The 114,652-nt window shown below is 71.6% G+C and carries 103 protein-coding genes, 1 tRNA gene and 1 pseudogene (1 of these 105 only partly in view); 46 read left to right on the top strand and 59 right to left on the bottom strand.

All coding sequences use genetic code 11. The annotated features are described in order from the left end of the window. Positions 1-91, bottom strand: the beginning of a protein-coding gene (gene thrS, locus SSQG_RS20055; protein WP_039933194.1) for a threonine--tRNA ligase. 1,139 nt of this gene lie to the left of the window's left edge; only the first 91 of its 1,230 coding nucleotides appear in the window; it begins with the start codon at positions 89-91; its stop codon lies beyond the left edge, outside the window. 347 nt (positions 92-438) lie between these two features. On the opposite strand from thrS, the gene SSQG_RS20050 reads away from it, so the two are divergent. After that, complete coding sequence (locus SSQG_RS20050; protein WP_003991642.1) at positions 439-1,221, top strand: hypothetical protein; 783 nt, start codon at positions 439-441, stop codon at positions 1,219-1,221. A gap of 7 nt (positions 1,222-1,228) precedes the next feature. Here SSQG_RS20050 and SSQG_RS20045 read toward each other — a convergent pair whose 3' ends face one another. After that, on the bottom strand, positions 1,229-1,978 hold the full coding sequence (locus tag SSQG_RS20045; protein ID WP_003991641.1) for a GAF and ANTAR domain-containing protein: 750 nt from the start codon (positions 1,976-1,978) through the stop codon (positions 1,229-1,231). 137 nt (positions 1,979-2,115) lie between these two features. Beyond that, a complete protein-coding gene (locus SSQG_RS20040) occupies positions 2,116-3,459 on the bottom strand; it encodes a helix-turn-helix domain-containing protein (protein WP_003991640.1) in 1,344 nt (447 codons plus the stop codon). A gap of 128 nt (positions 3,460-3,587) precedes the next feature. On the opposite strand from SSQG_RS20040, the gene SSQG_RS41845 reads away from it, so the two are divergent. Both SSQG_RS41845 and SSQG_RS20035 read left to right on the top strand, forming a co-directional pair. After that, positions 3,588-3,740: a hypothetical protein gene (locus SSQG_RS41845; protein ID WP_003991639.1), complete on the top strand. Its 153-nt coding sequence runs from the start codon at positions 3,588-3,590 to the stop codon at positions 3,738-3,740. 121 nt (positions 3,741-3,861) lie between these two features. Further along, positions 3,862-5,862 carry an Ig-like domain-containing protein gene (locus tag SSQG_RS20035; protein ID WP_039933192.1) on the top strand — a complete coding sequence of 667 codons (2,001 nt, stop codon included), beginning with the start codon at positions 3,862-3,864 and terminating at the stop codon, positions 5,860-5,862. Between the two features lie 100 nt (positions 5,863-5,962). Here SSQG_RS20035 and SSQG_RS20030 read toward each other — a convergent pair whose 3' ends face one another. The 6 genes from SSQG_RS20030 to SSQG_RS20005 all read right to left on the bottom strand — a co-directional run bounded on the left by SSQG_RS20030 (position 5,963) and on the right by SSQG_RS20005 (position 12,202). Continuing rightward, positions 5,963-6,112, bottom strand: a complete 150-nt coding sequence (locus tag SSQG_RS20030; protein ID WP_244299183.1) for a hypothetical protein — start codon at positions 6,110-6,112, stop codon at positions 5,963-5,965. A gap of 44 nt (positions 6,113-6,156) precedes the next feature. Then, positions 6,157-6,645: a hypothetical protein gene (locus SSQG_RS20025; protein ID WP_106434186.1), complete on the bottom strand. Its 489-nt coding sequence runs from the start codon at positions 6,643-6,645 to the stop codon at positions 6,157-6,159. Positions 6,646-6,742: 97 nt separating this feature from the next. Further along, positions 6,743-8,152, bottom strand: a complete 1,410-nt coding sequence (locus SSQG_RS20020; protein WP_039933188.1) for an extracellular solute-binding protein — start codon at positions 8,150-8,152, stop codon at positions 6,743-6,745. After that, entirely contained in the window at positions 8,149-10,677 is a 2,529-nt protein-coding gene (locus SSQG_RS20015; protein WP_003991634.1) for a caspase family protein, read from the bottom strand. Before SSQG_RS20015 ends, SSQG_RS20020 begins: the two co-directional genes overlap by 4 nt. Before the next feature lie 3 nt (positions 10,678-10,680). Beyond that, positions 10,681-11,016, bottom strand: coding sequence for a hypothetical protein (locus tag SSQG_RS20010; protein WP_244299181.1), 336 nt, complete (start codon positions 11,014-11,016; stop codon positions 10,681-10,683). Between the two features lie 124 nt (positions 11,017-11,140). After that, on the bottom strand, positions 11,141-12,202 hold the full coding sequence (locus tag SSQG_RS20005) for a hypothetical protein (RefSeq protein ID WP_003991632.1): 1,062 nt from the start codon (positions 12,200-12,202) through the stop codon (positions 11,141-11,143). Between the two features lie 171 nt (positions 12,203-12,373). Between SSQG_RS20005 and SSQG_RS20000 the strand changes: the two genes are divergently transcribed. Together SSQG_RS20000 and SSQG_RS19995 are read left to right on the top strand one after the other, a co-directional pair. Beyond that, positions 12,374-12,823, top strand: coding sequence for a hypothetical protein (locus SSQG_RS20000; RefSeq protein ID WP_003991631.1), 450 nt, complete (start codon positions 12,374-12,376; stop codon positions 12,821-12,823). Between the two features lie 103 nt (positions 12,824-12,926). Further along, on the top strand, positions 12,927-13,892 hold the full coding sequence (locus SSQG_RS19995) for a hypothetical protein (RefSeq protein ID WP_208865659.1): 966 nt from the start codon (positions 12,927-12,929) through the stop codon (positions 13,890-13,892). Here the strand turns inward: SSQG_RS19995 and SSQG_RS19990 are convergent. Beyond that, positions 13,792-15,135, bottom strand: coding sequence for a PLP-dependent aminotransferase family protein (locus tag SSQG_RS19990; protein ID WP_003991629.1), 1,344 nt, complete (start codon positions 15,133-15,135; stop codon positions 13,792-13,794). The two genes, SSQG_RS19995 and SSQG_RS19990, sit on opposite strands and share 101 nt — an antisense overlap. Before the next feature lie 86 nt (positions 15,136-15,221). On the opposite strand from SSQG_RS19990, the gene SSQG_RS19985 reads away from it, so the two are divergent. Both SSQG_RS19985 and SSQG_RS19980 read left to right on the top strand, forming a co-directional pair. Continuing rightward, positions 15,222-16,049, top strand: a complete 828-nt coding sequence (locus SSQG_RS19985; protein ID WP_039933186.1) for an alpha/beta fold hydrolase — start codon at positions 15,222-15,224, stop codon at positions 16,047-16,049. A gap of 94 nt (positions 16,050-16,143) precedes the next feature. Further along, on the top strand, positions 16,144-17,148 hold the full coding sequence (locus SSQG_RS19980) for an endonuclease/exonuclease/phosphatase family protein (protein WP_003991627.1): 1,005 nt from the start codon (positions 16,144-16,146) through the stop codon (positions 17,146-17,148). 183 nt (positions 17,149-17,331) lie between these two features. Here the strand turns inward: SSQG_RS19980 and SSQG_RS19975 are convergent, their stop codons facing one another. After that, positions 17,332-19,419: a PhoX family protein gene (locus SSQG_RS19975; protein ID WP_003991626.1), complete on the bottom strand. Its 2,088-nt coding sequence runs from the start codon at positions 19,417-19,419 to the stop codon at positions 17,332-17,334. A 280-nt stretch (positions 19,420-19,699) separates the two neighbouring features. On the opposite strand from SSQG_RS19975, the gene SSQG_RS19970 reads away from it, so the two are divergent. The 3 genes from SSQG_RS19970 to SSQG_RS19960 all read left to right on the top strand — a co-directional run bounded on the left by SSQG_RS19970 (position 19,700) and on the right by SSQG_RS19960 (position 23,836). Continuing rightward, on the top strand, positions 19,700-21,595 hold the full coding sequence (locus SSQG_RS19970) for a VWA domain-containing protein (protein WP_039933183.1): 1,896 nt from the start codon (positions 19,700-19,702) through the stop codon (positions 21,593-21,595). 89 nt (positions 21,596-21,684) lie between these two features. Beyond that, positions 21,685-23,301, top strand: a complete 1,617-nt coding sequence (gene metG, locus SSQG_RS19965) for a methionine--tRNA ligase (RefSeq protein ID WP_003991624.1) — start codon at positions 21,685-21,687, stop codon at positions 23,299-23,301. 145 nt (positions 23,302-23,446) lie between these two features. Beyond that, complete coding sequence (locus SSQG_RS19960) at positions 23,447-23,836, top strand: hypothetical protein (protein ID WP_003991623.1); 390 nt, start codon at positions 23,447-23,449, stop codon at positions 23,834-23,836. Between the two features lie 34 nt (positions 23,837-23,870). Here the strand turns inward: SSQG_RS19960 and SSQG_RS19955 are convergent, their stop codons facing one another. Further along, positions 23,871-24,698, bottom strand: coding sequence for a helix-turn-helix domain-containing protein (locus SSQG_RS19955; protein WP_039933179.1), 828 nt, complete (start codon positions 24,696-24,698; stop codon positions 23,871-23,873). Positions 24,699-24,810: 112 nt separating this feature from the next. Between SSQG_RS19955 and SSQG_RS19950 the strand changes: the two genes are divergently transcribed. Both SSQG_RS19950 and SSQG_RS19945 read left to right on the top strand, forming a co-directional pair. Next, a complete protein-coding gene (locus SSQG_RS19950) occupies positions 24,811-25,587 on the top strand; it encodes an alpha/beta fold hydrolase (RefSeq protein WP_039933178.1) in 777 nt (258 codons plus the stop codon). Positions 25,588-25,780: 193 nt separating this feature from the next. Then, entirely contained in the window at positions 25,781-26,146 is a 366-nt protein-coding gene (locus tag SSQG_RS19945; RefSeq protein WP_003991620.1) for a PH domain-containing protein, read from the top strand. Here SSQG_RS19945 and SSQG_RS19940 read toward each other — a convergent pair. Beyond that, a complete protein-coding gene (locus SSQG_RS19940; protein WP_003991618.1) occupies positions 26,143-26,319 on the bottom strand; it encodes a DUF397 domain-containing protein in 177 nt (58 codons plus the stop codon). The genes SSQG_RS19945 and SSQG_RS19940 overlap by 4 nt on opposite strands. 11 nt (positions 26,320-26,330) lie before the next feature. Here SSQG_RS19940 and SSQG_RS19935 point away from each other — a divergent pair. Both SSQG_RS19935 and SSQG_RS19930 read left to right on the top strand, forming a co-directional pair. After that, positions 26,331-26,606 (top strand): annotated as a pseudogene (locus SSQG_RS19935) (ATP-binding protein); the annotation flags it as partial. Between the two features lie 230 nt (positions 26,607-26,836). After that, positions 26,837-29,098 (top strand): N-acetylmuramoyl-L-alanine amidase, encoded by a 2,262-nt coding sequence (locus SSQG_RS19930; RefSeq protein ID WP_003991616.1) that lies wholly within the window; start codon positions 26,837-26,839, stop codon positions 29,096-29,098. Positions 29,099-29,170: 72 nt separating this feature from the next. Here SSQG_RS19930 and SSQG_RS19925 read toward each other — a convergent pair whose 3' ends face one another. Continuing rightward, positions 29,171-30,133 (bottom strand): intradiol ring-cleavage dioxygenase, encoded by a 963-nt coding sequence (locus tag SSQG_RS19925; protein ID WP_039933176.1) that lies wholly within the window; start codon positions 30,131-30,133, stop codon positions 29,171-29,173. A gap of 117 nt (positions 30,134-30,250) precedes the next feature. After that, positions 30,251-32,014, bottom strand: coding sequence for an aspartate--tRNA ligase (gene aspS, locus SSQG_RS19920; protein WP_003991614.1), 1,764 nt, complete (start codon positions 32,012-32,014; stop codon positions 30,251-30,253). Between the two features lie 157 nt (positions 32,015-32,171). Here aspS and SSQG_RS19915 point away from each other — a divergent pair, with 157 nt between their 5' ends. Next, the gene (locus tag SSQG_RS19915; RefSeq protein ID WP_003991613.1) at positions 32,172-34,310 is read left to right on the top strand and encodes a SpoIIE family protein phosphatase; all 2,139 of its coding nucleotides are present in this window, start codon (positions 32,172-32,174) and stop codon (positions 34,308-34,310) included. Here SSQG_RS19915 and SSQG_RS19910 read toward each other — a convergent pair. The 3 genes from SSQG_RS19910 to SSQG_RS19900 form a co-directional block, all read right to left on the bottom strand. Then, positions 34,265-35,353: an AI-2E family transporter gene (locus SSQG_RS19910; RefSeq protein ID WP_003991611.1), complete on the bottom strand. Its 1,089-nt coding sequence runs from the start codon at positions 35,351-35,353 to the stop codon at positions 34,265-34,267. The two genes, SSQG_RS19915 and SSQG_RS19910, sit on opposite strands and share 46 nt — an antisense overlap. Positions 35,354-35,418: 65 nt before the next feature. Continuing rightward, positions 35,419-36,396, bottom strand: a complete 978-nt coding sequence (locus tag SSQG_RS19905; RefSeq protein ID WP_003991610.1) for a pirin family protein — start codon at positions 36,394-36,396, stop codon at positions 35,419-35,421. A 169-nt stretch (positions 36,397-36,565) separates the two neighbouring features. Then, complete coding sequence (locus SSQG_RS19900) at positions 36,566-38,065, bottom strand: MFS transporter (RefSeq protein WP_039933174.1); 1,500 nt, start codon at positions 38,063-38,065, stop codon at positions 36,566-36,568. A 141-nt stretch (positions 38,066-38,206) separates the two neighbouring features. Between SSQG_RS19900 and SSQG_RS19895 the strand changes: the two genes are divergently transcribed. Beyond that, a complete protein-coding gene (locus SSQG_RS19895; RefSeq protein ID WP_003991608.1) occupies positions 38,207-38,956 on the top strand; it encodes a TetR/AcrR family transcriptional regulator C-terminal domain-containing protein in 750 nt (249 codons plus the stop codon). Positions 38,957-39,095: 139 nt separating this feature from the next. On the opposite strand, the gene SSQG_RS19890 is transcribed toward SSQG_RS19895, so the two are convergent. Then, positions 39,096-39,557 (bottom strand): SseB family protein, encoded by a 462-nt coding sequence (locus SSQG_RS19890; RefSeq protein ID WP_003991607.1) that lies wholly within the window; start codon positions 39,555-39,557, stop codon positions 39,096-39,098. A gap of 174 nt (positions 39,558-39,731) precedes the next feature. Between SSQG_RS19890 and SSQG_RS19885 the strand changes: the two genes are divergently transcribed. The 6 genes from SSQG_RS19885 to SSQG_RS19860 all read left to right on the top strand — a co-directional run bounded on the left by SSQG_RS19885 (position 39,732) and on the right by SSQG_RS19860 (position 47,216). Beyond that, positions 39,732-41,558 (top strand): acyl-CoA dehydrogenase, encoded by a 1,827-nt coding sequence (locus SSQG_RS19885; protein ID WP_003991606.1) that lies wholly within the window; start codon positions 39,732-39,734, stop codon positions 41,556-41,558. Positions 41,559-41,635: 77 nt separating this feature from the next. Next, positions 41,636-42,934, top strand: a complete 1,299-nt coding sequence (locus SSQG_RS19880) for a M18 family aminopeptidase (RefSeq protein WP_003991605.1) — start codon at positions 41,636-41,638, stop codon at positions 42,932-42,934. A gap of 86 nt (positions 42,935-43,020) precedes the next feature. Continuing rightward, entirely contained in the window at positions 43,021-43,278 is a 258-nt protein-coding gene (locus SSQG_RS19875; RefSeq protein ID WP_003991604.1) for a DUF6458 family protein, read from the top strand. Between the two features lie 97 nt (positions 43,279-43,375). Beyond that, positions 43,376-43,717 carry a hypothetical protein gene (locus SSQG_RS19870; protein ID WP_003991603.1) on the top strand — a complete coding sequence of 114 codons (342 nt, stop codon included), beginning with the start codon at positions 43,376-43,378 and terminating at the stop codon, positions 43,715-43,717. 657 nt (positions 43,718-44,374) lie between these two features. Next, positions 44,375-44,752, top strand: coding sequence for a hypothetical protein (locus SSQG_RS19865; protein ID WP_003991602.1), 378 nt, complete (start codon positions 44,375-44,377; stop codon positions 44,750-44,752). Positions 44,753-44,861: 109 nt separating this feature from the next. Beyond that, entirely contained in the window at positions 44,862-47,216 is a 2,355-nt protein-coding gene (locus tag SSQG_RS19860; RefSeq protein WP_039933171.1) for a hypothetical protein, read from the top strand. A 21-nt stretch (positions 47,217-47,237) separates the two neighbouring features. On the opposite strand, the gene SSQG_RS19855 is transcribed toward SSQG_RS19860, so the two are convergent. After that, the gene (locus tag SSQG_RS19855) at positions 47,238-49,055 is read right to left on the bottom strand and encodes an NHL domain-containing thioredoxin family protein (RefSeq protein WP_003991600.1); all 1,818 of its coding nucleotides are present in this window, start codon (positions 49,053-49,055) and stop codon (positions 47,238-47,240) included. 29 nt (positions 49,056-49,084) lie between these two features. Further along, complete coding sequence (locus SSQG_RS19850; RefSeq protein ID WP_003991599.1) at positions 49,085-49,477, bottom strand: cupin domain-containing protein; 393 nt, start codon at positions 49,475-49,477, stop codon at positions 49,085-49,087. A gap of 52 nt (positions 49,478-49,529) precedes the next feature. Between SSQG_RS19850 and SSQG_RS19845 the strand changes: the two genes are divergently transcribed. Further along, a complete protein-coding gene (locus tag SSQG_RS19845; protein WP_003991598.1) occupies positions 49,530-50,528 on the top strand; it encodes a GlxA family transcriptional regulator in 999 nt (332 codons plus the stop codon). Further along, the gene (locus SSQG_RS19840; protein WP_003991597.1) at positions 50,525-51,016 is read left to right on the top strand and encodes an LURP-one-related/scramblase family protein; all 492 of its coding nucleotides are present in this window, start codon (positions 50,525-50,527) and stop codon (positions 51,014-51,016) included. The genes SSQG_RS19845 and SSQG_RS19840 overlap by 4 nt, the downstream gene beginning before the upstream one ends. Positions 51,017-51,047: 31 nt before the next feature. Here the strand turns inward: SSQG_RS19840 and SSQG_RS19835 are convergent, their stop codons facing one another. Beyond that, a complete protein-coding gene (locus SSQG_RS19835) occupies positions 51,048-51,845 on the bottom strand; it encodes a carbon-nitrogen family hydrolase (protein WP_003991596.1) in 798 nt (265 codons plus the stop codon). A 193-nt stretch (positions 51,846-52,038) separates the two neighbouring features. Here SSQG_RS19835 and SSQG_RS19830 point away from each other — a divergent pair, with 193 nt between their 5' ends. Continuing rightward, a complete protein-coding gene (locus SSQG_RS19830) occupies positions 52,039-52,863 on the top strand; it encodes a maleylpyruvate isomerase family mycothiol-dependent enzyme (RefSeq protein WP_003991595.1) in 825 nt (274 codons plus the stop codon). 176 nt (positions 52,864-53,039) lie between these two features. After that, a complete protein-coding gene (locus SSQG_RS19825; protein WP_039935210.1) occupies positions 53,040-53,780 on the top strand; it encodes an SAM-dependent methyltransferase in 741 nt (246 codons plus the stop codon). Between the two features lie 57 nt (positions 53,781-53,837). On the opposite strand, the gene SSQG_RS19820 is transcribed toward SSQG_RS19825, so the two are convergent. Together SSQG_RS19820 and SSQG_RS19815 are read right to left on the bottom strand one after the other, a co-directional pair. Continuing rightward, complete coding sequence (locus SSQG_RS19820) at positions 53,838-55,151, bottom strand: MFS transporter (protein WP_003991593.1); 1,314 nt, start codon at positions 55,149-55,151, stop codon at positions 53,838-53,840. Further along, positions 55,148-55,798 carry a GntR family transcriptional regulator gene (locus tag SSQG_RS19815; RefSeq protein WP_003991592.1) on the bottom strand — a complete coding sequence of 217 codons (651 nt, stop codon included), beginning with the start codon at positions 55,796-55,798 and terminating at the stop codon, positions 55,148-55,150. The genes SSQG_RS19820 and SSQG_RS19815 overlap by 4 nt, the downstream gene beginning before the upstream one ends. A gap of 208 nt (positions 55,799-56,006) precedes the next feature. Between SSQG_RS19815 and SSQG_RS19810 the strand changes: the two genes are divergently transcribed. Then, entirely contained in the window at positions 56,007-56,906 is a 900-nt protein-coding gene (locus SSQG_RS19810; RefSeq protein ID WP_039933169.1) for a D-alanyl-D-alanine carboxypeptidase family protein, read from the top strand. A 76-nt stretch (positions 56,907-56,982) separates the two neighbouring features. On the opposite strand, the gene SSQG_RS19805 is transcribed toward SSQG_RS19810, so the two are convergent. From SSQG_RS19805 to SSQG_RS19790, 4 genes are all read right to left on the bottom strand, one after another. Then, positions 56,983-58,392, bottom strand: coding sequence for a dihydrolipoamide acetyltransferase family protein (locus tag SSQG_RS19805; RefSeq protein ID WP_003991590.1), 1,410 nt, complete (start codon positions 58,390-58,392; stop codon positions 56,983-56,985). A gap of 19 nt (positions 58,393-58,411) precedes the next feature. Further along, entirely contained in the window at positions 58,412-59,389 is a 978-nt protein-coding gene (locus SSQG_RS19800; protein WP_003991589.1) for an alpha-ketoacid dehydrogenase subunit beta, read from the bottom strand. A 1-nt stretch (position 59,390) separates the two neighbouring features. Continuing rightward, positions 59,391-60,593 (bottom strand): pyruvate dehydrogenase (acetyl-transferring) E1 component subunit alpha, encoded by a 1,203-nt coding sequence (gene pdhA / locus SSQG_RS19795; RefSeq protein ID WP_003991588.1) that lies wholly within the window; start codon positions 60,591-60,593, stop codon positions 59,391-59,393. A gap of 406 nt (positions 60,594-60,999) precedes the next feature. Continuing rightward, positions 61,000-62,589: a protein kinase domain-containing protein gene (locus SSQG_RS19790; protein WP_003991587.1), complete on the bottom strand. Its 1,590-nt coding sequence runs from the start codon at positions 62,587-62,589 to the stop codon at positions 61,000-61,002. 346 nt (positions 62,590-62,935) lie between these two features. Here SSQG_RS19790 and SSQG_RS19785 point away from each other — a divergent pair, with 346 nt between their 5' ends. Then, positions 62,936-64,585, top strand: coding sequence for a protein kinase domain-containing protein (locus SSQG_RS19785; RefSeq protein WP_003991586.1), 1,650 nt, complete (start codon positions 62,936-62,938; stop codon positions 64,583-64,585). Positions 64,586-64,715: 130 nt separating this feature from the next. Here SSQG_RS19785 and SSQG_RS19780 read toward each other — a convergent pair whose 3' ends face one another. Together SSQG_RS19780 and SSQG_RS19775 are read right to left on the bottom strand one after the other, a co-directional pair. After that, positions 64,716-65,258, bottom strand: coding sequence for a bacterial proteasome activator family protein (locus SSQG_RS19780; protein WP_003991585.1), 543 nt, complete (start codon positions 65,256-65,258; stop codon positions 64,716-64,718). A gap of 85 nt (positions 65,259-65,343) precedes the next feature. Next, complete coding sequence (locus SSQG_RS19775; RefSeq protein ID WP_003991584.1) at positions 65,344-65,913, bottom strand: PadR family transcriptional regulator; 570 nt, start codon at positions 65,911-65,913, stop codon at positions 65,344-65,346. A gap of 139 nt (positions 65,914-66,052) precedes the next feature. On the opposite strand from SSQG_RS19775, the gene SSQG_RS19770 reads away from it, so the two are divergent. Further along, positions 66,053-66,640 (top strand): hypothetical protein, encoded by a 588-nt coding sequence (locus SSQG_RS19770; RefSeq protein ID WP_003991583.1) that lies wholly within the window; start codon positions 66,053-66,055, stop codon positions 66,638-66,640. Between the two features lie 40 nt (positions 66,641-66,680). Here the strand turns inward: SSQG_RS19770 and SSQG_RS19765 are convergent, their stop codons facing one another. Continuing rightward, positions 66,681-67,670, bottom strand: coding sequence for an NAD(P)H-quinone oxidoreductase (locus SSQG_RS19765; RefSeq protein ID WP_003991582.1), 990 nt, complete (start codon positions 67,668-67,670; stop codon positions 66,681-66,683). A 170-nt stretch (positions 67,671-67,840) separates the two neighbouring features. Between SSQG_RS19765 and SSQG_RS19760 the strand changes: the two genes are divergently transcribed. Further along, complete coding sequence (locus tag SSQG_RS19760) at positions 67,841-68,875, top strand: ATP-binding cassette domain-containing protein (RefSeq protein WP_003991581.1); 1,035 nt, start codon at positions 67,841-67,843, stop codon at positions 68,873-68,875. Continuing rightward, positions 68,872-69,720 (top strand): ABC transporter permease, encoded by an 849-nt coding sequence (locus tag SSQG_RS19755; protein ID WP_003991580.1) that lies wholly within the window; start codon positions 68,872-68,874, stop codon positions 69,718-69,720. The genes SSQG_RS19760 and SSQG_RS19755 overlap by 4 nt, the downstream gene beginning before the upstream one ends. 62 nt (positions 69,721-69,782) lie before the next feature. Here SSQG_RS19755 and SSQG_RS19750 read toward each other — a convergent pair whose 3' ends face one another. The 6 genes from SSQG_RS19750 to pdhA (SSQG_RS19725) all read right to left on the bottom strand — a co-directional run bounded on the left by SSQG_RS19750 (position 69,783) and on the right by pdhA (SSQG_RS19725) (position 76,902). Next, positions 69,783-70,880, bottom strand: coding sequence for a potassium channel family protein (locus tag SSQG_RS19750; protein WP_003991579.1), 1,098 nt, complete (start codon positions 70,878-70,880; stop codon positions 69,783-69,785). Continuing rightward, positions 70,877-72,265, bottom strand: a complete 1,389-nt coding sequence (locus SSQG_RS19745) for a molybdopterin molybdotransferase MoeA (protein WP_003991578.1) — start codon at positions 72,263-72,265, stop codon at positions 70,877-70,879. Before SSQG_RS19745 ends, SSQG_RS19750 begins: the two co-directional genes overlap by 4 nt. Further along, the gene (locus SSQG_RS19740) at positions 72,262-73,281 is read right to left on the bottom strand and encodes an NTP transferase domain-containing protein (RefSeq protein ID WP_425314997.1); all 1,020 of its coding nucleotides are present in this window, start codon (positions 73,279-73,281) and stop codon (positions 72,262-72,264) included. The genes SSQG_RS19745 and SSQG_RS19740 overlap by 4 nt, the downstream gene beginning before the upstream one ends. An 86-nt stretch (positions 73,282-73,367) precedes the next feature. Then, positions 73,368-74,750 carry a dihydrolipoamide acetyltransferase family protein gene (locus SSQG_RS19735; RefSeq protein WP_003991576.1) on the bottom strand — a complete coding sequence of 461 codons (1,383 nt, stop codon included), beginning with the start codon at positions 74,748-74,750 and terminating at the stop codon, positions 73,368-73,370. After that, entirely contained in the window at positions 74,750-75,754 is a 1,005-nt protein-coding gene (locus tag SSQG_RS19730) for an alpha-ketoacid dehydrogenase subunit beta (protein ID WP_003991575.1), read from the bottom strand. The genes SSQG_RS19735 and SSQG_RS19730 overlap by 1 nt, the downstream gene beginning before the upstream one ends. After that, positions 75,751-76,902, bottom strand: coding sequence for a pyruvate dehydrogenase (acetyl-transferring) E1 component subunit alpha (pdhA, locus tag SSQG_RS19725; protein ID WP_003991574.1), 1,152 nt, complete (start codon positions 76,900-76,902; stop codon positions 75,751-75,753). The genes SSQG_RS19730 and pdhA (SSQG_RS19725) overlap by 4 nt, the downstream gene beginning before the upstream one ends. A 190-nt stretch (positions 76,903-77,092) precedes the next feature. On the opposite strand from pdhA (SSQG_RS19725), the gene SSQG_RS19720 reads away from it, so the two are divergent. Next, positions 77,093-77,590, top strand: coding sequence for an Lrp/AsnC family transcriptional regulator (locus SSQG_RS19720; protein ID WP_052310311.1), 498 nt, complete (start codon positions 77,093-77,095; stop codon positions 77,588-77,590). Positions 77,591-77,592: 2 nt separating this feature from the next. On the opposite strand, the gene SSQG_RS19715 is transcribed toward SSQG_RS19720, so the two are convergent. Both SSQG_RS19715 and SSQG_RS19710 read right to left on the bottom strand, forming a co-directional pair. Beyond that, positions 77,593-78,183 (bottom strand): TetR/AcrR family transcriptional regulator, encoded by a 591-nt coding sequence (locus tag SSQG_RS19715; protein ID WP_003991572.1) that lies wholly within the window; start codon positions 78,181-78,183, stop codon positions 77,593-77,595. Then, on the bottom strand, positions 78,180-79,697 hold the full coding sequence (locus tag SSQG_RS19710; protein WP_003991571.1) for a 3-hydroxyacyl-CoA dehydrogenase: 1,518 nt from the start codon (positions 79,695-79,697) through the stop codon (positions 78,180-78,182). The genes SSQG_RS19715 and SSQG_RS19710 overlap by 4 nt, the downstream gene beginning before the upstream one ends. 160 nt (positions 79,698-79,857) lie before the next feature. Between SSQG_RS19710 and paaN the strand changes: the two genes are divergently transcribed. Next, positions 79,858-81,549 (top strand): phenylacetic acid degradation protein PaaN, encoded by a 1,692-nt coding sequence (gene paaN / locus SSQG_RS19705; RefSeq protein WP_003991570.1) that lies wholly within the window; start codon positions 79,858-79,860, stop codon positions 81,547-81,549. Between the two features lie 69 nt (positions 81,550-81,618). Here the strand turns inward: paaN and SSQG_RS19700 are convergent, their stop codons facing one another. Genes SSQG_RS19700 through SSQG_RS19690 form a run of 3 tightly spaced genes read right to left on the bottom strand, consistent with a single transcriptional unit; the run spans position 81,619 to position 84,436 of the window. Next, positions 81,619-82,365: a TrmH family RNA methyltransferase gene (locus SSQG_RS19700; RefSeq protein WP_003991569.1), complete on the bottom strand. Its 747-nt coding sequence runs from the start codon at positions 82,363-82,365 to the stop codon at positions 81,619-81,621. After that, positions 82,362-83,573, bottom strand: coding sequence for an HTTM domain-containing protein (locus tag SSQG_RS19695; RefSeq protein WP_039935206.1), 1,212 nt, complete (start codon positions 83,571-83,573; stop codon positions 82,362-82,364). The genes SSQG_RS19700 and SSQG_RS19695 overlap by 4 nt, the downstream gene beginning before the upstream one ends. After that, the gene (locus SSQG_RS19690; RefSeq protein ID WP_003991567.1) at positions 83,570-84,436 is read right to left on the bottom strand and encodes a DUF5819 family protein; all 867 of its coding nucleotides are present in this window, start codon (positions 84,434-84,436) and stop codon (positions 83,570-83,572) included. The genes SSQG_RS19695 and SSQG_RS19690 overlap by 4 nt, the downstream gene beginning before the upstream one ends. A gap of 290 nt (positions 84,437-84,726) precedes the next feature. On the opposite strand from SSQG_RS19690, the gene SSQG_RS19685 reads away from it, so the two are divergent. Beyond that, a complete protein-coding gene (locus SSQG_RS19685) occupies positions 84,727-85,860 on the top strand; it encodes an acyl-CoA dehydrogenase family protein (protein ID WP_003991566.1) in 1,134 nt (377 codons plus the stop codon). A gap of 19 nt (positions 85,861-85,879) precedes the next feature. On the opposite strand, the gene SSQG_RS19680 is transcribed toward SSQG_RS19685, so the two are convergent. The 4 genes from SSQG_RS19680 to SSQG_RS19665 form a co-directional block, all read right to left on the bottom strand. Continuing rightward, the gene (locus SSQG_RS19680) at positions 85,880-86,209 is read right to left on the bottom strand and encodes a rhodanese-like domain-containing protein (RefSeq protein WP_003991565.1); all 330 of its coding nucleotides are present in this window, start codon (positions 86,207-86,209) and stop codon (positions 85,880-85,882) included. A 65-nt stretch (positions 86,210-86,274) separates the two neighbouring features. Further along, a complete protein-coding gene (locus SSQG_RS19675) occupies positions 86,275-87,090 on the bottom strand; it encodes a hypothetical protein (protein WP_003991564.1) in 816 nt (271 codons plus the stop codon). Between the two features lie 139 nt (positions 87,091-87,229). Beyond that, the gene (locus SSQG_RS19670) at positions 87,230-88,663 is read right to left on the bottom strand and encodes a DUF2252 domain-containing protein (protein WP_039935205.1); all 1,434 of its coding nucleotides are present in this window, start codon (positions 88,661-88,663) and stop codon (positions 87,230-87,232) included. A gap of 179 nt (positions 88,664-88,842) precedes the next feature. Then, on the bottom strand, positions 88,843-89,535 hold the full coding sequence (locus SSQG_RS19665; RefSeq protein ID WP_003991562.1) for a ScbR family autoregulator-binding transcription factor: 693 nt from the start codon (positions 89,533-89,535) through the stop codon (positions 88,843-88,845). Positions 89,536-89,800: 265 nt separating this feature from the next. Between SSQG_RS19665 and SSQG_RS19660 the strand changes: the two genes are divergently transcribed. Both SSQG_RS19660 and SSQG_RS19655 read left to right on the top strand, forming a co-directional pair. Beyond that, positions 89,801-90,745 carry a ScbA/BarX family gamma-butyrolactone biosynthesis protein gene (locus SSQG_RS19660; RefSeq protein ID WP_003991561.1) on the top strand — a complete coding sequence of 315 codons (945 nt, stop codon included), beginning with the start codon at positions 89,801-89,803 and terminating at the stop codon, positions 90,743-90,745. Next, positions 90,742-91,719 (top strand): NAD-dependent epimerase/dehydratase family protein, encoded by a 978-nt coding sequence (locus SSQG_RS19655; protein WP_039933165.1) that lies wholly within the window; start codon positions 90,742-90,744, stop codon positions 91,717-91,719. The genes SSQG_RS19660 and SSQG_RS19655 overlap by 4 nt, the downstream gene beginning before the upstream one ends. Here SSQG_RS19655 and SSQG_RS19650 read toward each other — a convergent pair. The 4 genes from SSQG_RS19650 to SSQG_RS19635 all read right to left on the bottom strand — a co-directional run bounded on the left by SSQG_RS19650 (position 91,664) and on the right by SSQG_RS19635 (position 95,918). Beyond that, on the bottom strand, positions 91,664-93,004 hold the full coding sequence (locus SSQG_RS19650; RefSeq protein WP_003991559.1) for a cytochrome P450 family protein: 1,341 nt from the start codon (positions 93,002-93,004) through the stop codon (positions 91,664-91,666). The two genes, SSQG_RS19655 and SSQG_RS19650, sit on opposite strands and share 56 nt — an antisense overlap. A gap of 176 nt (positions 93,005-93,180) precedes the next feature. After that, positions 93,181-93,876 (bottom strand): ScbR family autoregulator-binding transcription factor, encoded by a 696-nt coding sequence (locus tag SSQG_RS19645; protein ID WP_003991558.1) that lies wholly within the window; start codon positions 93,874-93,876, stop codon positions 93,181-93,183. A 98-nt stretch (positions 93,877-93,974) separates the two neighbouring features. After that, positions 93,975-94,634, bottom strand: a complete 660-nt coding sequence (locus tag SSQG_RS19640; RefSeq protein ID WP_208865718.1) for a response regulator transcription factor — start codon at positions 94,632-94,634, stop codon at positions 93,975-93,977. Between the two features lie 12 nt (positions 94,635-94,646). Beyond that, positions 94,647-95,918, bottom strand: coding sequence for a sensor histidine kinase (locus tag SSQG_RS19635; protein WP_244299180.1), 1,272 nt, complete (start codon positions 95,916-95,918; stop codon positions 94,647-94,649). Positions 95,919-96,076: 158 nt separating this feature from the next. Here SSQG_RS19635 and SSQG_RS19630 point away from each other — a divergent pair, with 158 nt between their 5' ends. Both SSQG_RS19630 and SSQG_RS19625 read left to right on the top strand, forming a co-directional pair. Further along, positions 96,077-96,811: an ABC transporter ATP-binding protein gene (locus SSQG_RS19630; RefSeq protein ID WP_003991555.1), complete on the top strand. Its 735-nt coding sequence runs from the start codon at positions 96,077-96,079 to the stop codon at positions 96,809-96,811. Beyond that, the gene (locus tag SSQG_RS19625; RefSeq protein WP_003991554.1) at positions 96,805-99,243 is read left to right on the top strand and encodes an ABC transporter permease; all 2,439 of its coding nucleotides are present in this window, start codon (positions 96,805-96,807) and stop codon (positions 99,241-99,243) included. The genes SSQG_RS19630 and SSQG_RS19625 overlap by 7 nt, the downstream gene beginning before the upstream one ends. A 379-nt stretch (positions 99,244-99,622) precedes the next feature. Here the strand turns inward: SSQG_RS19625 and SSQG_RS19620 are convergent. Next, positions 99,623-99,706: transfer RNA gene (locus SSQG_RS19620), tRNA-Leu, on the bottom strand. Positions 99,707-100,178: 472 nt separating this feature from the next. Here SSQG_RS19620 and SSQG_RS19615 point away from each other — a divergent pair. From SSQG_RS19615 to SSQG_RS19585, 7 genes are all read left to right on the top strand, one after another. Beyond that, entirely contained in the window at positions 100,179-101,051 is an 873-nt protein-coding gene (locus tag SSQG_RS19615) for an FhaA domain-containing protein (RefSeq protein ID WP_003991552.1), read from the top strand. A gap of 10 nt (positions 101,052-101,061) precedes the next feature. Continuing rightward, positions 101,062-101,571 carry an FHA domain-containing protein FhaB/FipA gene (locus tag SSQG_RS19610; protein WP_003991551.1) on the top strand — a complete coding sequence of 170 codons (510 nt, stop codon included), beginning with the start codon at positions 101,062-101,064 and terminating at the stop codon, positions 101,569-101,571. Between the two features lie 132 nt (positions 101,572-101,703). Then, positions 101,704-103,260: a Stp1/IreP family PP2C-type Ser/Thr phosphatase gene (locus SSQG_RS19605; protein WP_003991550.1), complete on the top strand. Its 1,557-nt coding sequence runs from the start codon at positions 101,704-101,706 to the stop codon at positions 103,258-103,260. A 27-nt stretch (positions 103,261-103,287) separates the two neighbouring features. Next, complete coding sequence (locus SSQG_RS19600) at positions 103,288-104,730, top strand: FtsW/RodA/SpoVE family cell cycle protein (RefSeq protein WP_003991549.1); 1,443 nt, start codon at positions 103,288-103,290, stop codon at positions 104,728-104,730. Further along, positions 104,727-106,205 carry a peptidoglycan D,D-transpeptidase FtsI family protein gene (locus tag SSQG_RS19595; protein WP_003991548.1) on the top strand — a complete coding sequence of 493 codons (1,479 nt, stop codon included), beginning with the start codon at positions 104,727-104,729 and terminating at the stop codon, positions 106,203-106,205. The genes SSQG_RS19600 and SSQG_RS19595 overlap by 4 nt, the downstream gene beginning before the upstream one ends. Before the next feature lie 168 nt (positions 106,206-106,373). Further along, positions 106,374-108,392: a Stk1 family PASTA domain-containing Ser/Thr kinase gene (gene pknB, locus SSQG_RS19590; RefSeq protein WP_003991547.1), complete on the top strand. Its 2,019-nt coding sequence runs from the start codon at positions 106,374-106,376 to the stop codon at positions 108,390-108,392. A gap of 199 nt (positions 108,393-108,591) precedes the next feature. Then, on the top strand, positions 108,592-108,957 hold the full coding sequence (locus SSQG_RS19585; protein WP_158681063.1) for a hypothetical protein: 366 nt from the start codon (positions 108,592-108,594) through the stop codon (positions 108,955-108,957). Between the two features lie 75 nt (positions 108,958-109,032). Here SSQG_RS19585 and SSQG_RS19580 read toward each other — a convergent pair whose 3' ends face one another. The 5 genes from SSQG_RS19580 to SSQG_RS19565 form a co-directional block, all read right to left on the bottom strand. Then, positions 109,033-109,272, bottom strand: a complete 240-nt coding sequence (locus tag SSQG_RS19580) for a hypothetical protein (RefSeq protein WP_003991544.1) — start codon at positions 109,270-109,272, stop codon at positions 109,033-109,035. Positions 109,273-109,324: 52 nt separating this feature from the next. Next, complete coding sequence (locus SSQG_RS19575) at positions 109,325-109,858, bottom strand: hypothetical protein (RefSeq protein WP_052310309.1); 534 nt, start codon at positions 109,856-109,858, stop codon at positions 109,325-109,327. A gap of 3 nt (positions 109,859-109,861) precedes the next feature. After that, a complete protein-coding gene (locus tag SSQG_RS41420) occupies positions 109,862-110,011 on the bottom strand; it encodes a hypothetical protein (protein ID WP_003991542.1) in 150 nt (49 codons plus the stop codon). Between the two features lie 58 nt (positions 110,012-110,069). Next, positions 110,070-110,273, bottom strand: coding sequence for a hypothetical protein (locus SSQG_RS19570; RefSeq protein ID WP_039933159.1), 204 nt, complete (start codon positions 110,271-110,273; stop codon positions 110,070-110,072). 140 nt (positions 110,274-110,413) lie between these two features. After that, a complete protein-coding gene (locus SSQG_RS19565) occupies positions 110,414-110,875 on the bottom strand; it encodes a hypothetical protein (RefSeq protein ID WP_039933157.1) in 462 nt (153 codons plus the stop codon). A gap of 458 nt (positions 110,876-111,333) precedes the next feature. Here SSQG_RS19565 and SSQG_RS19560 point away from each other — a divergent pair, with 458 nt between their 5' ends. Continuing rightward, positions 111,334-112,353: a restriction endonuclease gene (locus SSQG_RS19560; protein ID WP_244299179.1), complete on the top strand. Its 1,020-nt coding sequence runs from the start codon at positions 111,334-111,336 to the stop codon at positions 112,351-112,353. A 96-nt stretch (positions 112,354-112,449) separates the two neighbouring features. Here SSQG_RS19560 and SSQG_RS19555 read toward each other — a convergent pair whose 3' ends face one another. From SSQG_RS19555 to SSQG_RS39330, 3 genes are all read right to left on the bottom strand, one after another. After that, a complete protein-coding gene (locus SSQG_RS19555; protein ID WP_003991538.1) occupies positions 112,450-113,202 on the bottom strand; it encodes a class E sortase in 753 nt (250 codons plus the stop codon). A gap of 13 nt (positions 113,203-113,215) precedes the next feature. Then, positions 113,216-114,457, bottom strand: a complete 1,242-nt coding sequence (locus tag SSQG_RS19550; protein ID WP_039933153.1) for a class E sortase — start codon at positions 114,455-114,457, stop codon at positions 113,216-113,218. Next, positions 114,454-114,652, bottom strand: a 199-nt coding sequence (locus tag SSQG_RS39330) for a glutamine amidotransferase-related protein (protein ID WP_425314996.1), incomplete at its 5' end; no start/stop codon positions are given. The genes SSQG_RS39330 and SSQG_RS19550, both read right to left, overlap by 4 nt.

Raw genomic sequence — 114,652 nt, 5'->3', positions numbered from 1 at the left:
GCCAGTACGGCAGTCCCGCGCCCATCAGCGGGTCGGTGTCGAACAGGTCGAGTTCACGGCCGAGCCTGCGGTGGTCGGGCTGGGTGGTCATGGTGGGCTCCTCCGGATGCACGGTTCACGGTTCGCAGGCGAGCACCACGCGACGAAGCCCCGGGGCACTCGCCCCGGGGCTTCGGACATCAGCTGTCAGCGCGCCGGGACACTCTCCGGCGTCGTCGTGAGGGACGGGAACGGCTGGACGCGCTGCATGGGCGGGACCGTAACAGGGGTGCCGCGTGCGGGGCGACGGGTTTTCCCCCGTGCTCGCGCTGCCCGCCCCCGCCTCACCCGAACAGCCCGTCGCACTGGTGTGCCGCCCGTCGTGGTGGTGCCGTAAGAGCACGTACCCGATCTTGGAGTGCCCGCTCCCACCGGGCCGCCCCTCAGGAGGCACCCCAGATGAACCGTCCTCCGGCCACCGCCCGTGCCCTCCTGGCCTCCGGGCTGTCCGTGACCGCCCTGTTGTCCACGGCCGCCTGTGCTGTCCAGGACGGCCCGCGCCCCCGGTGGTTCTCCGCCTCCGCCACCGCCGCGGCGCCCGCCGGTGAGCGCCCCCAGGGCTCCGGGGCCGGGCTCACCCAGCTTCAGGCGCAGGCGGCCCTGGTCACCGAGGCCGATCTGGGGGAGCCGTGGGTGCCGACCCGAGGTGCCAAGACCTGGCGGGACGGGCTGCTCAAGGGGACCACGGAGCGTCCCGACTGCCAGCGGCTGCTCGACGCCCTCTACACGGAGGAGTTCTTCGGCGCCCCGGCCGGCCCGCGCGCGACGTCCGCGCTCGACGCCGCCGGCACCGACACCCAGCTGCGCTACGAGATCGCCCCCCACTCCCCGGCGGACGTCGACCGCACCCTGGCCTGGCTGAAGTCGCTGCCCCGCAGGTGCGGCCAGTTCACGGCCGCGACCACCCGTGGCCGGGCCCAGGGCGTCGAGGTCACCGACATGCCCCTGCCGCCCATCGGGGACGCCCGCCAGGCGCTGCGGATCACCCTGGCCGGCGAGACCGAGAAGGGGGAGCTGACGTACCTCACCGTCGATGTCGCCGCCGTACGCGTCGGCGCGGAGGCGATCACCCTCACCAACGCCGGCCTCGACGAGGTGTACGCGGAGGTCACACAGCACGCGGTGCGGGTCGGGGCGGAGCGCCTCACCGAGATCAGGAAGCAGGGGCGGGCGCAGATCTGACCGGCCGCTACTCCCGCTCGAAGCGCCTCCGGAGTGTGACCACCTCGTGTGCCACCTCCAGGGCCGTGCATCCGCGCGCGAAGGCGTCCGCCCGCAGCCGCGCCAGCGCGTCCTCGGAGCCCACGCCGAGCTGCGCCATGATCATGCCGACGGCCTGGTAGATCTTGTCCTGGTCGGCGGCCAGCCCGCTCAGCCAGGCCTCCCCGTCGGGCGACTCCACCTCGTCACCGCGCGGCAGCGACATCAGGGCCCCCGTCATGACACCGGCCACCAGCCGGGCCACGTGCAACTGGCGCTCGGTGAGCCCGCCGGGGCTGTCGCGGTACAGGTCGAGGGTGCCCACGCACAGCCCGTCGCTGCCCAGCGGCAGTGCGTACACCGCCCGCACCCCGGCGGCGGTCGCCTCCTCGGCGAAGACCGGCCAGCGGGCGGCGTCGCGGGAGCTCGTCAGATCGCAGGCGAGCACCGGCGCCCCGTCCTCCAGCGCGCTCTGGCAGGGGCCGTCGCCCAGCGTCGCCTGGATCTGTGCCAGGTGCGCGGCCCGCGCGCTGCTCGCGCTCAGCTGGACGGGCATGCCGTCGCTGCGCAGCGACACGCTCGCGCCGCTCACCGGCAGCAGTTCGACGGCGACCTCGCACAGCCGCCCGGGCACTTCGCCGGGCTCGGAGCCCTGCACCCCTCTGGCGATCGCGTCGGCGGCACCGAACCCGTGCGGGTCCCGGTCCGGGTCGCCCCCGGAGGCGCCCCGCGGGTTCATCCCTGGACCGCACGACCACCGCCTCCTTCGCCCGCTTCGCCTGGATCCGTGGTCGACGTCGACTACCCGCCGTCGGTGAGGCGAAACCCGCGCGGCTGGCCGTCGCCGCGGCCCGGTGCCGGAGGGGGCGGGAGCGGTCAGAGCGGAGGCTGGGCGGGCGCGGGCCCCAGGGTGGTCGTGCCGGGAGCCGTACGGTGGCCGAGACCGGTCCGGTAGGCGTCCAGGGCCGCCTCCACCCGCCCGGTGCGCCGCAGCAGGTCGCCCAGCAGCCGGCACAGGTCGGCCAGGTCACCGGCCGCGCCCGCCCGCTCCAGCAGGCTCAGGGCACGGACGTAGTGCTCCTCGGCCTCCTCGGTCCGGCGGGCGTCCTCGGCGATGATGCCGAGCAGCCGGTGCGCGGCGGCGGAGTGGACGGCACCGCGCTCGGGGGACAGGTCGTCGAGCACCCCGTGCAGCAGGGCCGACGCCTCGTCGGACTTGCCGCGCCGGTGCAGCACATCGGCGAGTTCGACGGCGACCTGGCTGCTGTAGAGGGCGGCGCGCTTGGCCGACAGCATGCCGAGGGCCTCCCGCAACTCGGCTTCCGCGCGCTCCAGTTGGCCGTCCTGGGCGTAGACGTAGCCGCGCATCCAGTGGCAGTTGGCGAGTTCGGTGCGGATCTGCAGGCCGCGGTACAGCTCGGCGGCCTTGGCCAGCGAGGCGTCGGCCTCGGCGAGGCGGCCCTCTGCGACCAGGGTGCGGGCCACCGAGCGGTGCATGCGCGCGACCAGGGCCGGGTCGCCGGACTGCGGGGCGAGCGCGAGGGCGAACTCGGCGGCCTGGGCGGCGCGGGCGTGCGCGCCCATGTCCATGTACGGCCCGATGGCGCTGGCGTAGAGCAGCAGCAGGGCGTCGGGGTCGTGCAGGCCACCCCGGTTCAGCTCGTCGAGGGTGGACTCCAGAAGGTAGACGGCGTACCGGAGCTCACCGGCGAGGTAGTGCGCGACGGCCCGGCCGCGCAGGGCCGGGACGCGGGTGGGCAGGGGGGCGCCGGCCAGGCAGGACTCGGCCCGTTCGAAGTACTGCCGGCCGGTCACGAGCTCGCCCGTCTCCAGGGCGCACTCGCCGAGCCCGAGCAGCGCGGCGGCCTGTTCCGCGGGCAGCCCGTGCGTCCCGGCCTCGTCGAGCAGCCCGGCGTACTGCTCCGCCGCCGCCTCGGTCTCGCCGACGGCCAGGGTCCGCTGGGCCTCGGTCAGCCGCAGCCGCAGCTCGGTGACGAGCCGGGCCGACCGGCCGGTGGCGAGCTCGTCGAAGGCCACGCCGAGCCGGCCGGCGAGATGCCGCAGGGCGTCGTCGGAGGGCCGCACCCGGCCCGACTCCAGGGTGGAGATGTAGGCCGGTGTGTACACAGGTTCCGCCAACTGCCGTTGCGTCAGTCCCCGTTCGACACGCAACCGCTGCACCCGGCGTCCGATGACCCCCGGATCGTCACGCTCCCCCACGCCGACTCCCCCTGCCCCTCTTGCCGTTCGCCCTGAACGGCCCCTAGGTTAAACGGAGTGTTAAGCCGGATTGTTGAACTCGCTTAATACCCGCCGCCGTAGTCGCCGCCCCCAGTTGCGAGGTCGCCGTGCTCGAACGCACACGCACCGCCGAGCGGTACGCCAGAGGCTTCACCGCCGCCGTCGTCGCCGTCGCGACACTGCTGCTGGCGGCCAACGCGGGGCCGGCGAGAGCCGAGCAGCCGCAGCAGGGCCGGCAGACCGTCGCGGACTCCCGCTGAGCCGACCGGCCCGGTCCGTTCACACCGGTGTCTTACTCCCCGTTTCACGCATGTGTCAGTGGTGTGCCGTAGCCTGCGCAGGCTGATCACTTCTTTTCGTTCCGGGGGGTTCGAAACAACCGTGCGCAGACGCACTCTCACGGCCGCGACAGCGCTCGCGGTCCTCTTCAGCTCGGTCACGCTCGTCGCGGCGGGCGCCGGCTCGGCGGCGGCCGACTCCAGCGCGCTCCTGCCCCTGAAGTCGACGGGTGACATGGTCGTCGACGGGGTCCACCAGCGCGTCTTCATCAGCGACCCGACGGCCGGGCAGGTCGTCGTCACCGACTACGCGGGCAAGGTCGTCTCCACCGTGGGCTCGCTGCCCGGCGTCCACGGCCTGGAGCTGTCGCCCGACTCGGGCACGCTCTACGCGGCCGTGCACGACGCCGACGCGGTCGTCGCGATCGACACGGCGACCGCGACCGAGTCCCGCCGCTTCTCCACCGGCGCGGGCGCGGGCCCCGCGTACGTGGCCCTCGCCGGCGGCAAGCTCTGGTTCAGCTACGGCGCCTCCGGCAACGGCAACATCGGCTCGCTCGACCCGAGCGCCGCCGACCCGGGCCTCACCCTGAACCAGGACACCGGCCGCACCTTCTACGACGCCCCGATCCTGGACGCCTCCCCGGGCGCCGCGGGCACGCTCGTCGCGGGCGCGCCGGGCCAGAGCCCGGTCGTACTCGCCGTGTACGACGTCTCGTCCGGCACGGCGAGCCGTACGGCCTACGCCTTCGACCCGGGCAGCACCGGCGGCGGCAACCTCCAGGACCTCGCGGTCACACCGGACGGCAAGGACGTGGTGACGGCCAGCGGCGCCCCGTACTACCAGGCGGTGTACAAGCTCCCGGACCTGTCCGCGGACGGCAAGTACGTCACCAACACGTACCCGAACGCGGTGGACATCGCCCCGAACGGCGACGTCGCGGCGGGCACGTTCTCCTGGTACGACCCGGACGTGCACGTCTTCAAGCCGGGCGTCTCCCTGCCGCTCAGGCAGTACGACTTCCCCAACACCGGCAACAGCAGCGGCGCCGACACCCTCGCTCCGGCGGGCCTCGCCTGGGCGCCGGACGGGAGCAGGCTGTTCGCGATATCGGAGAACGACGGCGACGTCTACTCGCTGCGCGTCCTCGACGCTCCGACGAAGGCGTCCACCACCCTCACGGTGAACGCCGCCGCCTCGGCCACCCGTGCCAAGCCCCTCACGCTCACGGGCACGCTCTCCTCGTCGGCGGCGTTCCCCGCGGGCACGAAGGTCGACGTCACCCGCACCGACGACGAGTCCCCGTCCGGCAAGGCCCTCGGCACGGCCACGGTCGCCGCCGACGGCTCGTACTCCTTCACGGACACCCCGCCGGCCGGCGGCAAGGTGACCTACACGGTCACGTACGCGGGCGACGGTGACCACGCGGGCGCCACCGCCACCCACGCGCTCACCGTCGCGAAGACCACGACAGCGCTGACGCTGAACAACGACGGCAAGGTGTACGACTACGGCCGTGACGTCACCTTCACCGCGCACCTCGGCACGACGTACAAGAACCGCACGGTCGAGATCTGGGCCGACCCGTACGGCCCCGACAAGCCGAACGCGCTGGTCAAGAAGGGCACGGTGAACGCGGACGGCAACCTGTCGGCGACGCTCCACCTGACCCGGGACGCGAAGGTCACCGCGAAGTTCACGGGCGACACGCGGTACGCCGCGAAGACGGTCACCACCTCGGTCCACACCAAGGTCAAGATCTCGACGTCGCTGAGCGGCGCCTACAGGACGGCGACCGCCTGGAACCAGAAGTACGCCTACTTCCACCAGTCCAAGGACCCGGTCCAGAACACGACGATGTCGATGTACCCGGGCCGCAAGTACCAGCTTCAGGTCCAGCGTTACGCCGACGGCGCGTGGCGCACCACGGCCACGGAGTACTTCGCCCTCGACCGCTACGGCAAGGACGCGGCTGCGCTCGACGGCACGCCGCCGATCGGTCCGCGTTTCCGCATCCGCTCGTCGTACATCGACACGAAGTCGGGCGACAACGTGAACACGACGACCTACGGGTCGTGGAAGTACTTCGTCTTCACGCGCTGACGCAGGAACGGCACACGCCCGGCCGGCGCCGCGGTATTGATGACGCGGCGGCCGGACGGGCGTGGGAGACGCACCGAAAAGAAGCGACTCAAGAATTCAGTCAGCGTGAATTCCCGCGGGCGCGAATATAACGCCAGCCGAAATAGAAAACGCCCAGCGCCCCTACCGCCGCACCGACGCCGCACAGCACGGTCGCCCACGTCTCCATGTCCTGCGTGATCCACAGCAGGCTCACCACGACCAGCGCCACAGAGAACAGGAGACGCTCTCCGTGGCCCGGTCCGCGGCGGCCGGTCAGTCCCTGTTGGCCGTGCACTTGTACGTCACGCCCTTCATCTTGATGTCGCGCCAGCCCACCATGACCGTCGGGTTGCCGGCGGGGGCGACATCGGTTCCGCCGCCACCGCCGCTCTCCTTCTTCCGGCAGTAGTAGCCGAGCGCGTCGAGCTTCTTGATGTCGCTCATGGCCTGGTACTTCTTGTAGGACTTGATCATGGCGGCGCGCTTCTCGGCGGGCGTGGCCTCCTTGGCCTTCGTGTAGGCGTAGCACCCGATGCTGGCGCCGATGCCGACCCACGAGGCGCCCTTGGCCAGGGCCTTGCTGAGGCCCGCCGCGCCGCTGCCGATCCCGAGGACCGCGCAGATCTCGTCCGCCCCCGCGCGCACCTCCGGCTGGGCCTCAGCCGCGCTCGCCGCCTGCGCCCCGACGCCGCACAGCGCGCCGGTCATGGCGAGAGTGACGGCAGCAGAAATTCCCTTGCTTCGTATACTCACGAAGTCCATCCCCGTTTTTCTCATTGCATGGTCAGTGCGAAATTGAGGCTACCCACGGCGACATACCTACGCAATGGAGAAACTGTGAACATCACGAGGAGGGAATTCAACCTGGCAAAACCCTGCTCAAAGCCTCGTCAAGGCTTTTCGCGACCTCCGCGTCGCCCGGCCGGCTCCCGCCCGGCCCGCTCGGCGGCCCGTACAGGGCGTCCAGTTCGGTGATGAGGGTGTGGGTCACCGCGCCGTAGCGGGGAGTGCGGGGGCGGTGCACGGCCTCGCACAGGGCCGGGAGCAGGATGTCGCGGGAGTAGCTGGTGCCGTCGGGGAACCGGTCGGGCGGCGTCCGGAGCGTGCTCTCGCCGGTGGGGGACGCCGAGGGCGTCTCCGCGTAGGCGGGGGCGTGCCGGCACGCGGGGGCGGACCCGGGCTCCTGGTAGGCGGAGGTGCGGGTCGCGGCGAACCCGGCGCGCAGCAGGCAGCGTTCGCTGTCCGGGTCGGTGAGGAACGCGATGAGTTCGGCCGCCTTGGCGGCCCGCTGCCCGGACGCGGACGAGGTGACGGCCAGGTTCTGCCCGCCGAGCACGGTCTTGCCGGGCAGCCGGGTCACACCGAGCTTGTCCTTGAAGGTCTCGTACAGGGCCGGGTAGACGTACGGCCAGTGCCGCAGGAAGGTGGTGCGGCCCTCCGCGAAGGCGCTGAGCGACTCGGCCTCCCGCGACTCCAGGGCCTCGTCGAGGGTGTACGACCGCGCGGTGCGCGCGCGCAGTTCCGTCACGCCCGCCGTCAACTGCTCCCGCGTCGCGGCGTACCCGCCGTCGTCGTCGGTCAGGCGGAAGTCGGGTACGGCGGAGGCGAACGCCTCGATCGCGTTGACGGTGCGGCCCTCGTACGCGGCGAGCTGGGTGGTCCAGTCCGCCTCCTGGCCGTCGAGGTGGGCGCTGCCGACGGCGTCGAACAGTTCCCGCAGCTCGTCCCAGGTGAGCCCGTCGCCGAGGTCGGTCCGGGAGGCGCCGGCCTTGAGCAGGTGGTCCTTGCGGTAGTACAGCAGGCCCGCGTCGCTGTTGAACGGGACCGCGTACCGCTCGCCGTCCCAGTACGACGTGCTGTCCACCGACGGGATGATGTCCCCGGGCGAGGTGACGGCCGTGTCGGTCAGCGGGCGGATCAGGCCGGCGTCGGCGAACTCCGGGATCCAGGTCACGTCCAGGTTCACCACGTCGTACTCGGCGCTGCCGGACTGCAGGGCGCCGAGCAGCTGGCTGCGCTGCTGGTCGGCCGAGCCGGGCAGCTCCACCAGACGGGCCCGGTAGCCCTGCTTGCCCTCCCGCGCGTTCCAGGCGTCGATGAGCTGCTGGCGGATGCCGTTCTTGCCGGTGACGTCCTGGCCGCTGGCCACCACGATCCGGGACGAGGTGTCGGCGCCCGGCGTCGGCTGCTGCGCCTCGCCGCCGGTGCAGGCGGCGAGCGCCAGCAGGGACAGCAGCGCGAGCACGACGGTCGGCAGGCGGCGGGTCATCGGTCCTCCCCCGTTCCGGTGTGGGCCACCTCGTCGCGCAGGCCGGGCACGAGGTCGTCACCGGGGTCGAGGCACCGGCCCCGGCCGGCCTCCGCGATCTGGGTCGCGGGGCGGTCACGGTCGCAGGCCCCGCTCTTCAGGGTCACCATGGCGACGGGCACGCCCGCGGCCCGGGCCCGGTCGGCCACCTGCTGCCGGCGGTCCCCGCTCAGGCGGCCGTCGTCCTCGCCGTCGGTCAGGTACACGATCAGCTGCGGGCGCTCGTCGTCGCCGCCGCGCTCCCGCATGAAGTCCAGGGCGTCGAGCAGGGCGGCGGGCGGATCGGCCTCGGCGTCCCGGACCTTCGCGGTGTCGAGGGCGCGCTCGGCGTCCTTGCGGGCGTGCGTGCCGAAGCCGAGCAGTTCGGTGTGCGTACCGCCGCCGTCCCCCAGGCCGTGCACCGCCCACACCCCGTACTCGTCCTCCCCGCCGAGCCCGGTCAGGGTCTGCTTCAGGATGCCGGGGCCGCCGCTGGAGCCGTCCCACAGGCGGGCCATCGAGCCGGAGCTGTCGAGGAGGAACAGGACCCGGCCGGGGCCGTGCGCGTTGCCGTACCGCTCCAGTGCCGAGTCCAGCTCCGCCGGGTCGGCGGGGTCCGTCGCGGCGACCGACTCGGTCATGCCCCAGCGGGCCGACTCGGGGTCGAGCAGACCGCGTTGTCCCGTCGCGGACCGGAACCCCTGCTCGCCGAGGACCGTCCGGCCGTCCTCGCCGGTCAGCCAGTCACGGAACCGGTTCACCTCCTCGTCCCGCGCCTTCTCGTCCCGGTCGCCGTCCTCCCAGCGCACCCGGACGAACGTCGGTTCCAGGCCGGGGACGTCGTCGGGGTAGACGGCGGTGCGCTCGGCGCGCGTGGCCCGGTGGCAGCCGATGCCGCTCCGGAGCAGGAACTCCGGGACCAGGGCCGCGCTGTGGTCGTCCACGGTGTCGTCGTCGGGCAGCGTGCACAGCAGCCGGAGCGCCGAGGAGTCGGGCCGCACGGGCCGGGAGATGCCCCGCTCGGCGCTCCGCGCGTCGGCCCCGCCGCCGTACAGGCCCACCGTCGCCAGCAGTGCCGCACCGGTGAACCCCGGGTCGGGGCGGCGCACCCGGGCCTTGCGGTCGACGGTCTCCAGGGCGTCGACGAGCTCCGGCAGCGACCGCCCTCCGGACGTGCCGGAGTCGGCGAGGGCAGGGGGGACGGCCAGCACGACCGGCGAGTAGGCGAGCGGCTCGGCGTCCGCCTCCAGCCGGGCGAAGACCCGGTCGTGGTCCCCCTGGAGGGCGGTGGCCCGGCGGGCGTCCGCGCGGGTGGCGGGGATCCACACGTCCGGCTGCGGGCCGATGTCCCGCTGCGGGTTGTCGTCCTCGCGGGGCCGCTGCCAGGGGTCGGTGCGCCCGCCCAGCGCGTTCACCACGCCGGCGGCGCCCGCGCTGTAGACGGTGATGCCACTGCGCCGGCAGCCGTCCTCGGTGGTGTTGTCACCGGAGGCGAGGTAGGCGTCCGCCGCCGCCCGCATCGCCGGCTCCAGGTCCGGGTCGGTGAGGACCCGCAGCTCCACCGGGCGGCAGGGGCCGGAGTTCCCGGTCCACTCCAGGATCCCGTAGCCGGCGGCGCCGATGGCGAGGAACGCCAGCAGCAGCGCCAGGACGGTGCGGCCGAACAGGCCACCGACGGCAGGCCGGGCGCGGGCGAGCAGCCGCCGGAGCCAGGAGAGGCCGGCCGGGGGCGGGAGCGGGGGCGGCGGCACGGGTCCGGCCGCGAGCAGCACGTCCGCGTCCGGGTCCCAGGGGGGCGCGAGTGCCTGGGGCCGCTGCGGGTCGTCGTCCTCCGCCTTGTACCGCGCGTCGGCCATCCGCTTCTTCACCGCGGCGTACAGCTCGGAGAGCGACACCTCCCCGCCCTGGTCGAGGACGCGCGCGAGCTCACGGGTGAACGGCGTGGCCTCGTCGGCGTCCCCGCCCAGGATGCAGCGGTTGGGCTGCACGCTCATCAGCAGCAGGATCTTGTGCTTCTTCCGCTTCGGATCGTCGAAGCGGTGCCAGATTCCCGCGGCGTTGCCCGCGTAGCAGCAGTCGAGGATCACCACCACCTGCTCGGCACGGCTGTCGGCCAGTTCGCCCAGCACCTGGGTGAAACTCACCGAACCGGGCAGCCCGTTCCCGGTGAGCACCCTCGCCGTGCGCATCTGGAGGTGCAGCTCGTTGCCGGACGTGGAGGTGACGGCGTGCCCGGCGAAGTAGAGCAGCAGCAGACCCCTGGTCTCACGGCAGGCGCGGCGCAGCGCGCTCGTGAACTGGTCCGGGGTGGGCGAGGGCAGGGCCCTCACCTCGCCCTCGCCGAACACACCGCCACCGCTGAGCGCGTCCTCGAGTGCCCTCCGGTTGTGCCGCACGGCGGGGAGCTGGCAGGCCACCCCCTGGGGATCCGGTGCCGTGTGGTCGTACTCGGACACACCGACCAGCAGCGCCCGGTTCACCTTGCGACGCGGGTCGAAGCGGCCCACGGCCTACTCCCCGTCGGGTTCCAGCGGGCGGATCTGTGGATCGGGATCGCCGCCCTGGAGCCTGCGGCGGTTGTTCGTCCAGGTCTTCACCGCGCGTGCGGTGTACTCGGTCAGGGCCGCGACGGTGACGACGTCACCGAGCACTTTGAGGACGAGTTCGAGGTCGGGCCCCAGCCGTCCCCGGGCGGCGTCCGTGCTGGTCCGCTCCTCGATGCTCAGGACCTCTTCGGAGCGCAGTCTCTCCAGCGGTTCTTCCCGCTCCAGCCACGTCTTCAGAGCTCTGACGTCGTCCACGGTCGCGCCGGCGCCCAGCCGGACGCGTACGCCTAAGACAGCCACTTGGTCCCCCTCTGTCATGTCCGACATCATGACACCGGGTCAGGCTCGGCGGCAGACCCGTGACGCGAACCGCGAAAGCGATTCCACACCCCCGTCACGCCCGACGCACACGGCGCGGGAGTGCTCAGCCCTGCGTCTGCAACTGCCGCAACTGCCGCTGCACATGGTCCAGTGCCCCCTCGCGCCGCCCGGGCACGCGGCCCCGCAACTCGGCGAGCGCGGCGCCCAGATCGCGGGCGCTGGCGGTGTCGCGGACCTGGCCCCACTGGTGGTGGGCCCGGTCCACGGCGGCCTCGACTGCGGGCGCGTCGGGTGCCTGCCCGGCGTTCAGCCGCACGGTGGCCACCGTCAGCCAGGTGTGGCAGCTGCGGGCCGCGTCCCCGGCGAACATCGCCAGGTCCGCCCGGACCTCGGCCCAGTGCAGGGCCTCCTCCGAGGCGGGCCCGTGGGCGGCGACGGCCGCCTGCTCATTGCGGGCGGCGAGCGCGTCGGCGTCGGAGTGGCGGCCGGACTGGACGGCGGCGGTGATGGCGGCGTGCGGATCACCGGCCGACGGGCCCGGTGTGCTGATCACGATGTCCGCGCCCGCGTTCTCCGCCGCGATCCGGGTCAGCGCCTGCTGGTGCAGCCGCTCCGCCGACGGCCGGGCCCCGCTGCGCAGGATCGTCGCGACGGCCTTCATGTACGCGGGCGTCCCGACCGCGCGTCTGGACGGCGGCGGCGCGATACGGCCGTGCACGGCGTTGCCGCGGCCCGAGTCCAGCGGTGTGCTCCGCAGCAGCTCCCAGGTCTCGGCGTCCGCGTGCAGGTCGAGCAGGAGGGTCGTCGCCCCGGCCGGCCTGAGCCGCAGTTCGTCCCGGAACCAGTGCCAGGGGAACGCCGTGTAGCGGGCGGTGGACGCGGTGGTGCGGGCCAGCGCGAGGTGCGGCAGGCGCTGGCGGCGGTCGAGCACGAGCTGGCCCGTGACGAACACGGTGAGCGGGCCGGGGGACGCGGCGGCGGCGCGCAGCCGGGTGAGGACGGCCTGCGGTTCCAGCGGGTCGGCGAGTTCGACGACGTTCGCGGTGTCCGTACCGGACAGCACGGAGGGTGGGACCGCGGCCAGGACGGGCAGCACGGAGGCGGCGTCCACCAGGCGCCCCTTGCCCACCGGCGAGGCCGCCAGCAGCAGCACGGTTCCGGGCATCTCGTCCCCTCCCCCTGTCGATCACGTACGGCAGCACCGTAACCGCTGCGGCTGCGAAGGGGGGTCTCAGGACCGTAAACGTCCGCCTTAGGGGGATTCGCCCGCCGACTTGCCAGCGCCTGCCCGGCGGTGTGCTCTGGTAGGCAGGGGCAGGGAGAGAGGAGAACTCTCATGGCTCACGCGGCACCCGCCTCACGGGGCGTGACCGGACAGCTCACGCGGCCTCGCACACCCGACGTCTTCAGCGCGCGGACCCACAGGATCGCCAAGGTCGTGGTCCCCGTCGTCCTGGGGCTGGTCTACGGCTACTGGGCCGCGGCCATCCAGCGCTACGGCGGGCCCATCACGGGCTGGAACCTGCTGCTCGGCTTCCTCAGCGCGCTGGTGTTCGCCGTCCTGTACGGCGCCGTGTGGCACTTCGGCCCGAGGCTGCGACGCGAACTGCACGCGGTGCTCTGGTTCGCCTTCACGGGCTGCGCGACCGGCTTCCTCATCAGCCTGTCCGGCTACTCCGTGCTGTGGTCCATGTGGCTGGGCCTGGTGGCCGGGGCGGGCGCCTTCGTGACCATGTTCTACCGCTACTACACGCACGAGGACGCCACCGGCCACCGCCTCGCCTGACCGGTCCGCCCCTCCCGTGGGACGTCCCCGTCCGGCGTGACATGTGGGGCCGAATGCAGTCACGCCGCTCGCGCGCCGGGCCCGCGCGGCCTTGCCTGGAGGGGTGACCGAGCGCGACCGGGCGCCCGCATCCGAGCAGGCGCCCCCAGGACTGCGGAACGCCCTGTCGGCCGTTCTGCTGGGCCTCGCGTGCCTGCTCCTGCCGTTCGGGGCGCTCGCGACCTGGGCGGCGCACGGGCTGACCGACACCGGCCGCTACGTCCGTACGATGGCGCCGCTCGCCGCCGACCCGGACGTGCGGCTGGCGGTCGCGGACGCCGTCGGGGACGGCATCATGCGGGCGGCCGGGCACGACCTCGACAGCGGTCCCCTGCGCGGCGCGGCCGGTCCCTTCGTGCACGACGCGGTGCGGTCGTTCACCCGGACCGAGGCGTTCCGCGCGGCCTGGGACGCGGCGAACCAGGCCCTCCACGCCGCCGTGCTGGACGCGCTGCGCCACGACGACGCGCGCCCGGCCGACGTGACGGTCGACGTCGCCCCGGTGGTCGCCCGGATCAAGCGTCAACTCACCGACGACCACGTGTCGTTCGCCCACCGCATCCCGGTCACGCACACCCGGGTCCCGGTGCTCCCGGCCGGGAACGTGGACCGGCTGCGCAAGGGGTACCACGTGCTGGACACCGCCGCCTTCTGGCTGCCGCTCACCGCCGCCGTCCTCGCCGTCGCCGGGATCGCCGTCGCCGCCTGCCGACGCCGCGCGGTCGCCGCCCTGGGGCTCGGCACGGCCCTGGGCGGCGGGCTGCTCGTCCTCGCCGTCGCGATCGGCCGCCGCCTCACCCTCGCCGACCTGCCCGACGCCCTGCACCGCCCGGCCGCGGGCGCGGTCTACGACGCCCTGACGGCCACCCTGCGCACGGTGTCCTGGCTGCTGCTGGCGCTGGGCCTGGCGGTGGCGCTCGGCTCCTGGCTCACGGGCCGGTACGGTCGGCGCGCCGCGCGGCGACGTGCGCGAGCGTCCGCAGCGCCCGCCGCAGATCGCGCTCCGGAGCCGAGGCGAGCCCGAGCCTGACGGCGTCGGGCGTGTGACCGGGGGCGACGGCGAAGGCGGGACCGGGGGTGACGGCGATGCCGTGCGCGGCGGCGGCCGCCGTGAAGGTGTCCGCGCGCCACGGGGCGGGCAGCTCCCACCAGGCGAAGTAGGCGCGCGGGTCGGACCGTACGGCGAAGCCGGTGAGTTCCTCGGCGAGGATCCGCTGCCTGCGCGTCGCGTCCGCGCGCTTGGCCTGCGTCAGCCGCGCCACGGTCCCCTCCCCGGCCCACCGCACGGCCGCCTCCAGCGCGAACCGCCCCGCGCTCCACCCGCCCGAGCGCACGGCGTCGGCGACGGCACCGACCCGGTGCGGCGGCACGACGAGGAAACCGACGGTCAGCCCCGGGGCGACCCGCTTGGACAGACCGTCGACGACGTGGGTGAGGGCGGGGGCGTGGACGGCGAGGGGGTCCCCGGGGGTCTGCAGGAAGGACCAGATGCGGTCCTCCACGACCGGCAGGTTCAGATCATGGACCAGCTGGGCGAGCTGCAGCAGCCGGGGCCCGCTCGTCGTCAGGGACGTCGGGTTGTGCAGCGTCGGCTGGACGTAGAGGGCGGACAGGGGGGCCGTGCGGTGCGCGGCGGCGACGGCCTCAGGGAGCAGCCCGGCCGCGTCACCGGCGAGCGGCACCAGCGTGATGCCCAGCCGGGCCGCGATCTCCTTGACCAGCGGATACGTCAGCTGCTCCACGCCGACCCGGCCGCCCGGCCGGACCAGGGAGGCCAGGACCGCGGCGATGGCCTGGCGGGCGTTTCCGGTGAACAGCAGCCGGGCCGGGTCGGGGCGCCAGGCGGGCGTGGCGAGGAGGGCGGCCGCGGCCTCCCGGGCGGACTCGGTGCCGGTGGCGGCGGCCGGCAACAGGGCCTCGGCCAGCACGTCGGGGCGCAGCAGGGGCGCGAGGACGGGCGCGAGGAGCTCCGCCTGGCCGGGTGCGCGCGGGTAGTTGAGCTCCAGGTTGACGGGAGCGTCGGCCGGGCCGGGCTCGGCCAGCGCCCGCCCCGCCGGTCCCGCCGGGGCGGCCCGTACGAAGGTGCCGCGCCCGACCTCGCCGACGACCAGCCCGCGCCGTACGAGCTCGGCGTACACCCGCCCGGCCGTCGACGGGGCGATCCCCCGGCGCCGTGCGAACGCCCGCTGCGGCGGGAGGCGTTGGCCGGGCCTGAGGCGTCCGGTGGCGATGTCGTCGGCGAGCAGGTCGGCGATGCGCCGGTAGTCCCTCATGAGGCTCCCCTCGTCGGCCCTCTCGGATTGCACCGAGAGCAAAGATCTTATTGCACCGAGGAGTTGAGGCGGCTTAGGGTCCTCACATGGCACCCTTCCTCGCATACGAGGACAAAGGCCCCGTTACCGCCGGGCAGCCGCTTGTCCCTCCGGTCCCCTTGGTCCTCGTGCACGGCCACCCCTTCGACCGCACGATGTGGGCCCCGCAGCTCGACACGTTCGCGACCGCCCGCCGCGTCATCGCCCCCGACCTGCGCGGCTACGGCGCCTCCCCGACCACCCCGGCCCTCACGGACTTCTCCGGATTCGCCCGGGACATCGAGGCCCTGCTGGACGAACTGGAGGTGGCGTCCTGCGTCCTGGCGGGCCTGTCGATGGGCGGCCAGATCGTCATGGACTGCTACCGCCTGTTCCCCGACCGGGTCCGCGGCCTGGTCCTCGCGGACACCTTCCCGGCGGCGGAGACCCCCGAGGGCGTCCGCACCCGTGACGCCATGGCGGACCGCCTCCTGCGGGAGGGCATGCGCGGCTACGCCGACGAGGTCCTGGAGCGGATGGTCGCCCCGTACGCCCCCGTCGAGGTCAAGGCCCACGTCCACCGCATGATGACGGCCACCGCCCCCGAGGGCGCCGCCGCGGCCCTGCGCGCCCGCGCCCGGCGCCCCGACTACCGCGACCTGCTGACCCGCGTCTGCGTCCCGGCCCTGGTCGTCGTGGGAGCCGACGACGACTTCACGCCGGTCTCCGACGCCCGGGCCATGCACGCGGCCCTCCCGGACTCGGCGTTGCTCGTGGTCGAGGGCGCGGCCCACATGCCGAACCTGGAACGCCCCGAGGTGTTCGACGAGGCGCTGGGCGAGTTCCTGACCCGCGTCGACGAACGGCAACCCTCTCCCGCCCCGCCCCGTCTTTGAGGGAGATCCACCGTTGAGGGACATCCTCTGTTGAGGGAGATCCTCTGTTGAGGGAGGATCCGGGCATCTCACCTCGCGAACGGGAGGCCGGGGCTTGAACACCGCCGCTGCTGCCGAGTGGGCCGCCACCGACGACGGCCCGGAGCACCGTCGTCCCGGACGGCGCCCCGCCGCCTGGTGCGCCGGCCTGCTGTTCGCCGGGGTGAGCGTGGTCGTCGGCTTCCGGACCGCCGACAGCGACGGCGTCACACCGGTCCCGCAGCTCCTCGCCTTCCTGCCCTGGCTGCTCGCGCCCACCGCCGTGGCGCTGCTGCTCGCGCTGCTGTCGCGCTGGTGGCTCGGAATGCTCTGGGGAGTCGTCCTGCTCGGCCTGCTCGCCTGGTTCACCGACCCGTACGGCAAGGTCGGCGACCCGGTCGGCCGCCCGGTCGCCGAACTGCGCGTCCTCACCTCGAACGTCGAGTTCGGGCAGGGCACCGGGTCCCTGGTCGCCACCGTCCGCCGCGAGGAACCGGACGTGGTCTTCGTGGAGGAATGCGACTACGCGTGCGACGCCCGGCTGAAGGCGGACCTCTCGCAGGACTATCCGCACCGGCGTGCCGTCGAGGGCGGCGGCTCCGAGGGCTCCGTCATCCTCAGCCGCTTCCCCCTGCGGCCCACGGCCGGCGTCCCCGGCACGATGGGCATGCCCGGGGCGGTCGCCGACGTGGACGGCCACCCCGTACGCCTCCAGCTGGCCCACCCCATGCCCCCGCTGCCCGGCCAGACGAACCTCTGGAAGCACGAGCTGGGCGCCCTGCGCCACGCGGCCACCACCGACCGCGACCTCCCCCTCGTGCTGGCCGGCGACTTCAACGCCTCACAGGACCACGCCGTCTTCCGCCGCATCCTCGACACGGGCCTGTACGACGCCTCCCGCCTGGACGGCGCCGACCGCACCGCCACCTGGCCGGCCTCCACGGCTGCGACGTTCGGCGCGCAGATCGACCACGTCCTGGTGTCGGAGGACTTCGGCGCGAACCGCACCCGCGTCCTGGACGTGGCGGGCACCGACCACCGCGCGGTCGTCACGAACCTCACGCTCCACGAGCGCCGCTGACACGGAGGCGGCCGGGGAGGAGGCGTACGGGGAGGTGGCGCGGCAGGCACCGGGGTACCGGGAATGGCGGGACCGGGAATGGCGGGACCGGGAATGGCGGGACCGGGAGCGGCCGGCACCCGACCGCCCCCACAGACCGCCGAGCCCGGCCCTGCCCTGATCCGCCACTGCCTCCAGGGCCGCTCAGACGCCGATGTCGCTGCCGTCGGCACGCCACACGGCCACGACGGCCGGCCGGACGTACTTCCCCGGCCCGTCGGGCCAGGTGCTGGCCGGCTTCTCCACGGACGCGCCGTCGATCTCGCCCGGGTGCTGCACGGCGACCAGGACGCGCCGGTCCTGGATGATCGGGCCACAGGTCTCGGCACCCTTCGGCACCGTCAGGAACTGCTTCAGCTCACCGCGCCGCTCACCCCGGGTCGCCACACCGAACAGGCCGTCGTGCGAGCCGAGCTGGGCGCCGTCGGTGGAGATCCACAGGTTGCCGTAGGGGTCGAAGGCGACGTTGTCCGGGCAGGAGATCTGGCTGACGGAGTCCTTCGGGAACCCCGCGAAGTAGGTCGCGGGGTCCTCCGGGTCACCGGCGACGAGGAAGAGCGTCCAGGCGAACTTCGTGCTCTCCGGCCGGTTCCAGCGCTCGGTGAGCTCGAGCACGTGCCCGTGCTTGTTGGCGTGGCGCGGGTTGGCCTCGTCCGCCTTGGCGTTGGAGCCGACGCCACGGTTGGTGTTGTTGGTGAGGGCGACGTACACCTTGCCGGTCACCGGGTTGGGCTCGATGTCCTCGGGCCGGTCCATCTTGGTCGCGCCCACCTTGTCGCCGGCGAGCCGCGTGAAGACGAACACCTCCTCGGCGCTCATCCCGTCCACGTGCGAGACAGCGCCCTTCGCGGTGGCCGTGGCCAGCGGAATCCACTCGCCGCTGCCGTCGAACTCACCGTCGGCGGGGAGCTTGCCGGTCCCGTCGATCTCGATCGCCGGGGAGTCACCGGTGACCTTGGCGACGTACAGCGTCCCCTCGTCGAGCAGGGACAGATTGTGCTCGCGCACGGCACGCGACGATCCGTGCTTCATCCGCTTGCTGCTGACGAACTTGTAGAAGTAGTCGAACCGCTCGTCGTCACCGGTGTAGACGACGGGACGCCCGTCGGCGGTCATCCGGATGTTCGCCGCCTCGTGCTTGAACCGCCCGAGCGCGGTGTGCTTGCGGGGCGTCGAGTGCGGGTCGTACGGATCGAACTCCACGACGTACCCGAACCGGTGCACCTCGTTCGGCTCCTGGGCGACGTCGAACCGCTTGTCGAACCGCTCCCACTTGCGCTCGGAGGCCCCGGTGCCGATGCCGTACCGCTTGTCGGTGGCGCGGCCGCTGTTGGCGAAGTACTGGTTGAAGTTCTCCTCGCCGTGCAGGGTCGTGCCCCAGGGGGTGGTGCCGCCCGAGCAGTTGTTGAGGGTGCCCAGCACCTTGGTCCCGCTCGGATCGGCGGAGGTCTTCACCAGGTCCGACCCGGCGACGGGGCCGGTGAGCCGGAACTCGGTGGTGGCGGTGACGCGGCGGTTGAGGGTGTGCCGGGGCACGGCGGTGAGCTTGCCGGTGCGCTTGTCGCCCTCGACGACGACCGCGGACAGCCCGTGGGCGGCCCAGGCGACCTCGACCTGCTCACGGGTCGGGTTGGCGGCGTCGTACCCCCGGAACATCAGGATCTCGTCGGTGTACTCGTGATTGGCGACGAGCAGCTGCCGGTCGCGCTCCCCGGGCAGCGGCAGCAGGGCGAGGAAGTCACAGTTGTAGCCGAACTGCCCGGCCTGCGCCTTCGCGGTCTGCTTCTCCGGGTCGAAGGCGGGCGCCCCGCGCAGGATGGGCTCGCCCCAGCGGATGACGACGTTCTGCCCGTACCCCTCCGGCACGGTCACGGCGTCGGTGGTGTTGGGCGCGACCGGCGCGAAGCGCAGCCCGCGGGCGCCCTTGGCTTTACGCCGTTCGCTGCCCGCTGCCCGAGCGGCGTCCGCGGGGGCAGCGGCAGCCGCGGACGGAGCCTGCCCGATCCCCACGGCTCCCGCCCCCGCGGCGGCCACGGTCACCACGGCGGCGGCCCGCATCATCGATCGCCGGCCGATCGCACCGGTGATCACGTCACCGACGTACTCGTTGGAGCTGGTGTTGGGCACCTCGTGGAAGCAGGCGTCACCACACCGGAAACGACAGGTCAAGGCGGACCGGCCGCCGGGGTGGGAACCGGACGGCGTTCCGATCAACGGCAGCAGCTTGCGCACTTTGCTCTCTCCTTGGATGCCCTTGGTCTCAGCGTGACCGTAGGGGCACATGTGCGCGAGGGCCGGGCGCCCGGATGAACAACGAGTGAACCCACGGCAGCCGTACGGGCTTTGGGACGATTCGAGGGGCCGCCGCTCGCACAGGCCGGATGTTCCTCTTGACAGGGCGAGCCCCGCATCCCCGACCCTGCCCAAGATCGCCCAGGAGGGCCGCTAACCTTACGTGTCCGTCCTGGCCAGGGATTGACGGGCTTCAACTCACGCGAAGGGTTGCGCGCACATGGGCATTCTCACTCGGTTGCGGAACGCGTTCGGACGGTCCCGCAAGACACAAACCGCCGAGGCGGAGGGTGCGGCGCAGACCCCGACGACGGACCCGGCAACGGTACCGACGACCTCCGAGGACACACCGACAGCACCCGCGGCACCCCCGAAGGTCCCGTCCCCCTCCCCGGAAACGACACCGAGCCCGACGGCGAACGTCCCCGAGCCCCGAGACGACGAGCACGACCTCGTGTCGGCGGCCTTCGACAAGGTCGCGGTCCCGAGGCCGACGCGATCGGCGGAGGGGGACTCGGCGGTTCCCGAGGAACCGCCGGTCGAGGAGCCGAAGCCGACGGCTGAGGAGACGCCCGCGGCTGCGGAGAAGCCCGCGGCTGCGGAGGAGCGCGTGGCCGAGGAGCCTGTGACCGACGAGCCGGTCGCTGAGTCGACGGTCGCTGAGCCGCCGGTGGCGGAGGCTGCGGAGCCGGCCGACGAGGAGAAGGCACCGGAGGCGGACAAGCCGGCCGCCGAGGAGCCGACCGCGACGGCGGAGCCTACGGCCACGGAGACGGCGGAGGCCACGGAGACGGCAGCGACCGCGAAGACGGCGACGTCGGCGGAGAAGGCGACGTCGGCGGAGAAGGCGACCGAAACGGACAAGCCGGCCGCCGCCGAGGCCCCGACGACCGGCGAGCCCTCGGCCCCGGAGACGGACGGCCCGGAGGACGAGCCGACGCAGTCCGAGCCCACGGCGAAGCCGGAAGCCAAGGCCACGCCCGAGCCCAAGGCGGCCGCACCGGCGAAGACAGCGAAAACCGACAGCAAGGCGGAAGCCGCCCCCGAGCCGCCCCAGGCACAGCCGGAGACCCCGGAACCGGCAGCCGAGGCAGAGCCGAAGCCGGACGCGCAGCCGACGGCCGAGGCAGAGCCGAAGCCGACCCCGGAACCGACGGCCGACACGGAGTCCGAGCCGACGCCGGACGCGAAGCTCGCAGCCGACGAAGCCGCAGAGGCGAAGCGCGAAGCCAAGCCGAAGCCCGACGCCAAGGCCGAGGCCAAGGACGAGCCCGAGGCCAAGGCGAAGCCGACGGCCGACGTGACCACCGCCCCCGCAGCGGCAGCGGCAGCCGCCGACGGCGCCCAGGCCCCACAGGGGCCACCCGCACCCGACGACGAAAGCAGCACGGGTGGTGCGGGTGGGAACGACTCCGCCGAAGCCGAAGGCGAGGCGGAACAGGAGGACGCAACCCCCGCCCTCCCCCTCACCGCCCTCAAAACCAAGGCCCCCACCCTCACCACCGCCTACAAGGCAGCCACCACCACCCTCAAGAAGCACAACCTCACCGGCACCCGCGCCAAGGTCTACCTCGTCCTCGACCGCTCCGCCTCCATGCGCCCGTACTACAAGGACGGCTCCGCCCAGGCCCTGGCCGAGCAGACCCTCGCCCTCGCCGCCCACCTCGATCCCGAGGCCACCGTCCCGGTCGTCTTCTTCTCCACGGAACTCGACGGCACCGGCGAGATCACCCTCACCGACCACGAGAACAAGATCGACACCCTGCACGCGGGCCTCGGCCGCATGGGCCGCACCAGCTACCACGCAGCCGTCGAAGCAGTCCTCGCCCACCACACGAAGCACGCGACGCCCGCCACCCCGGCCCTGGTGATCTTCCAGACGGACGGCGCCCCCGACGCGAAGACCCCGGCCACCCAGGCCCTCACCGAGGCCGCCGCAACCCACCCCACCGTCTTCTTCTCCTTCGTCGCCTTCGGTGACCCGGAGAACAAGGCCTTCGACTACCTCCGCAAGCTCAAGACCCCCAACACGTCCCACTTCCTCGCCGGCGAAACCCCCCGCGAGCTCACGGACAAGGAGCTCTACGAGGGCGTACTGGCGAACTGGCGCCCGTAGCACCGCAGGGGGTGGACAGACCCCGGCCGTCCGTCCACCCCCCGAAACGGATGTGAGTCGATCTCCGACGGACCAGTAGGATTTCGACCATGGCGGCCACTGGATCCGAGAAGCAGGGTGGAAAGGCGTACTACGTCTCCACCCCCATCTATTACGTAAACGACGCTCCTCACCTGGGCCACGCCTATACGACCGTCGCAGGCGACGTGCTCACCCGCTGGCACCGCCAGCGCGGCGAGAAGGTGTGGTACCTCACCGGCACGGACGAGCACGGTCAGAAGATCATGCGCACCGCGGAGGCGAACGGCGTCAGCCCCCAGGAGTGGGCCGACAAGCTCGTCACCGAAGCGTGGAAGCCTCTCTGGGAACACCTGGAGATCGCGAACGACGACTTCATCCGCACCACGCAGAAGCGCCACACGGACCGCGTCCAGGAGTTCGTCCAGGACCTGTACGACAAGGGCGAGATCTACAAGGGCGGCTACGAGGGCCCGTACTGCGTCGGCTGCGAGGAGTACAAGCTCCCCGGCGAGCTCCTCGACGGCGAGGGCGAGTACGCGGGCCAGAAGCTCTGCCCGATCCACAAGAAGCCGGTCGAGATCCTCAGCGAGGAGAACTACTTCTTCAAGCTGAGCGAGTACGGCGACAAGCTCCTCGCCCACTACGAGGCGAACCCGGGCTTCATCCAGCCCGAGTCCGCGCGCAACGAGGTCGTGAACTTCGTACGCCAGGGCCTTCAGGACCTCTCCATCTCCCGCTCGACCTTCGACTGGGGCGTCCCGGTCCCCTGGGACGCCAAGCACGTGATCTACGTGTGGGTGGACGCGCTGCTGAACTACGCCACGGCGGTCGGCTACAACGAGAACCAGGCGAAGTTCGAGGAGACCTTCCCGGCCGACGTCCACCTGGTCGGCAAGGACATCCTCCGCTTCCACGCGGTGATCTGGCCGGCGATGCTGATGGCACAGGGCCTGCCCCTTCCCGGCAAGATCGCGGCGAATGGCTGGCTGATGGTCGGCGGCGAGAAGATGTCGAAGTCCAACCTGACCGGCATCAAGCCGCAGGACCTGACCACGCACTTCGGCGTGGACGCGTACCGCTGGTACTTCCTGCGGGCGATCGCCTTCGGCCAGGACGGCTCCTTCTCCTGGGAGGACTTCTCGGCCCGCTACACCAGCGAGCTGGCGAACGACTACGGCAACCTGGCGTCCCGCGTCGCCGCGATGGTCGGCAAGTACTTCGGCGGCGAGCTGCCGGAGTCGACGGCCGACGGCGAGGCGGAGAAAGCGATCCACGAGGGCCTGGCCAAGGCGGTCGCCGAGGCGGACCGCCGGATCGGCGACGACCTGGACTTCCAGGGCGGCATCCTGGCGATCTTCGACTTCGTCAAGCAGGTCAACGGCTACATCACGGAGCAGGAGCCGTGGAAGGTGGCCAAGGACACCTCGGAGGAGGGCAAGGCCCGCCTGGCCACCATCCTCTACACGGCGGCGGAGTCCCTCCGTGCCATCGCGGTCCTGCTCAACCCGGTCATGCCGGAGACCTCCCAGAAGCTCTGGGACTCGCTGGGCGCCGAGGCCTCCCTCGGGGCGCTCGCCGACCAGACGGTCCAGCAGTCCGCCGAGTGGGGCCGACTCCCGGCCGGCACGACGGTCACCAAGGGCGCGGTCCTCTTCCCCCGCCTGGAGGAGAAGCCGACCGCGTAACCCGCGACCCGTACGGCAACGCGCCCTGCCCCCGGTTCTCACCGGGAGCAGGGCGCGAACGTTTCTCCCGTCCTCGAAAGAGTGAACGCCTTCCGTCCGCCGGAAATACGGCCTTCTGCCCAGTTACGGCCGTGCCCTCGCAGGGATGGACTGGAACGCCGCCAGTTACTTCTTTCAATTTCTCGACTCGGCGTTGGGGGACACCCCCGCCGGAGACAAATGGAGGGACATCGTGACGTTCGTCAACTACTTCCCCGGCCGGGGCACAGTGATGGAGAAGGCCTACCTCGAGGGCGAAGCCAAGGGCGAAGCCAAGGGCGAAGCCAAGGGCGAGGCCAGAGGCGAAGCCAAGGCCATCCTCCGTTTCCTCGGAGCACGGGGCGTATCCGTCCCCCAGGAGGCCCGGGACCGGATCGCCGGCTGCACCGACCTCGACCTTCTCAACCGCTGGCTGGACCGGACGCCCCACGTGAAGAGCGTCGACGAGCTCTTCGCCGAGGACGCGGGGCCCGCCCCGGACCGGGCCGAAACCTGACCCACGGGGCGATCATGGTTGTGACACTCCGTGATTATGGATGTGAGTGCCTTGCCTTCCATGCGCCCGGGCGCATGCCTGTCGCCTTGTAGAAGAACACCGAGAAGTTGGATGCGTCGGGGAAGCCGAGCGTGGCGGCGCAGCGGGCTGCGGTGAGGCGGTCGTGCGCGAGGAGCCGTTTGGCTTCCAGGATGATCCGGTCGACGATATATGCCTTCGCGGTGCGGCCTGTGGCCTGCTGCACCGCTCGTGAGAGGGTGCGGGGCGCGTATCCCAGTGCACGGGCGTAGTAGCCGGCGTCGTGGTGGTTGCGGAAGTGGGTCTCGACGCTGGAGCGGAACAACCGGAACACCGGGTGTGTGAACCGTGCTTCGGCGTGCGGGGGCCGCAGCCGGGCGATGAGCGCGGAAAGCAGGATTTCGGGCAGCTCCGTGGAGAAGTCCTCGGGTGGGGCGGATGCCTCGAGGAGGAGATGGTCGCGCGCGGTGTCGACGAACAGCCAGTCGGCGTCGGGGATGCTCCAGTGCGCGGCCAGGTCCGGGGAGGCGACGAGCTGCCGGGTGGCGTGGGTGACCGGCGCCGTCGGCACGAACAGTACGAGGTGCCCCGCCACATCGCCGATGTCGTCCCACCGGTGCACCGCTCCGGGTGGAATCCACACCGCGGACTGCTCTGTGAGCGGGTGGTGGAGGAAGTCCACCGTGACCGAGCCATGTCCGGCGTCGATGACGGCGAGGACGTGGAAGTCGGCGCGCTGGGTGCCGCCGTCGTTCAGCTCGTGAAGGCGGTCGAACGTCATGGTCTCGACCGCGGCGGCGCGGCGCCCTGCGGGCTGGTAGGTCATCTGCCGAATCACGGTCACGTGTCCAGTTTTCACCATCAGGCGACCAGTCACGCCGATGCCCCGTCCGGGTGCGGAAGTTTCAATGAACTCAGGGAAATCGCTCAGAACACTGAGGGGAACAAGAGCCGCCATGAGCATGACGCAGCAGACGCTTCTGCCCGTTTACGACCACCGGCCGGGGGCCGGACCGACCCTGGTGTTCCTGCACTACTGGGGTGGTTCCGCCCGTACCTGGGACCTCGTCGTCGACCGCCTCGCGGGCCGTGACGTGCTCACGTTCGACTTCCGCGGGTGGAGCCGGTCGAGCGCTCTGCCCGGCCCCTACACGCTCGGTCAGCTCGCCGAGGACACCCTCGCCGTGCTCGCCGACGCGGGGGTCACCGACTACGTCCTGGTGGGGCATTCGATGGGGGGCAAGGTCGCACAGCTGGTCGCGGCCACCCGGCCCGCCGGCCTGCGTGGCATCGTCCTCGTCGGCTCCGGCCCGGCGAAGCCCGCCGCACAGATCACCCCCGAGTACCAGGAAGCCCTGTCGCACGCTTACGACTCCGCCGATTCCGTAACCGGGGCACGGGACCACATCCTCACCGCCACCGAGCTGCCCGCATCGGTCAAGGCGCGGATCGTGACCGATGCGCGGACCGTCACCGACGCCGCCCGCACCGAGTGGCCGCTGCACGGCATCGCGCAGGACATCACCGAGCACACGCGCATGGTCAGCGTTCCCGCCCTCGTCGTCGCCGGAGAGAACGATCAGGTCGAACCCGTCGACGTGCTCCGCGACAACCTGGTGCCCTACCTCTCCCAGGCCGACTTCGTGGTGGTCCCGCACACCGGTCACCTGATCCCGCTGGAAGCCCCGGCCGACCTTGTCGAGGCCATCACGGCCTTCGCACCAGCAGCCTGACCACGACATCGCTCGACCGCGCCATCACGGTGGCCACCCCGGAGGCACTGTTCGCCCCGGAGCCCGACCACACCCCGCCGACCGCCCTCTGAGCCGCTACCACCGGCGTCCTCACGCCGACTTTTGGTCAACGCATCACGTTCGCCACGTTCGACCGAGACACTCAAGGCACCGGCACACGAGGGAGAGAACGATGGCACTGTTCGGTAACGCACACACCGTAGACCCGCAGTCGGCCCAGCAGGACTACGCCCGCCTCCTCGGCCACGGCGAACAGGTCCACGCCGCGTTCCTGCTGATCCGCGACACCATCCTCTTCACCGACCGCCGCCTGATCCTGATCGACAAGCAGGGCATCACCGGCAAGAAGGTGGAGTACCACTCGGTCCCCTACCGCAGCATCACCCACTTCGCGGTGGAAACGGCCGGCACGTTCGACCTGGACGCCGAGTTGAAGATCTGGATCTCCGGCACCCCGACCCCCATCGAGAAGACCTTCACCAAGGGCGTCGACATCTACGAGGTCCAGGCGATCCTGACCCAGTTCGTGGCGCGCTAACGGCTTTCCACGGCGTAGGGGACGAAGTCGGCCCAGGCGCCGGGCGCGATCGAGAGACGGGGGCCATCGAGGACCTTGGAGTCGCGGACGTGCACGGTGCCGGGGGTGACGGCAAGCTCCACACAGGAGTTGCCGTCGTTGCCGCTGCTGTAGCTGCTCTTGAACCACGCCAGCTCGCGACGAACACCTCGTCGCCGAACTCGCCGCGAATGCCGTCACCCACGGCCGCCTCCCCGGACGCGACTTCCGTCTCGTGCTCCTGAGCGCCCCCGCGACCCTCCGCATCGAAGTCACGGACACCCGCGCCGGCGACCTCCCCCGCCACCGCCCACCCACCCCGGACGCCGAGTCAGGACGTGGCCTCCTCCTCGTCGAGGCCCTCGCCGACCGCTGGGGCGTCGAACTCGGCCCCGTCCCCCGTAAGACCGTATGGGCGGAACTCGACCTACCTCGCCTCTGACCAGCACAAACGACACACGCACCGAAAGAATCCCCGGCGGGAGACTCCCCGCGGAACCGATGATGTTTGGCCCTACCAGTGATGTTTGGCCATAGGTGCGCGCTGTAAAGATGGGCCGCTCCTGTGGTGAGTGTGCCTCACGTGACTTTTCTCTGGGGCCGCTGCCGGCCCTCCTGTGGGGTGGATACGTCGTGACTCGTCGTACGTCGCATGCGTACAGATCGCTGAGCTTGAAGAGACGGGCGTGGCTGACGCTCGGTGCCGTGGTGCTGGGGGGCGGTGGCGTGGTGACGTACGCGGTCGCCAGCCCCTCGGGTGACTCCGGGGCGACGAGCCGGGCCAAGCGTCCCGTGAAGGTCTACGACCTCGCCCTGAAGGGGACCGCGGGCGGCAAGCGGGGGTTGCCGCGCACGGAGACACAGCTGTTCTCGCTGGTCGGCGTCTCCTGGACAGGAGCCGTCAAGCGGCTCGACGGCACGGCACAGGTGCGCACCCGCGGCCAGGAGAGCGGTGAGTGGAGTGCCTGGCGGGACCTCGAGGTGAACCTCGATCCGCCGGACAAGCCCGAGGCCGGGATGCGCGGCGCGTCCGAGCCACTGTGGGTCGGCCCCTCGGACGGCGTCCAGGTGCAGGTCGTCCACGAGGACGGCACCACCGGCGCGTTGCCCAAGGGGCTGGAGGTCAACCTGGTCGACCCGGGCGTGGTGACCGACGCCGAGACGAGGACGACCGAGCCAGCGGCGTTCGTCGCCGAGGAGAGCACCCCGGCCGCCACGCCCACCGACGGTGCGACACCCACCGACGGTGCGACACCCACGGACGGTGCGACACCCACCGACGGTGCGACACCCACCGACAGCCCGACCGCGACGCCGACGGACAGCCCGACCGGTACGCCCCCGGAGCCGACCGCCCCCTCGACGTCCGCCAGCCCGTCGGCCACCACGCCGACCACACCGACCGCGCCGCCGTCCACCGTGCCCGAGCCGCCGATCACCTCGCGCGCCGACTGGGGCGCCGACGAGTCGCTCAGCCCCGACCCGTCCGAGTACAACGCCGACGTCAAGGCCGTCTTCGTGCACCACACCGACGGGGACAACGGCTACTCCTGCGCCGACTCCGCGTCGATCGTGCGCGGCATCTACGCGTACCACACGAAGGTCAACGGCTGGAACGACATCGGATACAACTTCCTCGTCGACAAGTGCGGCACCGTCTTCGAGGGCCGCAAGGGCGGCGTCGAACTGCCGGTGCTAGGCGCCCACACCTACGGCTGGAACCGTGAGTCCGCCGGCATCGCGGTCCTCGGCGAGTACTCCACCACCGGCGCCTCCGACGCCGCGCTGGCCTCCGTGGCCCGCGTGGCCGCCTGGAAGCTCGGCCAGTACGGCGCCGACCCGTCCGGCACGGTGCAGCTCACCGCCGGGGCGAGCCAGAAGAACTACTTCGGCACCGGCTTCACGGCGGGCACCCCGTACACGTTCCAGCGGATCTCCGGCCACCGCGACGGCTACAACACCCAGTGCCCGGGCAACTCCCTGTACGCCCAGCTGCCGACCGTCCGCGCCTGGGCGTCCGGCCCGGTGCAGGGGCTGAAGGTGACCTCGGTCGGCGGCGCGGGCCGGTCCGGCACGACGTACTACACCAAGGGCGCGATCAGCGTGAAGTGGACGGCCACCACGCCCGCGTCGCTCATCAAGAGCGTCCAGCTGCTGGTCGACGGCAAGACCGTCGCCACCGCCCCCGGTACGGCCACCTCCGCGAACGCGACCCTCACGGTGGGCAGTCACACCGTCGCCGTGCGGGCGGTGCACCAGTCGGGCAAGACCACGACCAGCGCGGCGCTGAGCGTCGTGACCGACACGACCGCGCCGACCTTCACCACCGCCCCGAAGCTCTCCCTGCGCACCGGCACGGTCAACACCACCGCCGTACCGGTCACCCTCGGCTGGAAGGCGACCGACGACAAGGCGCTGCGCGAGGCGCAGCTGGTGGCCCCGACGGCCGCCACCTTCGGCCCGACCACCACCGCCTCCAGCCGCACCGCCAAGTCGGGTACGGCCACCACCTGGTCGATGCGGGCCTACGACTACGCCGACAACTACCGCACCGCGTCCGCCTCCTACACGCCGGTCGTCCTCCAGGAGACCTCGGCGGTGAGGTCCGGCAGCTGGACGACCCGTTCCTCGACCAGCTACCTGGGCGGCAAGTCGTACTCCAGCGGTTCCAAGGGCGCCAGTCTGACCTGGACGTTCACCGGCCGTTCCGCCTCCTGGGTGGTCTCCCGGGCCGCCTCCTCGGGCCAGGCCTACGTCTACGTCGACGGCGTCAAGGTCAGCACGGTCGACCTGAAGTCCGCCACCACCCTCTACCGGCAGGCGATCTGGACGAAGACCTGGTCCAGCAGCGCCAAGCACACCGTCAAGATCGTCGTGGTCGCCACGGCGGGCCGCCCCACCATCACCACCGACGGCCTCGTCTACATCAAGTGACCCGAAGGGCCGGGCGCGCACTCGTGATACGCCGCCCGGCCCTCCGACGACGGCCCCCGTCGACCACGTCCGTCAGCTCGCCGACGCCGAAGCCGACGCGCCCGGCTGGGCCGAGGCCTCCGTGCCGTCGTGCGTGGCCTCGGGGTCGACGCCCAGGGTGAGGGTGGCCGTCACGCCCTTGGCGATGGCGTTCTTCTTGTACTTGAGCTTCAGCAGCCCGCCCTCGGTGCCGTTACCGGGGTAGATGGTGTCCTCGTCGAGGGTGGTGCGGGTCGTGGTGTTGGTGGAGTACGGCTCGACCTCGGCGGAGGCCAGCACGGCCGCCTCGTCGAAGAAGAGCTGGCCGGTGTGGCAGGTCGTGCCGCCCTCGTACCCCGCGTCGGTCCAGACGCCGCCCACGTGCACCTTGGTGTGGATGTGCACGCAGCGGCCCTGGTACCAGCCGGGGAAGACCGTGCGGAACTCGACCTCGCCCTTCTTGTCCGTCCGCCACGTGCCGCGCAGGTAGCGCTCGTCGTCGGTGGGCTCCTGGTGGCCCCCGCCTCCGCCACCACCGCCGGGGGGCGGACCCGTGGGCGTGCCGGTCGGTGTGCCGGAGGGCGGCGTACCGCCCCCGCCACCTCCGCCGCCCCCGCTGCCCATGTCCTCGTACCCCGAGTACACGCCCAGCGCGTTGCAGTGCCAGATGTCGACCGCGGCGTTCGCGAGGGGCTTGCAGGTCTCGGAGTCGATCACCTTCAGGCGCAGGGTGAGCGGGATGCCCTCCTGGTCCTCGGTGACGTCCCTGCGGAGCTTGTCCGCGTCGATGTAGTAGGGGCCTTCGGTCGTCTCGGAGGTCAGCTTGTAGCAGGCCTCGCCGGAGGTTCCGGCCGTCTTGCCCTGCGCGGCCGGCGTCTCCTCACCGGCGAACGCGCCCGCCGCGAACGAACCGCCGACACCCGCCGCGACCACCGCACCGGCACCCGCGACGACGACCTTGCGGCGCGTCAGATCCCTCTTGTGTTTCGGCCCTTGGGCCTTCTCCTGTCCCGTCATGGGAAGGAAGCTAGGGAACACGGCTGTCAGGAGCCTGGGCAAGAGCTGGGTGGGAGCCCAGCGTACGAAAGTGGCCCGGAACCGACGCCGGTTCCGGGCCACTCACAGCGCTGTCGCCTACTTCGGCTGCGGCTTGCGCACCGACAGGTGCAGCTCCTTCAGCCGCGCCTCCTCCAGCTCGGTCGGCGCGCCCATCATCAGGTCCTGGGCGTTGCCGTTGAGCGGGAAGGAGATGGTCTCGCGGATGTTGGGCTCGTCGGCGAGCAGCATCACGATGCGGTCGACGCCGGGGGCGATGCCGCCGTGCGGCGGGGCGCCGAAGCGGAACGCGCGCAGCATGCCGGCGAACTTCTCCTCGACGGTGTCACGGTCGTACCCGGCGATCTCGAAAGCCTTGAGCATGATCTCCGGCTCATGGTTCCGGATCGCGCCGGAGGACAGCTCGACGCCGTTGCAGACGATGTCGTACTGCCAGCCGAGGATGTCCAGGGGGTCCTGGCTCTCCAGGGCCTCCAGGCCGCCCTGCGGCATGGAGAAGGGGTTGTGCGAGAAGTCGATCGCGCCGGTCTCCTCGTCCTTCTCGTACATCGGGAAGTCGACGATCCAGCAGAACCGGAAGACGTTCTCCTCGAAGTGCCCGGCGCGCTTGGCGGCCTCGACCCGCACCGCGCCCATGATCTTGGAGACCTCGTCGAACTCGCCCGCGCCGAAGAAGACCGCGTGGCCGGCCGCCAGGGACAGGCGCTTGGTCAGCTCGGCGACGTTCTCCTCGGTGAGGAACTTCGCGATCGGGCCGGACAGCGAGCCGTCCTCGGCGACACGGACCCAGGCCAGGCCCCTGGCGCCCTGCGAGACGGCGTAGTCACCGAGCTGGTCGAAGAACTTGCGGGGCTGGGCGGAGACGTCCGGGACCGGCAGGGCACGGACGTGCTTGCCGGCGAAGGCCTTGAACTCCGAGCCCTCGAAGATGTCGGTGATGTCGACGAGTTCGAGCTGGGCGCGCAGGTCGGGCTTGTCGGAGCCGTACTTCAGCATCGCCTCGCGGAACGGGATCCGCGGGAACGGCGAGGTGACGTGACGGCCACCGCCGAACTCCTCGAAGAGCTCGGTCATCAGCTTCTCGACGGGCTGGAAGACGTCCTCCTGCTCGACGAAGCTCATCTCGATGTCGAGCTGGTAGAACTCGCCCGGCGAGCGGTCGGCGCGGGCGTCCTCGTCGCGGAAGCAGGGCGCGATCTGGAAGTAGCGGTCGAAACCGGAGATCATCAGCAGCTGCTTGAACTGCTGCGGGGCCTGCGGCAGGGCGTAGAACTTGCCCGGGTGCAGACGGGACGGGACGACGAAGTCGCGGGCGCCCTCGGGGGAGGTCGCGGACAGAATCGGCGTCGCCATCTCGTTGAAGCCCAGCGCCGTCATCTTGTGCCGGATCGCCGAGATGACCGCGGTGCGCAGCATGATGTTGCGGTGCATGCGCTCACGGCGCAGGTCCAGGAAGCGGTACTCCAGGCGCCGCTCCTCGTTGACCCCGTCCTCGGTGTTGATCGTGAACGGCAGCGGGGCGGCGGCGCCGAGGAGTTCGACCTCGCCGACCTCGACCTCGACCTCACCGGTGGGAAGCTCGGGGTTGATGTTCTCGCCGCCCCGGGAGACGACCTTGCCGTCGACGCGGACGGTCGACTCCTTGGAGAGCTTGTCGAGGGCCTCGTAGGAGGGAGTGCCGGGACGGGCCACCAGCTGCGTGATGCCGTAGTGGTCGCGCAGATCGATGAAGAGGATGCCGCCCAGGTCGCGCCGATTGTGCAGCCAGCCACTCAGCCGGACGTCGGTGCCGACGTCAGAGGAGCGGAGCTCGCCGCAGGTGTGGGACCTGTACCGATGCATCGTCGTTCATCCAGTCTTCGCTGATCGGGGTCTGTGTTTCACGTGAAACTCGTCCCCAGCGTACCGGGCAGGGCAAGATCGGCTCTCCACAGTTAACGATCGGGCACACTTCAGTCTTCGGTGGCAGTCTTCGATCCCCTCTTCTTAAAGTAGGGCAATGCGCACTGGCGAGCCTCTGCCCGCCGTGGGGGAGGCTCTCGCCGCCCTCGCGACCGGCCTCTGGCACTGGGACACCGCCACCGGGCTGGTCACGGTCGATGCCGAGGCGGCACGGCTGCTCGGGCTGCCCGCCGAACAGGTCAGCCTCACGGAGGCCCAGGCCCGGGCCCGGCTGCACCCGGTCGACTGGAACGAGATCACCGGCGTGGTCCAGCTCGCCGTCGCCGAGGGGACCCTCGCCGAGGTGCGGATCCGGGTCATGGACGAGCAGGGCCGGATCGTCCGGGTCGTCCGCAGCCGCTCCAAGCCGTCCTTCGACCGGGTCCACAAGGCGTACCGGCTGATCGGGACGCTTCAGGAGGTCACCGAGCCGACGCCGGGCACCCCGGCGGGGCGCAGCGCGGTCACCGGCGACTGGCGGCGCTCCCGGGAGGCGTTCCTGCTGGACGCGGGCCGGGCGCTGGCCGAGGCGCGCTCCACGCAGGAGGTCCTGCGGGTCACGGCCAATCTGTCGATGCCCGGGTTCTCGCCGGACGGCCTGGCCGTGTTCGGAGTCTCGGGCGATCGCCTGACGGTCATCGGGCACCACGGGCAGCAGCCGGGCGACGACAGCCCCTTCTCCGACATGGCTCTGGACACCGACTACCCGGCCGCGGAAGTCGTACGGACCGGCCGGGCGTTGTATCTGTCCACCCCCGAGCAGTACGAGGCCCGCTACCCGCTGACCTGGCCGCTCGCCCAGCGCTTCGGCCGCCGGTCCTGGGCGTTCCTGCCGCTGACCGTGGCCGGCCGCACGATGGGCGCGTGGATGGCCGCCTTCACCTACCCGGTGGCGTTCACGCCGGACGAGCGGTCGGTGCTCGCCACGGTGGCGCGGATGCTGGCGCAGGCGCTGACCCGGGCGGGGCTGGCGGAGAGTGAGCGGGCGCTGACCGACGGGCTCCAGCGCACGATGCTGCCGAGGCTCGGCCCGCAGCGCATCCCGGGCATGAGCGTCGCCGCCCGCTACGTCCCGACCGGCGGCGGGCTCCAGGTCGGCGGCGACTGGTACGACGTGATCCCGTTGCCGAGCGGGCGGTTCGCGCTGGTCATCGGGGACGTCCAGGGCCATGACGTACGGGCGGCGGGCCTGATGGGCCAGCTCCGCATCGCCCTGCGGGCCTACGCCTCCGAGGGTCACCGCCCCGACGCCGTCCTCTCCCGTGCCTCGCGCTTCCTGCACGGCATCGGCGACGAGGAGCCCTCCGACCCGCGGTTCGCGACCTGTGTGTACGTCGAGGTCGACCCGGCGAACGGGGTGCTGGACATCGCCCGCGCCGGGCATCCGGACCCGGCGTTCCGGATGTCCGACGGCACGGTGCTGACGCGGCCGACGTCGGGCGGCCTGCCGTTGGGCATCGACCCGGACGCCGACTACCCCACGACGCGGCTCGCTCTGGAACCCGGCGAGACCATGCTGATCTGCACGGACGGCCTGATCGAGACCGGCGGGCACGACCTGGACTCCGGCTGGCACCGGCTGCGGGTGATCCTCGAGGACCACAAGGGCGATCTGGAGGAACTCGCCGACACCCTGATACAGGCGGTGCACGGCCCTTCCTCGCACCACACCACCGGCCCGCTGACCGACCGTCGCGAGGACGACATCGCCATGCTGCTGCTCAGCCGGGAGGGCGGGGGCTGTGGCTGCGGCGACACCATGACCGTGCCGCAGCCGGTGCGGCGCACGGTGCTGACGGTCGCGCAGGCCGAGCCCGAGCGGATCGCGGCGGCCCGGCAGCAACTGCGTGATCTGCTGCACGACTGGTCCTCGCCGGACCAGCGCGACTCGGCGGTGCTGCTGCTGTCCGAGCTGCTGACGAACGTCCTCGTGCACACCGACTCCGACGCGCTGCTCGTCGCGGAGATCACCGGCGGGGTGGGGGAGCGGCGGCTGCGGATCGAGGTCACCGACACCGGTGACGACCTGCCGCACAAGCGCAGACCGGGGGAGCTGGCGTCCTCCGGCCGCGGCCTGGTGCTGATCGAACTGCTCGCGCACGCGTGGGGCGTCGACCCGCGCGGCCAGGGCAAGAGCATCTGGTACGAGCTCTACGAGTCCGTGGACGGCTCGGGCGACGCCTCCTGGCCCTCGTAGCGGGTGCGGAGCTCCTCGGCGACACCGAAGGCGGCCGCGGTGAGCGGCACGGCGAGCAGCATGCCGAGCACTCCGGCGACCGACGCCCCGGCCGTGATCGCCACCATGACCACCGCCGGGTGCATCTGCACGGTCCGGCTCTGGATCGCCGGCTGGAGCACATGCCCCTCCAGCACCTGCACCGCGACCACCACCCCGAGCACCCACAGCGCGATGACGAACCCCCGGTCGGCGAGCGCGACCAGCACGGCGACGGCGCCGGAGATGAAGGCGCCGAGGTAGGGGATGTACGCCCCGACGAAGACCAGCGCTCCGAGTCCCGGCGCCCCGGGCACGTCGAGGAGGAGCAGTCCGACGGTGATGCAGAGCGCGTCGATGAGGGCGATGAGGGTCGTCCCCCGCATGAACCCCTCGACGGCCTTGAGGGCCCGCCGGGCCATGGCCTCCAGGGTGTCGGCCGATCCGCGGGGCGCCAGGGACCGCAGTGCCCCGGCGGCCTTGTCGGAGTCGCGCAGGAAGAAGAAGACGAGCAGCAGCGCGAGGACCGCCACAGCGATGGATTCACCGACCACGCTGAATCCGCTGATCACGCCGGAGGCGGCCGTGCCGCCGAACTTGCTCAGCAGTTCCCGGGCGTTGGAGGCGAGGTCGTCCAGCGAGGTCCCGGCCGCCCCGAAGTGCTCGGCGATGCCCCGGGAGGCCTCCTTGAGCGAGGCGACGATCTCGTCGCCGGTGTCGATGAGCGCGGCGACCACGATGTACACGGCCCCGCCGACCACGGCGACGACGGCGACGCAGGTGAGCGCCGCCGCGACCGACCGGTGCACCCCGGCCTTCACGAGCCGCCGGTGCAGGGGCCCGAGCAGCGCGGTCCCGAGCAGCGCGAGCAGCACGGGCACGACGGCGGCCCGGAACTCGTCGCACAGCCGGATCCCGACGTAGACGACCCCGGAGACGAGCAGCAGGACGGCACACCAGGCGGCGAGGCGCTGGACGGGCCCGGGGAGGAGCGGGCCCGGGCCGGATGAGGGGGTGTCCTGCACTCCTCCACCCGACCACGCCCCGGGCGGGCCGTCCCGTCGGAACGGCCCGCCCGGGTGACGGAGCGTCAGCCCTGGGGGCCTGCCTCGGACATCCCGTGCACCGCCGGGACCGTGCCCAGCCGTCCCTTCTGGAAGTCCTCGAAGGCCTGCTGGAGCTCCTCGCGGGTGTTCATGACGAACGGGCCGTAGTGGGCCATGGGCTCACGGATCGGCTGTCCGCCCAGCAGGACGACCTCCAGATCCGGCGTGTGGGAGTCCTGCTTCTCGTCCGCGCGGACGGTGAGCGAGGAGCCCGCGCCGAACACGGCGGTCTGGCCCATGTGCACCGGCCGGCGCTCGGGGCCGACGCTGCCGCGCCCGGCCAGCACGTACGCCAGGCCGTTGAAGTCCTCCCGCCACGGCAGGGTGAGTTCCGCACCCGGCGCCACCGTCGCGTGGATCATCGTGATCGGCGTGTGCGTGATGCCGGGACCCTGGTGCCCGTCCAGCTCACCGGCGATGACGCGGAGCAGGGCGCCGCCGTCGGGGGTGCTGAGCAGCTGGACCGAGCCGCCGCGGATGTCCTGGTAGCGCGGGGCCATCATCTTGTCCCTGGCGGGGAGGTTCACCCACAGCTGGAGGCCGTGGAAGAGTCCGCCGGACACGACGAGATGCTCCGGTGGAGCCTCGATGTGCAACAGGCCCGAGCCCGCGGTCATCCACTGGGTGTCCCCGTTGGTGATGGTGCCGCCACCGCCGTTGGAGTCCTGGTGGTCGAAGATCCCGTCGATGATGTAGGTGACGGTCTCGAAGCCGCGGTGCGGGTGCCAGGGGGTGCCCTTGGGCTCGCCCGGCGCGTACTCCACCTCGCCCATCTGGTCCATCATGATGAACGGGTCGAGGTGGCGGTAGTTGATCCCCGCGAACGCCCGGCGCACCGGGAAGCCCTCGCCCTCGAAACCGCTCGGGGCGGTCGTGACGGCCAGCACGGGACGTGCCACGGCCTCGGTCGGCGCGGTCACGCGGGGCAGCGTCAACGGGTTCTCGACGGTCACAGCAGGCATGTCGGTTCCTCCTCGTGTACGCCCAGTTTAGTTGAGCGTTGAACTTCCTGCCACCCCAAACAGAGAAAACCGGATGGGCATTCCCGGGGGACGGCGCAGCGAATCACGGGACACCGGCATGGCGGAAGACCGGCACCCCTTCAGGGGTGCCGGTCCGACCAGGTCCGCCTCAGGCGATCAGCTCGTGCTCCTCGCTCTCGGTTCCGGCGGGCTCCGCCTTGCGGTCCCGCATCACCAGCGTGGCCACCGCGGCCGCCACCAGGACACCGATCGCGCTGATCGTGAAGGTCGTCGACATCGAGGAGGTGAAGGCGTCCCGGGCCGCCCGCACCAGGCCCGTGTCACCGCCGGCGACGGCGAGCGCGCCGCCGATGGACTCCCTGGCCCGCTCCGGGGCGCCGGCCGGCATCCCGTCCGCGTAGCCGTGGGAGAGCAGGGACCCGAGGATCGCGATGCCGAGGGCGGTGCCGGACTGCTGGATGGTGTCGTTGAGCGCCGAGCCGACGCCCGCCTTGTCCTCCGGGATGGTGCCCATCAGCGCGGCCACCGCGGCCGGCATCGCCAGACCGGCGCCCAGGCCGAGGACTCCCAGCGCCACGGCCGGGACCGTGAAGCCGCTGTCGGCGCTCAGCGTGGTCAGCAGCGCGAAGGACGCGGCCATCAGCAGCATCCCGGCGAGGATGACGAACCGGTTGCCCACCTTCACGGCGAGCTGCGCCCCGGCGGTGTTGCCGGCCAGCGCGGCCACGGCCAGCGGCAGGAAGGCCAGGCCCGCCTTGACGGCGGACCAGCCGAGCACGAACTGGAGGTACTGGGTCAGGACCAGCAGCAGGCCGGCGTTGCCGATCTGGACGAGCGCCAGGGAGAGCGAGCCACCACTGAAGTTGCGGTGCTTGAAGAGGACCAGCGGGACCATCGGCGAGCGGGTGACGTTCTCCCAGACCACGAAGCCGGCCAGGGCGACCACCGCGACGGCCAGGACGAGGACGGAACGGCCGCCGAACGCGCCGTGCTGCGGAATCTCGATGATCCACCACACCAGGGCCGTCATGCCCACCGCCGACAGCACCGCGCCCAGCGGGTCCGGCTTCTGCCAGGGGGCCTTCGACTCCGGCATCAGCAGCACACCGGCCAGCAGCGCGAGACCGACGATCGGGACGTTGATCAGGAAGATGGCCTGCCAGGCGAAGTGGTCGATCAGCACACCGCCGAGCACCGGGCTGCCGACCAGCCCCAGCATCGACACCGAGCCCCACGCGGCCATCGCCTTGGGCCGCTCGTCCTCGTCGAAGACGGTGATCAGGATGGACAGCGTCGACGGCATGATCAGCGCCCCGCCGACCCCCATCGCGATCCGCACCGCGATCAGTTCACCCGGACTCGCACAGAACACCGCCCCCAGCGAGGCCGCCCCGAACAGCAGCAGACCGATCAGCATCACCTTCCGGCGCCCGAACCGGTCCCCCAGGCTCCCCGAGGTCAGCAGCAGGCCGGCGAAGACCAGGGTGTAGGAGTCGAGGATCCACTGCATGTCCTGGGTGCTCGCCCCGAGGTCCTCGGTCAGCGAGGGCACCGCCACGGTCAGAGCCATGTTGTCGACGACCAGGACCAGCGTGCTGAGGCACAGCACGATCAGGATCCACCAGCGACGTGGATTGCGGGCTTCCATAGCAGTTCCCCTCCGACTCACTTGCTGCGAACACCGTTCCTTCGATGCGAACACTGTACGCACAGCGGAACAGTGTTCGCAAGCATTGAGTTCTGTACGCTGGTTGCGCACGCTGTTCGCACGACGTCAGGAGGAGCGCCGATGACCAGGAGCACGAAGAGCAAGGGCCCGAACCCGATCCCGTCCGTCTGGGCCCGCGAACAGCGCCGCACCGACCAGCCCGCGCTCAGCCGCGACGCGATCGTGCGGGAGGCGATCGCGATGCTCGACGCCGAGGGGATCGAGGCGCTCAGCATGCGCAAGCTCGGCGCCCGCCTGAACGCCGGGGCGACGTCCCTGTACCGGCATGTCGCCACCAAGGACGAACTGATGGAGCTCGCGGTGGACGAGGTCACCGCCGAGATCCACGTCCCGCCGGCCGGCGGCCCCGACTGGCGCGCGGCGGTGACCGAGGCGGCCGGGTCCTTCCGCACGACGGCGCTGCGGCACCCCTGGCTGACCCTGGTGCTGGGGCAGGCGGGGCTCGCTTACCTGGGGCCCAACTACATGAGCTTCTCCGAGCGCCTCGCGGCGCTGTTCACCGCGGCGGGGTTCCCGGAGCCGAGCCGGGCGATCGAGACCCTGTTCTCGTACGTCATCGGCATGAGCAACGCCGAGGCCGCCTGGCTCACCACGGTCGCCCGCTCCGGCGAGACCGAGGCCGACTTCATCGCCCGCCTCATGCCCGCGGCCCAGCGAGCCGCGGCCGACCACGCCCACCTGGCCATCCCGCACACGGAAGTCGAGGAGGCCACGACCGACCCCGCGGCCCTGCGCGACATGAAGTTCGCCTACGGCCTGGAGGTCGTCCTCGACGGCCTGGCGCTACGCCTGCCGCGCAAGGGCCGCTGAAGCCCTGTCACCACACACCCGCCCGCCCTTGTCGCTCGCGGCCGCCGTCGAATGAGCGAGGGACGGCAGGCCCGCACGGCCGCGGCAGGCCCCGCCCAGGGCTGCCGCGGCCGCGCCCGCCCAGTCGCTGGGCCGGGGCTCAGCCCCCGTACATCCGGCGCATCGCGAACTCGACCATCTGCTCCACGGCCTTCGCGTCGAACACCATGCGGTGCTCGCCCTCCATGTCGAGGACGAAGCCGTAGCCGGTGGGCAGCAGGTCCAGCACCTCGGCACCGGTGATCACGAAGTACTTGGACTCCTTGCCCGCGTACCGGCGCAGCTCCTTGAGCGTGCTGAACATCGGGATCACCGGCTGCTGGGTGTTGTGCAGGGCGAGGAAGCCGGGGTTGTCGCCGCGCGGGCAGTACACCTTCGACGTGGCGAAGACCTGCTGGAAGTCCTCCGCGGCCATCTGCCCGGTGGTGAACGCGCGCACCGCGTCCGTGAGCGAGGGCGGGGACGGCTCGGGGTACAGCGGCGGCTGCTGCCCGTACCCGCCGGACATCGGCTGCTGCGGAGGGGCGTACTGCGCACCCGCTGTCTGGTCGTAGCCGTACATGGGCGCAAGCGTACCGAGAGCGGCCCGGCGCCGGTGTGCCCTGTCACAGATGACCGGTTCGGGGTTGCTTCTTATTACCGACGGGTAGCATCATCGGAGCTACTTGTTGGTACGTGAACTAGCGCGAGGATCCAGTGCCTCGCCGATCTCTCTACGGAGCCGGGAGCCGTCGCCATGGGGCACTACAAGTCGAATCTCCGCGACATCGAGTTCAACCTCTTCGAAGTACTCGGGCGCGACAAGGTGTACGGCACCGGCCCGTTCGAGGAGATGGACGTCGAGACCGCGAAGAGCATCCTGGAGGAGCTGACCCGCCTCTCGGAGAACGAGCTGGCCGAGTCCTTCATCGACGCCGACCGCAACCCGCCGGTCTTCGACCCGGAGACCAACACCGCGCCGGTCCCCGCGTCCTTCAAGAAGAGCTACCAGGCCTTCATGGACTCCGAGTACTGGCGCCTGGGCCTGCCCGAGGAGATCGGCGGCACCACCGCGCCCCGCTCCCTGATCTGGTCCTACGCCGAGCTGATCCTGGGCGCCAACCCGGCCGTGTGGATGTACTCCTCGGGCCCGGCCTTCGCCGGCATCCTCTTCGAGGAGGGCAACGAGGTCCAGAAGCACATAGCCAAGGTCGCCACGGAGAAGCAGTGGGGCTCCACGATGGTGCTCACCGAGCCCGACGCGGGCTCCGACGTGGGCGCCGGCCGCACCAAGGCCGTGCAGCAGGAGGACGGCTCCTGGCACATCGAGGGCGTGAAGCGCTTCATCACCTCCGGTGAGCACGACATGTCGGAGAACATCCTCCACTATGTGCTGGCCCGCCCCGAGGGCGCCGGCCCCGGCACCAAGGGCCTGTCCCTCTTCCTCGTCCCGAAGTACCTCTTCGACTTCGAGACCGGCGAGCTGGGCGAGCGCAACGGCGTCTACGCCACCAACGTCGAGCACAAGATGGGCCTGAAGGCCTCCAACACCTGCGAGATGACCTTCGGCGACCAGCACCCGGCCAAGGGCTGGCTGATCGGCGACAAGCACGACGGCATCCGCCAGATGTTCCGCATCATCGAGTTCGCCCGCATGATGGTCGGCACGAAGGCGATCTCCACCCTGTCGACGGGCTACCTCAACGCGCTGGAGTACGCCAAGGAGCGCGTGCAGGGCCCCGACCTGGCGAACTTCATGGACAAGACCGCGCCCAAGGTCACCGTCACCCACCACCCCGACGTGCGCCGCTCGCTGATGACGCAGAAGGCGTACGCGGAGGGCATGCGGGCGCTGGTCCTCTACACGGCCTCCATCCAGGACGAGATCCAGGTCAAGGAGTCCGCGGGCGAGGACGTCTCCGCCCTGGAGGCCCTGAACGACCTGCTCCTGCCCATCGTCAAGGGCTACGGCTCCGAGAAGGGCTACGAGCAGCTCGCCCAGTCGCTCCAGACCTTCGGCGGCTCCGGCTTCCTCCAGGAGTACCCGATCGAGCAGTACATCCGTGACTCCAAGATCGACACCCTCTACGAGGGCACCACGGCGATCCAGGGCCAGGACTTCTTCTTCCGGAAGATCGTCCGCAACCAGGGCGCCGCGCTGAACTCCCTCGCCGAGGACATCAAGAAGTTCCTCGCCCTCGGCACGGGCGGCGAGGAGCTGGCCGGTGCCCGCGAGCACCTCGCCAAGGCCGCCGTCGAGCTGGAGGCCATCGTCGGCCTGATGCTCACCGACCTCGCGGCCACCGAGCAGGACGTCAAGAACATCTACAAGGTGGGCCTCAACACCACCCGCCTGCTGATGGCCTCCGGTGACGTGGTCGTCGGGTACCTGCTGCTCAAGGGCGCCTCGATCGCCGCCGAGAAGCTGGAGACGGCGTCCGCCAAGGACAAGGCGTTCTACACCGGCAAGATCGCCGCCGCGAAGTTCTTCGCCGCCAACGTCCTGCCGGGCGTCACCCTGGCCCGCAAGGTCGCCGAGGGCGTCGAGCTGGACCTGATGGAGCTGGACGAGGCCGCGTTCTAGCCTCCCCCACGTCCTCTGTTCGAGGGCCTGTTCCCTTACCCCGGGAACGGGCCCTCGTCCGTCGTTAAGGTGAAACCATGACCGAACCAGCCCGCTTCGACCGCGGCCACACCGACGATCTCATGACCTTCCTGGCGGCGAGCCCGTCGCCGTACCACGCCGTGGCCACAGCCGCCGAGCGACTGGAGAAGGCGGGCTTCAAGCAGGTCGCCGAGACGGACGCCTGGGACGGGACGCACGGCGGCAGGTACGTGCTGCGCGGCGGCGCGATCATCGCCTGGTACGTGCCGGAGGGCGCCGCGCCCCACACGCCGTTCCGGATCGTCGGCGCCCACACCGACTCCCCCAACCTGCGCGTCAAGCCGCTCCCCGACAGCGGGGCGCACGGCTGGCGCCAGATCGCCGTGGAGATCTACGGCGGGCCGCTGCTCAACTCCTGGCTGGACCGCGACCTCGGCCTCGCGGGCCGCCTCACCCTGCGCGACGGCTCGACCCGGCTGGTGAACGTCGACCGCCCGCTGCTGCGGGTCCCGCAGCTCGCCATCCACCTGGACCGCTCGGTCACGGCGGACGGCCTCAAGCTCGACAAGCAGCGGCACATGCAGCCGGTCTGGGGCCTCGGCAACGACGTCCGCGACGGCGACCTGATCGCCTTCCTGGCGGAGACGGCCGGCCACCCCGCGGGCGAGGTCACCGGCTGGGACCTGATGACGCACTCCGTGGAAGCGCCCGCCTACCTGGGCCGCGACCGCGAACTGCTGGCCGGTCCACGCATGGACAACCTCCTGTCGGTGCACGCGGGCACGGCGGCCCTGGCAGCCGTGGCGTCCGGGGCGTCCACGCCTCCCGCCATCCCGGTCCTGGCCGCCTTCGACCACGAGGAGAACGGCTCCCAGTCGGACACCGGCGCGGACGGTCCGCTCCTCGGGAACGTGCTGGAACGCTCGGTGTTCGCGCGCGGCGGCACCTACGAGGACCGGGCCCGCGCCTTCGCCGGCACGGTCTGTCTGTCCTCCGACACGGGCCACGCGGTCCACCCCAACTACGCGGAGCGGCACGACCCGACGCACCACCCGCGCGTGAACGGCGGCCCGATCCTCAAGGTCAACGTCAACAACCGCTACGCCACCGACGGTTCGGGCCGCGCCGAGTTCACGGCGGCCTGCGAGAGAGCCGGAGTCCCCTTCCAGGCCTTCGTCTCCAACAACTCCATGCCCTGCGGCACCACGATCGGCCCGATCACCGCCGCCCGGCACGGCATCAGGACCGTCGACATCGGCGTGGCCATCCTGTCGATGCACAGTGCACGTGAACTGTGCGGCGCCGACGACCCGTTCCTGCTCGCGAACGCGTTGACGGCGTTCCTGGAGAGGTAGAACGGGCCGCCACCGCATGGGTGTTCCCCTCGGGGGTACCCGGAGTGCGGACCGGAGAGACCGGACCGTACAGGGAGGCGAAACTCATGGGCCTCGGCGGATGCATCATCCTCATCGCCGTGGGAGCCATCCTCACGTTCGCGACCGACTGGGACATGCAGGGGGTCAACCTCGACCTGGTCGGCATCATCTTCATGATCGTCGGACTGATCGGCGTCACCACGTTCAGCAGCATCTACCGGCGCAGGCGCGTGGTGGTACCCCCCACGGCCCCGGGTGTCGTCGACGACCCGGCAGCCCACCACCACCGGCGCGACGGGTACAGCGACGGGTACGGGGTGTAGGACAGCGAGGTCCGCACCCCGGGTCGCCCGAGCATCCAGGAGGCTCTCGACTCAACTCCCAGTCAACTCGACAACTAATTCAGTAGTGTGCTGAGTTATGAACTTCACCGTTATCGCTCATGCCGTCGAGGTGGATCACGGCATCAAACGGCTCTCCATGCGCTTCATCAAGAAGTACGCGGCGCCGGAGCGGCAGCGTCTGAGCGCCGAGCTGTGTGACGAGATCTCGAAGGAACTCGACAAGCTCGGGCTCATCACGCTGCCCCGGCGCCTGCCGACGTCCGAGAACGAGTACGTGTTCGTGATCGAGAAGAACAGCACCCTCGGACAGACCGTGGCCGTCGCCTCGACGCTCGCCGCCCTCGACAAGCTCGGGCAGAGCCCGTTGCCCCGGCTCTTCGACAACTACCCCGAAGCGCTGGGGCACTTGGGTTCGTAGGCGACCGCCCGCCGCACGTTCGCGCCCCGGTCGTTCCCTCACGCTTCCTATCGCTCTCTATCGCTCTCTATCGCTCTCTATCGCTCCTGATCGCGTCCCGATCGGATCGATTCGGACCGGCATTCGTCCAGGTTCGACCGAACCGCCCGATCGGCTTGGTGACCCGCCGCGCAGACAGTAGTTTCATCGGCGTGCGAAGCGAGGCGCCTGCAACGCACGAGCACCGCGTTGCAGCGGAGGCTCCATGACATCCCTTGTCATGCACTGGAGTTGAGCCTTGAGCGCTTCCGAGAACCACCCTGCCGTCCTCGCCGCCGGCGGCGAGGACGAACACATATCTCCCATGTTCGCGAACGCGAACAATCCACCCGGGAGTGTCTACTTCACGGTCCTGTCCGGCGGCCCGGACATGTCCGTCGCCGGATGGCTCCACCTGTCCTACGAGGCCCTGGAGTCGAAGGAAGCCCTGGACGTCTGGGGCGAGTTCCGCGAGGAGCTGTACGCGGACCCCGCGCTGAACATCAGGCGCGGTGACATGCTTCGCGCCAGGAAACTCGCCGCCGGGCAGGGCAGGCCGCGGTTCCCGTCGGCCCGGCGCGGGCCGAGCAAGGCCGAACAGCTGGGTTACCGCCGCGTCCTGCGCCGCGGGCTGGGAGGGTGGTCGCCCGGCTGCCCGGGGACCACCGTCGGCACGCCTCGGACGGGCATGAGCCCCGCCGCGACGACCCGGGGCCCGTCCTCGGCGGACTGTCCGCCCGGCACGCGAGGGACAGGTCGTCCGCCCTGGCCCTCATCCGCACCCCGGCCGTCACCGCCTGGTACGAGCTCACCCCCGGCTCCGCTCCCGCCCCCGCCGCGCCGAGCCCGGCCCAGGGTGGTCCGTGCGCAACGGCCGAGGTGACAGGCCTGCTGGAGGCGGCGGAGTTCGTCGCGTACTGCGCCTACCAGCACTACGCCCGGTCCCACCACCGCCGGTTCCTGTGGGAGTGGCTCCCCGAGCTGCTGCCGGACGCCGCACGGCCCCTCGGCATCTGACGGAACCCGGTCCGCCGAGCCCCGAGCAGCGGCCCGAGAGCCACGGGCCGCTGCTCCCCCTCCACACCCTCACCGCCTCACCGCTCCCATGTCCCGGAGGACAGCACCCATGCCCGTTCACGCTCCCCGCTCCTTCACCGTGCAGTGGGGCTCCGAGTCCGTACTGGTGTCCAATGTCGAGCCCGATCTGCCGGTCGCGACCGGGGACGCGGAGCTGGCGAAGGTGGTGGCGGCGGGCCGGGCCAACCCGGTGACGCTCCTGCCGGAGGCCGCCTGGCGGGCCGTCGCCCGCGCCACGACCGGGCCCGACGGAGTGGCCGTGCAGCTACGGCCCACCCCCGAGGAGCCGGCCGGGCTGCTGATGGTGGAGAACGTCGACGGCGCGACCCTGCACTCGGTGGTCACCCGGGTCCACCTGAGCGAAGTGCTGCCCGGCATCCAGCCCCGCACCGGCATGGAGGTCATGGAGATCCCCGACCCGCAGGTCCAGGGCATCACCGACGAAGACCGGCCCTGCGCCATCGTCCGCTACCGGTACCAGGACCTCGCCCACCTGCGGAACCACGTGTGGCAGACCATCCACGGCACCCTGTCGCTCAACAGCTACGCGCCCTCGATCCTCGCCCGCAAGGTCACCCGCAACCTCATCACCCACCCCGTCGAGATCACCTTCGAGGACGGCACCGAGTCCTTCCACGCCCTGGTCGTCCGGGACGGCATCACCCGGCTCGCCAGCGCCTGGGCCGTGCAGGCCGGGCCGGACGCGGACGCGGCGGAGGCGGCGGGGCTCGCGGTGGACTCACTGTTCGGCAAGAACCCCACCGTGTCCCCGGGGCCCGGCGGTGACCCGCTCGGGCAGCGGCTGGCCACCGGCCGCGAGCGATGGCGCCGGGCGCTCAGGGAGGAGTTCGCCCAGGCCATGGCCATGGAGGAGCCGGGGACCCGCGCCGCCCAGATCGCCCAGACCTACGTCCTCCCGGCCCAGATCGCCGTCGGGGCGGAGGGTCACCCCGGGCATCTGCTGGCCGCCGAGGACATCTTCGACGACGCGATCCGCTCCGTACTGGCCTCGGTCCACGTCGAGTTCAAGCAGTGGGACGCGGCCGCACAGAACGTCGAGGTCGCCACCCGCGCCCTCAAGCGCGTGATCCAGCTCGGCGACTCGCTCGTCCCCAAGGACGACCTCCAGGTCGTCTACGGGCTCGCCGTCGGCCGGATCCCGGTGGAGGAGCTCCCCTCGGTGTTCACCGCCGACGGCGGCACGGCCCCGCCCGGCACCGCCCTGTGGCGCAGCGTCTACCTGGTGCACGCGCTGACCCGCCCGGAGCTCCTCGAGCCGCTGAAGGACCAGGCCAAGGCCATCAAGGGCGGCAAGCGCATGGGCCTGAAGGGGTTCGCGGAACTGCTCGGTCCGCTGATCGACCTCCCCTGGCGCTCGTACAAGAAGCACGTCACCACCCAGGCCCGCAACGCCTGGAACAACGGCGGTGTCCTCACCTCCGACGTGATCCAGGAGTGGGAGCCCCTGCCCACGGACGACTTCACCAGCCTGGTGAAGCCCGCCCTGCTCGGCGACCGGGACGCCCGCTGCACCCTGGCCGTGGCCGGGGGCGTGGCGCTGATCGCCGACAAGCTCCTCACCCGGAACGTCGGATCGGCCCTGAACGCCGCGAAGGAGAAGGGCGGTGTCCCGTTCCGCGCCGACGTCAACCAGGTCGTCGAGGACCTGTCCCAGCAGCACAACGAGCTGGGGCTGTGGACCCTCGCCCTGGCCGCGAACCGGTTCCGCAGCGACGCCCTGCCCGAGAACGCCGTGACGATGCGCCAGCTCATCCACAAGCAGAAGACGGAAGGCGAGGCCGGCACGCCGTACGTGCATTTCAAGACCGACCTCGGCGAACCCGACCAGATCGAGCGCGACGCCGACGGCGTGCCGGTGATGCTGCACCAGTGGGACGTCGTCTGGGCGTCGAACCCGGACCGGGCCCTCAAGGCACACCCTCCGAAGGCCCTCTTCGTGCCGCCCCAGCCGGGGCCCGGGGCCGGGGCCCCGGCGGCGGGACCGGCGGCAGGACCGGCGACGGGCTCGGCGGAAGCCGACGAGAGCGTGCCGGGCGACGGGGGCGAGGAGAGCGGCACGGCAGGGAGCACAGAGGCCGGCTCGTCCACCCATCCGGCCCCTGGCCGGCCGCAGGAGGTGTCCCGGCCCGCCAGCCAGCGGGCCGCCGAACACCGGTACGTCCTGCGGCAGAGCGTCACCGGCGCCCGGGACGCCCTGGACCGGCTGCTCCTCCTCGAACCGGAGGTCGGCCGCCACACCCCCATCGTCCCGGTGACCGTCCTCGACGAACTGCACAAGCTGCTCATCGGCCTGCAGACCGACGTGGAGAACCTGCGCCGGAAGGCCGCCCCGGAGGAAACGGTCACGGACGACGAGGAAGCACCGGAGGAGCTGGGGGTGTGACGACGATGTCGCCGGGTCCGGTCAGGCGTCCATCCCGGCCAGCACCAGGGGAAGCCGGTCCGTCCCCGTCTCGGTGAGACGGACGGGAACCCCCCAGTCCTGCTGGTGGACGTGACAGGCGGGGTACTCGTTGTCCGGGTCGTCGTCGCAGGAGGCGGCCATGGCGGAGACGTGCAGCACGCCCTCCGGTACGGCGGGGTCGAGTTCGAGGGCGCGGGACAGGTCCGTCCCCGCGCCCTCACCGCCACGCAGCAGCTCCGGCGGGGTGGAGGAGACGAGCAGGCGGGTGGAGGGGCCGTAGCGCTCGTCCAGCTTCTGGCCCGCCGGGGCCTGGAAGATGACGTCGAGCCGGAGCCGCCCGGGGGCGACTTCGGTGGCTTCCCGCTGCGTACGGTGGGCCACCTCCGGCACCTTCACCGCCTCCTCCGGCAGCCGCAGCCGCGTCAGCCGGTGCCGGGCGGACTCCACGACCACGATGTCCTCGCCGACGAGCACGGCGTCGCTGGGTTCGCGCAGGTCCGTGGCGAGGGTGGTGACCTCACCGGTCGCCGGGTCGTAGCGCCGCAGGGCGTGGTTGTAGGTGTCGGAGACGGCGACGGATCCGTCCGGCAGCGCGGTGACGCCCAGCGGGTGCTGCAGCAGCGCCTGTCCGGCGGCGCCGTCCCGGTGGCCGAAGTCGAACAGGCCGGTGCCGACAGCGGTGTGGACCGAGCCGTCGGGCTCCACCCAGCGCAGGGCGGACGTCTCGGAGTCCGCGAGCCAGAGGCGGTCGGGGGCGGCGGCGAGGCCGGAGGGCTGCGCGAACCAGGCCTCGCCGCCCGGCCCGTCCACGAGCCCCTCGTTCGTCGTCCCGGCCGTGACCGCGACCGTGCCGTCGGCCGGGTCGTACGCCCACAGCTGGTGGACACCGGCCATGGCGATCCACACCTTGTCCTGCCACCAGGCGACGTCCCAGGGGGAGGAGAGGTCGACCTCGCGGGCCGGGCCCGAGGTGGGCGACCCCTGCCACCACTGCCGGCCCGTGCCGGCGAGCGTGGTGACCTCGCCGGTGGCGAGGTCAAGCCGCCGCAGCGCGTGGTTGACGGTGTCGGCGACGACCACCGACCCGTCGTCGAGGAGGGTGAGCCCCTGCGGCTCGTTGAAGGCGGCCTCGTCGGCGGATCCGTCGGCGAACCCGCGCGCACCGCTTCCGATCCGCCGCACCACGCTCTCCCCGTCCCCGGCGAGCTCCACCAGCTGGTGCCGGGTCGTGTCGCTCACCAGGAAGTTCCCGCTGGGCAGCAGCAGGGCCTTGCCCGGGAAGCGCAGCACCGTCGGCTCCGGCTCCGGCGCCACGTACGGCCCGTCCCCGCGCCGCAGGGTGCCCTTCGCCGTGTGCTCCGCCTCCAGCTCCTCGACCAGCCGCTCGATGGCGTGCACATGTCCCTCACCGGCGTGCTGCGCGACGACGTACCCCTCGGGGTCGATCACCACGAGCGTCGGCCAGGCCCGCACGGCGTACTGCTTCCAGGTGGCCAGCTCCGGGTCGTCGAGCACGGGGTGCTCCACGCCGTACCGCTCGACCGCGTCCACCACCGCCCGGTGGTCGGCCTCGTGCACGAACTTCGGCGAGTGCACCCCGATGACCACGACCGTGTCCCGGTGCTTCTCCTCCAGCTCGCGCAGCTCGTCGAGGACGTGCAGACAGTTCACGCAGCAGAAGGTCCAGAAATCCAGGACGACGATGCGTCCTCGCAGGTCGGCGAGGGTGTACTGCTGCCCGCCCGTGTTCAGCCAGCCGCCCTTGCCGGTCAGCTCGGGGGCACGGACGCGGGCGCGTCGGGGTGCGGAGTGGTCCATGCACCCAGGGTGCCATCCGTCACTGACAGTCAGCTCAGCGCGTGCCCCGTCGTGGCGTCCACGTGGTCCGGGACCTCGTCGTGACGGTCGCCGACCGTGAGGGTGCCGGTGGGTTCGAACAGGAGGATCGCGGTCGGGACGGGCGCGTACGGCTTGTGCTCGGTGCCGCGCGGGACCGTGAAGACGCTGCCCTCGGGAAGCACGACCGTGCGCTCTCCGGCCGCCTCGCGCAGGCCGATGTGCAGCTCACCCTCGATCACGAGGAAGAACTCGTCGGTGTTCTCGTGGACGTGCCAGACGTGCTCGCCCTCGACCTTCGCGATGCGGACGTCGTAGTCGTTGACGGCGGTGACGATGCGGGGACTCCACTGCTCGGAGAAGGATGCCAGGGCGTGGGCGAGGGAGACGGGTTCCTGAGTCATGAGGCGATCTTCCGGGGTGCCGTAGACCTCGCACGAGTGCTAGAAATCGCACATGCCGCAAGGATCCTCGCACCGCCCGCACCGAGTCGCCGTGATCGTCGACGAGGGCACCAACCCGTTCGAGGTCGGTGTCGCCACCGAGCTGTTCGGGCTGCCGCGGCCCGAACTGGGGCTGCCGGGGCCGTTGTACGAGGTGACGCTGTGCACGCCCGCGCCGGAGATCCGGATGAACCACGGCTTCTTCACGCTCACCGGTGTCCCGGGCCTGGACGCCGTGGACCGGGCGGACACGCTGGTCGTGCCCGGCCGGCCGGACAACGTCGTGCCGCGCGCCCCTGACGTCCTCGACGCCATCCGGCAGACACACGCGCGGGGCGCCCGGATCCTGAGCTTCTGCACGGGCACCTTCGCACTCGCCGAGGCCGGGCTGCTGGACGGACGGCGTGCGGCGACCCACTGGCGGTGGGCGGACTCCTTCCGCCTGCTGCATCCGAAGGTGCTGCTGGAGCCGGACGTGCTGTTCGTGGACGAGGGCGACATCCTCACCGCCGCGGGCAGTGCGGCGGCGCTCGATCTGGGGCTGTACATCTGGCGCCGCGACCACGGCGTCGAGATCGCCAACCACGTCTCCCGGCGGCTGGTGTTCGCCGCGCACCGGGACGGCGGGCAGCGGCAGTTCGTGGAACGGCCGGTGCCCAAGGTGCGGGACGAGTCCCTGGGGCCCCTGCTGGCGTGGGCCCAGGAGCGGCTGGGCGAGCCGCTGACGGTGGCGGAGCTGGCCGCACGCGCGCGTGTCAGCCCCGCCACGCTCCACCGGCGCTTCCGCGCCCAGCTGGGGACGACACCGCTGGCGTGGCTGACGGGGGAGCGGGTGGCGCTGGCCTGCCGGCTGATCGAGCGGGGCGAGGAGCGGCTGGACGTGGTGGCGGCCAGGAGCGGGCTCGGCACGGCCGCCAACCTGCGGGCCCGGCTGCGGCGGGCGACCGGGCTCAGCCCGTCGGCCTATCGGCGGCGTTTCGGAGCGGGCGGCGGGGAAGCCCTGGTCTCATGAGATTCCTCGTGTACGACCGGCTGCTCGGCATCGGCGACGACTACTGGATCGAGGACGAGCGCGGCACCAAGGTGTTCCTCGTCGACGGCAAGGCGCTGCGGCTGCGGGACACCTGGGAGCTGAAGGACCTCCAGGGGCGCGTCCTCGTCGACATCCACCAGAAGATGTTCGCCCTGCGCGACACGATGGTGCTCCAGCGCAACGGGGAGCCGCTGGCGACGATCCGCCGGAAGCGGCTGTCGCTGCTGCGCAACCACTACCGGGTGTCCCTGGCCGACGGCAACGAACTGGACGTCAGCGGCAAGATCCTCGACCGGGAGTTCGCCGTCGAGTACGACGGCGAACTGCTGGCGGTCATCTCCCGGCGGCTGCTGACCGTACGGGACACCTACGGCGTGGACATCGTCCGGGAGGACGCGGATCCGGCGCTGCTCATCGCGGTGGCGGTGTGTGTGATCCACCTGGCGGAGAAGGAGCGGGAGGACTGAACGCCTCCGGGAGGGCCCGGAGTGGGTGCGGTCAGGGCCGGTGCGGGGGCTGGAGTCCCAGCATCCGGTCCTTCAGCGCCGGGAACTGCTCGCGGGTCGCCGCGACCTTGCCCGGGTCGAACTCCACCGTCAGGACCTCCTCGCCGGCGCCCGCCTCGGCCAGGACCTCGCCCCACGGGTCGACCACGATCGAGTGACCGGCCTGGGGAACTCCGGCGTGCGTCCCGGCCGTTGCACAGGCGACGACGAAGGACTGGTTCTCCACGGCCCGTGCCCGGGCCAGCAGCGTCCAGTGGGACCGGCGGCGCTCCGGCCAGCCCGCCGACACCACGAGCGTCTCGGCCCCGGCGTCGACCAGAGCGCGGAAGAGTTCGGGGAAACGGAGGTCGTAACAGGTGCTGAGGCCCAGGGTGGTCCGCGGCAGACGAACCGTCACCAGCTCGGCACCCGCGCCCATCAGCACGGCCTCGCCCTTGTCGAAGCCGAAGCGGTGGATCTTGCGGTAGGCGGCGGCGAGGTCACCGGAGGGGGAGAAGACGAGGGAGGTGTTGTAGAGCGGTCCCTCGGGATCGCGCTCGGGGACGGATCCCGCGTGCAGCCACACGCCCGCGTCGCTCGCGGCCTTCGCCATCGCCTCGTACGTGGGCCCTTCGAGCGGCTCGGCCTCCCGCCCGAACTCCTCGTAGGCGAAGGCACCCGTGGTCCACAGCTCCGGCAGGACGACGAGATCCGCCCCGGCCTGCTCCCGGACCAGCGACGCCGCCCGTCGGCGACGCGATTCGACCGATTCGCCCTCATCTACGGCGATCTGGATCACAGAGGCGCGCACACTACCACCGTCCCGGCATTCGGACCGTCCACACGGGCTTCCCCACGGGCCTACGATCGTCACACGAAAGCACTGCCGGGGTGCCCCACAGCAGCGTAACTTAGCTGGCAAGACACCCGCCGACAGCCGCCACCTCCCACTGGCAAGCCCGCCACCACCTGCCCGTGCACCGACCGCCGAGGGGTCCCGTTCCGTGAGTCTGCATCCCACCCTCCAGCCCTACGCCGACGCCTGGACCCACTCCATCGAAGCGATATCCGAGCTGCTCCAGCCGCTCGCGGAGGCCGAATGGAACCGGCGGACGCCGTGCCCCGGGTGGTCGGTGCGGGACGTGGTCTCCCATGTCATCGGACTGGACTGCGAGATGCTGGGCGACCCGCGCCCGATCCACACGCTGCCGCGCGACCTGTTCCACGTCACCAACGACCACCAGCGCTACATGGAGATGCAGGTCGACGTCCGCCGTCACCACACGGCGCCGGAGATGACCTCCGAGCTGGAGTACGTGGTCATCCGCCGCAACCGCCAGCTGCGGAACGAGTCGCGTGACCCGGGCACGAAGGTGCGGGGCCCGCTCGGGGCCGAGCTGACCCTCGAGGAGTCGATGCGCCGGCACGCCTTCGCCGTGTGGGTGCACGAGCAGGACCTGCGCACGGCCCTCGGCCGGCCCGGCAGCCTCGACTCCCCCGGCGCGCACGTCGCCCGTGACGTACTGCTCGGCGAACTCCCGCGTGTGGTGGCCGAGGAGGCGCAGGCGCCGCGCAGTTCGGCCGTCGTCTTCGACGTCCACGGCCCCGTCGAGTTCCTGCGCACGATCCGCGTCGACATCCAGGGCCGCGGCACCCTCGAAACGGCCCCCGCACTGGGCCCCGCCGCGACCCTCACCCTCGACTGGGAGACCTACGTCCGCCTGGCCTGCGGCCGCGTGACACCGGAGACGGTGGCGGACCGTGTGAAGACAGAGGGCGACCAGGACCTGACCACAGCAATCCTGAGGAACTTCACGGTGACCCAGTAACTCAGCTGCGGGCAGTCGTGCCGCTGGGGCGATGGGGGTCCCCCCTGCTCGAGCGAAGCCGAGAGCTTGGGGGAGGGTGGGCGCGGCGGCACCCCGCAACGCCGGGCTGCGCACCCACCCGGCCCGGCACCGAAAACCCCGTGCCGCCCACCCACCAGGTCCGTAACGTCCCCGGCATGACCGCCATACCCCGCCACACCCGACTCACCTTCCACGGCCCCCTCTCAGAAACCCGGGCCGCCCAACTCGTAGCCCGCCTCACCCGCAACACCCCGAAGACCGTCCTGGACATCGGCTGCGGCTGGGGCGAGCTCATGCTGCGCGTCCTGGAAGCCGCACCGCGGGCAAAGGGCATCGGTGTCGACCTCGACGCCGAGGACCTGTCCCGTGGCCGGAGGGCAGCGGAGCAACGGGGACTCACCACCCGGGCCCGTTTCGTCGAGGAGTCCGCCACCGGCACCACCCGCGGCCCCGCCGACCTCGTCCTGTGCGTCGGCGCGAGCCAAGCCCTCGGCGACCAACTCCCCAGGGCCCTCGCCGAACTGCGCCGACTGGTCTCCGACGGGGGTCGTGTCCTGCTCGGCGAGGGCTTCTGGCAGCGCCCTCCGACGGAAGCCGAACTGTCCCGCATGTGGCCGGACGCCGCCGCCACCGACCACCACGACCTCGCGACCGTCGTGGACCTGGCGATCGAGGCCGGGTTCAGGCCGGAGTGGACGGAGACCGCGAGCCTCGACGAGTGGGAGGAGTTCGAGTCGGCGTACCAGGCGGACACCGAGGTGTGGCTCGCCGAGCACCCCGGTCACCCTCTGGCGGCCGGGACACGGGAGCGCGTCGACCGCCACCGAGCCGCCTGGCTGACCTACCGCGGCATCCTCGGACTCGCGTACCTCACCCTCGTACCGGTGGCCCGATGAGCCGACGCCTTGATGAGCCAGTGGCCCGATAACCCGGCGGTCTGATGACCCGGTGGCCTACACCGGCACGTGCACCGTCTCCACCCGGCTCGCCACCAGCCGCTCCCGCTCGCGCCGGGCCGCCCGCCTGCGCAGCCGCAGGATCTGGGTGACGCCGAGGGCCTGGAGCACGAACACCGCCGAGAAGGCCACGGTGTAGTCGCCTCCGGTGGCGTCCAGCAGCACCCCGACGGCGAACAGCGTGGTCATGGAGGCCACGAAGCCGCCCATGTTGGTGATGCCGGACGCCGTGCCCTGCCGCTCGGGCGGGTTCGCCGGGCGGGCGAAGTCGAAGCCGATCATCGACGCGGGCCCGCAGGCCCCGAGCACCGTGCACAGCACGACCAGCAGCCACATCGGGGCGTGCGGGCCGGGGTAGGCCAGCGTCGCCGCCCACAGGGCCGCCGTCGTGCCGACCGTGCCGAGCGCGAGCGGCAGCCGGGCTCCGTGGTGCCGGGCGATGATCTGGCCGTAGACCAGGCCGACGACCATGTTCGCCAGCACGACGAGCGTGAGGAGTTCACCGGCCGTGGCCGGGGACAGCCCCTGCGCCTCGACCAGGAACGGCAGGCCCCACAGCAGCAGGAACACCATCGCCGGGAACTGGGTCGTGAAGTGCACCCACAGCCCGAGCCGCGTCCCGGGCTCCCGCCAGGAGGCGGCGATCTGGCGTCGTACGTAGGACGCGCCCTGGTGCGGGAGCGGCTCCGGTTCGTGGCCCTCCGGGTGGTCCTTCAGGAAGAGCAGCACCAGGACGAACACCACCGCCCCAGCGGCGGCGCTGCCCGCGAAGGCGGCCGTCCAGCCGACGCCGTGCAGCAGCCGGGCGATGACGAGCGTGGAGACGAGGTTGCCCGCCATGCCCACCAGGCCCGCGCACTGGGCGACGAGCGGTCCGCGCCGGGCCGGGAACCACCGGGTGCCGAGGCGCAGCACGCTGATGAAGGTCAGTGCGTCACCGCAGCCGAGCAGGGCCCGGGAGGCGAGTGCCGTGCCGTAGGACGGGGAGAACGCGAAGCCGAGCTGTCCGGCCGTGAACAGCACCGCCCCGAGCGCCAGCACCTTCTTGGTGCCGAGCCGGTCGACGAGCAGGCCGACGGGTATCTGCATGCCCGCGTAGACCAGCAGCTGGAGGATGGAGAACGTGGAGAGGGCGGAGGCGTTGACGTGGAAGCGGTCGGCCGCGTCGAGTCCGGCGACGCCCAGGGACGTGCGGAAGATGACCGCGACGAAGTAGACCGAGACACCGATGCCCCAGACGGCCAGGGCGCGCCGGCCGCCTGGGGGTGCCCCCTCTGGGGGAGGACCGCCCGGCAGCGTGGTCGAGCTCATCGGACCTCCCCCCGGGCCAGGTGCGAGAACCAGCCGACGTGCCGGTGGACGACTCCGACGGCCGCCTCCGCGTCCCCGGCGCGCAGCGCGTCGAGGATCTCCTCGTGCTCGGCGAGGGTCTTGGCGATGCGGTCGGGGTGGGAGTGCATGACCGCGACGCCCATCCGCAGTTGGCGGTCGCGCAGCTGGTCGTAGAGCCGGGAGAGGATCTCGTTGCCGCCGCTGCGGACGATCTCGGCGTGGAAGCAGCGGTCGGTGACGGCGGCCGCGGCCAGGTCTCCGGCGGCGGCCTGCCTCTTCTGCCGGGCCAGCAGTTCCTCGAGGCGCTCGATCAGCCCGGCGGGCGCCGGGACGGCCTTGCGGGCCGCGTGCTCCTCGACGAGCAGCCGCGTCTCGACGACGTCGGCGATCTCCTGCGCGGAGACGGGCAGGACGAGGGCGCCCTTCTTCGGGTAGAGCCGGATCAGCCCCTCGGCCTCCAGCCGCAGCAGTGCCTCGCGCACCGGCGTACGCGAGACCCCCACGGCTTCCGCGAGCTCACCCTCGGTGAGGAGGGCCCCGCCCTCGTAACGGCGCTCCAGGACGCCCTGCTTGACGTGGGTGTAGACGCGGTCGGCGGCGGGGGGTTGCTTCACGGCCAGGGACATGCCGACAGCATAGATACAACAAGTACGCATGTCGGTTTCCGTCCATGATGCGGACGCGAATGTCACACATCTGCGGCAAAGTCGGGGCCCCACTCGCCCTCGGCACAACCAACTGTGCTAGTTACGAGTCAGACACGTGCGGCCCCTTTCCCCTCGTCCTCAACTCGGCCGCACCGTTGGGGCATTCAAGATAATCGGGGTATTTCCTTTGATAACCGGCATTAAGGGCACCCGTCTCCGCAGAGCCGCGGCCGTCGCCGTCACCACCGGCGCCATGCTCGCGACCGGAGCCCTCACCGTTGCGCCGGCGCAGGCCGCCTCGGCGCCCGCGATCGCCGCCAAGGGCGGCTTCGTGATGAACAACGCGACGGGCAAGTCCCTCTACACCAAGGCGGCCGACACGCGCCGCTCGACCGGCTCGACCACCAAGATCATGACCGCTCTGGTGGTGCTGAAGCAGTCGAACCTCAACCTGGACAGCAAGGTCACGGTCCAGAAGGCGTACAGCGACTACATCGTCGAGAACAACTGGGCGTCCAACGCCAAGCTGATCGTCGGCGACAAGGTCACCGTCCGCCAGCTGCTGTACGGGCTGATGCTGCCGTCCGGCTGCGACGCGGCGTACGCGCTCGCCGACAAGTTCGGCTCGGGCTCGACGCGCGCGGCGCGGGTGAAGTCGTTCATCGGCAAGATGAACTCCACCGCCAAGAGCCTCGGTCTGAGCAACACGCACTTCGACTCGTTCGACGGCATCGGCAAGGGCAGCAACTACTCCACGCCGCGCGACCTGACGAAGATCGCGAGCGCGGCGATGAAGAACTCCACGTTCCGCACGGTCGTCAAGACGAAGAAGTACACGGCGAAGACGACCACGAAGTCCGGCGGTACGCGGACGATGGCGCCGTGGGAGAACACCAACCCGCTGCTCAGCAGTTACAGCGGCGCGATCGGTGTGAAGACGGGTTCCGGCCCGGAGGCCAAGTACTGCCTGGTCTTCGCCGCCACCCGTAACGGCAAGACGGTCATCGGCACGGTCCTGGCGTCGACCAATCTGGACACGCGCAAGTCGGACGCGACGAAGCTGCTCAACTACGGCTTCACCAAGTAGGACAGGCAGCAAGCAGGACAGGCACCGCGAAAGGGGGGCTCGCCGCAGCCGGCGGCGAGCCCCCCTTTCGTCCGGCTCATGCCCAGGTGATCAGCCGCTTGGGCTGCTCCAGGATCGCCGCCACGTCCGCGAGGACCTTCGAGCCCAGTTCGCCGTCGACCAGACGGTGGTCGAACGACAGTGCCAGCGTGGTGACCTGACGGGGCTTCACCTTGCCCTTGTGGACCCACGGCTGGGGCTTGATCGCACCGACCGCGAGGATCGCGGACTCGCCGGGGTTGAGGATCGGCGTGCCCGTGTCGACGCCGAAGACGCCGACGTTGGTGATCGTCACCGTGCCGCCCTGCATGGCCGCGGGGGACGTCTTGCCCTCCCTGGCCGTCGACACCAGCTCGCCCAGCGACTCGGCCAGCTGCGGCAGCGTCTTGGCGTGGGCGTCCTTGATGTTCGGCACGATCAGGCCGCGCGGGGTCGCCGCCGCGATGCCCAGGTTGACGTAGTGCTTGACCACGATCTCCTGGGCGGCCTCGTCCCAGGACGCGTTGACGTCCGGGTTGCGCCGGATCGCGACGAGCAGGGCCTTGGCGATCAGCAGGAGGGGGTTCACGCGCAGGCCCGCGAACTCCTTGTCCTCCTTCAGCTCCTCGACCAGCTTCATCGTGCGCGTCACGTCGACCGTCACGAACTCCGTGACATGCGGCGCGGTGAACGCCGAGCCGACCATCGCCGCCGCCGTCGCCTTGCGCACGCCCTTGACCGGGACGCGCGTCTCGCGCGTGGTGTCGTACGACGCCGGGGCCGGGGCGGCGGCGGCCGGGGCGGGCGGCGCCGCCGGCTCGGGAGCCTCGGTCGTGGCCGCGGCCACCGCCGCGTGCACGTCCTCCCGGGTGATGATGCCGTCCGGGCCCGTCGGCACGACCGTCGCCAGGTCGACGCCCAGGTCCTTGGCCAGCTTGCGGACCGGGGGCTTGGCCAGCGGGCGCTCGGCGGTGACCGGCGCGGCCGGGGCCGAGGCGGTCGGGGCCGGGGCCGCCGGGGCGTGGCCGTTCAGCTCGGTCTGGATCGCCGTCGAGGCCTGCTGGACCGGGACCTCCGGGCCCTTGCGGGGGCGCCGGCGGGTGGACGAGGTCGCCACTCCGTAGCCGACGAGGACCGGCTGGCGGCCCGAGCCCTCGGCCTTCGGCTCCTCGGCGGCCTGGGCGGCCGCGGGCTCCTCGGCGGCCGGGGCGGAACCGCCGCCCACGTCCACCGCGATGATCGCCGTGCCCACGTCGACCGTGGTGCCCTCCGGGAAGTGCAGATCCCGGACCACCCCGTCGTAGGGGATGGGCAGTTCGACGGCCGCCTTCGCCGTCTCGACCTCGCACACCACCTGCCCGTCCGTGACCGTGTCGCCGGGCTGGACGAACCACTTGAGGATCTCGGCCTCGGTGAGTCCCTCGCCCACGTCGGGCATCTTGAACTCGCGTACGGACGCTTCCGTCATCGTCGTCACGACCCTCTCCTCAGTACGCCAGCGAGCGGTCGACGGCATCCAGCACCCGGTCCAGATTCGGCAGGTACTCCTCCTCCAGGCGGGCCGGCGGGTACGGCGCGTGGTAGCCGCCGACCCGGAGCACCGGAGCCTCCAGGTGGTAGAAGCAGCGCTCCGTGATCCGCGCGGCGATCTCCGCGCCCGAGCCGAAGAACACCGGGGCCTCGTGGACGACGACCAGGCGGCGGGTCTTCTCCACCGACGACTGGATGGAGTCGAAGTCGATCGGGGAGACCGAGCGCAGGTCCAGGACCTCCAGGTTCTTGCCCTCCTCGGCGGCCGCGTCCGCGACCTCCTGGCAGAGCTTCACCATCGGGCCGTAGGCGGCGAGGGTGAGGTCGGTGCCGGGGCGCACGACGGCCGCCTTGTGCAGCGGGCCCGGGATCGCCTCCGCGTTGACCTCGGCCTTGTCCCAGTAGCGGCGCTTCGGCTCGAAGAAGATCACCGGGTCGTCGCTCTGGATGGCCTGCTGCATCATCCAGTACGCGTCCGACGCGTTGGAGGGACTGACGATCTTCAGGCCCGCCACGTGGGCGAAGAGGGACTCGGGGGACTCCGAGTGGTGCTCCACCGCGCCGATGCCGCCGCCGTAGGGGATGCGGACGACGACCGGGAGCTTGACCTTGCCCAGCGAGCGGGCGTGCATCTTGGCGAGCTGCGTGACGATCTGGTCGTAGGCCGGGAAGACGAACCCGTCGAACTGGATCTCCACGACCGGGCGGTAGCCGCGCAGGGCCAGGCCGATCGCCGTGCCCACGATGCCCGACTCGGCGAGCGGGGTGTCGATGACGCGGCTCTCGCCGAAGTCCTTCTGCAGGCCGTCCGTCACCCGGAAGACGCCGCCGAGCTTGCCGACGTCCTCGCCCATGATGAGGACCTTGTCGTCGGACTCCAGGGCGCGGCGCAGCGACTCGTTGATCGCCTTGGCGAGTGCCATCTTGTCGGCCATGTCAGTTGCCCCCCTCATCGGCGAACGACGCCTGGTACGCGGCGAACTGCGCGCGTTCCTCGTCGACGAGCGCGTGCCCGTCCGCGTAGACGTTCTCGAAGATGGCGAAGCGGTCCGGGTCCGGCATGGCACGGACCGCCTCGCGCACTCGTTTGCCCAACGCCTCGGACTCGGCCTCCAGTTCCGCGAAGAATCCCTCGTCCGCGTGGTTTGAGGCCTCCAGGTAGCGGCGAAGGCGCAGGATCGGGTCCTTGGCCTCCCAGGCCTGGCGCTCCTCGTCGCCCCGGTAACGGGAGGGGTCGTCGGAGGTGGTGTGGGCGCCCATGCGGTAGGTGAACGCCTCGACGAGGGTCGGGCCCTCGCCGCTGCGGGCCCGCTCCAGGGCCCAGCGGGTGACCGCGAGGACGCCGAGCACGTCGTTGCCGTCGACCCGGACGCCCGGGAAGCCGAAGCCCTGGGCGCGCTGGTAGATCGGGACGCGGGACTGCTTCTCGGTCGGCTCGGAGATGGCCCACTGGTTGTTCTGGCAGAAGAACACGACCGGGGCGTTGTAGACCGCGGAGAAGGTGAACGACTCGGCCACGTCGCCCTGGCTGGAGGCGCCGTCGCCGAAGTAGGCGATCACCGCGCTGTCCGCGCCGTCCTTGGCGACGCCCATCGCGTAGCCGGTGGCGTGCAGCGTCTGGGAGCCGATGACGATCGTGTAGAGCTGGAAGTTGTTGCTGTTCGGGTCCCAGCCGCCGTTGTTCACGCCGCGGAACATGCCGAGCAGGTTGGTCGGGTCCACCCCGCGGCACCAGGCGACGCCGTGCTCGCGGTAGGTGGGGAAGACGTAGTCGTCCTCGCGGGTGGCCCGGCCGGAGCCGATCTGGGCGGCCTCCTGGCCGAGCAGCGACGCCCACAGGCCCAGCTCGCCCTGGCGCTGCAGGGCGGTGGCCTCGGCGTCGAAGCGGCGGGTGAGCACCATGTCGCGATACAGACCGCGGAGCTCTTCGGGGGTGACACCGGCGACGTACTTGTCGTACTCGGCGTTCTTGACGCGCTTGCCCTCGGGCGTCAGCAGCTGCACGAGCTGGGGCTCGGTGCCCTTCGCGCCGGCGTCCTTCTTGGCGGTCGTGCGGGTGGTGCGCTTGGTGCCGGTGGTGCCGGCCTTGCTTCCGGCGCTGCGTCGCGATGTGCGCGCGGCAGTGCTCTCCACGGTCACGTGTGCTCCTCCGTCGGTCCGGCCCCCAGGGTTGCCGGTAGGCCAGTGCGGCTCACCTGTTCTCGACCACCGGGGCACGGGGTGGGTGCCACTCGGCCGGGAACAGGCGTGACAGGTGCCCCGGCGAGCGCCCTGCAAAAAGCACGTTACCCAGTGCTCCACATCTCTGTGAAACCCCATCTGACCTGCGATTTTGCTTGGATTTCCAAGTAAATCGGGAAGGCGTCGAAGGGGCCCTGGTCACAGCCTTGCAGGAGGCCGGAGCAACCGCACGTTAACCCGGTGACCCAGGTCACGGGAAGAGTCAACTTGTCGGCGCGCCGAAACGGTGTCGTGAAACGGCACGCGCGCGTGGGGCCCTCTCCGGGCCCCACGCGCGCGTGGATCGTTCGTTTCCGCGGTCGGGTCAGCCGCCGTCGCCGGCGGCGCCGCCGACGACACCCGTGGCTCCGCCGGAGTCGGTGCCGCCCGTGTCGTCCGGCGGGGTGCCCGGGTCCGTGGGCTCCTCGTCCGTCGGCTCCCCGGTCGGCTCCCCGGTCGGCCCCGGGGTGGTCGGCTCGTCCGTGGGCGTCTCGGGAGCGCTCTGGCTCGGCGTGTAGGAGGGGGTGTACGACGGCTGCGTCCAGCCGCCGCCGGAGCCGTTGCCCGTGCCGTCGTCCGTGGAGGTGTCGGTCGGCGTGCCCGTGTCCTCCTCGCTCGGCGTCTCGCTGGGCGTCTTCTTCTCTTTCGTCTGCGAGGTGGTCGGCGACTCCTTGGTGCCGGGACCCTTGTCGTCGCCGCCGGTGTTCTGCAGCGCCAGGGCGACACCCGCCGCGACGGCGATCACCGCGAGCACGGCGAGGATCCACAGCTTGCCCCGGCCGCTGCCCTTGTTGCCGTGGCCCTCGAAGCCGCCGTCGTCACCGCCGCCGTAGCCGGAGGGCAGGATCGGCGAGGGGATCTGCGCGGTGCCGGAGGCGTCACCGGGATGGCCCATCACGGCCGTCTGGGCGAAGCCGCCCGACGGGGTGTGCCGGCCCTCGTGCATGTCGACCGGGCCGGTGTTCCAGGTGCCGGTGTGGCCACCCTGGTCGTAGAGCATCTGGAGCGCGTACTGGACCAGTCCGCGCATCTCCTCGGCCGTCTGGAAACGGTCGTCCGGCTCCTTGGCGAGGGCGCGCATGGCCAGGCCGTCCAGCTCCGGCGGGCAGGCGTCGGAGGCCTCGGACGGCGGCGTCGGGATGTCCTGGACGTGCTGGTAGACCACCGACAGCGGGGTCTCGCCGGTGAACGGCGGGCGCAGCGCGAGGAGTTCGTAGAGCAGGCAGCCCGTCGCGTACAGGTCGGAGCGGTGGTCGACGGCCTTGCCGAGCGCCTGCTCCGGGGACAGGTACTGGGGGGTGCCCATGACCATGCCGGTCTGCGTCATCGTGGACTGCGCGCCGTGCAGGGCGCGGGCGATGCCGAAGTCCATCACCTTCACGGCGCCGTTGTGCGTGATGATGACGTTGGCGGGCTTGATGTCGCGGTGCACGATGCCGTGCTGGTGCGAATAGGCAAGCGCCTCCAGGACGCCCGAGACGATGATCAGGGCCTGCTCGGGGCCCGGCGCCTCCGCGTTCAGCAGCAGGTCGCGGATGGTGCGTCCCTCGACCAGCTCCATGACGATGTAAGGGACGGACTGGCCGCCGACGACATCCTCGCCGGAGTCGTACACGGCGACGATCGCGTGATGGTTGAGGCCTGCGACCGACTGTGCCTCGCGCGTGAAGCGCGCCTTGGACACCGGGTCCTCGGCAAGGTCGGAACGGAGCAGCTTGACGGCGACGGTGCGCCCGAGACGGACGTCCTCGGCGGCGAACACCTCGGCCATGCCACCCCGGCCGAGTCTGTGGGTCAGCCGGTACCGGCCGTCACCGACCAAGCCGCCGTTACCCCAGGACTCCGGCGCCTCCGACATCCCGCCGCCACTCGCCTCGGGGTCGGACGGGCCCTGAGCGCGCTGCTGCTGTGCCATCAGTCCTCGCCGTCGTTTCTGCCCGCGGTGCGCGCGGTGTTGTTACGGTCTCCGTCGGCCACGCTACAGCCTCGGCGCAAGCCGTCGGTCCGAGACGGGCGCCGGGACCGGCACGGTACGGACGCGCCATGAAACCTTTACTCCGTACTGTCGTGCAAATTCTGTGCACCGGCCGTACGTCCCCTGTAACGCTTCCGCGACGCTTCCTTCGCGTACGGTCACGGAACGGGCACCGCGCTTGACGTGGCAGGGCCCTGGGGCAGACTTGGCCGGGAATGGCGGTTTGGATCAACGACGGATCTGCGACAAGTCGGCGGCGCCGTAAGGGCTACGGGGGATACGGAACATGAGCCAGGACGGCGCACAGGGCCAGTACACGGGGCGGGCGCTCGCCGGTGGGCGCTACCAACTGCGTGATCTCCTCGGCCAGGGCGGCATGGCTTCGGTGCACCTCGCGTACGACAGCGTGCTCGACCGGCAGGTCGCGATCAAGACACTTCACACCGATCTCGGTCGGGAACAAGCCTTCCGCGAGCGGTTCCGCCGCGAGGCCCAGTCCGTGGCCAAGCTCACGCACACCAACATCGTCTCGGTCTTCGACACCGGCGAGGACACCCTCGACGGCATGACCACTCCGTACATCGTCATGGAGTTCGTCGAGGGCCGCCCCCTCGGCTCGGTGCTCGACGAGGACGTGCGGCAACAGGGCGCGATGCCCGCCGACAAGGCACTGAAGATCACCGCGGACGTGCTGGCCGCGCTGGAGATCAGCCATGAGATGGGGCTGGTCCACCGCGACATCAAGCCGGGCAACGTGATGATGACCAAGCGTGGCGTGGTCAAGGTCATGGACTTCGGCATCGCGCGCGCCATGCAGTCCGGTGTGACGTCGATGACGCAGACCGGCATGGTCGTCGGCACCCCGCAGTACCTCTCGCCGGAACAGGCCCTCGGCCGGGGCGTGGACGCCCGCTCCGACCTGTACTCGGTCGGCATCATGCTGTTCCAACTGGTCACCGGACGGCTGCCGTTCGAAGCGGACTCGCCGCTGGCCATCGCGTACGCACACGTCCAGGAGGAGCCGCCGGTTCCGTCCTCGATCAACCGCTCGCTGCCCCCGGCGGTGGACGCGCTGATCGCCCGTGCCCTGAAGAAGAACCCGAACGAGCGCTTCCCGAGCTCCGAGGCCATGCGCGACGAGTGCCTGCGCGTGGCCGCGTCCCTCCAGGCCGCGCCGCCGAGCATCGTGCCGGGCGCGCAGACCCCGAGCGGCGCGGGCGTCGGCTCGGCCGTGTTCCCGCCGGTCGACCAGGCGACCCCGGCGCCCTCGGGCCAGGTCCAGACGCCGTACCAGCCGACCCCGCCGCCGAACCCGTACGGCACGCCCCCGCCGTCGGCGCCGTCCCCGGCCTACGGCTACCCGCAGCAGGGCGGCTACCAGACGCCGTCCCCGGCCGCCTACGCGCCGCAGCCGGGCCCCTCGACCCCGCCGCCGTACAACCTGACGCCCCAGAACGCGCCGGCCTCCCAGGGCGGCGGCAGGAGCAACAAGCCGGTGATCATCGGCTCGGTCATCGTGTCGGTCGTCGCGGTCGGCGGCCTGATCGCGGCCCTGATGATGAACGGCGGCGGCGAGGACGACCAGGGCGGTGGCGGCGGCAGCAGCCCGAACACGTCGGCCTCGGCGGCCAAGAAGCCCGGATACCGCGGGCCGGACACGTCGCGCACGATCGACAGCGAGGAGTGCACGGAGCCGCAGGAGTCGTACAACGACCCCGAGAAGATCCGGATCCCGGACTTCAAGTTCAAGGACATCACCTCGGTCAAGGCGTGCCTCCAGGCGGCCGGCTGGCAGTCGAAGATCAACAAGGTGGACGAGAACACCTACGGCGAGGGCACCGTCATGCAGCAGTTCCCGTCCGAGAGCACCGATGTCGACCCGAAGGACATGCCCCAGATCGAGCTCAGCGTCTCGACGGGCAACCCGCCCTCCTGACCCGCCCACGTGGAAGGGCCCGGCAGCTTCGGCTGCCGGGCCCTTCTTCTCGGTTCGTGAGCGGGCGCTTCGTAAAGGGGCGCTTCGTAAGCGGGAGCCCTACAGGTACGGGCCGCCCGAGCGGGCCGTCCTACAGGTACGGGCCGCCGGAGCGGGCGCCCGGGTGCTGCTCTTCGAGGCCCTCGTGGCCGACGCCCGGCGGGAGGGCGCGGCGCATCTGCTCCAGCTGGGCGCGGGCCGCCATCTGCTGGGCGAACAGCGTGGTCTGGATCCCGTGGAAAAGCCCCTCCAGCCAGCCGACCAGCTGAGCCTGCGCGATGCGCAGCTCCGCGTCACTGGGGGTCGCCTCGTCCGTGAAGGGCAGGGAGAGCCGCTCCAGCTCCTCGACCAGCTCGGGTGCGAGACCGTCCTCCAGCTCCTTCACCGAGCTGGCGTGGATCTCCTTCAGCCGGGCCCGGCTGGCCTCGTCCAGGGGAGCCACGCGCACTTCCTCGAGAAGCTGCTTGATCATGCTGCCGATCCGCATGACCTTGGCGGGCTGCTCCACCTGTTCCGTGACCGGAGTCTCGCGGGAGTCGTCGTCCCCGCCCCCGCCGCCAAGCGCCGTGCCGTCCTGGCCCACGACCAGGATCTGCGGGTTCTCCTGCGACCGTTCGTTCCTCGGCATCTCCATGCCGCCATTCTCTCGCACGTCTGCACCTCACCTCCGTGGTGCCCCCACGGGAAGCTGATCCACCCTGTTCGAGGAGACGAATTGCTCAGACGTCGGGTTGCTCCCGAACGGGTGAACGCGGCTCGCGTGACAGGCGCAGCAGGCGGACCTCGCAGTGTTCCAGCCAACGGATCTCCGCCTCGGTGTGCAGGACGAGCTGTTCCAGCACGAGCAGCCGGGCCACCTCCTGCGGGTGTCCGGGGGCGCGGGCCAGTGCCTCGGCCCGCTGCCGTACGTGTTCGTGCAGCGCCTCGGCCACGTGCCGGCGCTGGGCCTCGACGACCTCCCGTACGTCGACGCCGTCCGCCCCGACCGCCATCACCAGCTTGATCGCCAGCTCGTCGCGCGGCGGGCTCGCCCGTTCGACGGGCCGCGCGTACCAGTCGCGCAGTTCGGCCCGGCCCTGCCCGGTGAGCGCGTACAGCGCCCGGCCCGCCTCGTCGGCACCCTCCTGGGCCACCAGGACGTCCCGTTCCAGACGGTCGAGGGTCGTGTAGACCTGCCCGATGTTCAGGGGCCAGGTCCCGCCGGTGCGGGCCTCGAACTCGGTGCGCAGGCGGGAGCCGTAGCGGGGGCCGGCCGCCAGGAGCGCCAGCAGCCCGTGGCGTATCGACATAAACGGATTGTGCAGCGGTTCCGTCTGTCGGCCGAGCCCGGAGTGCCGGACGGGTGCACCGGTGTGAGGCTGATCGCCTGGAAATGACCGAACTTGCCGATCTTGCCCTACCGGGGCACGGCGGGAAGGGGTCACCACCGTGACTCCATGGCAACGCGCACTGCGGGCGACGGGACTGGTGGTCGCCCTGGCTGCGGGCGCGCTCGTCTCACCGTACGGGTCCGTTCCGTCCTACGGCGCCGTCCTCGCGTACGGCGACGGGACCGAGTACGGCGACGGGACCGGGTACGACGCTGGGGCTGCGTACGGCGAGGAGGCCGCGTACGGCGAAGAGGCCACGCACGGCGAAGAGGCCACGCACGGCGAAGAGGCCACGCACGGCGAACAGGCCGAGGCGGGCGCCGGGGCCGGGGAGGCCCCCTCTGCCCCGTCCGCGCCGGGCGAGCCCTCGCGGGCCGGGAGCCGGGCCGGTGAGGGGCGGGAGCGGCCGGGGAGGCCGGAGGAGGCCGACACGGGCGCCGACGACTCCACCGCCGTACCCGAGGAACCCCGCGAAACCGTCCCCGTGCCCTCCGCGCCGACGGAGGACCCGGGACGGGACGCCGCCGCGCGTGCCGAACGCCCCGTCGGTCCGGTCCCGCGGATCCTGCCCCTCGGCAGCGGCCTGGTCCTGATCGGCCTCGGCCTGGGCCTCGCCTTCTTCGCACTGCGGCTGCGGCGGTCCTAGGCCGTGTCCGCAAGGTCCCGCCTGCCCCGCGACGCCGGTGTCAGGCGCCCTGTGGGGTGATCAGCAGGACCTTGCCGATGTGGCCGCTCTCCTCCACGATCCGGTGGGCGGCGGACGCGTCCGGCATCGGGAGTTCGCGGTCCACGACGGGGCGCAGACGGCCGCCGGCGAACAGGGGCCAGACATGCTCGCGCACGGCCGCGACGATGGCCGCCTTCTCCTCCGGCGGCCGGGCGCGCAGGGACGTCGCGCTGATCGCGGCGCGCTTGGCGAGCAGCGCACCGATGTTCAGCTCGCCCTTGACACCACCCTGCATGCCGATGATCGCGAGCCGGCCGTTGACGGCGAGGGCCTTGACGTTGCGCTCCAGGTACTTGGCGCCCATGTTGTCGAGGATGACGTCGGCACCGGCGCCGTCCGTGGCGTTCCTGACCTCTTCGACGAAGTCCTGCTCGCGGTAGTTGATCAGAATGTCGGCGCCCAGTTCGGCGCACCGTTCCAGCTTCTCCTTGGTGCCCGCCGTGACGGCCACCCGGGCGCCGACGGCCTTGGCGAGCTGGATGGCCATGGTGCCGATGCCGCTGGAGCCGCCGTGCACGAGCAGGGTCTCGCCGGGACGCAGGTGGGCGATCATGAAGACGTTCGACCAGACGGTGCAGGTCACCTCGGGCAGGGCCGCGGCCTCTTTCAGGCCGACGCCCTGCGGCACGGGCAGCAGCTGTCCGGCCGGGACGACCACCTTCTCGGCGTAGCCGCCGCCCGAGAGCAGCGCGCACACCTCGTCGCCGACGTTCCAGCCGGAGACACCGGAGCCGGTCTCGACGATCCGCCCGGAGCACTCCAGGCCGGGGTAGGGGGACGCGCCGGGCGGTGGGTCGTAGAAGCCCTGCCGTTGCAGGATGTCGGCCCGGTTGACGGCACTCGCCGTCACCTCGACCAGGACCTCGCCCTCGCCGGGGACGGGATCGGGGACCTCGTCCCAGACCAGCGCCTCGGGCCCACCAGGTTCGGGAATCGTGATCGCATGCATGTCACGGACGGTACCCCTCGGTCCGCGGACGGAGTCCCCTCCGTCCGCGGTTCGGCTCTGCCTACGTCCTTGGTCCGGTCCTGGCGAAAACCCATGTGCGGGACCGATGAGTTCCCGCGACAGCAAAGGTCTCCCCATGCGTAGCCCAAGCGCACGGAAGGACCCCAAGCATGCGCACACAGACGTCCGGCCTGGCGATCGAGACCGCGGGCCTGGTGAAGACGTTCGGTGGGACCAGGGCGGTCGACGGAGTGGACCTGTCCGTGCCCGCGGGCACGGTCTACGGCGTCCTCGGCCCGAACGGCGCCGGCAAGACCACCACCGTGAAGATGCTCGCCACGCTCCTGCGGCCGGACGGCGGTGAGGCGCATGTCTTCGGCCACGACATCGTCCGCGAGGCCGACGAGGTGCGCGGCCGGGTGAGCCTCACCGGCCAGTACGCGTCGGTGGACGAGGACCTCACCGGCACCGAGAACCTGGTGCTGCTGGGCCGGCTGCTCGGCCACCAGAAGAGGGCCGCCCGGGACCGGGCCGCACAGCTCCTGGAGGCCTTCGGGCTGACGGAGGCGGCCGCGAAGCAGGTCAAGCAGTACTCGGGCGGCATGCGGCGCCGGATCGACATCGCCGCGTCCATCCTCAACACCCCCGACCTGTTGTTCCTCGACGAACCGACGACGGGCCTGGACCCGCGCAGCCGCAACCAGGTGTGGGACATCGTGCGGGCCGTCGTCTCCCAGGGCACCACCGTGCTGCTGACCACGCAGTACCTGGACGAGGCCGACCAGCTGGCCTCCCGGATCGCCGTCATCGACCGGGGCCGGGTGATCGCCGAGGGCACCAAGGGCGAACTGAAGTCGTCCGTGGGTGCCGGGTCCGTCCATCTACGGCTACGGGATCCGGACCAGCGGGACCTCGCGGCCCACCTGCTGCGCCAGGCCCTCGACGCGAAGGTGCAGCCGGAACCCGACCAGGTCGCCCTGACCGCCCGCCTCGGTACGGCGGCGAGCGACGACAGCGCCGCCGGGCAGGCCGCCCGCGCGCTGAACGAGCTGGCCCGGGCCGGCATCACCGTCGACAACTTCTCGCTGGGCCAGCCCAGCCTGGACGAGGTCTTCCTCGCCCTGACCGGCCACGACACGCACGAGTCCGGCCGCTCCGACGACTCCGGCCGCTCCCACGACCCGAAGGACGAGGTGGCGGCATGAGCACCGCGACGACCACCGAGAGCAAGGACCTCGCCCCGGTCACCGCCGAGTCCCTCGCCGCGCTGCTCGTCTCCAAGGAGCGACCGCCCCGGCCCAGCGCCTGGTCGGCCTCGATGACCTTCGGCTGGCGGGCCGTCCTCAAGATCAAGCACGTGCCGGAGCAGCTCTTCGACGTCACGGCGTTCCCGATCATGATGGTGCTGATGTACACGTACCTGTTCGGCGGGGCGCTGGCCGGCTCGCCGGAGGAGTACATCCAGTTCCTGCTGCCGGGCATCCTCGTGATGTCGGTCGTGATGATCACGATGTACACGGGTGTCTCGGTCAACACGGACATCGAGAAGGGCGTCTTCGACCGGTTCCGCAGCCTGCCGATCTGGCGGCCGTCGACCATGGTCGGCTATCTGCTCGGCGACGCCCTGCGGTACACGATCGCCTCGGTCGTGATGCTCACCGTCGGCGTCGTCCTGGGCTACCGGCCCGACGGCGGGATCGTCGGCGTGCTCGCCGGGATCGCGCTGCTGGTGCTGTTCTCGTTCGCCTTCTCGTGGATCTGGACGATGTTCGGGCTGATGCTGCGCACCGAGAAGTCGGTGATGGGCGTCAGCATGATGGTGATCTTCCCGCTCACCTTCCTGTCCAACGTCTTCGTCGACCCGAAGACCATGCCGGGCTGGCTTCAGGCCTTCGTCAACAACAGCCCCATCACCCATCTGGCGTCGGCGGTGCGGGGGCTGATGGCCGGGGACTGGCCGACCGCCGAGGTCGCCTGGTCGCTGGGCTGGGCCGGGCTGTTCGTGCTGGTCTTCGGGCCGGTCACGATGCGGCTGTACAACCGGAAGTAGGCAGGCTCCGGGTCGGCCGGCCGTCACGCGCGTGGCGGCCGGCCGATCCGTCTCCCGGCCGGTCAGCCGCGGGGCATCGGACGGATGTCGGGCGTGACCTGGGCGCCCGGTGTCTTCCGCACGATCGTGATGAGCCGGTCGGCCAGCTCCAGCCTCCCGATGGCCGGGTCGTCGTACCCCAGCACGCGGTGCCCGCGTATGACGCTGACCACCAGGTCGGCGACCTCACGCGGGGTCTTGCCCACCTCGGCCTTCACCACAGGTCGTTCGACGAGGTCGAGTCCGCTGCCCTGCTGGATGAGGTCCTCCATCACCATGCCGGCCGAGGGGCTGAGCACGGAGAGGCCGAGCAGACGGCCGGCGGCGCTGGCGCTGGTGATGACCGCGTCGGCGCCGGACTGCTTGAGCAGCGGAGCGTTCTCCTCCTCCCGCACTGCGGCCACGATCTTCGCCCCGCGGTTGAGCTGCCGGGCCGTCAGCGTCACGAGGACCGCCGTGTCGTCGCGCTGGGTCGCGATGATGATCTGGCGCGCCTTGTGCACCTCGGCCCGCTTGAGCACCTCGCTGCGCGTCGCGTCCCCGACGATGCCCGCGTAGCCCTCGGCGGCCGCGGCGTCAATCACCTTGGAACTGGGGTCGACCACGACGACCTGTTCCTTCTTCAGGCCCGTCGCGCAGACGGTCCGGATCGCCGACCTGCCCTTCGTGCCGAAACCGACGACGACGGTGTGATCGCGCAACGTGGACCTCCAGCGGGTCAGCCGCCACTCCTCCCGGGTGCGTTCGGTGAGGGCCTCGAGAGTGGTGCCGACCAGGATGATCAGGAACAGCACGCGCAGGGGCGTGATGATGAGGATGTTGGTGAGCCGCGCGGTGTCGCCGGCCGGGGCGATGTCACCGTAACCGGTGGTGGAGAGCGTGACGGTCGCGTAGTAGAAGGCGTCGAGGAGGTCGACGCCGCCGCCCGCGTTGTCGTTGTAGCCGTCCCGGTCGGCGTAGACGATCAGAGCGGTTACGACGAGCACCAGCAGCGCGATGGAGAGCCGCTTGGCGACCTGGCGGAACGGGTGCTCCACCACCTTCCTCGGAAGTTTCACGCGATGGGTCACCAGGTGCTCGTCCGCCTGGCGGGCGATGATGTCCTGGCCCGGCAGTTTCACGTGAAACACACCCCGATCCCGCCGGACGCCCAGGGCAGGTCGAGCAGTTCCTGCTCCTGCCCCGCACGGGCGCCGCCCGGGGGTACGACGGCCAGTGCGTCGGCCGCCGCGATACCGCGCAGCATGGCCGGGCCGTTGTAGTGCAGTGGCACGCCCTGGTCGCCGCGCAGGACGACGGGGACGAGCCGGGTGTCGTACGGGTGTCCCTGCACGGCGTCCCTGAGCGGCAGCGTGTACGGCTCCGGGGCCTGGCGGGCCGCGAGGGTCCGCAGCAGCGGCTCGGCCAGTGTCAGCAGCCCGGAGACGGCGGCGAGCGGGTTGCCCGGCAGTCCGACGAGGTACTGGGTCTCCGTGGTGCGCGCCAGCAGCATGGGGTGGCCCGGCCGTACCTTGACGCCGTCGACGAGGAGTTCGGCGCCGATGCGGCGCAGGGTGGGGTGGACGTGGTCGACGGGACCGGCGGCGGTGCCGCCGGTGGTGACGAGGACATCGGCGTCGGACGTGGTGATCGCCCGGCGCAGGGCGCCGGCGTCGTCGCGGACGCGTCGCACGGCGACGACCTCGGCGCCGAGCGCCCGCAGCCAGGGCTCCAGCATCGGGCCGAGGGCGTCCCGGATCAGACCGTCGTGCGGCAGCCCCTCGGTGAGCAACTCGTCCCCGAGGACCAGCACTTCCGCGCGAGGGCGCGGGACGGCGTCGACGGTGTCGTATCCGGCGGCCGCGGCGAGACCCAGGACGGCCGGGGTGACGAGGGTGCCGACGGGCAGCAGCTGGTCGCCGGTGCGGCATTCCTGGCCGCGCGGGCGGATGTCCTGGCCGGGGGCGACCTCCCCGGTCGCGTACAGCCGTCCCTTGTCGTCGGTGCGGCCGTGCTCGCTGCGCAGGACGGCGGTGGTGTCCGGGGGGATGCGGGCGCCGGTGGCGATCCGGGCGGCCTCGCCGTCGGTCAGCGGCGTGGGTGCGGCGTGCCCGGCCAGGATGCCCTCGTCCCGTACGTCCCAGGGGGCGGGGCCGGCGACCGCCCAGCCGTCCATCGCGGAGGTGTCGAAGGAGGGGAGGTCGGTGAGGGCGTCGAGAGGGGTGGCCAGGGTGAGGCCGAGGGCGGCTTCGAGGGGGACGGAGACGGGGGCGCGCCGAGCGGCCCGGGCGGCGTTCCGGCCGGCGCGTTCGGCGACGGCCCGGGCTTCCGGCCAGGGGGTGGCGCGGTGGCGGCTGTCGGACCGGGGAGAGGTGCCCGGACGGTCGGGGGTGCGGCCGCTGTCCGTCTCGGCTCGTGGGGCCGGGGCGGGCCGGTGGTTGCCGTTGCTGTCGTTCACGAGGGCGAGCACCTCCTCGACGTCGAGGTCCTCGGCGTCCTCACCGGCCCGGGTGCCGTGCGCGGTCATCCGGCGGCGTCCGGGCGGGTGTCCGGGGTCGCGTCCGGGGCGACGTCGGACGGGGCACCGGAGGGCGCGGCACCGGAGGACCGGGCGTCGGAGGTGCTCTCCGCCGCCCAGCGGGCGGCGAGGGCCGCGGCCTTGCGGGCGGCCTCGGCGACCGCTTCGGGGCCGCCACCGGCACGCGCCGCCGCATAGCCGACGAGGAAGGTGGTCAGCGGCGCCGCGGGCCTGGCCACCCCGTGGGCGGCGTCACGGGCGAGGTCGAGCAGGACGCCGGTGTCGACGTCCAGTTCGATCCCCAGTTCGTCCTTGGCGGCGGAAATCCATTCATCCAACACGTGCCCATGCTCCCTGATACGTGCCCTGGCGGTGGCGATGTCGTCCCAGGTGTCGCAGTCGAAGGACGCGACCGGGTCGGAGATGCGGGTGAGGCTCAGCTCGGCGACGAGGCGCCGCAGCGGGAGACCGGTGAGACCGTCGTGCCGGTCGGCGAGGAGGGCGAGCACCTCGTGCAGCCGAGGCGTGCGGTACGCGGCCACGAGCGGCTGGTCACGGCCGTCGGGGTCGGTCAGCAGCACGCCGTCGGCGCCGCTCGTCCGCAGGGTGCCCAGCAGTCGGCCGACGGTCCGCTCCTGAAGGAACGGCAGGTCGGCGGAGAGCACCACGACGTGTTCGGCCGTGGTGTCCCGGAGCCCGGCGTCCAGCGCGGCGAGGGGTCCGCCGCCGGGTGGGTCCTCGCGGGCCCAGGTCACCGGCCGGGCCGTCGGCCGGGGCGCGGCGACGACGACGGTGCTGCGGGCGCCGGCGCACGCGGCGAGCACGCGGTCGAGCAGGGCCCGGCCCCCCACGCGCACACCGGGTTTGTCGGCGCCGCCCAGTCGGCGCGCACCCCCGCCGGCGAGCACGACGGCGTCGTACACGGCGGCGTCGTCCTGCCCGTGGGGGTCTTGCCCGTGGGTGTCTTGCCCGGCGGTGTCCTGCACGGGGGTGCCGGGTTCACCGGGAGGCTCGTAGGCGGTCACCCCCCGAGTATGCGTGCCCCCGCGATCACACGGAACGCGGGGGAACCGACCCGATCACGAGCACCAGCTCATACGAGGAACAGGAATCACAGCGTCCGCAGCAGCACCGCCGGCTGTTCCACGCAGTCAGCCACATACCGCAGGAAGCCGCCCGCCGTGCCGCCGTCGCACACCCGGTGGTCGAAGGTGAGCGAGAGCTGGACGACCTGCCGCACCGCCAGCTCGCCCTCGTGCACCCAGGGCTTGGGGACGATGCGGCCGACGCCGAGCATCGCCGCCTCGGGGTGGTTGATGATCGGGGTGGAGCCGTCGACGCCGAAGACGCCGTAGTTGTTGAGCGTGAAGGTCCCGCCGGTGAGCTCCGCGGGTGTCAGCGTCCCGGTCCGGCCCGCCTCGGTGAGCCGGGCGAACTCGGCGGTGAGCGACTCGGTGTCGCGCGCGTGCGCGTCCCGGACGACCGGGACGACGAGCCCCCGGTCGGTCTGCGCGGCGAAGCCCAGGTGCACCTGGTCGAACCGGACTACCTCCCTGGCCTCCGTGTCGACGGTGGAGTTGAGCTCGGGGAAGCGCGCGAGGGCCGCCGTGCAGATCCGGGCCAGCAGGGCCAGGACGGAGATCTTCGGTCCGCCGGCCGCGTTCATGGCCGTGCGGGCCCGCATGAGTTCCGTGGCGTCGGCGTCCACCCAGCACGTGGCGTCCGGGATCTCGCGGCGGCTGCGCGCCAGCTTGTCGGCGACGGCGCCCCGGATGCCCTTGAGCGGGGTGCGCGTCTCGCCGGGGGCCGGTGCGAGGGAGGCCTCAGGTGTGGGAGCGGTGCCGGGCGCCGGGGGTGCCGCCGTGGCGCCCTGGCCCGCCGCACGCAGCGCGTATTCCACGTCCGCCCGCAGGATCAGCCCGTCCGGGCCGGAGCCGGTCAGCTCCCGCAGATCGAGGCCGTTCTGGCGGGCGAGCCGACGCACCAATGGGGAGATCACGGGAACGGGGCCGTCCTCGGAGTCGGAGCCACCGGCCTGCCCGTCGACCACCTTGTTGGAGGCACTGGCGTGGGCGGGTGCCATGGCCGCAGGACGCGTACCGTCCCGCCCGGCCGCCGTGTCCCTGCCGGACCCCGGTCGCTCCTGCCGGACCCGGCGTCGGCGGGCCGGTGCCTCGGAGGTGCCGTAGCCGACCAGGACGTTGCCCGAGCCCTCGGTGTCGGCTCCGCCGCTGTCGGCGGGCACGCGCTCCCCCACCGCCACGGTGATCAGCGGCGCCCCGACGGGCAGTTCCGTGCCCTCCTCGCCGAAGCGGGCGGTGACCACACCGCCGTAGGGGCAGGGCACCTCGACCATCGCCTTGGCCGTCTCGACCTCGACGACGGGCTGGTCGATGGCGACCACGTCACCGACCTCGACCATCCAGCGCACGATCTCCGCCTCGGTGAGCCCCTCCCCGAGGTCGGGCAGCTTGAACTCCAGCACCTGTGCCATCAGCTCTCGGCCTCCCACTGCAGGCGCCCCACGGCGTCCAGGATCCGGTCCACACCGGGCAGGTGGTGGCGCTCCAGCATCGGCGGCGGATACGGGACGTCGAACCCGGCCACACGCAGCACCGGCGCCTCCAGGTGGTGGAAGCAGCGCTCCGTGACCCGGGCCGCGATCTCCCCGCCCGGGCCCCCGAAGGAGCCCGACTCGTGGACGACGACCGCGCGTCCCGTCCGCCGCACCGAGGCGCACACCGTCTCGTCGTCGAACGGCACCAGGGAGCGCAGATCGACGACTTCGAGGTCCCAGCCCTCGGCCCGGGCCGCCTCGGCCGCCTCCATGCAGACGGGTACGGACGGCCCGTACGTGATGAGTGTGGCGCTCCGGCCCGAGCGCCGCACCACCGCGCGGCCTATCGGTTCAACGGGCGTCGGCTCCTCCGGGTTCCAGGAGTCCTTCGACCAGTACAGCCGCTTGGGCTCCAGGAAGACGACCGGGTCGTCGGAGGCGATGGCGGCGCGCAGCAGCCCGTAGGCGTCGGCGACGGTCGCGGGCGTGACGACATGGAGCCCCGGGGTCGCCATGTAGTACGCCTCGGAGGAGTCGCTGTGGTGCTCGACGCCGCCGATGCCGCCGCCGTAGGGGACGCGGATGGTGATCGGCAGGGGCATCCTGCCGCGGGTGCGGTTGCGCATGCGGGACACGTGGGAGATCAGCTGCTCGAACGCCGGGTAGGCGAACGCGTCGAACTGCATCTCCACGACCGGGCGCAGGCCGTACATGGCCATGCCGACGGCCGTGCCGAGGATGCCCGCCTCGGCGAGCGGTGTGTCGGTGCAGCGGTCCTCGCCGAATTCCTTGGCGAGTCCGTCGGTGACGCGGAAGACGCCGCCGAGGGTGCCGACGTCCTCGCCCATGACGTGCACGGCGGGGTCGGCGGCCATCGCGTCGCGCATCGCGCGCGTGAGGGCCTGCGCCATGGTGGCCGGCTTGACGGCGACGGTGGTCATCGGTGGGTGCCCCCCTCCGGCTCGGCCTCGGCCTCGGCCTCCAGCTCCGCCCGCAGCTGCTCCCGCTGCTCGCGCAGCTGCGGGGTGGCCTCGGCGTAGACGTGGGTGAACAGGTCCATCGGGTCGAGCGCCGGGTCCTGGTTCATGTGCTCGCGCAGGGAGGCGGCCATCGCCTCGGCGGCGTCCCGGGCGGCCTGCTTTCCGGCCTCGTCGAGCAGGCCGCGCGCGGTGAGCTCGCGCTCCAGGAGCTGGATCGGGTCGTGCTCGCGCCAGGTCTCGACCTCGGCGTCGCCGCGGTAGCGGGTGGCGTCGTCGGCGTTGGTGTGGGCGTCGACGCGGTAGGTGATCGCCTCGACCAGGGTGGGGCCGCCGCCCGCGCGGGCGTGGCGCACGGCGTCGCTCAGCACCTCGTGCACGGCGGCGGCGTCGTTGCCGTCGACCAGGCGGCCGGGCATGCCGTAGCCGACGGCCTTGTGGGCCAGCGACGGGGCCGCGGTCTGCTTGGCGAGCGGGACGGAGATCGCGAAGCCGTTGTTCTGCACCAGGAAGACGACCGGGGCCTGCCAGACGGCGGCGAAGTTCAGCGCCTCGTGGAAGTCGCCCTCGCTGGTGCCGCCGTCGCCGACCATGGCCAGCGCGACCACGTCGTCGCCCTTGAGGCGGGCGGCGTGCGCGAGACCGACGGCGTGCGGCAGCTGGGTGGCGAGCGGCGTGGACAGGGGGGTGACCCGGTGCTCGTAGGGGTCGTAGCCGGTGTGCCAGTCGCCGCGCAACAGGGTGAGCGCCTGAACGGGGTCCACCCCGCGGGCCACCACGGCGAGCGTGTCGCGGTAGCTCGGGAAGAGCCAGTCGCGCTCCTCCAGGACCATGGCGGCGGCGACCTCGCAGGCCTCCTGGCCGGTGGTGGAGGGGTAGACGGCGAGGCGGCCCTGCTTGGTGAGCGCGGTGGCCTGCGCGTTGTAGCGGCGGCCGCGGACCAGCTGCGCGTACAGCGTCCGCAGCAGTTCCGGGTCGGCCTTCGCGGCCGCCTCGGTGCCGAGGACGCGGTACGGCTCCGCGTCGGGCAGCAGCGGCGCGGGGTCCATGCGGGGCTGCCAGGCGGGCGGCGGGGTCGGCCGGTACGCGCCCCGCTGCTCCATGACCGTCATGACGGCACCTCCTCGTGGGAGCGGCTACGGGAGACGCGTCGGCTGTGACCCGCCTCACCTACCGATTGTTCGGTCGACGGCGCAATTTGGCTATGGGTGGCCCCAGGCTGTGGACAAACGGTTCTCCACAGCCTGAGATGGACGCAGTACGTCCATGGCAGGGAGGGTGGCGCAGGTGGCATCTGAACAAATGGCCGAGAGCACGGCCGCGAGCCAGGACGACCACGGTGTGCTGCCACCGCCGCGTCCGCTGGACGCCATCGATCAGGACATCCTGCGCATGCTCCAGGCGGACGGCCGCGCCTCGATACGGTCGGTCGCCGACCGGGTCCACGTCTCGCGCGCGAACGCCTACGCCCGGATCAACCGGCTCGTCGAGGACGGGGTCATCCGTGGCTTCGGCGCCCGGGTCGATCACGAGCGGGCGGGTCAGGGGACGTCCGCGTACATCACCCTGAAGATCGTGCAGAACTCCTGGCGCACGGTGCGCGAGGAGCTCAGACAGCTGCCCGGGGCCTCCCACATCGCCCTGGTGGGCGGCGACTTCGACGTGCTGCTGCTGGTGCACGTGTCCGACAACCGGGCGCTGCGCGAGCTGGTGCTCACCCGGCTCCAGGCGATCCCGCAGGTCCTCAGCACGCGCACGCTGCTGGTCTTCGAGGAGGAGGACCTGGAGCCGCAGAGCTGAGCTCAGGCGCCCTTGCGGAGCCCTCCGAACGCCAGCTGCACCACCGCGTCGGCCACCTCGCGTTCGCTCATGCCGCGCACGTCCGGCCGGTACCACTCCACGATCGAGTTGATCATCCCGAAGACCAGCCGGGTCACCAGCCGCCCCTCGATGTCCCCGCGCACGTCGCCGTCCACGGTCGCCGCCTTCAGCAGCTCGGCCACCCGGTGGTCGAAGTCGCGGCGCCGGTCCAGGGCCCAGCGCTCGGTGTCGGTGTTGCCGCGCACCCGCAGCAGGAGGGTCACGTAGGGCAGCTCGGCTATGAGCACCTCGACCATGCGCCGCACGACGTACTCCAGGCGCTCGGCGGCGCTCCCCACGCGCGCGTGCTCCTCCTCGAGGATCCCGAAGAGGCCGTCCAGGGCCCGGCTCACGGCCCGCCGCAGCAGCTCCTCCTTGCCGGCGACGTGGTGGTAGATCGACGATTTGGAGATGCCCGCGGCCTTGGAGAGGTGCTCCATGGAGGTGCCGTCGTAGCCGCGCTCGTTGAACACCTGGACGGCGACGGACAGCAGCGTGTCCGGGGTGTAGGTGTCGCGCTTGGCGGTGGTCATGAGGCGGTGCCCTCCCGCTTGTCGGAGGCGTGGGCGTGGCGGTACAGCGCGAGGGACGGCGCGTAGCGCCCCGAGGGGTCGCGCACGTGCAGGTCGTCCAGGAGCGCGTAGGACCAGTAGCGGCCGAGCCGGCGGCTCCACTCGAACGGGCCCAGGGGGTAGTTGACACCCAGACGCATCGCGGTGTCGATGTCCTCCTCGGTGGCCACGCCCTTGGCGACGGCGTCGTGCGCCAGGTCGATGATCCGCGCGACCGTGCGGGCGACGATCATGCCGGGGACGTCGCCGATGACGCTGACGTCCTTGCCGAGCGCCTGGAAGAGGCCGGTGGCCTCGGCGAGGGTCTGCTGTGAGGTGTCCTGGGAGGCGGACAGGGCGATCCGGGTGGCCTTGCGGTAGTCCAGGGCGAGGTCGAAGTAGACGACGTCCCGGAACTCCACGGAGGTCTGCCCGTCCGTGAGGACGAGCTGTCCGCCGCTGGGCAGCACCAGGCGGGTGCCGTTGTCCTCGTCCTCGTCGCGGACCGGGATGCCGGCCTCGCGGATCAGCGCGAGCAGGTCGGATGCCGGACCCAGGTCGCCCTCGGCGACGACGTACGCGGGCGGCTGCCGCTTCTCGGCGGTGTCCGGCTCGGGCCGCTCGGCGCCGTCCTGGTGGTCGTACCAGCCGTGGCCGGTCTTGCGGCCGAGGCGGCCGGACTCGACCAGGCGCCGCTGGGCGAGGGACGGCGTGAAGCGCACGTCCTGGAAGAACGACTGCCAGACCGACCGTGTGACGGACTCGTTGACGTCCTGGCCGATCAGGTCGGTCAGCTCGAACGCGCCCATCCGGAAGCCGCCCGACTCGCGCAGCACGGCGTCGATGGTGGCCGGGTCGGCACCCTGCGCCTCGTACACCGCGAAGGCCTCGGCGTAGAAGGGCCGGGCGATGCGGTTGACGATGAAGCCGGGGGTGTCCGCGCAGGCGACCGGCGTCTTGCCCCAGGCTCGGGCGGTCTCGTACGCGCGCGTGGCCGACGTGACGTCGGTGGCGAACCCGGAGACGACCTCGACCAGCGGCAGCAGCGGCGCGGGGTTGAAGAAGTGCAGGCCGACGAAGCGGCCGGGGGCGCGCAGGGCGCCGCCGACGGCGGTGACGGACAGGGAGGAGGTGTTGGTGGCGAGCAGGCAGTCGTCGTCGACGATGCCCTCCAGCTCGCGGAACAGCTCCTGCTTGACGTCCAGCCGCTCCAGGACCGCCTCGACGACCAGGGCGCAGTCGGCGAGCTCGGCGAGGGTCTCGGCGGGCAGCAGCCGGGCGCGGGCGGCGTCCCGGTCGGCGCCGGTGAGCCGCTCCTTCTCGACGAGCCGGTCGAGGCGGGCCCCGATCGCGTCGGCGGCCTGCCGAGCCCGCCCGGGGGCGGTGTCGTACAGCCGTACGGGGTGGCCCGCGACCAGCGCGACCTGGGCGATGCCCTGGCCCATGGTGCCGGTGCCGACGACGGCCACGGGGCTGCTGAGGTCGAGTGCTGTCATGTGCGCGATCCTCCCGCACGGGGTTTTCCACAGATGCGGCGGACCCCCTTGAACCGACCGATCGTTCGGTTACTCTAGCTCTGTCCGTCCGTTCCTGCCCAGGGTTCTGCCCAGGTCCTGAACTCGACGAAGAGTTCTCGATACGAGGAGTTGGTCACCCATGACCGCCGCACTCTCGGCGCACGAGCTGATCGCCCGGCACCGGTCCACCCTCGACCAGGCGCTGGAAGCGATCCGCACGCGCGCGTACTGGTCCCCGCACCCCGAGCACCCCAAGGCCTACGGGGAGAACGGCAGCCTGGACGCGGCGGCGGGCAAGGCCGCCTTCGACGCGCTGCTCGGCACCCGCCTCGACCTCGGCCAGCCGGGCACGGACGACTGGGTGGGCGGCGAGACGTCCCCGTACGGCGTGGAGCTGGGCGTCACGTACCCGCACGCGGACCTCGACGTGCTGCTGCCCGCCATGAAGGCCGGACAGCGGGCCTGGCGGGACGCGGGCGCGGAGCAGCGCGCGGTGGTCTGCCTCGAGATCCTCAAGCGCATCAGCGACCGGACGCACGAGTTCGCGCACGCGGTCATGCACACCTCCGGCCAGGCGTTCATGATGGCGTTCCAGGCGGGCGGACCGCACGCGCAGGACCGCGGCCTGGAGGCGGTGGCGTACGCGTACGTGGAGCAGGTGCGCACGCCCGACAACGCGGAGTGGACCAAGCCGCAGGGCAAGCGCGACCCGCTGGCGATGAACAAGCAGTTCACGCCGGTCCCGCGCGGTATCGCCCTGATGATCGGCTGCAACACCTTCCCGACGTGGAACGGCTACCCGGGCCTGTTCGCCTCCCTCGCCACCGGCAACGCGGTCCTGGTCAAGCCCCACCCGCGCGCGGTGCTGCCGCTCGCGCTCACCGTCCGGGTCGCGCGCGAGGTGCTCGCCGAGACGGGCTTCGACCCGAACCTGATCGCGCTGGCCGCCGAGCGCCCCGGCGAGGGCATCGCCAAGACCCTCGCGACACGCCCGGAGATCCGGATCATCGACTACACGGGCTCGACCGAGTTCGGCGACTGGCTGGAGGCCAACGCCCGCCAGGCCCAGGTGTACACGGAGAAGGCCGGCGTCAACACGGTCGTCGTCCACTCCACGTCCGACTACAAGGGCATGCTCTCCAACCTGGCGTTCTCGCTGTCCCTGTACAGCGGCCAGATGTGCACGACGCCGCAGAACCTGCTGATCCCCCGGGAGGGCATCTCGACGGACCAGGGGCCCAAGTCCTACGACGAGGTGGTCGCGGACCTCGCCAAGTCGGTGGACGGGCTGCTGGGCGACGACGCGCGGGCGAACGCGCTGCTGGGTGCGATCGTCAACCCGGACGTGAAGGCGCGGCTGGAGGCCGCGGCGGGGCTGGGCGAGGTCGCCCTGGCCTCCCGTGAGATCACCAACCCGGACTTCCCGGGCGCTGTCGTGCGTACGCCGGTGATCGTGAAGCTGGACGGGGCCAAGCCGGACGACGAGGCCGCGTACATGAGCGAGTGCTTCGGGCCCGTGTCCTTCGCCGTCGCCGTCGACTCGGCGTCCGACGCGGTGGAGCTGCTGCGGCGCACCGTGCGGGAGAAGGGTGCGATGACCGTCGGGGCGTACACGACCGACCCGGAGGTCGAGCGGGACGTGCAGGAGGCCTGTCTGGAGGAGGCGGCGCAGTTGTCGCTGAATCTGACCGGTGGGGTGTATGTGAACCAGACGGCCGCGTTCTCCGACTTCCACGGGTCTGGGGGGAACCCTGCGGCGAGTGCGGCGTTGTGTGACGGGGCGTTTGTGGCCAACCGGTTCCGGGTGGTCGAGGTGCGCAGGGAGGCCTAAGGGCTCGGGGGGCGCGGTGACGGCGCGGTTGCCGGTGCGTTCTGGCTTGTCGCGCGGTTCCCCGCGCCCCTACAACTCGAACCCACCGCAGCTCCAGTGGTACAGGGTCATGGCCACACTGGTCGCGAGGTTGTAGCTGCTGACCTGCGGGCGCATCGGGAGGGACAGCAGGTGGTCCGCGCGGGCGCGGAGTTCCGGCGACAGGCCCGTGCGTTCTGAGCCGAAGGCGAGGACGGCGTCGTCCGGGAGCTTGGTGGACCGGATGTCGTCGCCCTCCGGGTCGAGGGCGAACAGTGGGCCGGCCGGCAGGTCGGCGACCTCCAGCCGTTCCACCGCCGTCGCGAAGTGCAGGCCCGCCCCGCCGCGTACGACCGTCGGGTGCCAGGGGTCGACCGTGCCCGTCGTCACCACGCCGGTCGCGCCGAAACCGGCGGCCAGGCGGATCACCGCCCCCGCGTTGCCGAGGTTGCGCGGGTTGTCGAGGACCACGACCGGGGCCGTACGCGGGGTGTGCGCGAGCCGTGCGAGGTGGGACTCGCGGGACGGCCGTACCGCCAGGGCCGCCACCGCCGTGGGATGCGGGCGCGGCACGAACGACGTGTACGTCTCGTGCGGCACCTCCGTCAGCAGGTCGGCCAGCGCGTCCCGGACGTCCGGGGCCAGTTCGTCGGCGAGGGCGAGCGTGGCCGCCCGGTCGGCGGTGACCGCCACCGGCACCTCGGCGCCGAACCGCACGGCGTGCTTGAGGGCGTGGAAGCCGTCGAGCAGGACGGTGCTGCCGGCGAGCCGGTGCCAGACGGGGACGGGGTCGGTCATGTCCCGAAGCCTACGTGCGTGGTCTCGGGGCTCTCGGGGGCGTGCTGCTCGGGGACCGGCGTGCGCCCGCCGCGGCGGAGGAGGCGGTCACGCGCGCGGGACGCCCAGCCGCCCAGGCGGCGCAGGAAGGACGTCGGCAGGAACACCGCGTCCGCCGCGATCATCGCCAGCGAGAAGAACGGCAGGCCGAGCACGACGGCGATCACGGCGTGCTCGGTGATCATGAGTGCCAGCAGGACGTTCTTCACCCGCCGGTTGAACAGCGTGAACGGGAAGGCGACCTGCACGAGGACCGTTCCGTAGGTCACGAGCATCACGAGCGTGCCGCTCGCGGACAGCAGGTCGGCGAGGGCCGGCCAGGGCGAGAAGTACTCCAGGTGGAGCGGATAGTAGACCGCGGTGCCGTCCTGCCAGCGGGAGCCCTGGATCTTGTACCAGCCGGCCGTCGCGTAGATCAGGCACGCCTCGGCCATGATCACGAGCAGGGCACCGTTGTGCACGATGCCGGCGACGACGTCGAGCAGGATCCGCGGCTCACCGGACGTCGCCCGGCGGCCGGCCAGCCACCACAGGGCCTGTGCCGCCCACACCGTCCACAGCAGCGCCGGTATGAGCCAGTCGCCCTCCATCCGCCCGGCCAGGGTGACCGCGATCAGCACGAACCCGGACACGCACCACAGGGCAGGGCCGGTCCGGTCGGTGACGCGCTCGCCCCGCTCGCGTGCCGCCCGGGCGCGGGCGGCCCGCCGGGCGTCCAGCGACCACACCTGGGCGCAGCGCGTGAACACCAGGTAGACCGACATCAGGTGCAGCACGTTGTCGCCGCCGTCGCCCACGAAGACGCTGCGGTTCTGCAGGGACAGCACACCGACCATGAACACCACCGACATGGTGCGGGTGCGCCAGCCCAGCAGCAGCAGGGCACTGGAGAGGATCGCGAGCGCGTAGACGATCTCGAACCAGATCCGGCCGTCCGACCACATCAGGACGGTGAAGGCCTCGTTGGCCCTGATCAGCTGCTCGGCGAGACCCCAGCTCCAGGGCCCGTCGGGGCCGTAGAGCTCGCTGCGGTGAGGGAGCTCGCGCAGCAGGAACAGCAGCCAGGTCGCGCTGAAACCGATACGGATCACGGCGGTCTGGTAGGGGCCGAGGGCGGCCTCGGTGACGCGGGCTATGCCGCGCGAGACGGCCAGGGAGAAGCGGTTCACCGCGCGCCTCCCCCGGCCCCGGCCGCCGGCACCGGCCACCACGGCAGCTCGCGGTAGGACGGTGTCGTGGAGACCTTCTCCCGGCTCCATTCCGGCGGGGGCACGTTGCTGGTGCGCGACCGGACCTGGACGCGCTCGACGGCGCCGCCGCCCCCGGTCGCGGCCCGCACCGCGTCGTCGCGGTCGAGACGCAGCTCCACGATCCGGCGCAGATACGTCTCGGAGAGCGAGCCGCGCAGGCCCACCGGACGGTTCTCGGTGTCGTGCGTCGCGAGGAAGAAGTCCCAGGCGCGGCGCAGCTCGTTCTGCTGGGTGTGGCTGGGCAGCAGATTGCCGTCGATGGCCCGGCCGTCCTCGGCGGACAGGTCGTACCAGCCGGTGGTCACCGTCCCGCCCTCCCCGTCCCGGACCTCGGCGCGCGCCTGGATGGAGATGTTCTGCTGGAGCGGGTTGGGCGCGAAGAGCTTCCAGTTCTGCTCGAACTCCGGGTAGATCCAGTCGTCCACGGCCTTGCCGTGCTCCCTGGTGACGGTGTTCGTCGGCGCGACGTGCAGGAAGGTCATCCCGAGGTGCACACAAACCCCGACCGCGACGACCGCGAGGGCCAGGACGACGACGATCTGACCGGGGAGGGAGAGCGCGGCTATGCCCGAGCGGGGGTCCACGGGCGGGCCCTGGTCGAGAGGCGGACCCTGGTCGGGAGGCAAGCCCTGGTCGGGAGGCAAGCCCTGGTCGAGAGGCGGGCCCTGGTCGAGAGGCTCGGCCGACGCGGCGACGGACAGGACCTGGTCGGCCGGCGCGCTCCGCCCGACCGGCTCGTCCGGCCCGTGCCGGGCGTTCGCGCCCTCGTCGTACGCGTCCAATTCCGCCCCGTTCCCCGATCCCGGTCCGTCGTTCCGTCCGCCCGGCCGGCCGCGAGGGCGTCGTACCGCCCGCGCAACCGCTGCGCGGCGTCGGCACGGGAACGGTACTCAGGCCGCCCACCCCGGCACAGCCCCTGCCCGCCGGTCCCCGCCGTGGCCGTCGCCACACCGCGGAAGCGGCACAGGAGTGACACCCTACGGCGCCCGCCGCACGCCCATTCCCTTCTTCTAGAACCTGTTCTATCTTGCGGCCCGTCAGCTCAACGGGACCGGCCGGAAGGACAGCCACCGTGGACTTCACCTTCACCGAGGAGCAGCAGGCGGCGGCCGAGGCGGCGAAGGGCGTGTTCGCCGGGGTCGCGCCGGACGCCGTGCCCAGCCCGGCCCTCACCCGGGGCGCCGTCGCCGACTCCTGCGACCGCGCCCTGTGGGCCAGGCTCGCCGACGCGGACCTGCTCAGCCTGCTGCTGGACGCGCGCTACGGCGGGGCGGGCCTGGACGCCATCGCCCTCTGCCTGGTGCTGCGGGAGTCGGCGAAGGTGCTGGCCAGGGTGCCGCTGCTGGAGAGCAGCGCTGCCGCCGCGGTGATACAGGCCCACGGCGGCGAGGAGGCCAGGGTGGCCCTGCTGGCCCCGGCCGGCCGGGGCGAGCTCGTGCTGACCGTCGCCGCGCACGGCCGCACCGGCCACGACCCGGCCGAGCTCGCCGTGACCGCACGGCAGGACGGCGGCACCTGGGTGCTGGACGGAGTGCAGACAGCGGTGCCCTGGGCCTACGACGCGGACGTCACGGTCGTCCCCGCGCACACGGGGTCCGGCCGGACCCTGCTGGCCCTGGTCCCGCGCGGGCACCAGGGGGTGGACCTCGCCGAGCAGTTCTCCACCAGCGGCGAGCGGCTCGGCGAACTGCGGCTTCAGTCGACGCGGCTCGCGGCCCGGGACGTGATCGACGCCGACGGCGCGTGGGAGTGGCTGCGGGACCTGCTGGCCACCGGCACCTGCGCGCTGGCGCTCGGGCTGGGAGAGCGGGTGCTGCGGATGACCGGGGAGTACACGGGCGAGCGGGAGCAGTTCGGCTTCCCGATCGCCACCTTCCAGGCCGTCGCCGTGCAGGCCGCCGACCGCTACATCGACCTGCGCGCGATGGAGGCCACCCTGTGGCAGGCCGCCTGGCGGCTCGCCTCGGGGGCCCCGGGCGCGCTGCCCGCCACCGGTGACGTCGCCGTCGCCAAGATCTGGGCGGCGGAGGGCGTACGACGGGTCGTACAGACCGCGCAGCATCTGCACGGCGGGTTCGGCGCCGACGTCGACTATCCCCTGCACCGCTACCACGCCTGGGCCAAGCACCTGGAGCTGTCGCTCGGCCCGGCGGCGGCACACGAGGAGGCCCTGGGCGACCTGCTGGCGGCCCACCCGCCGGCCTGAAGGGTGCGGCGAACCGCCGCTACAGCACGAACCCCGGCTGACCGTCGTCCGTCACCACGGCGCGGCCCGCCGCCTCCCACACCTGCATGCCGCCGTCGACGTTCACGGCGTCGATGCCCTGCTGGGCCAGGTACATCGTGACCTGGGCGGAACGGCCGCCGGAGCGGCAGATGACATGGACCCGGCCGTCCTGCGGGGCGGCCTCGGTCAGCTCGCCGTAGCGGGCGACGAAATCACTGAGGGGGATGTGCAGCGCCCCCTCGGCGTGACCCGCCTTCCATTCGTCGTCCTCGCGGACGTCCAGCAGGAAGTCGCCGTCCTTGAGGTCCGCGACCGCGACCGTGGGCACACCAGCTCCAAAACTCATGCGCCCGACGCTACCCGAACCGGCCCGCGGGCCGGACGGGACGCGGCTCAGCCCTCCGTGAGCAGCCCGGCCAGCTCGTTCTCGCGCTCGGTGACCTGGGTGCGCAGCTGCTGCCCGATCTCGTCCAGGAGACCGTCCGGGTCGTCCGGGGCCAGCTGGAGCATGTGGCCTATGGCGCTCTCCTCCAGCTCCTTGGCGAGCAGGGCGAGCAGCTCCTTGCGCTGGGCGAGCCATTCGAGCCGGGCGTAGAGCTCCTCGGCGCGGCTCGGGCCCCACTTCAGCTCGGGCCCCGCGGCCCACTCCTCGGCGAGCTCGCGCAGCTCCGCCTCGTCGCCCCGGGCGTAGGCGGCGTTCACCCGGGTGATGAACTCCTCGCGCCGCGCGCGTTCCTTCTCCTCCTGGGCCAGGTCGGGGTGGGCCTTGCGGGCGAGGTCGCGGTAGAGCTTGCGGGCCTCCTCGCTGGGGCGGACCCGCCGCGGTGGCCGGACCGCCTGGTCCGTGAGCATCGCCACGGACTCCGGGAACAGGCCGCTGTCGTCCATCCAGCCGTGCAGCAGCTCCTCGACGCCGGGGATCGGTGCGAGGCGGGCCCGGGCCTCTTCCGCCCGGCGCCGGTCGTCGGGGTCGCCGCTGCGGGCCGCCCGGGCCTCGAGGATCCGGGCGTCCAACTCCTCCAGCCGGGCGTAGAGCGGGCCGAGCTTCTGTTCGTGCAGGCGGGAGAAGTTCTCGATCTCGACGCGGAAGGTCTCCACCGCGATCTCGTACTCGATCAGCGCCTGCTCGGCGGCCCGTACGGCGCGCTCCAGGCGTGCCTCGGGCCGGGCGGCGTCGCCACCATCCTGCTCAGCTTCCGGGGTCGTCACCCGACCAGCCTAGGTCACGGTCGCGTGAGTGCCGGTGCCCGTGCTCCTGCCACCCGGCGCGCCCGGCCCCGTCGCAGCCCGCACGTTGCGCGACCCCGGCGCAGCGGGGCGCCGCCCGCGGCTGATGCCCGCAGCAGGCTCAGACACCCATCTCCGCCGCGATCCGACCCTCCCGGACCGCCGTGACCAGGTCGGAATGGTCCGCCTCGGTCCGATCCGCGTAGGCCAAGGCGAACCCCGCCATCGCCTCGTCCAGCTCATCGCTCTTCCCGCAGTACCCCGCGACGAGCCGCGGATCGACGCTGTGGGAGTGGGCGCGGGCCAGCAACGCGCCGGTCATGCGGCCGTAGTCGTCCATCTGGTCGGCGGCGAGAGCGGCCGGGTCGACGCTGCCCTTGCGGTTGCGGAACTGGCGGACCTGGAAGGGGCGTCCGTCGACCGTCGTCCAGCCGAGCAGTATGTCGCTGACGACCTGCATCCGCTTCTGGCCGAGCACGACCCGCCGGCCCGCGTGCTCGGCCTGCGGCGCTTCGAAACCGGCCGTCACCAGATGCGGCACCAGTGCCGACGGCCGCGCCTCCTTCACCTGGAGCACCAGCGGCTCACCCCGGTGGTCCAGCAGCAGGACGACGTAGGACCGGGTGCCGACGCTGCCGGTGCCCACGACCCGGAACGCCACGTCATGCACCGCGTGCCGGGCGAGCAGCGGCAGGCGGTCCTCGGACAGCGTGCCGACGTACTCCTCCAGGGACGCCGCCACCGCCGCGGCCTCCGCGTCCGGGACCCGCCGCAGCACCGGCGGGGCGTCGACGAAGCGGCGCCCGCCGTCCTCGGTGGCCTCCGTCGACTTGGCCGCGAAGCGGCCGCTGGTGTTGCGGCGGGCCTTCTCGGAGATCCGCTCCAGCGTGCCGACCAGGTCGTGGGCGTCCGTGTGGGAGACGAGTTCCTCGTCCGCGATGGCGTTCCACGCGTCCAGCACCGAGAGCTTCGCCAGCAGCCGCATGGTGCGGCGGTAGGCGCCCACCGCGTCCTGGGCCGCCTTGCGGCACCGGTCCTCGTCGGCACCGGCCTCCCGGCCCGCGAGCACCAGGGAGGCCACGAGGCGCTTGAGGTCCCACTCCCAGGGGCCCCGCACCGTCTCGTCGAAGTCGTTCAGATCGATGACGAGTCCGCCACGCGGGTCGCCGTACAGGCCGAAGTTGGCCGCGTGCGCGTCGCCGCAGATCTGCGCCCGTATCCGGGTCATGGGGGTGTGCGCCAGGTCGTACGCCATGAGGCCCGCCGCGCCGCGCAGGAAGGCGAACGGTGTGGCGGCCATGCGGCCGACCCGGATCGCGGTGAGCTCGGGGAGCCTGCCGCGGTTCGACTCCTCGACCGCGCTCACCGCGTCGGGCCGGGACGCGTGCAGGTCGAGCGTGGCGTGCGCGCCGCGGGGGATCCGCTTGCGCAGGGCCTTGCCCTCGTCCTTGGGTGAGCCCTCGGGCGGCCATTCGGCGAAGCCTCGCACCCGGGGCAGCCGACGCCTCGTCCCGTCCTGCGCCCCGGTCCCGCCCTCTGCTCCAGCCCTGGTCATACCGACCGCCTTCCCCCGCACGCACACGAACAGCAACTCATGCCGACCGTACAACCGGCGGCCCAAACGCGTCACACCCTGGGGAAAACTCCACGACTGTGGACAACTCGTGCGGGAGCCGACCCGAGGACGTCGAGGCCGGTTCCGCCCTGCCCGCCGCCCTCTGCCGTCACCGGCCCCTATGTCGCCGAGGAAGCCCGCACCGCCCCCGGCGAGGCCTGCGCCGGCACGGCACCCACCTGTTCCCGCCCCTCCGCCAGCACCCGCTCCGCCCGCTCCGCCGAGATGTCGAGACGGGCCAGGACCGCGGGGACGGCGATGCTCGGCAGGAAGTGTTCGAACAGCACGACGACACGGCGCTCCAGATCCTGCCGCTGGCAGCGCAGCTGGGACAGCAGCTGCACCCCCGAGAAGCTGCCGACCAGCAGCTCCGCCGTCTCCGCCACGTCGACGTGCGGCAGCAGTTCGCCCTGGGCCTTCGCCTCGGCGAGCCGCTGCACGTTCTGGTCGAACCACATGCCGAAGGCCATGGTGCGGTCGAGGTCCATGGCCCCCTGGTCGAGGGCGAGTCCCACGCTGGCGCGCACCAGCGGTTCGGACCGGAGCCGGCGGGCCAGCACCAGCCCGGAGTCGACGAGTTCCTGGAGTTTGCTGGACTGCGGCGGGAGCGCGATCGAGAGCTGCTCCTCGAACACCCCCACCGCGAGCTCCTCCTTGGAGCCGAAATGGAAGTACAGCGCGCCCTTGGTGACCCCGGCCCGGTCCAGGATCTCCCCGATGGTCGCCGAGGTGTAGCCACGTTCGTCGAAGACGGCCGCGGCCGCCTCCAGGATGGTCCGCCGGGTGCGGATCGCGCGCTCCTGTCGCGCCATCGCATGCCTCCTGATCTCCGTCGATCCCTGTGAAACCGCTGTGCAGCGGGGGCGCGAGAGGCCGTTTCCAGCGGTGTGGCCCACCCTTTGAAAAAAACCGGCTAGTCCGTATCTTAGTCAAACGCCGACCTCAGCCAGGCAGCCGATCCTGGGGGTTCTCATGCAGCAGTCAGGACCTTTAAGCGCACCCTTGGACGATCAGACCGGACACTGGGCCGGTCCGGCAAACGAAACGCCTGCGGCCGTCGAGAACGCGCCATACCCCGTGGTCATCGATCCCATCGAACCCCCCGACATAGAACCCCCCGACTCCACCCCGGTCACCAAAGAGCTGGCCCACCGCACCGTCGACACGGACGTCTTCCCCACCCGGTGGTGCCGAATCTCCGAGACCCGCTTCCGCTTCACCGCCCACTGGCCTGCCGTCCACACCTTCTTCCACCCCGTGGACGACCGCCACCAGGATCCGATGATCGTGGGCGAAACGTTGCGGCAGGCCTCGATGGTGCTCGCGCACGCCGAGTTCGGCGCCCCCGACGACACCCATTTCGTCATGTACGACCTGACCGTCTTCACCGACCCGTCCGCGCTCCTGCTGTCGGACGCCGCCGAGCCGGTCGAGATCGACGTCGTGTGCTCGGAGATCCGCCGCCGGGGCCGGGGCCTGCACAGCATGCGCACCACCATGGAGTTCCGCCGGGCGGGACGCCTCGTGGCCCGCGGCACGGGCAGCACCGCCTGCACCTCCCCGCTCGCCTACCGCCGTCTGCGGGCACAGCGGCTGACCGCCCCGGTCACTCACCTCCCGCTGCCGCCGGGCATCGCCCCGGAGGTCGCGGGCCGGGCTCGCGCCGAGGACGTCGTCCTCGCACCCGCCGGCCGGCCGGGCGTCTGGCGGCTGCGCGTCGACACCGGCCATCCGGTGCTCTTCCCCCGGCCCAACGACCACGTGCCCGGCATGGTCCTGTTCGAGGCGGCCCGCCAGGCCGCGACCGCCGCCTCCGGCCGGCACCCCTTCCTGCCCCGCGCGATGACGGCCACCTTCGCCCGGTACGCCGAGCTGGACACCCCGTGCTGGATCCAGACGCAGGTCCTCGACGAGGAGCCGGGGCAGGTCACCGTCCGGGTCGAGGGACGGCAGGAGGGCAAGTCCGTCTTCAGCGCCACGCTGACCTGCGCGCAGCCGGCCCGGGTACGGTCCCTGTCGTGACGGTCAACGTTCTGATCACGGGCGGAAGCGGCTTCGTCGGCAGCCGGGTGGCGGCCGTCGCACAGGGGCGACCGGACGTCCGGGTACGACACTTGTCCCGCCGGACGCACCAGGGAGCGGCCCCCGGCGAACCGGTCCAGGGCGACCCCTTCCGCGGCGAACCCGGCCACGGCGAAGTGGTCCACGGCGATCTCCTCAACCCCCCGTCCCTGCGCGGTGTCTGCGCGGACACCGACGTCCTGGTGCACTGCGCCACGCGGATCGACGGCGACGCCGGGACCGTCGAGGCCGTCAACGACCTGGGCACCCGCGCCCTGGTCGAGGAGGCCGTCCGCGCCGGAGTGAGCCGGATCGTGTACGTGAGCACGGCCGCGGTGTACGGCCGGGGCCCCTTCCGCGGCGTACGCCCCGGGGAGGTGCCGGTCGCGCCCGCGTCGGCCACCAGCCGCACCCGGGCCGCCGCCGAACGGCACGTCCTCGACGCCGGCGGCCTGGTGCTGCGCCCGCACCTCGTGTACGGCGAGGGCGACCGCTGGGTCGTCCCCGGACTGGTGCGGCTGCTGCGCGAGCTGTCGGCGACCCTGACCGGCTGCGCGGCACTCCAGTCGATGATCGACGTCGGCACCCTGGGTCGTGCGGTGGTGGCCGCGGCCCTGTCGCCGGCGCTCGACGGCGGGGTGCACCACGTCAACCACCCCGAGCCGGTCGGGGCGGCGGAGCTGCTCGGTGCGGTGTGCGCGCAGGTGGAGGAGCCCGGCGGCGGTGCGGCGGTGGATGTCGCCACCGCTCTGGACCGGGCCGCCGGGACACCGTTCGCCCTGCATCACCTGGGCATGCTCACGGTCGACCACTGGTTCGTGGACGACGCCTTCTGGAAGGTCCTCGACTGCTCGCCCGGCGACGGTTTCGCCGCCGGGTTCACGCGCGCGGCACCTTGGTACCGCTCGTTCCTCGCAGCTCGCTCAGCTTCCTGATCGCTCCGGCCTCCTCCGCACGCGGACCCAGGTCCGGGCCCGGGTTGCGGCCGTGCAGCAGCACGGGCAGTTCCTGGTGCCCCGTCGAGATGATGGACCGCAGCCGCTTCGGCGGCCGGGCCGGGTCGGCCAGGGCCAGCCGGGGGAAACGGTCGAAGAGGGACGTCAGGGCCGCCGTGGCCTCGGCCATGGCCAGTGGCCGGCCCAGGCAGTGGTGCACGCCGTGGCCGAAGGACACGTGGTCGCGGCTGGTGGCGCGGGTGACGTCGAACCGCTCGGCGTCCGGGCCGTGCCGCTCGGGGTCGCGTCCCGCGCCGGCGAAGGACACCACGAGCGGGTCGCCCTTCGGGATCGTCAGCCCCGGCTCGATCTCGATGTCCTGCACGGCGTAGCGCAGGCCCGACATGGCGCCGGGTGCCTCGAAGCGCAGCGACTCCTCGATGGCGTCCTCCCAGGTCACCCGCCCGGAGCGGACGAGTTCGAGCTGGTCGGGGTGGGCCAGCAGGCTGTGCACCGTGTTGTCGATGAGGTTGACGGTCGTCTCGAAACCCGCGGTGAGCAGCAGGATCAGGTTGTCCATCAACTCCTGTTCGCTGAGGCTCCCTTCGTCGCGGGCGGCGATGAGGGCGGTCGTCAGGTCGTCGGCCGGGTGCTCGCGCTTGTCCTGGAGGAACGCGGTCAGCGTGCCGTACAGGTCGACGGCGTTGGCCTGGGCGTCCTCCAGGGATATCGCCGTGTCGAAGAAGCTGTCGATGATCCGGTAGAGGGCCCTGCGCGGGCCGTCCTCGCCGCGCGGTACGCCGAAGAGTTCGCACACCACCTCGTGCGGCACCGGCGCCGCGAACGCCGCCCGCAGGTCGACGACTTCGCCGGCGGGGATCCGCTCCAGGTCGTCCAGCGCCCGGTCGACGATCTCCTGGACGCGGGGGAGCAGCGCGTCGACGCGGCGCTTGGTGAAGGCGGCGGCCATCGGCTTGCGCAGCCGGCTGTGGTCGGATCCGTAGGCGGTGACCATGTTGCGCACCGAGACCCAGATCGCGAGCGGCCAGGTGCGGGAGATGTCCCCGTTGATCCAGGCCGGCCAGTGCTGGAAGGCGTCCTTGCTCGTCTCGGGACCGGCCAGGAGCCGCTTGTTCAGCTCCAGGCCGTTGATCCACCACGCCCGTACGCCGCCGGGGAGTTCGATCTCGACGGCCGGGCCCTGGTCGCGGATCCGGGATATCTCGCCGTACAGGTCCTGGCCGGACGGCTCGATCGTCAGGAAGGGGCAGGCCTGCTGTGCCATGACACATCGCTCCTTGAACCAGAGGCAGGGGGAACCATCGTCCGATGGGAGCGACGAGAAAACTTGGCAACCGGTTTGTTTTGCCCATGGCTTAACGCTGTGGGCGTGTCGGTGAGGGGCGGGGAGCGGGGCGCAGCGGCGAGGTGGCGGGGCGGCCGGGCGGGGCCGCGACGCCGCTACCGCAGCGCGAGCCCTGCCCGGTTGGTGTCCCCCTGCGGCGCGTCCGTGTCCGCGTCGGCGTCCGGTTCCACGAGGTGCCGCCCGCTCCCCGCCGGGTCCAGGGCGACGGCCACGTGCGGTGCGGCCACGCACGGCAGGAGCAGGTGCCACAGGTCGGTCAGCGAGTGCCGCCCGAGCCAGCCGTGGTCGTCCCGGGACAGCACCTCGATGCCGGTCGTGGCGGCGAGGACGACGGCGATGCCGCGGTGCGGCGGCACCCCGGCGGCGAGTTCGCCCTTCCGCTCCGCCTCGGCCAGCAGTTCATGCACGCACTCCCGCCACTCCCGGCGCAGGTCACGCACCCGCCCGGCGACCGCCTCGGCGTTGAGCCGCAGCCCCGCGCGCACCACGACGTCGGCGCGCAGCAGCCGGCCGACGTGGTGGGTGACGTCCACCAGGCGCTGCAACGCGCACCCGTCGCCGCCGCGGCCCCGGGCCGCGGCACGGCGCAGGGCGCGGGCGGCGACGTGCTCGACGGCCTCGGCCACGGCGGCCTTGTTCACGAAGTGGAAGTGCAGCGCGCCGGCGCTGACTCCGGCTCCCGCGCTGATCTCCGCCAGGCTGGCCCGGACGTATCCGCGTGCCTCGAAGTGCTCGGCGGCCGACCGGATCAGCGCGAGACGGGTCCGGACGGCCCGGTCCTGTTTGGTCACCCGTGGCTCCCCTGCACGGCTCTGATGGGCGACGCAATGAAACCAACTCGGTGGTTTTTCCACAACGCGTGGGCGGGCGCGGCACGTTGGGGCCGGCCTCAGGCCCGCAGATACGCCAGCACGGCCAGCACCCGGCGGTGCGTCCCGTCCGCCGGCGGCAGGTCCAGCTTGGTGAGGATGCCGGAGACGTGCTTGCCCACGGCCGCTTCGGACACGACCAGTTCGCGGGCGATGGAGCTGTTGGACCTGCCCTCCGCGATCAGCGCCAGCACCTCCCGCTCGCGCGGGGTGAGCCGCTCCAGCGGGTCGCGGCGGCGACGCAGCAACTGCCGTACGACCTCGGGGTCGACGACCGTGCCGCCGTCGGCGACCTCGCCGAGCGCCTCGATGAACTCCTCGACCTGGCCGACACGGTCCTTGAGCAGGTAGCCGACGCCCGTGCCGTCACCGGAGTCCAGCAGTTCGGCGGCGTAGCGGCGCTGCACGTACTGGCTGAGGACCAGGACGGGCAGCGCGGGCCGCTCCCCGCGCAGGCGCACGGCAGCGTGCAGGCCCTCGTCCTGGAAGCCGGGCGGCATCCGCACGTCCGTCACGACCACGTCGGGGTCGTGCTCCCCGACGGCCGTGACCAGCGCCTCGGCGTCCCCGACGGCCGCGACGACCTCGTGTCCGCAGCGGCCGAGCAGCCCGACCAGGCCGTCCCGCAACAGCACGCTGTCCTCGGCCAGGACCACACGCAGCGGCCGGTCGACTCGCAGCGTCACAGCCGCTCAACTCGCAGGGTCACAGGGGATCTCCACACACAGCAGGGTCGGTCCGCCGGGCGGGCTGGACAGGGAGAGTCTGCCATCGAGCACCGACACCCGGTCGGCGAGTCCGGTCAGTCCGCTGCCCTCCCCGGCCCGGGCGCCACCGCACCCGTCGTCGCGGATCCGCAGGACCAGCCGGCCGTCGCGGTGCCCGCCGCTCACCTCCGCCCGGCTCGCCCCGCTGTGCCGGCCCACGTTGGCGAGCGCCTCGCACACCACGAAGTACGCGGCGGCCTCGACGGCCTGGGGCAGCCGTCCGGGCAGCTCCAGGCCTACGTCCACGGGCACGGCCGAGCGGTCGGCAGCGTCGGCGACGGCGGCTTCGAGGCCGTAGTCGGCGAGGACCCTGGGGTGAATGCCGTGGATGAGCTCGCGCAATTCCGCGAGGGCCGTGCCGGCCTGAGCGTGCGCCTTGTCGAGCTGGTCGGCCAGCGGGCCGGGCGGGGCGTCCAGCCGGGCCAGGCCGAGCGTCATCGTCAGGGCGACGAGCCGCTGCTGGGCCCCGTCGTGCAGATCGCGCTCGATGCGCCGCCGCTCCGCCTCGAAGGCGTCCACCAACCGCACCCGGGAACGGGCCAGTTCTGCCACCCTGGCCCCCAGGTCGGCCTCCCGCGAGGCGACCAGCAGCCGCGCCAGACCGGCCCGGGCACCGGCCGCGACGCCCAGCAGGTAGGCGCCCAGAACCAGCAGGGCCAGCCCGAGGACGGCGAAGCCGAAGGCCGCCGGCCAACCGGAGACCAGCCACACCTTGAGCACCTTCGCCTCACCGGCGGTGGCCACGACCAACGGGGTCGCGACCACGGTCGAGGGGCCCAGCAGGAAGAAGGCGAGCGCGAGGGCGTCCACCGGCCACAACACTCCCGCGAACAGCAGGGCATGGCCGAACTCACGCCAGGTGGCCCGTTCCCGCAGCCGCGTCGACAACCAGGCCCTCAGCCCCGGTTCCCCGGGACTCTCATGCGGGTCGGGCGCCGGGCCCGGGTCCACCAGCCGCAGCCTGAGCCGCTCCAGCGCCGCCACCGGAATGCCCGCCAGAGCCGTCCCCAGCAGCAACGGCAACCCCACCAGCGCCGGAGCGAGCACCGCGCCGGCCGCCGCGGACGTCACGATCCCCACCAGCACGACGACACCGGTCACCACGCCGGTGAGCAGGTAACCGGCCGACCGCCAGGGCCACGCCGACAGCAGATAGCCGGGCCGGGCCATGGCCCGCCACACGTTGGGAGGGTGCATGCGGATCACCGTAGAAGCCCCTCGCGGCCCCGGCCATGGGCCCAGAGGGAGGCCCTGGGGTAGGCCTGGCCCTACCCCAGGTCTAGGCCCCGCCGCACTGCGCCGGCCCGCCCCCGCCCGGTTTCGTGGAACCGACATCGACACGAGGTGGGGAAGCCATGACACACGCATCGCACGACGCCATCCGGCTGGACTCGGTCACCAGGACGTACGGCCCCCTGAGGGCACTCGACGGGGTGTCTCTGGCGTTCCCCGCCGGGACGTTCACCGCCGTGATGGGCCCCTCCGGCTCCGGCAAGTCGACGCTGCTCCAGTGCGCGGCCGGCCTGGACCGGCCCACCTCCGGGTCGGTCACCGTGGGCGGCACCGAGATCACCGGGCTGAGCGAGCGGCGGCTGACCCTGCTGCGCCGCGAACGCGTCGGGTTCGTGTTCCAGGCGTTCAACCTGCTGCCCTCGCTGACCGCCGAGCAGAACGTGGTCCTGCCCCTGCGCCTGGCCGGCCGCCGCGTCCCGAAGGCCCGGGTGCGCCAGGCGCTGGAGCAGGTCGGCCTCGCCGACCGGGCCCGGCACAGACCGGCCCGGCTCTCCGGCGGCCAGCAGCAACGCGTCGCCCTGGCCCGGGCGTTGATCACGCGGCCCGAGGTGCTGTTCGCCGACGAGCCGACCGGAGCCCTGGACACGCGGACCGGCCACGAGGTGCTCGGGCTGCTGCGCGGCATGGTCGACCGCGAGGGCCGGACGGTCGTCATGGTCACGCACGACCCGGTGGCCGCCGCGTTCGCCGACCGCGTGGTCTTCCTCGTCGACGGGCGCGTGCACGGGGAGTTGACGGATCCGAGCGCCGACGCCGTCGCCGCGCGCATGACCCGGCTGGAGGCCGTCCCGTGCTGAGCGTCGCCCTGCGCACCCTGCGCACCCGCTGGGTCACCTTCACCGGCAGCTTCGTCGCGCTCGCGCTCGGCGTGGCCCTGCTCACCGTGACGGGCCTCGCCCTGGCCTCGTCGGCCGCTCCCCCGCAGCGCGCACCCGAACGCTTCGCGGCGGCGCCGGTCGTCGTCAAGGGACCGGACACGCTGCGCGTCCCCACATCGATCGGCGACCGTGAGGCCCGGCTCGCCCACCCGCGCCCGGTGCCCGCGGCGGCCGTCACGCGCCTTAAAGAGCTGGGCCGGGTCGTCGTGGACCGGTCCTTCGCCGTGCGCGCCGAGGGCGGCCCCGCCGACCTCGTAGGCCACCCCTGGTCCACCGCCGCGTTCGCCCCGTACGGCCTCGCCGCCGGCCGGGCGCCCCGCGCGGCGGGCGAGGTGGCCGTCACCGGCGACTGGACGCGCCCCGGCGCGCGACTCGACACCGACCGGGGCCCACTGCGTGTCGTCGGCACCCTCGCCTCGCGCGGCTTCGAGCACGCCGTGTTCTTCACCGACGCGCGGGCCGCCAAGCTGCGGCCGGTGAGCCATCAACCGGTCGTCGACGCCGAGCCGGCCGCCGTGCGGGAGGCCGTGCGGGACAGCGCCCAGGTCCTCACCGGGGACGCGCGCCGCCTCGCCGACGCCGACCCCGACCGGGACACCGAGGCGCTCACCGCGATGAACGCCCTGTTCGGCACCGCGGGCGGCGTCACCGCCTTCGTGTCGGTCTTCGTCGTGGCCTCGACGTTCGCCTTCGCGGTCGCCCAGCGGCGCCGGGAGTTCGCGCTGCTGCGCTCCGCCGGGGCGAGCCCGGGCCAGATCCGCCGGACCGTCCTCGCCGAGGCCCTCGCCGTCGGCGCGCTCGCCTCGGCCACCGGCTGCGCACTCGGCTCCTACGGGGCACCCCTGCTGGCCGTGTGGGTGGCCGACGAGGGCCTCGCCCCGGCCTGGTTCACCATGGGCCACCACACCTGGCCCTACCACGCGGCCTTCTGGACCGGCCTGCTCGTCGCACTGTGCGGGGCGACCGCGGCCTCCTGGCGGGCGGGCCGCACCGGCCCCACCGAGGCACTGCGCGAGGCGTCCGCGGACAGCGCGACCCTGCCCCGGGGCCGCCTGCTGTGCGGTACGGCCCTGCTGCTGACCGCCGCGGTGACCCTGGCCCTCGCCCTGACCGGCGGCCCGGGCGACCTGCTGCACCGCAAGACCTACGTCAGCCGCCCCATGCTGCTGATCACCGCGGCCGCCCTGCTCTCCCCGCTCGTGCTGCGTCCCCTGGTCAGGCTGCTCGCCCCGCTGCCGGGGGCCTGCGCCCTGCTGGTGCGGGAGAACGCCGCCGCCGGGGTGCGCCGCACCGCCGCCCTCGCGGCCCCCGTCCTGGTCACGGTCGCCCTCGCGGGTTCCCTGCTCGGCGCCACGGCGACCCTGAACGGGGCGAGGGCCGCCGAGACGGACGAGCGCACCACCGCCGCCTTCGTCGTGACCCCGGCGGGCGGAACGGGCTTCGACGACACCACCCTGCGCAAGCTGCGGGCGGTTCCGGGCACGGTGGTCTCGCCCTCGTCCTCGACGGCCGTCCACGTCCTGGAGGACGGCGTGGCCCTGGTGCGCTCCGAGGCGCGAGCCGCGGCCCCCGGCCCGCTGGCGGCCACCACGCGTCTGCCGCTGGCCGCCGGAGAGGTGGGCGGCCTCGACGACGAGTCGATCATCGTCAACGAGGAATGGCAGCGGCACCGGGTGGGCGAACGGGTCCGGGTGTGGCTCGGCGACGGGACGCCGCGCACCCTGCGGATCGCCGCGGTGATGACCACCGGCACGGGCAACAACGGCGTCTACGTCACCCCGCGCAACGCCCCCGGCGCCACGGTCGACCGGGTGGACGTGGCCCTGGCCGCCGGGGCCGATCCGGGAACCGTGGCCACCGCCCTGCGCACGGCGCTCGGCGCCGGGAACGGGCAGGTCCTCACCCGGGACCAGTGGATCCGGGACAGCCACCCCGGCACCAACCGCACCACCCGCCTCGGCCTCCTGCTGGTCCTCGGCATCGCCCTGCTCTACACGGGCATCTCGGTGTCCAACACCATGGTCATGGCGACGTCCGACCGGGTCCGCGACCTGGCGGCGCTGCGGCTGGCCGGGGCCACCCGGTGGCAGGTGCTGCGGATGACCGGCGCGGAGGCCCTGGCGGTGGTGGCGGCCGGTGCGCTCCTCGGCCTCCTGGTCGCCGCCGTCAACCTGGCCGGGATGGGAAGCGCCCTCGCCCTGCTGTCGGCCCCGGCCACCATCACACTGCCGTGGCAGGCCCTGGGCATGACGACGGCGGCCTGCGCCGTCCTCGCCGTGACCTCCGCGATCGCCCCGGCCGCCCTCGCCCTGCGCCGCCGCCCGGTGGAACTGGCGGGTGTGAGGGAGTGACGCACCGCGACACCCTCACGTACGGACCGCGGCGGCGAGCCCCTGCGCCTGGCCGCGCACTCGGACCGGGCGGCGGACATGCCGCGAGATCTGGCTCCGAAGCCAGGAGCGCGGCGGGCCGGGACTCTGGGACCGGAGGGGAACCTTCGGGGCGCGAGCGGTACCGAGGTACCACCGGGACCACCCGTCCCGCTCCCACGACCACGGCAGCGTCCTCCGGCTGGTGCGGCCCGAGGTCGGCACCGGTGAGATAGCTCACGCCCGGGCGGGCCTGCACTCACCCTGACCAGGCTGTGCCATCCCTCACAACCACCGAAACCGCACGAGAAACGGGCCCCTGCGGTGACTTCCGTCACCTGCAGGGACCCGTGTCTCACTGTGCGCGAGGGGGGAGTTGAACCCCCACGCCCTTGCGGGCACTGGAACCTGAATCCAGCGCGTCTGCCTATTCCGCCACCCGCGCATTGGGTGTGTCCTGGGCGTTGGCCCCTTGGGGGCTGGCGCCTTCCGACACCCAGAACATTAGCACGCTGGACGGGGTGGGTTCACATCCCTTCTTCCGCAGGCAGGAGCCCCGCCGAACCTTCGGTGTCCTGGCCACGTATCAACGCGTACCGCTTCACGTATCAACCTCGTACCGGTACCGCCTGTCTCCCCAGGAGGCGGTCCGGGTCCACAGTCGGGTGCGGGACACTGGTCCACAGCCGCCTCTACGATCCTTGCGAGGAGTACACGAAGCGGTTGCGCGCAGCAGTACCACCGGAGGAGTTCGAAGGAGAGCTCCACAGGGAACTTCGTCATGCGTCGACACCCGTCGACCGGCCTGACAGGGGGAACCAGCCGATCGAGCGGCGCGTGGATACGATCAGTAAGCAGTACCAGGCAAGTGGCCCGCAGGGCAGTACACAGGACGGCAGCGACGGAGGAGGTGCCCCATGGGAGTCCTGAAGAAGTTCGAGCAGCGTCTCGAAGGTCTGGTCAACGGCACCTTCGCCAAGGTGTTCAAGTCCGAGGTCCAGCCCGTCGAGATCGCCGGCGCGCTCCAGCGCGAGTGCGACAACAACGCCACCATCTGGAACCGTGACCGCACGGTCGTGCCCAACGACTTCATCGTCGAGCTGAGCACACCGGACTTCGAGCGGCTCAGCCCCTACTCCGGCCAGCTCGGCGACGAGCTCGCCGGCATGGTGCGCGACTACGCCAAGCAGCAGCGCTACACCTTCATGGGCCCGATCAAGGTGCACCTGGAGAAGGCGGAGGACCTCGACACCGGCCTGTACCGGGTGCGCAGCCGTACGCTCGCCTCCTCCAGCAGCCAGCAGGGCGGCCCGGAAGGCGGCGCCGCCGCGCCCGCGGCCCCGCAGGGCGCACGCCCCGGCGGCTACGGCTACCCGCAGCCCGCCGCCCCCGCCGGCGCCCCGCCCATGCCGTCCGCGCCGCCGCCCGGCGGCCGCCCCGGCGGATACGGCTACCCGCAGCCCGCGGGCGGCCAGCGGCCCCCGGCCGCCCCCACAGCCTCCGGCGGACGTACCCGCCACTGGATCGAGATCAACGGCACCCGCCACCAGATCTCTCGCGCGACGCTGGTACTGGGCCGCAGCACCGACGCCGACGTGCGGATCGACGACCCCGGCGTCTCCCGCCGGCACTGCGAGATCCGGACCGGAACGCCCTCGACGATCCAGGATCTCGGATCCACCAACGGCATCGTGGTGGACGGGCAGCACACCACCCGCGCTACGCTCCGCGACGGCTCGCGGATCGTCGTGGGCAGCACCACCATCATTTACCGGCAAGCCGAAGGGTGAAGCGGGGGCAATGTCAGAGCTGACCCTCACGGTCATGCGGCTGGGTTTCCTGGCCGTACTGTGGCTGTTCGTGATCGTGGCCGTGCAGGTCATCCGGAGCGACCTGTTCGGTACGCGTGTCACGCAGCGCGGATCGCGCCGCGAGGCCGGACGGCAGCAGCAGGCCGCCCGCCAGGCGCCGCCACAGCAGCGCCAGCAGTCCGCCGGCGGCAGACGCGGCCGTAACACCCCCACCAAGCTGGTCGTGACCGAAGGCACACTCACCGGCACCACGGTCGCGCTCCAGGGCCAGACCATCACCCTGGGCCGGGCGCACGACTCGACGATCGTGCTGGACGACGACTACGCCTCCAGCCGCCATGCCAGGATCTACCCGGACCGCGACGGCCAGTGGATCGTCGAGGACCTCGGCTCCACCAACGGCACGTACCTGGACCGGAACCGGCTGACGACTCCCACACCGATTGCGCTGGGCGCGCCGATCCGCATCGGCAAGACCGTCATCGAGCTGCGGAAGTAGTACGAAAATGAGCGAGCGGAGCGAGCACGCAGTGGCGGGCACCACCCCGGGCCCCGGCGCGCTCCCGACCGGAGGGTGGGCAGTGTGGCTCGACACGACCGGCTGTACCCGGAGCCGACGGGCGAGGTGCGCATGAGTCTGTCCCTGCGCTTCGCCGCCGGATCGCACAAGGGGATGATCCGGGAGGGCAACGAGGACTCCGGTTACGCCGGCCCGCGCCTGCTCGCCATCGCCGACGGCATGGGGGGCGCCGCGGCCGGTGAGGTCGCCTCCTCCGAGGCCATCTCCACCATCGTCGCGCTCGACGACGACGTCCCCGGCTCCGACGTCCTCACCTCCCTCGGCACCGCTGTCCAGCGCGCCAACGACCAGCTGCGCTCCATGGTCGAGGAGGACCCGCAGCTGGAGGGCATGGGCACCACCCTGACCGCGCTGCTGTGGACCGGCCAGCGCCTCGGCCTGGTCCACGTCGGCGACTCCCGCGCCTACCTCCTGCGGGACGGCGTCCTCACGCAGATCACCCAGGACCACACCTGGGTGCAGCGCCTGGTCGACGAGGGCCGCATCACCGAGGAAGAGGCCACGACCCACCCGCAGCGCTCGCTGCTGATGCGGGCACTCGGCTCGGGCGACCACGTCGAGCCGGACCTGTCGATCCGCGAGGTCCGCGCCGGCGACCGCTACCTGATCTGCTCCGACGGCCTGTCCGGCGTGGTCTCCCACCAGACCCTCGAGGACACCCTCGCCAGCTACCAGGGCCCCCAGGAGACCGTCCAGAACCTGATCGAGCTGGCGCTGCGCGGCGGCGGCCCCGACAACATCACCGTCATCGTCGCCGACGTCCTCGACCTGGACACCGGCGACACCCTCGCGGGCCAGCTGTCCGACACCCCCGTCGTGGTCGGCGCCGTCGCCGAGAACCAGCACCAGCTGCACGACAACGGCATCATGCAGACCCCCGCCGGCCGCGCCTCCGGCCTCGGCCGCCAGGGCCACGGCCACGGCGGCGGGGGCGGCGAGTTCGGCCCGCCCGGCTCCGGCGACACCACCGGCTTCGTCCCGGCGGCCGGCTTCGACTACGGCGACGACGACTTCGTCAAGCCCAAGAAGCGCGGCAGGTGGCTGAAGAGATCGTTCTACGGCGCCCTGGCACTGGCCGTCGTCGGCGGCGGTCTGTACGGCGGCTGGCGCTGGACGCAGACGCAGTACTACGTCGGCGCCGAGGAGGAGCACGTCGCGCTCTACCGGGGCATCAGCCAGGACCTGGCCTGGGTCTCCCTCTCGAAGGTCGAGAAGGACCACCCCGAGATCGAACTCAAGTACCTCCCGCCCTACCAGCAGAAGCTGATCGAGGCGACCATCGCCGAGGGCGGGCTGAAGAACGCCCAGGCGAAGATCGAGGAACTGTCCGTGCAGGCCTCCGCATGCAAGAAGCAGGCGCAGCGGCGCGAGGCCGAGAGCCGGAACAACTCCAAAACCGGCCAAGGCGAGGCCGGGGGCACCACGGGAACCACTCCCGCCTCCTTCACGTCCAAGGCCACACCGACACCGAACCCGTCGAACCCGTCGGGCTCACCGACGACGCCTGAGAAGTCCACGCCCCCGACCACGACCGCACCCACTCCCAGCCCCGGCCCCAGCCTCTCGGAGGAAGAGCAGAAGGTCGTCTCGCTGTGCGGTAAGCAGTAGGCAAGCCGTGAGAGGCCCCGTCACACGATGAGCAGTACTACGAACTCGCCGACGCACCACACGTCCACGATCGGCGCGATCGGTGCGCCGAGCCGCCGCAACACCGAGCTCGCGCTGCTGGTGTTCGCCGTTGTCATTCCGGTGTTCGCCTATGCCAACGTCGGCTTGGCCATCAACGACTCGGTGCCCCCCGGCCTGCTGAGCTACGGGCTCGGCCTCGGCCTGCTCGCGGGCGTCGGCCATCTCGTCGTACGGAAGTTCGCGCCGTACGCGGACCCCCTGATGCTGCCGATCGCGACGCTGCTGAACGGGCTCGGTCTGGTCGTCATCTGGCGTCTGGACCAGTCCAAGCGACTCAGCAACTACGCCGAGGCCGCACCGCGTCAGCTGCTGTACTCGGCGTTGGGTGTCGCCCTGCTGGCGGCCGTGCTGATCTTCCTGAAGGACCACCGCGTCCTGCAGCGCTACACGTACATCTCCATGGCCGGTGCGCTGTTCCTGCTGATCCTGCCGCTCGTGCCGGGACTCGGCGCGAACATCTACGGCGCCAAGATCTGGATCAAGATCCCCGGCCTCGGCACACTCCAGCCCGGTGAGTTCGCGAAGATCGTCCTGGCGGTGTTCTTCGCCGGCTACCTCATGGTCAAGCGCGATGCCCTGGCCCTGGCCAGCCGCCGCTTCATGGGCCTGTACCTGCCGCGCGGCCGCGACCTCGGTCCGATCCTCGTCGTCTGGGTCATCTCGATCCTCATCCTGGTCTTCGAGACCGACCTCGGTACGTCCCTGCTGTTCTTCGGGATGTTCGTCATCATGCTGTACGTCGCCACCGAGCGGACCAGCTGGATCGTCTTCGGTCTGCTGATGTCCGCGGTCGGCGCCGTAAGCGTGGCGAGTTTCGAGCCGCACATCCAGACGCGTGTGCAGGCCTGGCTCGACCCGGCGCGCGAGTTCAAACTCTCCCGGTCAGGCATCCAGGACGGCGTCGTCCACTCCGAGCAGGCCATGCAGGCCCTGTGGGCCTTCGGCTCCGGCGGCACCCTCGGCACCGGCCTCGGGCAGGGCAACTCCGACCTCATCGGCTTCGCAGCCAACTCCGACTTCATCCTCGCCACCTTCGGCGAGGAGCTGGGCCTCGCCGGCGTCATGGCGATCCTGCTGCTCTACGGCCTGATCGTCGAGCGGGGTGTGCGCACGGCCCTCGCGGCCCGCGACCCGTTCGGCAAGCTGCTGGCCGTCGGCCTGTCCGGCGCCTTCGGCCTCCAGGTCTTCGTCGTGGCCGGCGGTGTCATGGGCCTCATCCCGCTGACCGGTATGACGCTGCCGTTCGTCGCCTACGGCGGATCCTCCGTGATCGCCAACTGGGCGCTGATCGGCATCCTGCTCCGCATCAGCGACACCGCACGCCGACCGGCGCCCGCTCCCGCCGGCAATCCCGACGCCGAGATGACCCAGGTGGTCCGCCCGTCATGAACAAACCCCTGCGCCGGATCGCGATCTTCTGCGGCCTGCTGGTCCTGGCCCTGCTCATCCGCGACAACTGGATCCAGTACGTCCAGGCGGACGAACTGCGCACCGACAAGAACAACCGCCGCGTCATCATCGAGCGGTACGCCTCCCCCCGGGGCGACATCATCGTCGACGGCAAGCCGATCACCGGCTCCAAGGAGACGTCGGGCAGCGACTTCAAGTGGAAGCGCACCTACAAGGACGGCGCGATGTGGGCGCCGGTCACCGGCTACGCCTCGCAGGCCTTCGGTGCCACGCAGCTGGAGAACCTCGAGGACGGCATCCTCACCGGCAACGACGACCGGCTCTTCTTCCGCAACACCCTCGACATGCTCACGGGTAAGAAGCAGGAGGGCGGCAACGTCGTCACGACGCTGAACGGCGCCGCCCAGAAGGCCGCCTACGACGGTCTGAAGAGGCAGGGCGGCAAGGGCGCCGTCGCCGCCATCGAGCCGTCCACCGGCAAGATCCTCGCCCTGGCCTCCTACCCGTCGTACGACCCGTCGTCCTTCGCCGGGAACTCCACGACGACGGACACCAAGGCCTGGCAGAAGCTGCTGAAGAAGAACAACCCCGACGACCCGACGCTCAACCGGGCGCTGCGCGAGACCTACCCGCCGGGTTCCACCTTCAAGGTGCTCACCGCGGCCGCCGCGCTGGAGGACGGGCTGTACACGGACGCGGACCAGAACACCAAGACGCCGCTGCCGTGGACCATGCCGGGCACCACGACCCCGCTGAAGAACGAGGGGAACATCCCCTGCAAGAACGCGACCCTGCGGGCGGCGCTCCAGTACTCCTGCAACACCGTGTTCGGCAAGATCGGCTCCGACCTCGGCAACGAGAAGATGCTCGCGATGGCCAAGAAGTTCGGCTTCACCGAGGAGCACTTCACCCCGGTGCGCGCCAACGCCTCGGTGTTCGGCGACGACATGAACCCGTCGGAGACCGCGCTGTCGTCGATCGGCCAGTTCAACACCGCCGCGACCCCGCTGCAGATGGCCATGGTGGCCTCGGCCGTCGCCAACGACGGCACGCTGATGAAGCCGTACATGGTCGACGAGCTCCAGGCCCGCAGCGTCGACACCATCGAGAAGACCGAGCCCGAGGAGCTCAGCAAGCCGATGTCCTCGGACAACGCCCAGATCCTGCAGTCGATGATGGAGACGGTCGTCCAGAAGGGCACCGGCACCAACGCCCAGATCCCCGGCGTCACCGTGGGCGGCAAGACCGGTACCGCCCAGCACGGTGTCGACAACAAGGAGAACCCCTACGCGTGGTTCATCTCCTACGCCAAGGGCGAGGACGGCAGCTCCCCGGTGGCGGTGGCGGTCGTGATCGAGGACGACAAGGCCGTCCGTGACGACATCTCCGGCGGCGGCCTCGCGGCGCCGATCGCGAGGAACGTGATGGAGGCGGTCATCAAAAGCAAGAAGTGACCCCGCTCACGTCTGTTTCACATCGGTGCACGTTGCGATACCGGTCCTGTATCGGCTGACGGGCTTGGCCAGGTCACACAAAGCGAGCCGGGTACGGTAGGCCCGGACGGCAGCCTCCGGCCGCAGCAGTTTGCGGTCGGGACCGACGGAGAGGGCTGGTAGGTAGCTATGGAAGAGCCGCGTCGCCTCGGCGGCCGGTACGAACTGGGCCAGGTGCTCGGGCGTGGTGGCATGGCGGAGGTCTACCTCGCGCATGACACCCGCCTCGGCCGCACCGTGGCGGTGAAGACGCTGCGCGCGGATCTCGCGCGCGACCCTTCCTTCCAGGCCCGGTTCCGCCGGGAGGCCCAGTCGGCCGCCTCGCTCAACCATCCCGCGATCGTCGCGGTCTACGACACGGGCGAGGACTACATCGACAACGTGTCGATCCCGTACATCGTCATGGAGTACGTGGACGGCTCGACGCTCCGTGAGCTGCTGCACTCCGGCCGCAAGCTGCTGCCGGAGCGCGCCATGGAGATGACCATCGGCATCCTCCAGGGCCTGGAGTACGCGCACAGAAACGGCATCGTCCACCGCGACATCAAGCCCGCGAACGTCATGCTGACGCGCAACGGCCAGGTCAAGGTCATGGACTTCGGCATCGCCCGCGCCATGGGCGACTCCGGCATGACGATGACGCAGACCGCGGCGGTCATCGGCACGGCCCAGTACCTCTCGCCGGAGCAGGCGAAGGGCGAGCAGGTCGACGCCCGGTCCGACCTGTACTCCACCGGCTGTCTGCTGTACGAACTGCTGACCGTCCGCCCGCCCTTCGTCGGTGACTCCCCGGTGGCCGTGGCCTACCAGCACGTCCGGGAGGAGCCGCAGTCGCCGAGCGTCTTCGACCCCGAGATCACGCCCGAGATGGACGCGATCGTGCTGAAGGCGCTCGTCAAGGACCCGGACTACCGCTACCAGTCGGCCGACGAGATGCGCGCCGACATCGAGGCCTGCCTCGACGGCCAGCCGGTCGCGGCCACGGCCGCGTTGGGCTCGGTGGGCTACGGCGGCTACCCCGACGACCAGCCGACGACGGCCCTGCGCGCGGACTCCGGCGCGGGCGCCACCTCGATGCTGCCCCCCATGAACCCGGACGACGGCGGCTACGGCTACGACGACCGCCCGGACCGGCGCCGCGGGCAGCAGCGCAAGGGCAACACCTCGACGATACTGCTGGTGGTGGCGGGCGTCATGGTGCTGGTGGGCGCGATCCTGATCGGTCGCTATGCGTTCAGCGGCGACGGGGTCGGCAACGACACGGTTCCCGCTCCGAACCTCGTCGGCGAGACGGTGGCCACCGCCAGACAACTGGCGAAGAACAGCGATCTCAAGCTGAGCACCACCAACAAGCCCTGCGAGAACCAGAGCAAGGGCAAGATCTGCGACCAGGACCCGAACGCCGGGGTGAAGGTCAAGAAGGGCGACACCATCAACCTCGTGGTGTCGACCGGGGCGCCGAAGGTGGCGGTGCCGAGTGTCGTCGGCGACAGCCTGCAGGACGCCAAGGCGACGCTGACGGGCGACAAGTACCAGTTCGAGGTCAAGACGGAGTCGAAGGAGTCCGCCGAGGACCCCGGCACAGTCCTCGAGCAGAACCCGACCCTGGGCGAAGAAGTGGAGAAGGGGTCCACCATCACCCTCACCATCGCCAAGGCCGAGGCGAAGTCCACCGTCCCGGACGTGGTCGGCCAGAGCTGCGACCAGGCCAAGGCGCAGATGACCGCCAACGACCTGGTGGGCAACTGCACCGAGGTCGACACCCAGGACGACAACCAGGTCGGCAAGGTCATCGCGACCACGCCGCAGGCCGGCTCGTCCGTCGACAAGAACTCGTCGGTCAACATCCAGATCGGCAAGAAGCAGAAGCAGAAGACGCGCGTGCCCCAGGTCGTCGGCCAGACGGTCGGCCAGGCCAAGCAGACCCTCGCGCAGGCCGGCTTCACGAACATCCAGTTCGCGAACGGCAGCGACCAGAGCGACAACGCCCTCGTCGCCGGCCAGGACCCCCAGCCCAACCAGGAGGTCGACGACCCGGCGGGCACGACGGTCACCCTGCAGACCATCGGCGCCGGAGGCAACAACAACGGCGGGAACGGCGGCAACGGCGGCATCTTCGGCGGCCTCACCGGCCGCAACGAGGACTGACCACACCACCGCGTACAGCAAGGCGCCCCGGCACTGAGAGTGCCGGGGCGCCTTGCTGTACGTCTGCGTGGCCGAAAAGGAGTGACGGGCACCACCCCAAAAGGCCCACAGGCGTGGCCTATTGCTGGTCTATGATCACACCTTGTTCGCGTCTTGAACGCGACATGACCATATGGGGGTAATCATCAAGAAGCGAATCGTGGCCGCCCTGGGCGCTGCCTGCGCCCTGACCTTCCTCGCGTCGGGAACGGCGAACGCCGGAACCAACAGCGGCTTCGTCTACACGACGGACTGGGACCCGGGCGGCAAGGGTGCTTTCGGTCATGACGGGGACTGCCTGACCGTGTACGACGACCAGAGCGACGGGTACGCCGTCGAGATCCACCTCTTCAGGATGAGCGACTACAAGACGATCGCCGAACTGAAGACGACGCAGCCCGCCCTCTCGCACGAGTACAAGTGCTTCGGGAGCCAGGTGCCCGAGAACATCAAGGTCGGCGTGCGCGTCTCCCTCATCAAGAGCGGCGACAAGTTCAGCGGCTTCAAGTACAACCTGACCACCTGAGCCGCGACGCGGTGACGCGTGGTTGAAGAAGGGCCGGACCGCAGGACCTGCGGCCCGGCCCTTCTCCGTGTCCCGCTAGGCCGCGCGCCGCGCGAACGAGCGGGCTCTGCCGCGCCGCTCGGGGTCGAACGCGTCCGTCGCCCCCGCTCCCTGGTCCCCGGGGCCTTCCTCCCAGCCGAGGATCTTCCGGACAACGCCCTTCAGCCGCGGGTGCCCCGGCTTGACGCCGATCTCGAAGTGGGACTCCTTCGCCGCTGTGAAGTCACCGCCCCAGCGGACGACACCGTCCAGCTCGGCGAGGATGTCCCGCACCACGCCACGCCGACAGTGGCACCGGCGAAACGACGCCTCGTCAGGTCACCCATCTTCATCTGTCTCTCCTTGTCCTCAGAGCCGTCACCACTGCGGCAGCGAGACACAGCACGCCGATCGCCGCCAGCAGCACGAAGAACACAATGGCGGGGTTGACCCAGGCGGGAACCAGGTCGAAGTCCTCGTTGCACTTGCTGTGCAGCGGGAACCAACGGTTGGACTCGTCCGCGTGCGCTTTCCGGAAGGCGTCGTCGTAGCGGACACCATGCCCGTGGACACAGGCCTCCTGGACGTCCAGGCCGCCGGAGAAGATCCCGATCAGATAAGCCACCGCGAATCCGACGACACCGGTGGACACACAGGCCACGCCCAGGGACAGCCAGGTCCCGGGCCGCCCCCACCTGCCGGCCCGCACGGCCCGGACACCGCTACGGCCTCCCGCGACCATGCCGATACACAGCACCCCCACCACCGACGCCACGACGACGCCGCCGGCACCGAGGAGGAACAGCAGCGCGACGCCCATCACCGCCAGTCCGGCCAGGTAGGCGACCCGTTCCGGCCGGAGGGACTTGTTCCCGCCGGTCATGACTCAGTCCTTGGCGGAACGCGCGGCCCGGCTGCGCACCGCCTTGCTCTTCTCCATGCCCATGCGGGCGAGGAGCGCGTCCACGAATCCCTGCTCGAACCTCTGGAGCTTGTCGAGTCCACCCGGCGCATTCTGGTAGACCGCCGGCAGCACGGCGCCCTTGAGACTGATGAGCTGCTTACGGGCGGGCCCCAGGACGGTGTCGGAGCGGTCAGCGCGTTGTGCGCGGAGTCCTTGCAGTCGGTCGCGTTCCCCCAGCGCTGGGCGAGTAGTTGTTGAAGCGACGCAGCCCGCCGTCCTTCTGGTAGTGGTCCTTGACCGCGTCGACGGTGGTCTTGTTGTTGCGGACCGCGCGGGCGATCAGGTAGCCGTCCGCGTCCTCGATGAGGTCCTCGAAACCGAACGAGGACGACACACCGGGTGTGGCGGGCCTGGCGTGACAGAAGGCGTGGCGCGGAGACGGGGAGCCGGTGCGGTCGGGGGCGGTGGGCGTGGGTGGGACGGTGACAGCCCCACCCACGCCCCACCCACGCGTCACGCGTCACGCGTCACGCGTCAGCAGCGCGGTCCGTAGCTGCGCTTGCCGCTGATGAGCCAGGTGGTGTCCGCCTCGTTCCGCATCTTGTAGGCGGCGGTGAAGCACCCCGTGTCCTCGATCCTGATCGGACCGGCGTACGTCGCGTACTTGCCGTCGTCGGTGCCGCATCCGGGACCGCTCACCTTGCCCGGGCAGACGTTGAAGTACATCCTGTTCGCGCCGCCCGGCGTCTCGTTGTAGAAGACGACGCACAGGTAGCCGGTGCCGCCCGCGTAGGCGACCATGCTGCCGTCGTCGTCGCCGCCGTCGCCCGGGAGGCGTCCGTCGACGTAGGCGATGGTCTGGTAAGGGCCGCCGCACGGGTTGTCCGCGGCCTCGGCCGGGGCGCTGCCCAGGCCGAGGAGAGCGGCGGCACTCATGGCCGAGATACCGGCAGCCAACGACTTCTTGATCATGCGCAGACCTTTCTTGGCGTGCACCTGACACGCCACAACACAGGGAGGTGTTCCGGGAAATGCGGGATTACGGAAGGACCCGCGGACGGGGTCAAGAAAACGCGGCAGGAATGAGGCGCGCTACGACGCCGCGCCCGGGGGCGTCGAGGAAGGAACCAGCCTCACCGACCGGGACGACGCCCGGGGAGAAAGGATGACCGCTTCCATCGGGCCAGCCGATGATCTTGGCGATGACAGCACAGCGGCATCCACAGAAAACCCATCCCCCCAGGTGGTCAACCGTGCGATTACCCTACCAAGAAAGAGCGAAATCCCCCCGGAATTAACCCTCTTCGTCGAGACCGACCACCGCCACGGCCCTCATCGCACACTCACACGCCCCCCGATCGTGTCTTCACATTTCATGACTCGTTCATCGGGTGGGGTGGGGAATCGAGACTCTGCCCGCCGACCGAGCCGAAGGGCAGAACATGATCAACGAAATGGCACTGCTGGAATCGCAGACCCTGCGCCGCAGCGTGCTCGACCGCACGGACGTACTCGACAGGGTCAAGGCCCTGTCGCTGCTGCCGGACGGGATGCATGTGACGACGGCGATGGTGGCGGCGTACTTCGGCGTCACGGTAGAGGCCCTGCGTGCTCTCGTGCACGATCACCGTGCGGAACTGGAAGCGAGCGGGTATCGAGTTCTGACAGGTACAGAACTGAGTGACTTCAAGCAACTCAGTGGGATCCAGTCCCGCACCCGATCCCTCGCCCTCTTCTCCCGGCGTGCCGTCCTCAACGTCGCCATGCTGCTCCGAGACAGCGAAGTCGCACGTCAAGTGCGTGTCTACCTCCTCGACATGGAGTACCTGGCCCGCACACAGCCTGTGGAAAACCCCGCCCCGGCCGACACCACATCCCTCGACGACCGCATCGACCAGCGCATCACCCACATCCTCGGCAAGACCGTCGTCCCCATGTTCAACGCCCTGATCGAAACCTCAGGCGAACACCGCCGAGAACTCATCGCCCTCCGGGCAGGCGTCCAGCGCATCGAGAAACGGCTCCGCCACCACCACGCCCGCCTGCAGCGGCTGGAAGCCCCACGAGAAGACCGCCCCCTCGCCGGAGTCATGGCCTCCATGGACGCCATGAACGGACGCGAATTCGAAGAACACGTCGCCGAGCTGCTGCGCCGCGACGGCTGCACCAACGTCATCGTGCAAGGCGGCGGGCGGGACCGCGGCATCGACATCACCGCGCTCACCGCCGGCGGGCGGCGCCTCGTCGTCCAGTGCAAGAGGTTCGCGCCCCACCTCTCCATCACCAGCCCCGAAGTCCAGAAGTTCATCGGCGCTGCCAAGGTCCTGCACGACTCCGAGGTATCCCTGTTCGTGGCGACATGCCCCTTCACCCGCGACGCCCTGAACATCGCGGCTGAGAGCGGCATCACCGCCGTACACCGTGGGCTGCTGGAGGAGTGGAGCGCCGGGACGGCGCTCACCGTCCTGGAGTGACAACCGGACTGCCACAAAAGGCCCGAAGCCGCAAAAGAAGGTTGCGGCTTCGGGCCTTTCGTCATGGTAGCGACTGATCTCCCACAAGAAGGGCAGTCAGAGCAGCTCCTTCGGCGGTGTCCGCTCGCTGTCGACCTTCTGCACCCGCTCCAGCTCACCCCACACCACGTAGCGGTACGTGCTCGTGTACACCGGCGTGCAGGTCGTCAGGGTGATGAAGTGGCCCGGCTTCTTCTTGCCGGACTCCTTCGGGACCGCCGAGAGCACCTTGACGTTGTACTTCGAGGTCTCGGGAAGGATGTCGTAGACCTTGTAGACGTACCACTTGTCCTTCGTCTCGAAGACGATCGGGTCGCCCTTCCTCATCTTGTCGATGTTGTGGAACTTGGCACCATGACCGTCACGGTGGGCGGCGAGGGCGAAGTTGCCGGTCTTGCCCGACATGGGGAGGGCCGACTTGACGGGGTCGGTGTAGTAACCGGCGACACCGTCATTGAGGATCTTGCTCGACGTGCCCTTCTCGACGAGGACCTCACCGTTCTTCATGGCCGGCACATGCAGGAAACCGATGCCGTTCTTGGTGTCCAGCGCCCCGGGCTCACCCCGGCCGTGCGCCCAGCCGTCACGGACCTTGTCGGCCTGCTTCCCGGCCGCACGGTCCGCGACCACGTTCGTCCACCACAGCGAGTAGACGACGAACAGGCCCAGCACCAGGCCCGCGGTGATGAGGAGTTCCCCGAAGACACTGACCGCCATCGCGATCGGCCCGGGACGGCGCCGTACCGCCGACGGCCGGGACGCCGCCGCGCCGGTGTGCTCTTCGTGCTCGGTGTCGGTGGTCGCTGCCACTGGTCATCTGCCCTTAACTGACGAGCGCATCCGGCTTGCCCTTGCTGCGCGGCCGTTCCTCGACCATCTTGCCCCAGACGATCATCCGGTACTTGCTGGTGAACTCCGGCGTGCACGTGGTCAGCGTGATGTACCGGCCGGGCTCGGTGAATCCCGAGCCCGTGGGGACGGGATTCAGGACGCTCGTGTTGCTCGGCGAGGTCACCGGCAGGATGGACGACATCTTGTAGACGTAGTACTCGTCCTGCGTCTCCACGACGATCGGATCGCCCGGAGAGAGCTTGTTGATGTACCGGAACGGCTCACCGTGCGTGTTGCGATGACCCGCGAGCCCGAAGTTCCCCGACTTGTCACCGGGCATCGCGGTCTTCAGCGCGCCCTCGGCGTAATGACCGACCATGCCCCGGTCCAGCACTCCCTTGTTGCTGGTCCCCTCGGCGATCGGCACCACCACATCCAGCTTCGGGATGTGCAGGATGGCGAAACCCTGCCCCGGCTCGAAGGCCCCCGGATTGCGCTTGCCGCTCGCCCAGTCGTTCTGGAGGCTGCTCGCCTCGCTGCCCGCCTGCGCGTGCGCACGGACGTTCGTCCACCACAACTGGTAGGTGACGAACAGCAGCATCAGCACCCCGGTGGTGATGAACACCTCACCGATCGCCCGGCTGGCCACCACCGCCGGACTCGGCTTGCGCGCCCGCGCCTGCCGCCTCGCCTCGACCCGCGACAGCGGCGCCCGCCGCTCCTCCCGAGCCCCCTCCGGAGCCGGACCGGTGTCCGGAGCGCCACCATGACGCCCGTGACGGCGCTTGGCGGCCTTTCTGCGGGCCGCCCGGCCGCCCTGGGAGGGATCGTCGCGCCGCGTGGCGGAAGAGGCCGGAGAACCCGACACGGCGTCGCTGCCCGAGGGCGGCGGATCCGGTATCCGCAGCGCCACCGTCTCCTCGTCGACAGGCGGCAGATACGACTCACCCGGAAGTGACTCGTCCGGAAGTGACCCGTCCGGAAGCGGCTCGTACGACGCCGAGTACGGCTCCGGCTGGGACACGTACGACCCAGGCTGAGGCGCGTACGACTCTGACTGAGGCGCGTACGACTCAGGCCGAGGCGCGTACGACCCAGGCTGCGGCTGCGCTTCCGGCTGCGGAGAAGCCCCGTACTCCCCACCCGCCGGCCAGTCCTCGAACGCACCCGGCACCCCGTACGACTGCTGCCCGTACGAGGTGTCGGACTCGCGCTCGGGGCGCAGCGCCGTCACGCCGTGGCCCTGCCCACCACCGGGGCGAGCCCGGCCGACCTCTCCACCGCACCCTGGTCGCCGCACTCCACCAGCCAGTTGGCCAGCATCCGGTGCCCGTGCTCGGTCAGCACCGACTCGGGGTGGAACTGCACACCCTCGACCCGGAGTTCCCGGTGCCGCAGCCCCATGACGATGCCGTCCCGCGTCCGGGCC

Origin of the sequence: Streptomyces viridochromogenes DSM 40736 (genome assembly GCF_000158955.1) — a bacterium.
Lineage (GTDB): Bacteria > Actinomycetota > Actinomycetes > Streptomycetales > Streptomycetaceae > Streptomyces > Streptomyces venetus.
The sequence above is the reverse complement of the archived record's forward strand: the minus strand, read 5'-3'. Positions and strand labels throughout refer to the sequence as shown.

Bases quoted from the DNA above. Each gene is read 5' to 3' on its own strand.
- SSQG_RS20005 (WP_003991632.1), bottom strand. From the start codon at position 12,202: ATGCCCGGAACCGTGCTGCTGCTGGCGGCCTCGCCGGTGGGCAAGGGG.
- SSQG_RS19960 (WP_003991623.1), top strand. From the start codon at position 23,447: ATGGACTGGAACGCCGCCAGTTACTTCTTTCAATTTCTCGACTCGGCG.
- SSQG_RS19735 (WP_003991576.1), bottom strand. From the start codon at position 74,750: ATGGCACAGGTGCTGGAGTTCAAGCTGCCCGACCTCGGGGAGGGGCTC.
- SSQG_RS19895 (WP_003991608.1), top strand. From the start codon at position 38,207: ATGACCAGGAGCACGAAGAGCAAGGGCCCGAACCCGATCCCGTCCGTC.
- SSQG_RS19575 (WP_052310309.1), bottom strand. From the start codon at position 109,858: ATGACCGGCGGGAACAAGTCCCTCCGGCCGGAACGGGTCGCCTACCTG.
- SSQG_RS19950 (WP_039933178.1), top strand. From the start codon at position 24,811: ATGAGCATGACGCAGCAGACGCTTCTGCCCGTTTACGACCACCGGCCG.
- SSQG_RS19885 (WP_003991606.1), top strand. From the start codon at position 39,732: ATGGGGCACTACAAGTCGAATCTCCGCGACATCGAGTTCAACCTCTTC.
- SSQG_RS19850 (WP_003991599.1), bottom strand. From the start codon at position 49,477: ATGACTCAGGAACCCGTCTCCCTCGCCCACGCCCTGGCATCCTTCTCC.
- SSQG_RS19765 (WP_003991582.1), bottom strand. From the start codon at position 67,670: ATGCATGCGATCACGATTCCCGAACCTGGTGGGCCCGAGGCGCTGGTC.
- SSQG_RS19670 (WP_039935205.1), bottom strand. From the start codon at position 88,663: ATGACCAGGGCTGGAGCAGAGGGCGGGACCGGGGCGCAGGACGGGACG.
- SSQG_RS20025 (WP_106434186.1), bottom strand. From the start codon at position 6,645: ATGGACTTCGTGAGTATACGAAGCAAGGGAATTTCTGCTGCCGTCACT.
- SSQG_RS19595 (WP_003991548.1), top strand. From the start codon at position 104,727: ATGAACAAACCCCTGCGCCGGATCGCGATCTTCTGCGGCCTGCTGGTC.
- SSQG_RS19615 (WP_003991552.1), top strand. From the start codon at position 100,179: ATGGGAGTCCTGAAGAAGTTCGAGCAGCGTCTCGAAGGTCTGGTCAAC.
- SSQG_RS19745 (WP_003991578.1), bottom strand. From the start codon at position 72,265: ATGACCGCGCACGGCACCCGGGCCGGTGAGGACGCCGAGGACCTCGAC.
- SSQG_RS19635 (WP_244299180.1), bottom strand. From the start codon at position 95,918: ATGCACCCTCCCAACGTGTGGCGGGCCATGGCCCGGCCCGGCTATCTG.
- pknB (WP_003991547.1), top strand. From the start codon at position 106,374: ATGGAAGAGCCGCGTCGCCTCGGCGGCCGGTACGAACTGGGCCAGGTG.
- SSQG_RS19720 (WP_052310311.1), top strand. From the start codon at position 77,093: ATGGCCGAGAGCACGGCCGCGAGCCAGGACGACCACGGTGTGCTGCCA.
- aspS (WP_003991614.1), bottom strand. From the start codon at position 32,014: ATGCATCGGTACAGGTCCCACACCTGCGGCGAGCTCCGCTCCTCTGAC.
- SSQG_RS19855 (WP_003991600.1), bottom strand. From the start codon at position 49,055: ATGGACCACTCCGCACCCCGACGCGCCCGCGTCCGTGCCCCCGAGCTG.
- SSQG_RS19700 (WP_003991569.1), bottom strand. From the start codon at position 82,365: ATGACCGACCCCGTCCCCGTCTGGCACCGGCTCGCCGGCAGCACCGTC.
- SSQG_RS19755 (WP_003991580.1), top strand. From the start codon at position 68,872: ATGAGCACCGCGACGACCACCGAGAGCAAGGACCTCGCCCCGGTCACC.
- SSQG_RS19820 (WP_003991593.1), bottom strand. From the start codon at position 55,151: ATGAGCTCGACCACGCTGCCGGGCGGTCCTCCCCCAGAGGGGGCACCC.
- SSQG_RS19805 (WP_003991590.1), bottom strand. From the start codon at position 58,392: ATGACGGAAGCGTCCGTACGCGAGTTCAAGATGCCCGACGTGGGCGAG.
- SSQG_RS19610 (WP_003991551.1), top strand. From the start codon at position 101,062: ATGTCAGAGCTGACCCTCACGGTCATGCGGCTGGGTTTCCTGGCCGTA.
- SSQG_RS19860 (WP_039933171.1), top strand. From the start codon at position 44,862: ATGCCCGTTCACGCTCCCCGCTCCTTCACCGTGCAGTGGGGCTCCGAG.
- SSQG_RS19605 (WP_003991550.1), top strand. From the start codon at position 101,704: ATGAGTCTGTCCCTGCGCTTCGCCGCCGGATCGCACAAGGGGATGATC.
- SSQG_RS19715 (WP_003991572.1), bottom strand. From the start codon at position 78,183: ATGACCACCGCCAAGCGCGACACCTACACCCCGGACACGCTGCTGTCC.
- SSQG_RS20020 (WP_039933188.1), bottom strand. From the start codon at position 8,152: ATGACCCGCCGCCTGCCGACCGTCGTGCTCGCGCTGCTGTCCCTGCTG.
- SSQG_RS19915 (WP_003991613.1), top strand. From the start codon at position 32,172: ATGCGCACTGGCGAGCCTCTGCCCGCCGTGGGGGAGGCTCTCGCCGCC.
- SSQG_RS19990 (WP_003991629.1), bottom strand. From the start codon at position 15,135: ATGAGGGACTACCGGCGCATCGCCGACCTGCTCGCCGACGACATCGCC.
- SSQG_RS19760 (WP_003991581.1), top strand. From the start codon at position 67,841: ATGCGCACACAGACGTCCGGCCTGGCGATCGAGACCGCGGGCCTGGTG.
- SSQG_RS20050 (WP_003991642.1), top strand. From the start codon at position 439: ATGAACCGTCCTCCGGCCACCGCCCGTGCCCTCCTGGCCTCCGGGCTG.
- SSQG_RS19650 (WP_003991559.1), bottom strand. From the start codon at position 93,004: ATGGCACAGCAGGCCTGCCCCTTCCTGACGATCGAGCCGTCCGGCCAG.
- SSQG_RS19880 (WP_003991605.1), top strand. From the start codon at position 41,636: ATGACCGAACCAGCCCGCTTCGACCGCGGCCACACCGACGATCTCATG.
- SSQG_RS19730 (WP_003991575.1), bottom strand. From the start codon at position 75,754: ATGACCACCGTCGCCGTCAAGCCGGCCACCATGGCGCAGGCCCTCACG.
- SSQG_RS19825 (WP_039935210.1), top strand. From the start codon at position 53,040: ATGACCGCCATACCCCGCCACACCCGACTCACCTTCCACGGCCCCCTC.
- SSQG_RS19870 (WP_003991603.1), top strand. From the start codon at position 43,376: ATGAACTTCACCGTTATCGCTCATGCCGTCGAGGTGGATCACGGCATC.
- SSQG_RS19600 (WP_003991549.1), top strand. From the start codon at position 103,288: ATGAGCAGTACTACGAACTCGCCGACGCACCACACGTCCACGATCGGC.
- SSQG_RS19875 (WP_003991604.1), top strand. From the start codon at position 43,021: ATGGGCCTCGGCGGATGCATCATCCTCATCGCCGTGGGAGCCATCCTC.
- pdhA (WP_003991574.1), bottom strand. From the start codon at position 76,902: ATGACGGTCATGGAGCAGCGGGGCGCGTACCGGCCGACCCCGCCGCCC.
- SSQG_RS19665 (WP_003991562.1), bottom strand. From the start codon at position 89,535: ATGGCGCGACAGGAGCGCGCGATCCGCACCCGGCGGACCATCCTGGAG.
- SSQG_RS19840 (WP_003991597.1), top strand. From the start codon at position 50,525: ATGAGATTCCTCGTGTACGACCGGCTGCTCGGCATCGGCGACGACTAC.
- SSQG_RS19560 (WP_244299179.1), top strand. From the start codon at position 111,334: ATGGCACTGCTGGAATCGCAGACCCTGCGCCGCAGCGTGCTCGACCGC.
- metG (WP_003991624.1), top strand. From the start codon at position 21,685: ATGGCGGCCACTGGATCCGAGAAGCAGGGTGGAAAGGCGTACTACGTC.
- SSQG_RS19945 (WP_003991620.1), top strand. From the start codon at position 25,781: ATGGCACTGTTCGGTAACGCACACACCGTAGACCCGCAGTCGGCCCAG.
- SSQG_RS19630 (WP_003991555.1), top strand. From the start codon at position 96,077: ATGACACACGCATCGCACGACGCCATCCGGCTGGACTCGGTCACCAGG.
- SSQG_RS19785 (WP_003991586.1), top strand. From the start codon at position 62,936: ATGAGCCAGGACGGCGCACAGGGCCAGTACACGGGGCGGGCGCTCGCC.
- SSQG_RS19905 (WP_003991610.1), bottom strand. From the start codon at position 36,396: ATGCCTGCTGTGACCGTCGAGAACCCGTTGACGCTGCCCCGCGTGACC.
- SSQG_RS19970 (WP_039933183.1), top strand. From the start codon at position 19,700: ATGGGCATTCTCACTCGGTTGCGGAACGCGTTCGGACGGTCCCGCAAG.
- SSQG_RS19925 (WP_039933176.1), bottom strand. From the start codon at position 30,133: ATGACGGGACAGGAGAAGGCCCAAGGGCCGAAACACAAGAGGGATCTG.
- SSQG_RS19985 (WP_039933186.1), top strand. From the start codon at position 15,222: ATGGCACCCTTCCTCGCATACGAGGACAAAGGCCCCGTTACCGCCGGG.
- SSQG_RS19790 (WP_003991587.1), bottom strand. From the start codon at position 62,589: ATGGCACAGCAGCAGCGCGCTCAGGGCCCGTCCGACCCCGAGGCGAGT.
- SSQG_RS20045 (WP_003991641.1), bottom strand. From the start codon at position 1,978: ATGAACCCGCGGGGCGCCTCCGGGGGCGACCCGGACCGGGACCCGCAC.
- SSQG_RS19900 (WP_039933174.1), bottom strand. From the start codon at position 38,065: ATGGAAGCCCGCAATCCACGTCGCTGGTGGATCCTGATCGTGCTGTGC.
- paaN (WP_003991570.1), top strand. From the start codon at position 79,858: ATGACCGCCGCACTCTCGGCGCACGAGCTGATCGCCCGGCACCGGTCC.
- SSQG_RS19890 (WP_003991607.1), bottom strand. From the start codon at position 39,557: ATGTACGGCTACGACCAGACAGCGGGTGCGCAGTACGCCCCTCCGCAG.
- SSQG_RS19780 (WP_003991585.1), bottom strand. From the start codon at position 65,258: ATGGAGATGCCGAGGAACGAACGGTCGCAGGAGAACCCGCAGATCCTG.
- SSQG_RS19775 (WP_003991584.1), bottom strand. From the start codon at position 65,913: ATGTCGATACGCCACGGGCTGCTGGCGCTCCTGGCGGCCGGCCCCCGC.
- SSQG_RS19845 (WP_003991598.1), top strand. From the start codon at position 49,530: ATGCCGCAAGGATCCTCGCACCGCCCGCACCGAGTCGCCGTGATCGTC.
- SSQG_RS19710 (WP_003991571.1), bottom strand. From the start codon at position 79,697: ATGACAGCACTCGACCTCAGCAGCCCCGTGGCCGTCGTCGGCACCGGC.
- SSQG_RS20000 (WP_003991631.1), top strand. From the start codon at position 12,374: ATGGCTCACGCGGCACCCGCCTCACGGGGCGTGACCGGACAGCTCACG.
- SSQG_RS19800 (WP_003991589.1), bottom strand. From the start codon at position 59,389: ATGGCCGACAAGATGGCACTCGCCAAGGCGATCAACGAGTCGCTGCGC.
- SSQG_RS19815 (WP_003991592.1), bottom strand. From the start codon at position 55,798: ATGTCCCTGGCCGTGAAGCAACCCCCCGCCGCCGACCGCGTCTACACC.